Source organism: Bifidobacterium rousetti, from assembly GCF_008698235.1.
In the GTDB taxonomy this organism is placed as follows: Bacteria; Actinomycetota; Actinomycetes; order Actinomycetales; family Bifidobacteriaceae; genus Bifidobacterium; species Bifidobacterium rousetti.
The window spans coordinates 225,617-335,757 of sequence record NZ_PEBH01000001.1 but is presented as its reverse complement, the minus strand read 5'-3'; the positions used below and the strand labels follow the sequence as shown (position 1 = coordinate 335,757).

Here is a 110,141-nt window from a genome sequence, read left to right as displayed (position 1 = left end):
GCAGACCGCCAGTCGGCGGCGAGCCGGTCGAGTTCGCTCGTGTCCAGGGTCATGACGTTGCCCATCAGTCCACCTCCTTGACGTTCCACCGTTCGGCGGTCGCTAGCGTCTGCTCGCCCTGCGGGTTGACCAGCCGGTACGTGCGCACGCCCACGCCGGGATTCGTTGACGTGACGGTGGCGATGTCCCCTGATTTCAACCCCACGGTCCCGTAGGGGAAATGCAGGTAGAGCAGCCAAATCTGCGTGACGCCTCCCAGTTGGGTGCTTTCCGAGCCGATGCCGCCCGCGGTCTGCACCTTGCATGGGCCCGAGTAGATTTCGGTCTCCGGCACGGTCACGGCGCCGTCCGGGCCGGTGACGGGTCGTCCCTTGCGGACGACGCGGCACGTGTCCCGCATCAGGCTGACGGCGTTGCGCCGGGACCTGTCGAGGAATCCGCTGCTGATCCTCACCGGAACACCCCTATGCTCACGCCCATGACGCCGAAACGCCTGCGCAGGCTGCGTTTCGTCGTGTCGGGCAGTTCGGCGGCGTCGATGACCTCGGTACCGCCCTGCGAGTATCCGACCTGCGCGTCATCGATACGCTCATAGGAGATGCCCCTGTGCGCGCCGGGGCCGCCGTCCGCATGCTGGCTTATGGCCGCGGCCACGTACGAGCAGCAGAGACGGACGATGTCCTCGGGGACCGGGTCCCATCCCATGGTGAGCGTGACGGTGACGGTTACCGGAGGACGGTTGAACGGCCCCCACGGCTTGTCCCGGTAGAGCGCGGAGCCGAACCGCACCCAATCGTCGCATTCCTCGCCGTCCAACAGCACGCTTTCGACGCTGCGGACCGCCTTGCACGGCAGGTCGAGTTTGCGAGACTGCTCGCTGGGCAGGTCGATGGTGTACGTGCCGAGCGATATCGGGCAGCCGGCGGCGGCGCGGATGGCGCTTGACACCGAATCCAGCAGGCCTTGCGCCAACTGTTCGTCATCGTATTCGACCTTGTATTTGGCCAGATCGTTCAATGATGCCAATGGTTCCACCCGCGTTCCTCCACTCCTATATGTCAGAATCCGGGCTGGTCGGCCTGCGGCTGGTCCGCGCTGGCCGGGGCCACGGCGATGCCTGCGGTCTTGAGCGCCGCCACGATGGCGGCGGCGTCCGCGCCGTCGGCGATGCTCGCCTGTTTGACGAGGCCCGCCTTCGCCGTGGTCGCCGCCGCGGGTGCTGCGGGGAGGGTCGGCTTGTTCGTCAGATCCGTGTAGGAGCCGGAGAACGAGCTGCTGCCCGCGCCGATGGCGGTGCGCGCCGCGGCCGCGTCAGCGGCCTTCATCATGGCCCTGCCCGTGGCCGTCACACCGGAAAGGGTGTCCACGCTCACGGCGGGGGCATCCCCGCCGGTCGAGCCGATGAGCTGCTGCGCCTCCTCGAGCGTGGAACAGGCGAGCAGCCTACGCCCGAAGTCGCCCACGTAGGGAAGATCCTCGTAATTGCCCGCCATGTCAGGCCTCCAGCGTGTAGGAGACCTTGGCGAGCTGCTTCGGCTTGAACACCTTGCCGCCGTACAGGTGCAGGCCCTTGACCATGTCGGCGAACCGGTTCTGCATGCGCGCCGCCTCCACGCTGGCGATCTGCTGCGCGAACGTGGTCGCCGCGTTCGTGCCGGCGATCAGCGTGAACGCCTTGGTCTTATCGTCGTACGGAGTGTTGTTGCTCACATGGATCTGGAAGCCGGCCGCGGAGCCGACCAGACCGTTCTGCAGCGTGTTGTGCGCGCTTTCCGTGGCGCTGATGAACCGGTTGTCGAGCAGCAGCTGCGCGTACACGTCCGGACTGATGACCACCCAGCGTCCGGTCGTGGGCACGTTCTGCTTGTCGAGGGCGGTACGCAGCTTGACCATCGTGTTGTAGGCGTCGGTCGGCGTGGTGGCGTTGGACGTGACCGCCGGCACCGTGGAGCCCGCGGCGGCGGCCATGAGACCGGCCACATACTGGTCGGCGGCGTCCGCCAGCTGGTAGGCGGCGTTGGACGTGAACTGCGCCTGCAGCCCGCCGAGCGCCTGACGCTTCTCCACGTCGTCCAGTTCGAACGCGAAGTACTTCGCCTGGTCGATGACGAGGCTGCCCATGTCCTTGTCGGACGCGGCCTCGATGGCGATGTCCGTGTGCGCCGTGTAGTCGCCCACGGTGATGTCCTGGATGCCGGTGACGTGCACGGTATCGCCCGCATTGGAGATGTCGCCCTCGTAGTCGCGGTTTGCGAGCGCGCCGAACACGAGCGCCTTCTGGAGTTCCACGATGATGTTCGCGCTCCAGATCTCGGGAATGAAATTAGTGATGGCCATGATGGCCTTCCTCCTTGTCTGGTCAGTTGGTGACGCCGAGCAGGTCGTTGAGACGGCCCTTGTTCTGGGCTTCGACGATCTGTTGCGGGGTCATGTTCTTCAGGTCATCTCGGGTGAGCTGGCCTTGATGGTCGTCGCCGTCCCGCGTTCCGCTGGGCGGCTTGATGCTGACGCCCTTGGGCGTCGTCTCGGCTTTCCCGAGATACGGTTTGGATGCGAGCAGCTGGTCGATGGCGGCGCCGATGGCGGTGGAATCGACCTCACCGTCCTCATTGACCTCGAACGCGGTCAGGTCGAGGTAGCGCAGGGCGTCGCCGGGATCGTTGAGCTTGCCGCTGGCAGCGGCCCTCACTTCCGCTTTGAGCACGCGCTGGTTCGCTTGGGCGATGGCCTGCGCGTTGATCTGCTCGAGCTGCTTGGCCTTCTCGTATTCCGCTTCCTTGCCCTGCAGTGCGGCGAGCTGCTTCTCCACCTCGTCCATGCGGTCGAGGCGTTTGCGCGCATCGTCGAGTTTCGCCTCGAGGTCGCGGTTGACCTTGCGTTGCCCCTCGAATTTCGACTGCCAGTCGTCGCCGTTGTCCGGCGGGGTCTCCTGACCGTCGAGGGTTTCGCCTTCGGGGTTGTTCTGGTTCTCCACCATTGTTTCCTTTCGATTCAGTTGGTGTAGATCTCGCCGCCGGTGGACAGCCATCGACGGAAATTCCTCTCCGCCCGCGCCAGCACCTCGGGGGTGACCGGCTTGGACGTGTCATACGGGTTACGGCCGTCCAACGCGGCCATGTACCGGAGTCTGGCGTTTTCCAGCCGTCGTTGCGCGGCGGTCTGCGTCACCGTGCGCCCCTGACGGTATGTGTTGTTGTGCAGCCACATGCCTTTGCGGATTTCCGGCACCTTCTCGCGCCAGTCGGGGGCGATGATGTAGCCTTCGCGCTCCAACAGCCTGATGGTCTCTTCGCGGCTGCGGGACAGCGCGTAGATGCCCTCGGGCGTGAGCCTGCGTTTCTGCGTGCGCCCCTGCTGGTCCGCCAGCATGCGGGACCAGCCGTAGCGGGTCGTACCCTCCGTGGTGGTCATGAACACGGTGCCGCTCCTACGCCCCTTCCGGGCGCCGAGTCCTTGGATGCCGCGTCGGCTGTTGACGACCTGGAAGATGTCGGCGCCGTCCCGGATCGCCTGCGCGTTCGCCTTGCCGAACCGTCGGTCCTGTTCCTCCCGGCTCAACGCCTGGAAACCTCTCATCGGGTCCGTGACCCATCCCGCGCGTTCGGCCTGCTCCCTTCCCTTGACCGGCAGATGACGTCCATGGCAGTGCGGGTGGCGTAGGAACCCCTCGTTGTACCGGTAGTATTTGCCGGCGAGGATCATGCATCGGCTGCAGCAGTCCGCGGCCTCCACTCGCACGTAGCCGACATCGTCGCGTTGGGCGATGCTCACGCCTGCGGCGCTGCGATGGGTGTCGTCCACGAGCAGCACGGTGAGCGTGCCCAGTTGCTTCAGCCCGAACTGGAGCGCCTGAACCGGCGGCGAGCCTTGTTTGATGGCGTGCAGCACGCCCAGTATCGGCGAGCGGAAGTAGTCGGCCAGGCGGATGCCGCTGGGCGCGTACCCATCGCCGAACGCGAACGTGTCCACGAAACCGTGCGGTTCCACGTATTCGCCCTGTTCGGCGAGCGCCTGCACCGTGTAGTCCACGGCGATGTCCGCGGCCTTGGCCTGCAATACGCCCATGAGTTGGACGAAATCACGGCTTGTCAGCGTCCAACTGGCTTCGATGTTGTTCGGATCGACGCGCTTCCATGCCTTGCGGGCAGCTCGCAGCGCGGTCATTTCGACCGTGGCGAGACGTTTACCGTCCAGTGTCACCGCTTCCAGTGTCATCGGATGCCTCCGTGGTCAGGCTTCGGGCTATCTCCATCATTTCGGGATCGGATTCCTCGTCCTGCTTCATGCGCAGGATGCGTTGGATCTCGTCCTGTGACTGTCCCATCTGTTCGGCGACCCACTGCAACGGGTATCCGAGCTGCTTGTATTTGAGCATCGCGTCGGCCATGAGCGTTTCGCTCCGGTATTGCGGCGTGGCGAACGTCACCCTGCTGTCGGCGATGATGCGCGCCGACGTCTCATCGCCTTCGGTGAGCATCGCCATACGGCAGATGTCACGCAACGGGGATTTCAGGAAGCTGATGCGTTCGATGGTCTTCGACACAAGACCCGCCTCGGCGACCTCGTACCCTGTGGCGGGCACCTCGGCATTGGTCAGCAGATAATGGCCGGGGGTGCGCGTCTCCGCCGCCACATGCTCGACGGCCTTCTCGATGACGGGAATGAACGCCTGCAGGTTCGCACTCGTCCACTCGGCGATGTTCACGTTGTCGCCGGTGAAATGGTAGATGCGTTCCATCACCTGCTTGTCGAGCTCTATGGGCTTCTCACCGACCTGTTCGCCGGTCTGCTTGTCGAACACGGGCTCGACCAGCTCGTCTCCGCCAGTGATGACGCGTGCGGGCAGCGACGCGAAATCAAGCGCGTTGAGCAGATACGCCCAGACGATGTTCACGGCGTCCTGCATGGATTCGACCTGGGCGATGTCGCTGATGGGTGAATTGTCGAGCAGCATCTGGTTGCGGAACTCGCGCATCGGGATCTCCCCGAACGGGTTGACACGTTCCGTGTCCGGCAGGAACTCCCAGCCGTTCACATCCGGTTCCAACCGCTGTTCGGTCACGGTGACCGGTTTGCGCCGCCGCACATCGAACACGCGGTCGGGCAGCAGCAGGGTACCGTATTCGCGTTCGTCGTCCTGACGCACCAGCAGACCAGCCGTCGGGTCTCCTGTCAGAGGATCGTAGATGATGGCCGCGCTGTCGGGATGCTCGAAGCTGATGCGCGCCCCGCCATCCGGCCGCTGCGATACCAGGATGAACGACCGGCCGGCCGTGGTCATCATCAGCGCCGCCTCCTGCAATCCACGCTCGAAATCGTTGCGGTCAAGGCAGCGCATGACATGAGAATCCAGCTGCACGTCCTCATAGGGCGTGAACCCCTTGAACCTGATGCGTTCGACCGGCGCCTGCGCGACGGGAAGACACCAATTGTCGGAGAAGTCGCTGAACCGGTCCGACATGTAGCGTTTGAATTCCTCGCTGGCGAACTTGAGCTTGCCGCGCACGCCCAGCACGTAATCCGTGTGCTGGCGGATGGCGGGACGACGGTTCTGGATCTTCATGGCGAGGAGGTTCGTCACCGCGTTCACCTGTTCGGGCGTATCGTACATTCCTACCTCCTTGTCGAAGACCCCGTGAGCATGTAATTGTGTTTCCTCGCACCCCATCCCGCGGCGCGAGCGTCGCACGCGGCCTCATGGGCGAGGATGCTGGTCACCGCGGCGTCTATCTTCCTGTTCTGCTGCGGTTTGGCCAACCCGTAACGTTCCAACGATTTGGCGACCTTTCTGGCGTTCATCATGTGGGTGCGGGTGATCGGACATCCATCCTGCGTGATCCGCCGGGTCGTCAGATCGGCCTCGAACCGTCGCAGCGCCTCGTAGACGGCGCCGACGCGGCTGGACCCGCTCATCGTCCACGGGATGAACCTGCGCGGACCATAGGCGCGGTCCCACGCCTCGATCTCGCTCTCCCACGACATCTCGTCGCGGAAACCCGGATCGCAGTAGGCGCGTTCTATCCTGTACCGGTCGTTGAGCTCGGCCCACGCGGCCGACACCTCGGCGCGCGGGATGCGGCCTCCCCACTGCTTCGGATTCCATATCGTCGGACGCCGGTCAGGCCCGTACCGTGGCGTGAAGATCAGCCCGGACACGGTCTCCATCTTGATGCACGTCCAATCGTCGTTCTCACTGCCGTCGAACCCGGCGCACACGCGGGTGCCTTTCGGCGGGTTCTCCAACCACAGTTCATGCGCCGGCATAGCAGCTCTCCCACAATCCGTCTTCGAGCCATGCGCCGCCACCCTGCACCAGACGGTTGCCGAAGAACCGTTCCGCCTGCGTCGGGTCGGTCTTCATCAGCGACTTGGCCTCCGATTCAATCGAGTTCAAATCCACCCACGGGCTTCCCCGGTACACGTATTCGAGCATCTTGAGACGTTCGGCCTTGATGTTGAAATCCAACGGGCGCCCATCCCGATGCCGCAGGCTCTTCGCCAGATCCGGGTTCCGGTAGAACACGAACACGTCGTCCTCACCCGTCTCGAACACCTGCTGCGCATACGAGTTCTCACCGGGATCCCAAGCGTTCGTCCACGCATGCGTGCGTCCGCCCATGCCGGCAGCGCCTCGACGCTGCGTGGTCGCCACGGCGATCATCCCGTTCGATTTCGTGTACAGGCCCGCCTCATCCTGTTCAGCGTCCGTGATCGGATTACCCAACCGGGACTTCGCGGAAGCGGTGACCACATCGATGCGGTCGAGGTCCAACGCGTCGGCGTCCCCCTCACGGCCGGGCTGGATGATACGGATGAACGTGTCACGCACCTTCATCATCTCCTTGAGCGGGCCAAGCAGGATTGTGGCGACCAGCGGACGGTACATGTTGCGCACCTGCTCCTCACTGTTCGCGGTCAGCTGGATGAGCGGCGACGGATGCCGTCTGCCCCTCGGCTCGCCGGGATTGTACGGCCACTGCCAGCCGCACGGGCAGCCGTTGTCGGCGCAACGATACGCGTCGCCCTCCTGCGCCCAACCGTCGAACACGACCGGGCCGCACCCCTCGGCGGCGGTGAAAAACGCCGTGCAAGGGCCCTTGCCCCATTTCTGGGGGCCGACGGTCAAAGTCATACGGTACGTGAACGCCTGGTTGAGCACCATGGGGTTATCGACCGTGACCTCCTCCGGAGGCACATACGGCGCGTCCTCACGCACCCGCCACCTGTTCGCCGCCAGCCAGTACTGCCAGTCGGACAGTTGGACCGGCCTGCCGCGCAAGGGGCCGTCAGGCTGCCGGCAATGCCGTTCTATCCACGCGCACACCAGATGGCCCAACGTGGGGAAATCGATGATCCACTCGTCATCGGCCATTGCCGCTCATCCGCCGCTGATACACGTGCGGCCTGTCGTCACCGGCCTCACGCTCCTCCTGCGCCTCTCGGCGACGCTTCTCGGCGAGACGCCTCGTGAACTCGCTGTCCACAACAGGCGACTGCGAGTCATCCTCCGCGATCTTCCAACCCAACGACGCCAATCCGGCGGGACTCAGACCGATGCGATCGGACAGGCGAAGCATGAGCACACGATCCGACGTCTTCGCCCCCGGCTGTTCGCACAACACGAACATGCGGCAGTACATGGCGAGGTCATGCACCATGTACCGGTATTGGGCGAGCTTCCACGCACGCGCCTGCGGCTGCCTCCACAGCCACTTCCACACCTCGGCCTCACGCCGGTTCGTCTCATCGTCGGGCAGCGGCAGCAACGGGAACTTCAACGGTCTTCCCGAATACTCCGTGTTCGGCAGGGCGCGCAGCGTATAGCCGCGACGCTCGCTCGTCCTCGAATTCGGGTCCGGCGGCGGCCCCGAACGCACACGCCTTCCTCCACTGGTCATGATCACTCACCTCTCGTCAGGGCCTTGCGCCCAAGCGACAGACGGGCAAAAGCCCCTTGCGGGCCCGCCCGGATTGACATTTGAAACACGCGCACCCGCGAGACACCTCTCCGGCGGTTCCAGCCCAACACACGTTCACCCCCACCCCCCGTGTCGAAAAAACGTTGAGATTCCAACATTTTCAGCGTTTTCGACCGGTGTCGGCGAGGGATGTGCGGTGTTCCTGCTTTTTGTTTGGGTCTGTTAGACCAAAGTGTTGGTTTCTGACTTGCATAGTAGCTACGAAGTGCATACAATGGCGGTATGAGCAAGTGGAACAGGGCTGCGAGGCTGGTGAGCAGTGTCAGGGACGGGCTGTCCCTGCTAGACGACGACGAGCGTCGTCGTGCGATCGAGGCCCTGCGTTCCATCGTGTACGAGGACATGTTCGGCACCGGCTCTCAGGAGGTCCCGGCCGATGCGTGCGTGAAGTGCGGCTCCATCGCCATCAGGAAGAACGGCAGGACCAAGAACGGTAATCAGCGTTGGTATTGCAAGGACTGCAACCGCACGTTCACCGCCAAGGTCGGGCGCGTCATGGGCATGTCCAAGCTTTCCGTGGAGACGTGGATGACGTACATCGAGGCGTTCATCGACCAGTTGTCCCTGCGCGCATGTGCCGAGAAGTGCGGCGTGTGCCTGCGTACCGCGTGGTTCATGCGCCGTCGCGTCATCGAGTGCATCCAGCGCTACAACCCCTCGTTCAACGCCTGCGCCGGGGACCGTGTGGAGATCGATGAGACGTACTTCCGTGAGAGCTACAAGGGCTACCGGAAGGGCACCATGCCCCGCCCGGCCCGCAAGAGCAACGGCAAGGCATCCAAGAGGGGCCTGAGCAAGGAGCAGGTGTGCGTGGTCACCGGCATCGACGACGAGGGCGCGTCGTTCCTCGTAGTGTCCGGGCGTGGCTCCCTCGGCCGTGAGCGTGCGTTTAAAGTGCTTGATGGCCGTATCGGCAAGGGCGCGCTCGTGGTCACCGACAAGGCCGGGGCGTATCCGGCCGTGCTGGACCGTCTCGGCGCGAAGCTGGAGCAGCAGGACTCGCACGCGCACGCGATCAACCGCATCAACAGCCTGCACTCGCGCCTCAAGGACTTCATGCACGGCTTCAAGGGCGTGTCCACGAAGCACCTCCAGTCCTACCTGTCGTGGTTCAAATGGACCGAGGCGTTCAAGAGCGGCGTCATCGACCAGCGCAACACCGTGGGCCGTCAGCTCGTCAACGGCGTGTACCGCATCACCCGACGCATGTACGTGGGCATGCCCATGCCCGTGTGACACATGGTGTCACCTGTCATGTCGGATGGGTTACGATGTGGTTACCTATCCGATTGAAAGGACGGCTCCATGAGCATTCCCACGACGACCATGCGAATAGACCCGGAACTCAAAGACGAGGCGAACAAGGTGTTCGACGAACTCGGCCTGAGTCTGTCCGGCGCGGTGACGATCTTCCTCAAGGCGGTGGTGCGCGAACAGGGCATCCCGTTCAGCATGAGCGTCAGACCGGACGATAACGGCGACGGGAACAGGTGACATACCGTCTCGCATAATCGACGGTATTGACGGAAAGGCGAAGCAGTACGATGCCTAAGAAGGTCGCAGCCATAGATCACCCCATGCTGGACGTGTCCATGCCCGATCGCAGAAGCATGGACATGAGCAGCATGTTCATACCGGGCGATCCGCCGGTACAGGAATCGACAGGGTTCCCCGATGGCGTCCTGTTCCTCGGGGACAGCATCGAATGGATGAAGCACATCAGGGACGAATCCGTTGACATGGTGTTCGCGGACCCGCCGTATAACATCAGGAAGGCCGACTGGGACGATTTCGGCTCTCAGGAGCAGTACATCGAATGGTCGATGACGTGGATAGAACAGGCATCACGCATCCTCAAGCCGACCGGTAGCCTGTACATCTGCGGTTTCAGCGAGATACTTGCCGATCTCAAGCACCCGTCGATGAGGTACTTCGCATCCTGCCGGTGGCTGGTGTGGTTCTATCGCAACAAGGCGAACCTCGGCAAGGACTGGGGCCGGTCGCACGAGAGCATCCTTCACCTACGGAAGAAGGACTTCAAGCACATCAACTATGATTCCGTGCGCATACCGTATGGCAAGCACACGTTGAAATACCCGGACCATCCGCAGGCGGACTCGTCGCAGTACGGCCGCAAGGGCAGTCACTGGACACCCAACCCGTTGGGCGCGAAGCCGAAGGACGTCATCGAGATACCCACGACGTGCAACGGCATGAACGAGAAGACGCCGCATCCCACGCAGAAGCCGGAGGAGCTGCTGCGCAAGCTCGTCCTCGCGGCAAGCAACGAGGGGGACGTCATCCTTGACCCGTTCTCCGGCTCCGGCACGACGGCGGTGGTCGCGTCCCAGCTGCATCGCCTATGGCTCGCGTGCGACGAGAACGCGGAGTACAACCAGTGGGCCACGGAACGTCTCGACGCCATAGACCACTCACGGACGATAGAGCAGTGGATGGCGTTCGACAGGGACAACTACGAGAGAAGGCGATCGATACGATGATGACGCTACGACAGCTAGCGGAGTGGGCGCAGGACAAGGACAGGTTCACCACCGTGGGCGATTGGGCCGATTTCTGCCGTGAATACCTTCAGTACGTGCATTCGGGCGCGTTGCAGGCCGTCATCGTGTCCACGAACGAGCATGTATACAACTTCTACCAGTACGGCACTGACGGGAACTTCAAGATCACCCGGCCCCTCAACAGCGATCTGATGATAACCGATGACGAGTTCGACTCCGCGGAGCGCACCGTGATGTCGGCGTTGCATGACATACGCGGCATCGAGCACGACGCCGACGCGAGACGGACTCTGAACAACTTCGTATACACTTGCCAGCAGTCCATCGGTGCCGCCCTTGATTCCCTGCCGAGCGCGAACACCGCCCGCAAACTCAACGGCGATCTGTTCGAGAAGTACATCCGCCGCATCCTCAACGAGATCGGCGCGAGGACCGAGGAGGGCACCGTGCAGGTGCCCATACGTGTCGAGGGCGTGGAGCCGTTCAACATGGCGTACCAGCACGATCTGATCGTGAAGAGGGACGGCGAGACCAAGGCGATCGGTTCGGTCAAGACGTCGAGCAAGGACCGCATCGACAAAATCTTCATCGACAAGTTCATGTACAACGCATTGACGGACAGCGAGGACATGCCCCATTTCGCGGTGTTCCTCAACGACGTCCAGAGGGCGGGAGGGAACGACATGCGGCGGCAGAGGGTGGCACAGACGTTCCTCACCGGCCATTTCAAGGGGTATACCATCCGTCTCAATCCGTTGGATGGCGTCTATTACTGCGACCTCAGGCCGATCATGCGCACCGATGATCTGCTGAGACAGCAGATCAGCACTCTTGATAACCTGCTCGTCACGGACGTATGGAGATTCATGGAATAGCCCTTATGAACGCATAGGACGCTCGTAGCGGCCCTATCGTTCGGCATAGGTAAAGAGGATGCCCGTCAGGCCCGGAACACGGTCTGACGGGCATTTCTCGTGCCACAGAGATGTGAATCGGCGTTTAGCGAATACATACACCTCCGATATCAGCCTTCCGTATCTATTCACACACACGATAGGACGGAAGAAGAGATGTCTAACCGTGAAATTAGAGGGGTAAGCGATAACGGCCTGCTACCCCGGATCAACCAAACATCGTTCACCATGAGGGGAGGTGAACGACATGGCCGCTGAAATGACTGAAGACAAGGTCCGTCTGGAGGCAGACAAAGTGCTAGGTCTGTCCTCGCTGGACGGCAAGGATGGCGCTCGGTCCGGCACGGGGCAGATAACCACGTTCAACCAGCTCGGGTTCCCGGGTGTTGCCGACAAGCCCGACGGGTGGTATTTACCGAACAATAAAAACGATGTTGCAGTGGTCTTGGAGGTCAAGGCGACGCGCATTGCGCTCGGTAAGGCGCAGGTGGACGAGGTGCTGAAGAACGTCCGCATCATGCAGGCGCAATATGAGAAGGTCATCGGCATTTTGTACAACGGCGATGACGTTCGCGTGTTCAAGGGCGAGGAAGAGGCCAAGACGCCCAATAAACTGCAAAACGTCAGCTACTATCTGTCTCTTTACACAGTGGACAGCATCGACAAGAAGCACATCTACGAGCTAACCGCCCGCATCAACAACTGCCTTCACTTCGAGTTCGGCATCAAGAACCTGTACCATCGTATGATTTTCACTGCGTGCGCCTTGGTCGCTGAGCGTTACGGCGCGGGTTTGAAGCGCCTCAAGGATATGGACTATGCGACGTTCCATACGGCGATTCACTCGACTCTTTCTAAGTCGCTGGAAAACAGTCGTAAGCAAAACGCGAAGATTGACATCCTACTGGAAGAGTATTCCGACATCAAGATGAATACCACGGACAACCAGAACGCAATTAACAACTTCATTGATTGCGTCGTCGAGATTTCCGAGTGCATTAACTCGAACGAGTGGCGTGGAGAGGATGTAATGGGAATCTTCTTCAACGAGTTCAACCGGTACAAGAAGAAGTCCGAGGCGGGTCAAGTGTTCACTCCTGAGCACATCACGGATTTCATGTACAAGATACTCGATGTGAACAAGGGAGATTACATTCTGGACGCTACGTGTGGTTCCGGCGGCTTCCTCGTGAAAGCTATGGCGAACATGATTCGTGAGGCGGGTGGCATGCAGACAGATGAGGCGGCGGAGATTAAGTCGAGTCACCTGTACGGCATCGAGTTAGACCGTGAGATTTACGCCCTCGCGTGCGCGAACATGCTGATTCACAAGGACGGAAAGACGAACCTTGAGCAGATGGACGCCCGTACCGAGGCCGCGTCCAAATGGATGCAATCGAAGCCCATCACGAAGGTGCTGATGAACCCACCCTACGAAAGAAAGTATGGGTGCATGACCATCGTCGAGAACGTACTAGACAGCGTCGCTGCACATACTCTGTGTGCGTTCATCCTACCCGATAAGAAACTGGAAAAGACTAGTAAAACGCAGATGCAGCGAATTCTGAAGCGCCACCGTCTGTTGAAAGTCGTCAAGCTCCCAGAGGATCTGTTCTTTGGTGTCGGTGTAACCACGAGTATCTTCGTGTTCGAGGCAGGCGTCGGGCAGGACGGCAAGGAGTTCTTCGCCTGCTACATGGAGTCTGATGGTCTGGCGACGGTCAAGAACAAGGGCCGTCATGACGTCTACGGTAAGTGGGCGGCAATCGAGGCCCATTGGGTTGAGGTCGTGGAAAAGCAGTCTGGCGACGAGACGTGCCAGTGGGTCAACCCTACCGAGCACCTGTCATATCAGGTTCCGCAGAAGCCGTTCGAGATTTTTGAGGAGAACTTCCGCAAGACGGCGATGGACTACCTGATGTTTAAGAAGGGTATCGACGCGAAGACGTTCAGCGAGAAGCTGACATCCACGGCCATGTATTCGAGCCGCGTGAGCGTCGATGACAATACCGTAACCATTGCCATTCAGAAGGGTGGTGATACCGATGGCGAGGATTGATGCGAGCGGGTGGAAAGACGTTCTTGTCTCAAGCATTTTTCGCATGACCAACACCAAAAGCATCCCACAGAAGAACATCCAGCCGGATAGCGGAGAAGTATCTTATGTCACTGCGCAATCGGGAAACAACGGTGTGATGACGTGTATCGACTGTCCGACCACATGGATTGACGATGGCAATTGCATTATAATCGGAGGGAAAACGCTCACTTTCTCGTACCAGTCGAAGGCGTTCTGTTCAAACGACAGCCACAACATCGCACTTTATCCGCTGGATGGAGAGTGTGTCACAGAACCATGTTTTCTGTTTCTCATAACGGCGTTACGTGCGTCATTGTCCCGGAAATATACGTGGGGAGATTCCATTTCGATAACAAGCATCAAACAAGACAGGTTCAAAATCCCTATCGATGCTGAAGGCGATCCCGACTGGGCATACATGGATGCCTACATGTCCGAAGTCATGCAAGAATCTGAGGCGAGTCTCGAGAATCTGATGCAAACCGATGATGGCAAGCATACGGTCGATACGTCAACGTGGCGGCCATTCAAAATCGAAGACCTGTTCGACATCAAGAAGGGTGTACGCCTCACCAGTGCTGACATGCGCCCGGGAAACATTCCGTTCATCAGCGCGGCGAACGTGAACAACGGCATCACCGCCCGCATCTCGAATAACGGGCACTTACACCCCGCTGGCACGCTCACCGTCGCATACAACGGCAATGTGGGCAAGACGTTCTATCAAGATGAGCCGTTCTGGGCTTCGGATGACGTGCATGTGCTCTATCCGAAGACCAAGATGAGTCGCGGACAGATGCTCTTCGTCGGTACCTGCATCGAGCGTGTCGGACGCCAGAAGTACGGGTTCGTCGATAAATGGAAATTGGAGTACATGAGAAATGACGAGATCAAACTCCCGGTCTCCATTGACGGGGCTCCGGACTGGGCGTACATGGATGCCTACATGCATCGCATCATCGTCAATGCGTCATCTGACGTCAAGTCTCTAAGCACAATTCTCTGACTTTAATATTCCGTGCATTATATGCACACTCGTGTCTAACATGCGCAGTTATTAAGCAGGAAGACCTGATCGCTGATAGGTATTTGACGATCAGGCCTTCCTGTGTTTGTAACGATATGCACACTTTAGTCTAACGGACACTTTTTTACCATTACTGGTTCCTGTGTGGAAACCAACACTTTGGTCTAACAGACCCTTTTGTTTTGTTCGCGAGCGTTCGGAAGATGTTGTTTTGTTTGCTTCAAGGCTTCGCGTCGCGTCGTTCACGGCGTCGCCGATGTCGGGCGCCGGCGTGTTCAGGTTTCGCGGAAGCCGAATGGTCTTGTCTTCGCGGTTTTGCTGTTGTGGCATGCTTCGCACAGGCCGCGACCATATTGCGGGTCGTTCGGGTCCTTGTGCATGTCCACGAGTTCGCTGCGCTCGTACGGGAAATGGTCGGCGACTGTCGAGGGTTTGCCGCACAAGCCCTCGTGCCCACCGCACCCACCTGCCCGGGTATCTCCGGGGCATACGCAGTATGGGTCTCTTGCGAGGACCTTGCGTCTGAACCTGCGGTGTCTCGCGTTCGAATACGGGTTTCCTTTGGTTCTGCGTTCACGGTCCTTCCGACGCTGGCATTCCGTGCAGCGCGCCCCGTGGTCGATGAGCCGGGGGCATCCCGGCGTGGAACATACCTTGTAAGACATACCCGCCCCCGTTCGCGTGTCTGGATATGAGAAAGCCCCGGCATCTGCCGGGGCTCCCACATGTTCAGGAAGTTCCCTGTATTCGACGGATCACCGCGTCCTGGAGTCTTGCCCGGAAGCCCGGCGGATCGGATTCGTCGGCAAGCTCGCCGTTCGAGAAATCATTGATGTTCTCCATGATGCGGCGGATCATCGCATTGCGATCGTTCCGCGCCTTCCATCCGAACAGCTTGAAGACGACGGCAATGACCATGAACACTATTCCCGCATAGAAGCCGATATTGTTCGTGGCGTTGGGTTGGACCAGTTCCGAAATGATGAGAGGCACGCCCACGCCGCCGAACCCCCAGAAAGCGTTGTCGAACTTTCCCTGACCATCCGGAATGGCCTTGATGTCCCGTTTGAGATGTCGGAGGTCCGTGACCCGCACAGGCATGAAATCCTCCTTGACCGTAAGGATGTTGGACTCAACAGGCTGGTCTGGCTTAATGGAACCGACGATCTTGCCGCTCATGCGCTCGCCGGGCCTTCAGGTCGTTTGATGGTACCGGATTTCAACGCGTTGATGAAGAACGTGTATCCGCAGTCGGAGCATGAAATCGGTACGAGCGGTATGAGGGTTGAGCCCCCGCCGAGGACGATGTTGCCGTCCTCGAATTGGCGTACCTCCACGACGTTGCCGACGGTCCACTCGGTGCCGTCGCATATGGGGCATTGCTGCCGCTTCCATTTCTCGGAGATCCAGGCTATCGCACGGCCTTGTTCCTGTTGCAGGCGTTCGGCGCGCTGCTCCGGTGTTTCGTTTTCGGTTGGCATACGCCAATGATAGGGCGGCAGCCTGCGCGGCGTCGCCGCTGGCGCCAACCGAAAAGGCGTCCGCCGTGCGGCCGTCAACCCTTGGATATGACTGTGGGTCAGCAACCATTTTCCGGTTGTTGACCCACTAATCCCACTGCAATTATCGGTGACAGTCGTCCTGTTTGTCAAGTTCGACCTGCCGCCATACGTCCCCGTACCGGTACAGGCCGTCCCCGGCCGGGGCGATCCGGCCGCGTTTGGCCCACTGGCTGATGGTGTTCCGCCGGACGATGATGCCGCAGACGGTGAACACCTTGCTGATCTCCGCCGCGCTTCCCGTCTTCTCCGGGTCGGAGCAGAGGCGTCGCAGCCATTCGAGCCGTACCGTGAGCACGCGCTGTTCCGTGCCGCATATGGGGCAGGTGATCCACTGGTCCCGGCTTCCCGCGACGAGTTCCACGCCGCACAACGGGTTGGTGCAGCGGCCTATGGGCTGGCGTTCGGACGGCGGGTCGAGCAGCAGGTCTATCTGCCGGCCGATGCGCGTGAACGTGTCCAGGTAAAGGCCGGCGTCGTGGAACCTGTCGAGGCGCGGATGCCTCGCGCAGGCGAGGAGCGTCCCGTACAGTGAGCGTTCGTGGTCCTGTTCGACGCCGTCGAGGATGTGCCACAACTGGTGGGCCGTGGAGTCGAGCAGGTCCATCATGTCGAGCACGTCGAGCCGGATGGGGGTGGGCGGCGTGCTGGGTTGGATGCGGTTCGGCTGATGCCCTCCGGGGTGCAGCGTGGCGTCGAGGCTGTCGCGCATGGGCGTGATGTCCCTGCCGAGGCTGATCAGCAGGCGTGCGAACCTGATGCGACAGCGTGTGCACAATGTTCGTTCCGGCTTGGTTTCGGCGTGGCATGACTGGCATACGCCCATGGCCTGTTCCCTCCCTTTTTCGTGTATGTCGTGTATTGGCTCGTCTGTCACAGTCCGTCGAAGCTGGGCGGTTCGATGAATTCGACGCGGCAGTCGTGTTTCGGTTGTCCGTCGGGGTTCTCGATGATGGCCCTCACCTGTTCCGTGGGAAGTTTCAGCAGGCTGCCGATCTCCAATGGCGTGTAGCCTCGGCCCGCCCATTTGAGGATGAGTTCCCGTTGCACCGCTGTGGTCATTGCGTTCTCCTTAATGGCGTGTTCCAGATTCGTTCGAATTCGCGGATGTCGGCGTCGCTCACCGTGACGCCCGCATCCCATGGTTTGCTTGTCCGGCTTGTTTTCCGCGGCCTGTATGGCCGTCGGCTGACCGGCATGAGCCCGCACCGGTGTTCGGCCAGATACTGGGCGTCGGGGCGGATCCCGCGTTCGCCGCATACGTCGATGAGTCTCGGCGCCGTGCTGCCGTACACGGGTTCGAGCCGGGTGAGGCGCCTGCCCAGGATGATGGCCACGGTCAGGTCGTCGCCTGTGATGACGCCGGGATCCCATGACTCCCAGACGCCTTGCTTGCATCTGAGTATCCAGTGGGAGCATCCGCCGCAGATGTCCGCCTCGAGCCGGCTCATGTTGCCTGGGGGCGCCATGAGCCGGAGCCATGGCGGTTTCGGCTCGCATGCGCGTTTTCTGACGCCCGTCATCGGTTTCGGTCACTCCCAGCCCTTGTCCGCCCCGTCGGCGTGATCCCAGTCGCAGGACATGGCGGCGAAACGGGATCCTTGGCTGACTATGCAGGTGACGCGTCTGGTGTCGGTCATGGTGACGACGCATGTCTGGAACAGCGTGTCATCCGTGGAGCATTCGCTTGCCGTGACGGCGGTCGTGTCCGTGTCGGGCCCGTCCGGCCGGGACGTGTCCCCGCCGCAGCCGGCGAGAAGACCCGCGAGGATGATGAGCAGGCATCCCGCGAGCACGCGGAGTTTGCGGCGGACTATCGTATTGGCGTTCATTCGGTTTCCTCCATGGCCTTGTTGCGTGCGGCGTCGAGAATCTTCCTCACACGATTCCGGTAGTAGGCTTTGTTGCCGTTGGGCACCGCGTTCCAGTTGAGGTCGAGGAACAGGCCGGCGGCGTTGCAGTCCATGTAGTAGAGCTGTTCCGCGGCCGCCTCGACCTCCGCGTCCGTGGGCTCGCGGTCGGCGCCATCCATGTATCCGGAGCGGAGTGGCGTGGGATCCATGCCGGGTATGCCGGCAGGGTATTTGAGTTCGGCCTCGTGGCTGATGATGCTCATTTCGGTTTCCTCCTTGGCTAGTTTTTTCCGAGTTGTCGTGTGATTGATTTCCATATGGTCGCGAGTTCCGGATCCTTCAACCCGGACGCGCGGCCACGCTCATACAGGTCGCGTTCGATGGCCGGCCGGTTCTCGGGATGGTTCACGGCCCTCCCGTACGCCCAGTCATGCAGCACCTGATTGCGTTGCCCCTCGGGGACCGGCGACATGTCGGGCCGTCCGCCCGGTTCGCGGCGCAACGTCATGTCGTCGGCCATCACCTGTTCGAGGCTGAGTCTGACCGGCTCCGCAGCGGTCGGCGCCGGCGAACCGTTTTTCGGCCTGTCCGTGTACTCATGCGAGTCGAGGAACGCCATCAGCTCCGGGGTCGCGTCCGGGATGCCGGATTCCGGAGGCGTATCGACCAGCAGGTAGTCGCCGCCGTTCGCCCGACTGCCGGGACCGAGCACGTACCCCCGGTTGCTGACGCGCAGGTCGATCGGAATGCCCTCGGGATGCACGGCGTTCAGCAATTGGGACGGCTCCCACCCGGCGGGCACCCGATAGTAGAGATGCAGGCCATGCGGCGAACGCACGGCGAGCGTGGACGGCAACGCCGCGCCACCGTATGGCCCGACCAGAGCCTGCAGCAGCTGGAAGCCGTGCGGACGGTCGGGATGGTCCTTGTCCGTGTCGCAGTCGATGACGAACGTGCGCCCCAACGGCGGACAGCAGTAGCGTGTCCACTCCTGGCGCACGCTGTCGGCGGTCGCGTGCGTCGTGTCGTTGGGGTTGAGCCGTTTCCAGCTCAGTGACACCTTCTCGTCGAACTGGTCGCCCTTGCGTTTGCCCTCGCAGTAGGCGAAGCCGATCTCGCCACGGCATGCGCGTTCCACGATGAGGGCGCCGTCCCGGCAGGACACCGGCGGATCCAATGGCATGAGACTGTCAACGCCGGGCATGACGGAGGCTTGCGCCTTCGGCGCCTCGATTCGCGCGGGCTGTTCGGGCTCGTCGTCGGATTCGGATTCGACCGCCTGACGGTACACGTCGAACCGTGCCGCGTCCTTCACCTGGACGATTCGCATCCTGCTGCCGAGCATTCTCGTGGTGCCGTTGGCCAGTCCGAGCAGTGCCATGGTCTCCCGTGGGATGGAGGCGTGGAATTCGTCCCGGTAGGCGTCTCGGCTGGCGATCGGCCGCCCGTACTTCTCCTCGTTGGTCAGGATCTCGCTGATGAGCCAGTACATTTCGTCGCTGATGGCGCGTGACGGGCTGAGGTTGACGAGTTCGGGCTCGTCGCCCTGCTCCCATAGGCGGCAGCTGGCCGCGTAGAACGCGGCCGGATGTTCCCGGATGAACAGTTCGATGGCGTGGTATTCGTCGTATGAGCGGCCTTCGCGCGAATGCATCTCGACTTTGACGAACCTGCGTCGGTCGGATGGTTCGCTGGAGTCGGCGAACGGCATGTTGGTCAGCAGCACGATGGTCGCGGTCGGTGTCATCGCATAGTACTTGCCTCCGGTCACTCGGGCCTGCACGCGGGATCCTGTGGACAGTGCGCGCAGTGAGGGCAGCATGGTGTCCGTGATTTCGCCGGCTTCGTCGTCGTAGGCGAATGCTTTGCCTGCCATGGCGTCGTTCATCGACTCTCGGGCGAGTGAATAGGCTTTGCTGCAGTAGTCGGTCGCCTTGAACGCGGGGAACGATTTCCGTTCGCCCAGTACGCCCTGGATGGCGTTGAGCATGAGCAGCGTCTTGCCGTCGCCGCCGTGTCCGGACAGCACGTAGGTGAGCTGTTTGAACGGTTCGAGCCATGGGGTCGCGAACATGCGCAGCAGGTTCGCGCAGGATTTGTCGTCGGCGGTGAGCCACCGGCATATGCGTGTCGCCTGTTCGATGGCCGCGTTGCCCATGCCTTTGGGGTCGAACGTCTGGGTTACGGCCATGTCATCATCGCCCCGCAGGCAAACCACACGCCCGTTTTGTCGGAACCAGACGCATGGGTCGATGCGCACGCCGCGTTGGACCTGTTTGAACCATTGCGCGCGTTTGGCTTCGCGCATGATGGTCGCGCTCATCGAGTGGTTGCGGCTGCGGTCGTTCGTCCCGTTGCCGATGTGGTATTCGTCCTCGATGGTCTTGACGGGGTGCCAGCTGTTGAGCAGACGCCGGTCGCCGGGATGGTCCGCCACGTCGGGGTCACGCCGCCAGAGCCTGTCCTGCGACGGGCAGTAGCGGAGGTGTCCCTCGCGCAGCTCCCAGATGGCTTTCTGGTATCCGGCGTGCATGACGAGCTGTTTGCTGCGTCGTCCGCCGTCGCTTTCGTCGGTGATGAGCTGGAGCGTGTGCCCGGTGATGGTCATCACGCGGTCGAAGTCGTTCGGCGGCGTGAACGTGAGTTCGAGCAGTCCGAAGCAGCCGGCGTATTTCACGGGCAGGTCCTCGGCTGGGATCGGAGCGTAATCGTCATACATGCCGGCCATGCTTTTCCTTTCTGAAAATCGGTCGAGTGGGCAGAAACGGAGCAGAATGGAGGTAACAAATAATGGCTCCCTCCTATCTTGACTTTTTGTTGAGGAGATATACCCCTCTTTTTTTGTTACCAGTGCTCTTAGGTATTGGAATCATTGGCTTTCATGCGTTACCGCGCACACGATTTTTTGTTACCGCGTTACCAAAAAATGAACGGTTTTTGTTACCGGTAACGCGCGGTAACGTTACCGTCGGCTTTTGAACCGATATCAGCGTTACCGGTAACGTATGGTCACGTGGGCTGTTTTCGCGTGCCGTGACCGTTCCGCCAGCCATCGATGACGAGGTTCGCGGCGAGCTCGTCGAGGTCGCCGTCCTCGAGCATGACCCATTGGTTGGCACGCGCGTATTCGGCGAGATAGTCGGCGAGCATGAGCTGCTGTCGGCGTGCGTCGGTGGTCGGCGGAACGTGTGCGGCCATCAGAACTCCGTATCCTCACTGCCCGCGTGCATGCCGGGATTGGCGGCGTCGGCCACGGCGAGCACCTGGGCGACGGTGAGCCCGAGCATGCCGGCGATGTCGTTCGGCGTCCTGCCCGCCGCCTTCAGCTGGTAGATCTGGGTCGCCTGCTGCGGGGTCGGGCCGGCCGGCTGCGCGGGCTGCTGGAACTGCTGCGGCTGCGAATACTGCATCGGCTGCGCCGACGGGGCCGGCTGCGCGGGCTGGCCGGCGTACGGGTCGGCCATGGCCGCGTCCAACGCCGCCTTGTTCGCGTTGCCGGGGACGATCTGGTACGAGTACAGTTTCGCGTCGTTGTAGCCGCGCTGCTTGGCCGGCTGCGTGCCGGAGAACGTGGCCGTGAACCGGTCACCGACGCGCGGCCAGTTGCCGACGCCCGCCTGTTGGCTGGCAATGCGCAGGGTCTTGATGTTGTACCCCTTCACGTAGATGCTGCGCACGCCGTCGTCGTACTCCTGCGCCGGATCGTGGAGACTCGTCTTCAAATGGATGACGACCTGCGGCTTCGGGTTGCCGTTCGGGAAGAACAAGGGGGCGCCGGTGGTGAAGTCGGTCTGCTGCTGCGCTTCGATGCTGATGATCTCGCCGGTGACGGACGTGCCGATTGGGTCGTCCTTGCTGAACGCGCTGGGCACGCCTCCGGACATGACGCTGTCGAGGCTCATGGGCGCCGCCGGCTGCTGCGGCTGGCTGTTCTGCTGCTGGTATTGGGGTTGGCCGTACATGTTTTCAACTTTCTCTAATGGTCTGTTTCTGGTTGTCCTGTTTTGTTTTCGGCCTTCATGCCGGATATGGGGATCGTTGGTGTTCCAACGTTTCCGAGGGTCTTGTCTCACATGGTGCGCTCACTTTCCCTGTAGGTGGGTTCGATCAATGGGACGAGCCGCCGCCATTTGTCGGGGACGGGCGGATACTCGTCGGCGTTGAGTTCGGACGCCTCGCCGAGGTTGTCGTCGGGCCATGTGCCGCATTGGAAGCAGTGCGTCCGGGTTTTCGGCAGGCCGTGGATCCACGCGTCCCTGACGTCCGTCCCGTCCTCGAGTTCGATGAGGTCCATGAGGTTGATGAGCAGTTGCGCGCGGCTCATGGCCCATCGCCCCGGCTGCGGGTCGAACCGGGTCTCCCACGTGTAGGCGTCGTTGAGTGACGTCCGGTTGCGGGGCAGCATGTAGATGCAGTTGCGTTCGCAGGTCTCCCCCATGTTTTCCAAGCCGATGCCGTAGAGGCTGGCCTGTACCCGGTATTGTTGGGATGGGCCTTGGGTTTTCGCGGTGCGGATGGTCGCGTCCCCGGTGATCTTCCAGTCGATGGTGCTGCCCGTCTTCCGGTCGTACAGGTCGATGCTGCCGTGGAGGCCGGTGTTCCCGTAGATGCCGTTGAGCGTGCCCACGGTGACGCGCATTTCGGTTTCGAACCGTTCGATGTCGCCGAACATTCTCTCGAAGTGCTCGTGCACGCAGGTGCCGATGAACGGCATCCATGCGACGCTGCGGGTCTGGGGCCATCCTGCGAGTTTCGCGGCGAGGCAGTGCACGCAGTCCACTCCGAGTTCGCTGGGGCCGATCTCGCGTTGTTTTTCGCGTGGCTGGTCGCGGATGCCGGTTTCGATCATCATGCGGATTTCGGGCCACAGTCGCGGCTCCTCGCCGGTGTCGGTTCGTTTGGGCTGGTTGTCGGCGGGTGGCTGGCGTCGCCCCTGTGTGGCGGGTTCCGGTGGGATGCTGGTGTCGTCGGCGAGCAGTCGTGCCACCGCGAGCACCTGGCTGGCGTCGTTCATGGCTGTTGTTCCTTCCGTTCGAGTTTCGCGGTCTGTTCGCTGATGCGCAGGGCGGCGGTCAGGCTGAGTTCGTCGAGCTGGCTGCTGCGGATCATGTACAGGTCGTCGGTGGGTGATTGGCCGTCGTCGGCTTTCAGGTCGTATTCGCTGATGGTGCGGGCGATGATGTCGGCGATGTTGCCCGTGTGCAGGCGGTTCATGAGACCACCACCATGGGTTTCGTGCTGACCGCGTATTCGTTCATCGCGTCGGCGGTGAATTCGCGTTCGAGCTGGCTTAACGGTTTCGGTTTCAGCTGGTAGGCGTTCGGGTACTGGGTGGCGGGGTATGCGTGTTCGAATCGTTTCGCGTCGATGCGGCGGCTTCCCTGTTTGACCTGCACTCTGTGGTCGCCCGCCTGGTAGGTGCCGGGTTGGGGGTGTTGTTCGAGGATGAGGTTTTTCAGGGTGTCGAGTTCGTCCTGGCGTTCCTTGATTTCGGCTTGCAGGATGATGACGCGTTCGGCCTGGCGGGCGAGCAGCCGCTCGTATTGTTCGGCGAGCCCGGTGTCGGTCATGGTGGTCAGCTGGCCGCCGGTGTTGAAGGTCATCGTTGTCGGGATGCTGCGGGTGGTATCCGTGTTGGTGCGGGTCGTGGTGTCGGTCATTGCCTGTCTCCGTTCGTGGTGTCGGTGTTTGCGGGTTCGATTTCGGCGACGACTTCGGCGATGCTCTCGTCCGTGTCGGGCTGGCGCATGTCGTGGGCCTGTTCGTTGAGGGTTTGGATGCTGCCGTTCGGGTTGCGTAGAAGTCGGCTGATGGCGGCGCCTTCCTTGATGACGTGCTGGCAGATGTCGATGCATTTGGCGACGATCTGCGCTTTCTGGCCGGTGAGGTTCTTTTTGAGGATCGACTGGTCGGCCTTGTCGATGAACGCGCTGGCCGCGTCCGCGATCTTGCTGGCGGTCGGGTAGAGCGCGGCGAGGTCGGCGGGCATGTTCTCGTCGTCGATGAGCGTCTGCGTGATGTATTCGGTGTGGTTCATGTTTTGCCTTTCATCTGGTTGTCGGAATGTTTTCCGTGTCGGGCCCGTAGGCGGGCAGTTCGGTGATTTCCACGTACAGGTGGGGTTCGTATTCGCGTCCCTGCCACGTGTATGGGTCGCCGGTCTTCCTGTTGCGGTATTGGCCTCGGACGCCGCGTATCCGCTGGTCGGGCATGCGTTTGGCGGCTTGGAGTTCGATGACCTGCGCGTCGTCCATGTAGGCGACCGCGTTCAACGCGTCGAGGATGGTTTTCAGCAGGTTGTCGATGTCGGGTTTGCCGCGTCGGCGCATCCAGAACTCCGCCCTGATGCGTACCGGCCCGGTGAGGGGTTTGGCGTTCGGGTATTTGCGGCGGAATTCGGCGAACAGGCGTTCCTCCGCGTGAACGGTTTTGCGGGGTGTGATGGCGTGCCCGTGGTAGACGCGGGGCCGGCCTTTGGCTACGGGGTCGCCGGGCAGGCAGAGTGTGAAGCTATTGGCGACGGGGTCGCCGGGCGGGCAAGGGGTGAAGCTATCGGCCGTCGTCATCGCTGTTCCTTCCGGTCGTCGAATGGCGCCCATAGGAGCGTGCCGACGCCGCCGCCCAGGATGAATGCGGTCAGGTGGAGGACGCTGAGCGTGCCCGCGCGCAGGAGTCCCGCCATGAGCCACATGCCCGCCCATAGGGTCGTGGCCGCGGCGGTGGCGAGCGCGAGCAGCCATAGGGCGGCGAGGAGCGTGTCCTTGCGTGTCATCGCCATGTTCCTTCCCGTGCGAGCTGGTCGAGCGTGTACATGAACCGGCTGGCGTTCCCGTAGTCGAGGTCGTGGCCGAGCCGGGCGGTGAGCCCTTTGGTGCCGGTGATCTCGGTGAACGTGATGATGGTCTTCCGCGCGTAGTCGGGGAACAGTCGGCCGATCTCGTCCATGCTGTCGTCGATCTGCGTGAGGAGGAACAGGATGCGGTTCGCGGTGTCGGTGTCGAGGCGTTCCTGCGCGGTGAGGCGTAGTTCCTCGCGTCGGCTTGCCTGTTGTTTGGCGCTGCTGCTCATGGGTCATCTCGCTTCCGTGTGGGTCATGAATCCGCTGTCCCGGAAACGTCGTACGTCGGCGGCCTCGTATACGACTTTTCTCCGGTCCTGTTTGCCTTCCGCCGGTGGCGGGCCGATTTTGATGTATCGGGGCCACCCGTCGTTGAGGTACCTGTGGTTGGCGAGGGTTTTGGGCGCGCAGCCGAGGTATTTGGCGGCTTCCGCGACGGTCATGGTCTCCCCCTCCATGGGGGTTGTCGTGTCGTTTTTCATGCCTGGTCCTTGTGGTCGTGGTCGGGGATGCTGATGATGGGGATTTCGAGGGTGACGGGTTCGGGTTCGAGCCGGCGGGCCTGTTCGATGGCCTGCGCTTCGACTTCCTGCCGTATGGCTCGGATGGTGTTGGTGAGGCTGATGCGCGCGTCCACGAGCTCGTTGATGGTGTCGGCGAACGTGAGGATGTTCGGGTCGAGCCGCCGGTATTCGTCGAGCAGGCCGGTCACGTCGTCGATGAGGTCTCCGATCCGGCGGATGTTGCGCCGGTGCTGTTCGGGCATGTATGCGCTCATGTCACGCCTCCTTGATGTGGTCGGCGAGGGTGAGGAGCCGTCGGGCGAACCGTCGCGTGTCGTCGGGGGTGAGGGCGACGTGGCGTCGCATGTTTTCGGGGCCGATCTCGAGCATGATGCGCGTGGGTTCGGCGGCGCCAAGCCGGATGATGTTCGCTTCGACGCTTGCGGGGATCCGGGTGGCCAGTGGCGTGATGTATGGGGGTTGGCCGCTGACGGTCAGGCCGTGGAACACGCCTGTGGTCTGGCTGTCGCGTGTCGTGTCCTGTAGGGTTGGGAGTGTCATTTGACCTTCTTTCATTTGACGTGGCCGCCGCTGGATCCGGCGGCTTTTTCTTTGTTCCGGATAGAATCCGGGGTGTGGGTTGGGGTGATTTCTGGACGGCGGTCGGAGCCGTCGGCGGTGTCGTGGGTTGCGTCTCCGGGCTGGTCGCCCTGTTCCAGACGCGCAAGGCGAACAAGCTCGCGGAGGATGCGAACCGAATCGCGAAGGAAGCGAACCGCATCTCCACCGATTCCCGTGACGCCGCCTCGTCCGCCAATGAGCTGGCAGCCAAGGCGAACGAGATAGGAGAACACGCGAATCTGATCGCTCAACGGGCGTTGGCGTCCGGCCTCGATCAGACCGTCTATCGTTGGTCGGTCGAGTACGATGCCTCGGATTCCGTCCTCCTCGTCCGGAATGACTGCGGTCTCGAGGCACGTGACGTGTCCGTCCTTGTCCGTTGCGAGGGCGAGACCATAGCCGAGGGGTTCAGGGAGGCTTTGCCCGGTTTGGGCGAGTTCAAGCTCGACGCCCCTCTCATGCTCGAGAAGCTGCGTGAGGACGCCGGCCGGTACGGCAACGGTTTCTATGGGTCTCCTCGCGTCAGGGTCTCGATCGGTGTCGTCTGGACGAGCGAGCTCGGGAACCGTCGCAGCCTGGAATGCGAGCAGGGCTTCGGCTATGTGAAGCGCCGTAGGGTTCTTGGTTGATGTCATGCGGTTTCCTTTGGGGTGATGCCGTATTCCTCGCATACGTGGGCGAGGGTGGCGACGGGGTCTCCGCCGGTCATGTCCTGTGTGGCGATGAACACGGTGAGGGGCATGTCCACGCTGCGGTCGAGGTATTTGGCGACGCTGGCCCGGTTGAGGCAGGTGTTGTGCGCGATCTCGGTGCGCGGCGTCCTGTGGGTGAGTTGGCGGTCGCGTGTCAGTTTGGTGAGTTTGGCGGCGGCGTCGAGGTATTTGCGGTCCGTCATGATGGGGCTCCTTTCGGGTTGGGTCCGGCCGGATATTGCCGGCCGGGGTTTTCGTGTGGGTTTAGAGGGTGAGGAGGAGGTCGGCGGCGTTCTCGCTGAGCGTGAAGCTTGGGCCGTCGCCTCCGCGTCCGATGCGGATGGTGAGGGTGCCGTCCGCGTGGCCGGTGACGTTCAGTCGGGTTCCGTCCTCGCGTTCGGCGGTGAAGACCCTCACGGCTCCGACCGCGGTGACCGTGGCCTTGGTCTCGGTCCGGGGCTCCTCGGTTTCCTTGGCGTCCATCTCTCTGACTCCTTTCTGTGCTATCACTTGCTAGCTATGAAGATAGCACTTGCGAGCATGGCGTCAAGTGACGGCGTGTCATCAAGTGATGGCGTGTCATCAAGTGTTAGCCCGTAAGATATGAGCATGCCGACGAAAAGTTATGAATGGACCGCATACGATATATGCGCGACTGAAGCTATTGCAAGAATGCTGCGAGCCAATGGATTTTCAGACAGAGGATTAGCCGCTGAGCTTGGAAAATCAATTAGCTACAACAGAGTCAGAGATCTCCGCCTTGGTCTCAAGGCTCCCGTGCGTCTGTCCGAGTTTCTGTTGATCTGCGATGTGTGCAACGCGGATCCCGTCCAGGTATTGCGTCGCATCATCTCCGAGGCCCGGCGCATCGAGGCCCGAAACCGCATGGAACCATCACGGGCGTCCGCGAACGACGCCGGCTCCCTCGCCGACCGCATCGCGGCGCATCCGGAGGAATTCGGCCTCATGGCCAGCACCGACCCGGACAAGGAAAACGAGATGAACACCCCGCGCGAATAGGAAGGCTGTGGTCATGCGGTACGAAGACCTGCTCGAGGAAGCCGCGCACATGGGGGTCACGGTCGAGGAACGGCCACTGGCCACGGGGAAATGCGGATACTACTACGATCAGGCGCGACTCATCATCATCGACGAGAACATGCCCGAATACATGCAGCGCTGCACGCTGGCCCATGAACTCGCCCACGCCCGGCACCGCGACCGGGGATGCGACACCGCCCACGACGTCAAGGCCGAAAAACGAGCACGAAGGGATGCGGCGACCCGACTCATCAGACCCACCGAATACGCGGTCGCCGAGCGCATGTACGAGGGCGACAGCTATCTCATCGCGCAGGCGCTCGACGTGACCCTGCAGATGGTGGAGGATTACAAGCAGCTGCTGCACGACAGCGCGGCGGCATAAGGAGGGGGTACGCGTGCCGCGTCGCGCGCATACCCCCTCCGTTTGAGAGAAATCGAGGCCCGGAAACGGTCGCGGACACGTGTCGCGACGCTGTTTCCGGGCCTCGATTTTTGCCCACATTTTGCCCACATTTTTTCAGGAATCGGTAGGAAAACGCAGGTTTCGCCGGGAAATGAAAAAGCCGATCAGCCCTACTCCCGTAAGGCTTTGCGGCTTTATTCCAACGATGAGAATGGAGCGGATGACGGGAATCGCTCCCGTCATCCGGGGATCACTCGGGGCTCTTCAGCGCGCCGACCATGTCGATGCGGTCAAGGGAACGGTTCGTGGCGAGTTCCACCAGCACGGTGAACAGCAGCGCCAGCGCGGCGGCCGTGGCATAGCAGTACCATGCCACGTTCGGCACGATGTTCATGCCCGGCAGGTCGAGCTGGCTCAGCAGGAAGCCGAGCAGGCCACGTCCACACGGCAGACCGATCGCGATGCCGATGCAGGCGAGCAGCAGCAGCTCCTTGTTCACATACCCGTGCACCTCCTTCCTGCGGAAGCCCAGCACCTTGATGGTGGCGAGCTCGCGTTCGCGCTCGGAGATGTTCGTGGAGGCGAGCGTGTAGAGCACCACCACGGCGAGGATGGCCGCCATGACTACGATGAAGCCGATCATCACGAAGAAGATCATGAAGCTCTTGCCGAAGTCCCTCATCTGCTTGGCGGCGCTCGTCACGGACAGGTATTCGTCCTGCGAGGCCAGTCGGTCGGCGAACGAGATCTGCGCGTCGTCATCGCCCTTCACCTTGATGAGGTCGGCGTTGAGCGTCAGATCCGTGTCGTCGTCGATGTCGAAGGCGGAACGGTACGCGCTTTCGGACATGACCACGATGTTGCCGGTGTAGTACTGGGCCACGCCGGTCACCTTCACCTCGGTCGTGTCGTTCATCGCATCGGTCAGGGAGACCTTGCCGCCACCGGACAAAGACAGTGTCTTCGCAGCGTTGGCGGTGACGACCGCCGAACCGGAATCCGACATGTCGAGCGTGAGCGCCTCCCCGTCGCTCGTATGCAGGTCAAGGTAGCCGTCGAGGGATTCGCCGTCGGGCACGACCATGAGCTGCACGGTCAGCTTCTCGTCGGAGGCGTTGCCGCCGGACTCACCCGTCTCCCCCGCTGCCGCGGACAGCGTGCCGCTTTCGACATGCAACGGCAGCGAGGAGTCGACGTCACGGTCGCTGTCGAGGTCACGCTGCGCCGCGTCATGGTCGGCCGGCGAGGTCACGGCCATGACGTCGTATTTCGCGATCTCGTCGAACTGGCGAGGCATGAGCGTGAGCGCCGACGAGCCCATGCCGAATCCGGCGGTCATGAGCGCGGTGCAGCCGAGCACGCCGATGATCACCATCAGCGCGCGGGACTTGTATCTAAACAGGTTGCGCGCGGTCACCTTGCCGAGGAAGCTCAGGTGGTTCCACACGAAGCCGATCCGCTGCAGCAGGATGGTCCTGCCGGCCTTCGGCGCCTTCGGACGCAGCAGTTCCGCGGGGTCCAGCCGGAGCGACCCGGCGCATACCGCCATCGCGCTGCCGGTGATGAGCACGAGGAACAGGGTGATGCCGCCCAGTCCGATCGTCCAGTCGATGAGCAGCGGGTAGGTGGGGATCACGTACAGCAGGTGCAACATGCGCTTGGTGAACACGAGCGGCAGGCCGAGCAGACCGATCAGGTCGCCGATGACGCCTCCGACGAGCACGGCGGCGGCCGAGTAGATGAGGTACTTGAGCATCGTCTCGTGCCGCGTGTAGCCGAGCGCCTTGTAGGTGCCGATGAGCTGGCGGTCCTCCTCCACCATGCGCGCCACCGCGGTCAGGCTCACGAGGATCGCGATGACGAGGAACAGGATCGGGAACAGCTTGCCGAGGCGGCTGATCATCTCGGATTCGGTCTTCACGTCCGCCCAGCTTGCCAGGACGCTGCGGTCGCGGATGATCCATGTGGCCGGGGACTCCGGTTGGATCTTTTCGATGTTCGACTGCACGTCGGCCACTCGGTCGAGGTAGGCGTCATCGTAGGTGTTCATCGCGCTGGCGCCGTCCACCCTGATCGCGGCGGACGTGTACGGCGCGTCGTCGTCGGCCACCGCCTGCTGGTCGACGAACAGCGGGTATACGGTCTTCGATGCGGTCACGAGTGCGAGCGGTCCGGTGGGGTTGACGATGTCGTTCGGATCGATGACCGTGCCGACGATCGTGTAGTCGCCGTCCTCGAACGTGCCGGTCGACGCCGAAGACTCGTCGACGGTGAACGTGAGCGTGTCGCCGATCCTCTTGCCGCTGTCGGTCAGGTACTGGCCGGTCACGGCGATCTCGTGCGCGGCCTTGGGAAGTCGCCCTTCGGTCAGATACGGCTCGTCGATGCGGCGGTCGTTGAGCGCGGTCACCGTGGCCGACGCCTGCTTGTCGTCGATCTTCGTGTACGCGTTGGAGGATCGTACTCCGGCGGCCTCGGCCACGCCGTCCACACCCCGCAGCGCGGCGATGTCATCGTCGTCGAAGCCGAGTGTGGAGACGATGTTCAGATCATGCATCGACGTCGTGTCGAGGAATTCGTCCATGCCCGCGCGCAGGTCGTTGCTGATCGAGGAGAGGGCGCCCATCATCATCACGCCGACCGCGCAGATCACCGCGATCGCCGCGAAGCGTTTGCCGTTGCCTGCGATCGCGCGCCAGGCGTCCTTGTAGAGTGCGGTGCGTTTCGTGCGCGCCTTGCGCGCGCCATGTGCGTGTCCCATGTCGCTTCCTACCATTCGATGTCGGCGATGGGCGTCGGGTTCGGGTTGTGCTTGATCTCGGTGACCTTGCCGGAGCGGAAGCGGATCAGGCGGTCGCCCATCGGGGCCAGCGCGGAGTTGTGCGTGACGAGGGCGACGGTGATGCCGCGGTCGCGGCAGGCGTCCTGCAGCAGTTGGAGGATCTGCTTGCCGGTGTTGTAGTCGAGCGCGCCGGTCGGTTCGTCGCACAAGAGGAGCTTCGGGTTCTTGGCGAGGGCGCGCGCGATGGCGACGCGCTGCTGCTCGCCGCCGGAGAGCTGCGCCGGGAAGTTGTTGAGTCTCTCCCCCAGCCCGACCTTCTTCAGGGTCTCGCGGGCGTCGAGCGCGTCGGGGCAGATCTGGCTGGCGAGCTCCACGTTCTCAAGGGCCGTGAGGTTGGGCACGAGGTTGTAGAACTGGAACACGAATCCGACGTCGAAGCGACGGTAATCGGTCAGTTCCGCCTCGCTGGCCTTGGTCACGTCCTTGCCGTCGATGGTGACGGTGCCGGAGGTGGCGCGGTCCATGCCGCCGAGGATGTTCAACGTGGTGGATTTGCCGGCGCCCGATGCACCGAGGATGACGGCGAGCTCGCCTTTCTCGATGTCGAAGGTCGCGTGGTTCAGTGCCAGCACTTCGGATTCGCCGCTGCCGTAACGGCGCACGACGTCATGGAATTGAAGGAAGGACATGGTCGGTTTCCTCTCTTGTGATTACTCGACAGTATGTCGTCGCATCACACGATAATGGGGTCGACGGCAATCATCAATCGACAATTTCCCGTGATATATCGAGTGATTCCCCTGAGTGATTCAAGGAGCGTGAGCAGTGGCCAGGAAGAACCCGGAACTGACCGGACAGACCATCAGGAACATCAAGGAGGCGTTCTGGAAGCTGTACGAGGAGAAGCCCATCGAGAAGATCAGCGTGAAACAGATCACCGATCTCGCCGGCTACAACAGGGCCACGTTCTACCTGTACTTCTCGTCGGTGCGGGACGTGCGCGACCAGATCGAGGACGACCTGATCACGCAGCGCGACGCGATGCTCTCCGCATCGATGCGCGACGGCCAGCTTGCCATCACGCCCGAACTGATGGATGTGCCCATGACGCTGTTCCGCTATGGCAGGGTGCTGCTCGGTCCGCATGGAGACCCGAAGTTCGTGGAACGAGCCGAAAACAGCGTATGGCCGTACATCCAGCCGATCCTGTTCCCGGACACCCCGAACGTCGAGGATATCAAAGACCCGCAGGAACGCCGTCGGCTGGAGCTGCTCAAGCATTTCTATCTTTCGGGTATTCTCGGCATCTTCCGTGCGGCGCTCAACGATCGCGATCTCATCGACCCCACCGAGATCGGCCGGTTCATGTCCGAGGAGCTGCTCCCCCGCATCGCCCCACATACCGCGGACGCTGGCGAAAACCAAGCAGCCAAGCCCAACGATCATGCCGAAGGCACCCGCGCATAGCCCCGGAAGAGATCATCCAATCCCCATCTTCACTCTTCATGAGAGAAGATTTACCCCTATCTTCACTTCCAGCAAGTGAAGATAGGGTGTTATCCACCACCATGTTCGTTCCCCTCGTCTCCGTATTCGCGTTCGATTCAGCTACCAGCTGCCATGCCTTGCCTCCCCGCCAACATCGATGGCACGTCGCGCTGATAGGCATGGACGGCGCCGGACGCGACTCAGGTTCGCGCGGATACGCCGCGCCGGGTCAAATACAGCACGTACCAGGCGACGGGCAGGGTGAGCAGGCCTCCGGCGATGAACACCCACGCGATCGGAATCACGTCGGCGAGCGGGGCGAAGATCAGCATGCCCAACGGCATGCCGAACGTGGCGAACGTGTTGTCCAGGCCGAACACGCGCCCGGTCATCGACTCATCGGATTCGGACTGCATGATCGTGCGCATCGGGCCGACGCACAGGGCCGAGGCGACGCCGTTGAGCACGTCGATGATGAGATACGCGAGTAGGTTCGACGCGATGCCAAGCCCGATGACGGTGACGCCCACCATCGCGATGCCGAACGCCACCATGAGCATCTGCGCGCGGGCCTTCCGCAGCAGCTTCAAGCCGAACGCGGACATGAGCGCGCCGCCGAGCAGCATGCCGACGCTCAAACCCAACTCGTTGGCGGCGAGCTTGTCGGACGCGGTGGTGAGATGCACGAACCCGAGATTCAGATCAATGCCCTTGTATTCGCGGGTCATGAGCAACAGGGTGAGGTTCATCGGCGCAACGGACATGAAGCAGGTGAACGCGTCGCCGAGCACCACGCCCTTGAGGTACGGGTGACGCATCGTGTAGGCGAAGCCGTCCTTGACGTCCTCGAACGTGCGTTTGAGGACGGCGAGCGGCAGCGGTCCGTCCGGCAACGGCTCCCCTGCCGCGTCGGCCACGTCGGCATCTACCTTTGATCCGTCCGCCGGACGTTTCGCCGGCACGCGGATCATCGCGACGAAGCCGACGCCAATGACCGCGGTCGTCACATCGACCAGCAGGATCGACCACAACGGCACCATGTTGATGAGCACGGCGGCGATCGCCGGCGCGACGATCATGTTCGCCGAATTGATGACGCCGTAGATCGAATTGACGCGCAACAACTTGCCCGTAGGCGTCACATCGGGGATGAACGATTGGACCGCGGGCATCTGGATGCCGCCGCCCGCCGAGCGGATGAACAGGACCGCGAAGATCACCGCGAGGTTCGCCCATCCCAGCGCGAAGCTCACGGACAGGAACACAGTGACGGCCGCGATGATGAGATCGGGCAGCATGATGAGGATCTTGCGGTTGTACCGGTCGGCCATGGGGCCGCCGAACATGGAGACGATGGCCTGCGGCACCACGCCGAACAGGGTGGCGAACAGCATGGACGCGCCGGTGCGCGATTCGAGGACGATCCACCACCACAGGGCATATTGGACGATGCTGGAACCGAGCAGGGAGAACGCCTGACCGGCGAGCAGGAGCGCGACGCGGCGCATCCAGCCGTCCTCGCGCCAGTCATGTGCGATTGCCGTCGTTTCGACGGCATGGTTGTTCTGAGACATGATGTGTTCTGTATCTTTCTTCATTGGACGCATACGCGGAAAACGCGGCATGTCGCGCCGTTTGTTGTGATGACGATGCTTGCTGACGATTGCTGACGATGATCGGGCGGCCATTACGCGCATTTGGGTATGGCCCCGCCTTGGTCCGAAGTCTCGGCTCGGAGACCTCAGTACTCGTACCTGCCAGGCAGACCACCGGTCTGCGGGCACATGGCCATCAGTAGGGAACACATGGCTGTAAACCGTAATGAGTGTCGCCGACAACGTGCCGCACGGACGCATACGTCATCCTGTTCGCCTACGACGTAGCGCCGTGCGTGCCAGTCCCGCCATTTGCGACACTGATGGTTGACCATCAAATCGCCGAAGACAAGGAGCATGATATGAAGAAGACGCTGGTTCTGGTGTTCCACCCGAATCTGAACGGACAGTCCCACGTGAACAAGACGCTGGCCGATGCCGCCGGCGAACTGGAGAACGTGACCGTGCGCGACGAGTACGCGCTGTACCCGGACGGCAACATCGACGTGAAGGCCGAGCAGCAGGCCGTCGAGGCCGCCGACCGCGTCGTGTTCCAGTTCCCGCTCTACTGGTTCTCCTCCCCCGCGCTCCTCAAGGAGTGGGAGGATGTGGTGCTGGAGCACGGCTGGGCGTACGGCTCCGAAGGCCACGCGTTCGAGGGCAAGGAGTTCGTCGTCGCCGTGTCCACCGGATCACCGGAGTCGAAGTATCAGCCGGACGGCGACAACCGCTTCACCATCGACCAGGTGCTCGTGCCGTTCGAGGGCACCGCCAACCACATCAACGCCACGTGGGTCAAGCCGTTCGTCACGTTCGCGTCCTTCGGCATCAGCGACGAGGCGCTGGCCGCGCAGGTTGAGGCGTACAAGGCGTTCCTGACCAAGTGAGCTGATCGAAAGACGCCGGTTCCCGGGACTCGACACAATGTGATCCCGGGAACCGGCTCACCGCTTGCGGCAGAAGACGACGGCCATGACGATGCCATCAGATTGTTCACTCCAAGTGCAACTTGTAGTTCGTCGCCTGCGCCATCACCTTGTCGAATACTGTCCACTTGCCTCAAGAGAAAACACGCCGACAATCGCATGCACAGCAGGCGAAAATGGACTGAGGCCATACACGAACAGACGAAAAGTCAGCGGTCAAAATGATAGTCATCGCCGAAGAACATGCGCCCGGCGGCAAGCACATCCCCATAGTTCGAGGTGAGGAAGAACTGGAGTCTGCGAATGCTTTTCGCAGATAGTCCACCCTTGTTGTGTGCCAGCGAGACCGTTCCATCGGCATTCAACACGAACCGTGCGAGGTCGTGTCGGGAGCCTTGAGCACATGTACATGCACACCATGGTCCCGGTCGAGAGCCGTGAAATAGATGGAATAGCCGGCGAAGCTGAAGATCTCAGGCATTGGCGTATTCGCGATCAATGGCACGAAGCCCGTCCACAGTAGGCTTCACCCGATTGAACCAGTGATGGAGGAACGACTCCCCCTCGACACCGAACGTGGAGGAAAGGATCCGGCCATCATTGGTTAACACCGCTTTACGGGGATAACCATCTTCGCTGATGACGATGGTGTCGTCATCCCATTGCGTTGTGATGCCCATCATGGTGAATGTGTTTTCCGCGTTCATTGATGCTCCCGTCATCCGCTTACTTTCAGCATAGTCTCGTGGGCGGCGCGCCGGCGGGTCCGCGGATCCCAGAAACCGGCTCAGCGCTTGCGACAGAAGAGGACGGCCATGACAAAGCCGGCTGCCGTCAGCGCGATCATGGCCCAGAACGCCACATTCACGCCGGCGGGATTGTTGCCGCAGGCGACCATGATGGCCACGAACACGGCAGAGCCGAGCGCGCCGGCGATCGTCCTGAGCGATGTCAACAGGGCGCTCGCGTCGCTGGCATGCGCGCGATCCACGGAGGCGAGACCCCATGTGGCGGCCGGCATCATCACCATCGACACGGCGATCGAACGCACGGCGAACACGATGGCAAGCCACCAGATCGGCGTCGCGGAGGTGAGGAAACCGAACGGAACCATCGTCACAGCGAGCAACGCCATGCCGCCAACCGCGAGCGGGCGGATGCCGAAGCGGTCGAATACGCGACCGGTGATCGGCGAGGACGCGGCCATCACCAAGGATCCCGGCAGCATCGACAAGGCCGAGACGGTCACGGATGCACCGTCCATCTGCTGCATGTAGATCGGCAGGATCGTGGAGCCGGCGATGAGCACAGCGTACAGGAACATGCTCAGCAGCACCGCCACGGTGAAGTCGCACACGGCGAAGATGCGCAGCTCCAGCAGTGGATGATCGATGCGCAACTGCCGCACAGCGAACAGCGCAAGACAGGCCACTCCGAGCAGCAGTGCGCCGCCGACCTCGAGGCTCGCGAACGGTCGCACACCGAGGTTGCTGGAGCCGAGCTGGAGTCCCGCGAATCCGAATGCGGACAGGATGAACGAAAGCACGTCGAGGTGCGCGTCGCGCGTGGTCTTGAGCACGTTGCGCATCAGCGGCAGCGCGATGACCAACACCGCGGCCGAGATCACGCCGGAGACCCAGAAGATCGACTGCCATCCCCAGTTGTCGACCATGATGCCGGCCAAGGTCGGGGCGATCACCGGGGCGGCGGATACGGCGAGACCGTAGAAGCCCATGGCGGTGCCGACGCCGGATTCGGCGTACAGGGCGAGGATGATGACCTGCGTCATCGACAGGGAGACGCCCGAGCCGAACGCCTGGATGATCCGGGCCGCCATGAGCAGCGGGAAGCTCGTCGAGACGGCGGCGAGCAGCAGGCCGCCGGCGAACATGGCGAGGCCTACGAGGAACAGGGGCTTGGTCGGGAATCGTTTCATCATGAACGCGGTGGCGGGGATGATCACGCCCATGGCGAGTGAGAATCCGCTGGTGAGCCAGTTGCCGAGCACCGCGGAGATGTCGAGGCTGGTCATGATGGCGGGCAGCGCGGTGGTGAGCGCGGTTTGCGCGAACGCGCCGGCGATGCATGCGGCTAGGAGAACCACGAAGATCGCGGTGCACTGACGGTCGGTGATGGTTGGTGCAGGTGTCGACGAAACCGGTGTGGTTTCGTGGGTCGGGTTGATGGGCGTGGTGTCTGTGTGACGATTGTCGGTCATGATCGGGTGTGGGGTCTTCCGTATGGTTGTCATGGGTTGTCGGTTATTCGCCTGATACTTTCGATGACATGGTAGTGCCGGCCGGGTTGGCTATGGCCTGTTCGGGCCATCGTTTGCGCAGCAGCATCCATAGTCCGATGAGGATGGACAGCGCGCCGAGTCCGATGCCGAACAGTCCGGAGGATTGATCTGCATTCGCGGTGTGCTGGGATTCCAAATGAACAGCACGGACATCGTGGCGATGCCCATCGCCAGTTTGAGCGCGGCCATGGCGGCACCGAGCAACACGGAGAAAACGGTGGCAAGCGCGACTCGGTCGTCGTTCTCCCAGCTGGTCCAGTTGAGATACAGGCGTGCCGCCCGCGCCGCCGCTCCCCCGTTGGTGTGTCGTTTGGCGAGTCTGCCGGCCAGTTTCGCCAGAAAGGGGCGTTTGGCCGGCTTGACCATAACGCAGCTTTTCATGAATCGTCAACATTCCATCAACAATCGTCCGGAAAACGACGCGTATCGTCGTCGGCGTCAACGGCAGACGACGGCGGTTGTCATCACCAAGAAGGAGTCATCATCATGACCAGGAAGAACTTCGTATCCATGATTCTCGGCACCATCGGCGGCATTCTGTTCGCCCTCGGCATGTGCATGGGTCTGCTGCCCGAATGGAACGCCTTCAACCAGGGCGTCATCGTCGGGCTGGTCGGCATCGTCCTGCCGCTCATGCTGATCCCGCTCACCAAGGGCATCAGGGACTGAGCTCAGGCGACAACACGTCGATTGATCGTATGAGGGCTTCTCCCTATGTTCCGAATCGCAGTTCAAGCGTATTCGGGACACGGGGAGAAGCCCTCATACCCTTCTGTCAGCGGTCCTCGTCTTCGGCCATGTCCTCCTTCAGGGCCTGCAGCAGGGCCGCGTCGCGGCGCTCAATGATGCGTTTGCCGGTCTCGCCCTGCCAGGAGAAGAAGCCTCGGCCGGTCTTCGCGCCGAGATCACCGGCCTTGACCTTTTTGGTGAGCAGCGGGCTCGGACCTGTGCCGTTGTCCATGTCGTCGAACAAATAGGTGCTGATGTTGTAGAACACGTCGAGTCCACCCAGATCGATACTCGCGACCGGACCGACCAGATTCCAGCGGCGGCCCAAACTGTACTTCATCACATCGTCGACGGTGGCGGCGTCGGCGATGCCCTCCTGGATGATGTGGAACTCCTCGCGCAGCACCGCCATCTGCAGCCGGTTGCCTATGAACCCCAGCGCCTCCCTGTTGAGTTGCGCCGGCTTCTTGCCGATGCGCTTCATGAGTTCGACCGTGGTGCCGAGCGTTTGCGGGTCGGTACGCTCCCCCGGCACGACCTCGACCAGCGGCATCAGGTGGGCGGGGTTCCAGAAGTGCGCGACCACGAACCGCTCCGGCCGCTCAAGCGCTTCGGCGACGGCGGTCGGGCTCAATCCGGAAGTATTCGTGGCGAAGATCGCGTCCGCGGGCGCGAACTGTTCGATCTCACGCCAGACCTCGCGCTTGACGTCGAGGTTCTCGGCGATCGCCTCGATGACGAAATCGGCGCCGGCGACGCCCCGCTCGTAGCCGACGACCGGCATGATGCGCGCAAGCACGTCGTCCACGCCCTCGTCGCCCCGCAGCAGACCCGCATCCGCAAGCGTCGTGGCGTCCGTGCGGATGTTCGCCATCGCGCGGTTCAGGGACGATTCGCTGCGTCCGATCAACCGCGTCGGATAGCCGGTAAGGGCAAACTGCAATGCGATGGCGTGGCCCATCGTGCCCGTGCCTATGCTGGCGATGGTCGTGATGCCCTCAAGATTCACGACCGTGCCGCCGTTGGCCGACGCCGTGTCAGCCACCGTCGGTTCCGTGCTTTCCGTCGACCTCATATTCAGCTGCGAATCCATGGCCATGTCAAATCTCCTTTGTTTCGCGCATGTCGGTCACACGTATTTCAGCTTAGTCCGACCGGTCCGTACGTCGTATGCGGGGTGCCACGGGAGCGCGATTCATGCCTGCAGACCGTCAGTGACTGCTGTGCGACGCGGGATCGTGGGCGAAGAACGGCTGGCGTGTTGTTCGCAGCACCGGTTTTCCTCGGCGTAACCGGCCCGTGACATGGGGTGAGGTTTGCGCATCTACCGTACGGGCCATGAGCGAAAACAAGGATGCGGCCTCGGTGCCGCTGCCCGTCCTTTCCCCGACCGGCGTCGCCGGGGACAACACGGAAGGCGATCTCTACGACGCCGTCATCATCGGCGGCGGCCCCGCCGGATTGTCGGCGGCGATCTACATGACGCGCGCCGGCTACCGCACGCTGGTCGTCGAGGCCGGTTCGTACGGCGGCCAGATCACGCTCACCTCCGAGGTGCGCAACTATCCGGGCATCGAGCGGGCGACCGGCCAATGGCTCGCCGAGTCGATGCACCGCCAGGCGGCCGGGTTCGGCGCGGAGTTCCTCGAGGCGAAGGTGCAGATGATCGACCCCCGCGGGGACGTCAAGGTCGTCGCCACATCCAAGGGCGTGGTGCGCGCGTTCAGCGTATTGATCGCGACCGGGGCGGTACCGCGCCGCGCCGGGTTCACGGGCGAGCGGGAGTTCGCCGACCGCTCGGTGGCCTACTGCGCGACCTCGGCGGGCAACATCTACAACGGCTACGAGGTGTTCGTCATCGGCGGCGGCTATTCGGCCGCCGAGGATGCGGTGTACCTGACGCAGTTCGCCGACCATGTCACCGTGCTGGTGCGCGGACACGGGTTCACCTGCGCCGCGCAGGTGGCCGAGAAATGCATGCACCATCCGAAGATCGACGTCAGGTTCAATACCGTGTTGGAAGCGGTCGGGTCATCTCCCGACGGGGAATCCGCCGATGACAGCTCCGTGGGCGACGGATGCCTGCGCTGGGCCCGACTGCGGGATCGAACGACCGGTGAAACCACCGAATACCGGGCACGACGCGGCATGACGTTCGGCGTGTTCGTGTTCGCCGGGTTCATCCCCAACACCACGCTGGTCCGTGACTTCGTCGACCTCGACGAGCGCGGGTACATCAGGGTCGACGCGAAGCAGCGCACCAACGTCCCGGGCGTCTACGCGGCCGGCGACGTGTGCGCCAAGGACCTGCGCCAGGTCGTCACCGCTGTCGCGGACGGCGCCGTGGCCGCCCTCGACATGCAGTACCTCGCCTCCGACATGCAGGGCAAAACCGGCCAGATCCCACCCGCGCCCGTACCGCGGTATTAGATTCCAGCGGAAGTATCCACGCTTTCGGGCTCTCCTCTTCCACTGTAGCTGCGCCCATATCTTCGTTTGTGTTCGATGAAGATAGAATTCAATCTTCATCGAACACAGATGAAGATGTGATAGCATCTTCATTGCAGGCAGAAGAAGATGGAGAAATATATGGCTCCTCATCGAAGCTGCTGTCTTCGGACATTCCCACGAACCTGCGCGGCCGGTCCCTGTCAAGGGAGATGTGGCCTCTGAGTTTCAAGGAGTATTGCCTGTTCCACGATATTCCGACGACCCGGATCGCCGGGGAGTATTCCGCGAACACACGGCGCCCGCTGCAATCCGCGTTCGTTGAATATCTCAACGTGGGAGGATTCCCCGCCGTGCAGCGCATGGGCACGCTTGACCGCATGCGCATGCTTCAGGGCTATGCAGATGAGATCGTAATCAAGGATGTCCTGGAACGATTCGGCACCACCTCGATGCGAGTCGCCACGCGTTTTTCCCGCAACGCCATGCGGTCCACAGGACTCAAATTCTCCGTCAACGCCCAGATCAAAGCCCTGCGCGGCATGCAGGTTCCGGTCTCCGGCCCCAAGCTGTATGACCTGATGGACGATTTTGAAGATGCGCACCTGCTATTCAAAGTGAGCGACTTCACCCTCTCCATTCGCGACAACCCCAAATCCTCGTACAAGGTCTACTCCGTCGACCCCGGCCTCTCATTGGCCGTGGCGCCCGCCAATCATCTCGACCTCGGGCAACGGCTGGAAACGGCGGTGTTCATAGAGCTCAAACGACGATACGGCGACAACCGAAGCAACGCGATCGCCTCATATTCAGCCAAAAACTGCCCGGAAGTGGACTTCGTCGTCGGAGACGAGGCGACCGGCGAGCCATATCAACTGATCCAGGTCGCAGTACGGACCGGCATTGACAGCACAAACGTCGCCGACTTCGCGGACCCGTCGTTGAGCAATAAATTCCGCAGCGAGATAGGCAACCTCACGGCAGCTATGTCCAATACGGGCCTACGGCACGGAACGCTTATCTCATTGGATGAGGGGGGGAAGCGTCACCACTCCTGCGGGAACCATCGACGTGGTTCCCGCATGGCGTTGGTTCCTGCAATAGACGATGTCCCACGAGGCTACACGAGCCTGCGGTATTCCTCCTCGTCGACGGGCTCGAGCCATTCGTTGGAGGCACCATCGCGTTTCGGCATGATGGCGATGTGCGCGAACGCCTCGGTGGGAGCGGCGCCGTGCCAGTGTTTGGTCTCCGGCGGGATGTAGGCCACGTCGCCGGGCTTCATCTCGACCGGATCGAGCCCTTCGATCTGGTAGTAGCCGCGGCCGCCCACGGCGAGCAGGATCTGGCAAACGCCGTGATGCACATGCCAATGGTTCGTGCAGCCGGCCTCGAACGTCACGTTCGCCACGCTCACCTGGTCATCGCCGGCGAGCGCAGCCAGGTAGCTTTGTCCGTCGAAGTACTGCGCGTAGGCGTCGTTCGGTTCCCCGATCGGGAATGCGCTTGGATTGTCCATGATCGTCCTTTCCTTGTGTTCTTTGTGTCGGCCGGCGTCGTGGTCGGCCGTGCATCGTGTCGTGTATGTCACGTCCGGATGCACGGTCTTGTACGCTACTGGCCTCAAGCGCTTGAAGTCAATGCCGGAGTCGCCGGTGTCGCGGGGCTATGCGTGGGGCTATCGCAGGGCTATTGGAGATAGGGTTTGCAGACCTGTTCGCAGTATTCCCAGACGCGCCTCTCCCCTTCGGGTGAGATCCATTTGGGGTTGATGCGTTTGGGTTTGCGGTTGCCCCAGAATCCGCCGCTAATGCCTTCGACTTCTGGGGAGGTGGCCATGTGCACGCTGGTTCGTGCGCCGTGTGCCGCGGTGCGCATGAATGGCATCCAAAGGATGATGAGGGGCAGCATGAACGGGGATTTGCGCAGGGATTCGCGTTGCAGTCCGGTGATGGCCGATCCGGGTTCGACGGTGTTGACGGTGATGTTGGTGATGCCGGCCGTTTTGAGTCGTTCGTCGAGCTGTCGCATGAGCCACCATACGTAGAGTTTCGACGATCCGTAGGCACGTGTCATCGAGTAGTGGTGTTCGAGTTCGATGTCGTCGAGCATGGGCCGTCCGGCTTGCCGGTAGGATTCGCTGGATACGGTCACGATGCGTGCGGATGGGCTTTGTTCCAGTAGGGGCAGCAGCAGGTTGGTGAGCAGGAATGGCGCGAGCGTGTTGATGGCGAATGTCTTTTCGTGGCCTTCCGTCGTGGTTTCGCGTGTATCGCCGAATTGTCCTCCGGCGTTGTTGATGAGCACGTCGAGCCGGTCGTGTTTGGCGCGGATCTCGTCGGCGAAGCGTTTGACTTCGCTCATCAGCGACAGGTCGGCGATGTGGCAGGTCACGTTGGGGTTGCTGCTTTGTTCGATGATCCGGTCCCGCGCCTCGCGTGTCTTGTTCGGGTTGCGCCCGTGCATGATGATGGTATGCCCCTGGCGAGCCAGCGCGAGTGCGGTCTGTTTGCCGATGCCGCCCGATGCTCCGGTGACGAGGATGGTTTTCGTGCTTTTCCCGCTGTTCTTGCGTTGCCTTGCGTGTGTCATGGTGTTGTCGTTCATGGTGTTGTCATTTCGTCGATGTGATGTAACATGTGTGACATCATTGACGCTAATGGAAGCCGCCGCCGCGACGCAAGCGCGCCGCCATCGGACATGACAGAAGACGGGAGAATGTGACATGGGGGTCTGCGACGTGGACGCTGACAGCCGGCGCATCGCCACCCTGCACCGCAACAACGAGGAGTCGAACGCCTTCGTGCGCAAGTGCATCGAGGGGGCGCTCATCCAGCTCATGGAGGCCAAGCCGTTCGCCGCGATCACCGTGACGGACATCGCGAGGCGCGCGGGGGTCTCCCGCAACGCCTACTACCGCAACTACGCCTCGAAGGAGGCGATCCTCGCCGAATATCTGGATGGTCTCATCGAGACGGTGAACCGGACGCTGACCGCATACGACCCGATCACCCAGACGCATAAGGCGTGGCTGGCGCTGCTCGCCGGGGTGCGCGCCATCGCCCCGCAGTACCGTCTGTTGCTGAAAGCGGGATATGCGGACGGATCACGGACGCGATGCAACGGCACATGAACCACGGGCCTTCCGCCGCGGAGACCGGGCCACGCTACGCAGCGCGGTTCTGGTCGGGCGCGATCTGCGCGGTGCTCGAGCAGTGGGTCGCCTCCGGCATGGATGCACCCGAGGAGGAGCTGGCGGATGTGATGACCGCGCTCATGCACCGCGGCGTCGCCACCGCCGCCGAATACGCCACGGGCTGCGCCATTCGCGAGTGATCCGGGGACGCCCGCACCGTGCTATCGCACGCATGCCCACGATTGCCGCATAGTCGCCTGATGTAGCAACCCCCATGGTGACAGCATGTAAATATACATGTTTCTCAGCATGGAGGTTTGATATGGCGCAATTGATGGTTCCGGTGGACACACTCGTCCCCATCAGTCGGTTCGGGCGAGGAACCGCCAGCGCGGAATTCGCGAAAGTAGCGGACGGAGTCCCCGTCACGGTGCTGCGCAACAACGAGCCCGTGTACTTCATCATCACGAACACGACTACCGCCATTTCCGTGACCTTGAGGAGGAGGTCAAGCGACTGCGCAATGCCGAGGCACGCCGTCAGGCGAAGGACGGTGAATACACGCACACCTTCTCGACGGTCGAGGATATGGACGGTTATTTCGATGCGCTCTGAACCGTTGGCCATCAGCACAATCAGGGCCTTCGATCAAGACGCGAAGGCCCTGAAAAAGAAACATATCGACCTGAAACGCATGAAACCCGCCATCAAAGCGATTGCGGAATCACGATTGCTCGGCCGTCCGGTGGATGACGAAGGAAGGCTGCTTGTTCCTGCGATGCATGGGCGGACGCCTCACAGGAACAGACGGACGACCGCCACGACGGACAGTACGTAGACGAGCATGCTGAACATGGGCTGGCTCACGCGCCGGGCCACCCAACGCCCGCAGAGCACCGCGACGACCACCAGCGGGATCGTCCACGCCATCGCCGTGAAGTTCGTCCATGTGATCATGCCCAGGCCGATGGAGAACGGCAGTTTGACCAGATTGATGATGAGATAGAACCATGCGGTGGTGCCCAGGAACCGCATGACGCTCAGGTTCTCGGACAGGAAGTAGATGGACGTGATCGGCCCGCCAGCGTTGGCCACCATCGTGGTGAACCCGGCGAGCGCGCCGCATACCACGCGTTTGGCGAGGGAGAGCGTCGTCTTCCCGTTTCCGGCATGGTCGTCGGAGTCCGATGCCGCCGCCTGCCCCCGGCCGGCATGCGTCGTCCGGTCCGTTCCCGCCATCCGTTTGCGTGCGAGCGACAGGAAGTACATCGACACGAACACCGCGAGGATCACGCCGATCGTCAGGCGCGTGACGGTGTTGTCCGCCACGAACAGGAATCCGGCCCCCGCCGCGATGCCTACGGCGACGAACGGGAACAGGCGGATGAGCGAACGACGCGACACGTTGCCGCGGTACGCCCAGATGGCGCTCCAGTCGGCCACGATCGCCATGATGAGCGTGATGCCGGTGGCCTCCTTGGCTGGCATGACGGCGGTGAGCGTGGCCACGGCGAGGATGCCCGCGCCGGGGGCCAGCGACTTGTCCAATCCGTACAGCACCGCGGCGAAAGCCACCATGGCCATCACGCCCACCGTCATCATCGCCATCTCCCTCTTCGCGTTTACCTCGCATTCATGCCGCATGGGTTTCCGCACGTATAGCGCGCATAGGGAACGTGCGGGTGGGTTCCCATACGGGCGAGCACGGTGATTCATCCTACGCCCGAAGGCCGGCCCACGCCCCGCATGTTTGGGAATCAACCGAATATCGGGACCGGGACCGGTCTTTTCATGCCGTTCCGCGCGGAATCACACCTCGGTCATCTCGGGTGGGCGGCGCGTGGAGAAGCGGAACATGAGCGCGGCGAGGACGATGCCGGCCACGGCCAACCCGGCGATGACCCACATGCTCGACGCGAACCCTTCAAGATACGAATCGGACTGCGAGGCGCCGGAGCGCGCGGCGGAGGCGGCGAACTTGGTGATCAGGGCGCTGGCCACGGCGGTGCCGATCGCGCCGGCCAACTGCTGGACGGTGTTCATCACGGCCGAACCGTCCGCGTTGAGCCGCGCGGGCAGCTGGTTCAGGGCATGGGTCTGGTCGGGCACGAGCACGAAGCCGGAGGACGCCATGAACAGCGCGTACGCGACGGCCACCACCCACACGTTCGCGTGCCCCACGATGAGCGCGATGTCCGTCACGGTGACGCCGACGAATCCGCACAGGATGAACTTCGGCGGGAAGTGGCTCTTCAACGCGCCGCCGATCATCGGGGCCGCGATGGCGCCGACGACCGCGCCCGGCAGCAGGATCAGCGCCGCGACGAGCGAGCCATGGCCGAAGCCGCGCTGCAACAGGATCGGCAGCAGGAAGTTCAATCCCAGCACGCCGCCCGAGGCCATGAGCAGGATGAGCATGCCGAGCGAGAACCCCGCGTAGCCGAACACGCGCACCTCGATGAGCGGATGCTCCATGCGAAGCTGCACAGCCACGAATACGGCGAGCACCGCCACGGCCGCGACAAGCGTGGCCCAGAACCGCCAGTCGCCGTTCCATTCGGCGAAGAAGCTCACCGCCACGATGAGGCCGGCGAGGCCCAACGCCACCAGCATGAGCGACGGCACGCTGATCGAGGCGTGCTCCTTGTCCCCCGGATGACGGATCTCAGGCACCGAAGCCATGCCGAGCGCGAACGAGAGCACGAGGAACGGCAGCATCGTGTAGAAGATCCAATGCCAGTCGAGGTACTCCATGACCACGCCTCCGAACACCGGCCCCACGGCGGGGGCGGCGCAGGTGACGAGGCTGACGATGCCGAGCATCGCTCCTCGTTGTTCGAGCGGCGCCTTCTCCAGGATGATGTTGGTGATGAGCGGCAGCGAGATGCCGGTGCCGAGCGCCATGACCAGACGCGCGGCGAGCAGCATCGGGAAGCTTGCGGCGAGCGCGCCGATCAACGTGCCGAGCGTGAATATCGCGACGGCCGCGACGAACAGGGTGCGGGTGGCGAAACGGCGCACCATGAACGGCGAGCTCGGAATCGCGATGGACAACAGCAGCAGGTAGCCGGTGGTGAGCCATTGCACGACGGACGCGCCGATCGAGAACTCCTCCATGAGCGTGGAGTAGGCGATGTTGAGCGACGTCTCGGACAGGATGCCGAGGAAGGTGAGGATGGCGAGCGCGATGACGGCGACGGTGAGCTTCGCGCCGACGGGGCGTTTGGCGTCGGCCGTCGTCCGGGGCGTTCGTGGCGTCTGCGTGTGCGGCGTGGTTCGTTCGTTCATGATTCGTTGTCGTCCTTTCCGTCCGTCATTCGTCGGCCGTCCGTCTCCCGATCGTTCTCGGCCGCCTGCCATCCGTCGTCCCGCATGAGCCGCAGCGTACGGCTCATCACGCGCGCCACGGTCTCGCATTCCTCCTGGGTGACGCCGGCGAGCAGTTCGCCCAGATGCTCGTGATAGTCGGCCACATACGCCTTGCGGATGGCGAGTCCCCGTTCGGTGAGTGTGAGCGTGACCGCGCGACGGTCGGTGTCGTCCGCGTGTTTGACGAGCAGGCCTCGGTTGGACATTTCGCCGATGAGCTTGGTGACGCTGGGTGTGGTGACGCCGAGGAAGGCGCTCACGTCGCCCACGCGCGCCTTGGGTGTGCGCTGTCCGCAGGGCTCGTTGATGTGCCAGACCGCGTCGATGACGTGTACGTAGCGCGGTTTCATGCCTTTGGGTAGTTCGGGCATGAGCTCGGTGACGCTTTTCGCCTTCCAGCAGGCGTCCAGCAGCAGCCGCACGTATGCGGCCGACAGCCTTTCGGATGCCGGCCGCGTGTTCGGATCGTCCATCAGCAGCCTCCATATACTTACCAAAGATAATGACCATTGGTAACTATATGGAGGCACTGGACAACCCGACGTCACGCATTTCGAGAGAATCTGACGCGGGACGCGCCAAGCGAGGGTGTTTCTCGAGAACAGGGGCGTCTTCGAGAGAAGCCGTCGCTGAGTATCCGCCAGCGACGGCTTCTCTCGGAAGGCCTAGAGCCGGACGAGGGACGGCGACGCCGTATGGCTAACTGACGGCCGTGAAGAAGAAGCGCGGGAACGGGAAGATGATGCTGCCGTCGGACTGCGTGGGATACTCATTACGAACGCGGTCGAACACCTGCCGTTCGAAATCCGCCCGTTCGGCGTCGTCGGCGAGCGCCTGGAGGTAGGGGCGCAGTCCGGTGCCGCGGTACCAGTCCATGATGGCCTCGTGCGAGGGCAGGGTGTGCATGTAGGTGGTCTTCCACATGCGGAACCGTGATGCGTGCGCGTGCAGGAGCTCCCAGTAGTCGGGCGGCGTGAGGTTGAAGAACTCGCGCTGCTGGGGCAGCCGGTCGGCGTATTCCGGGGAGTGGACGAGTCCGGCGATGATGCGGTGGATGGGCTCCTCGTAGTTCATGGGTGTCTGCACGGCGAGCGTGCCGCCTTCGCGCAGCAGCCCGATGAGGTTCGGAATGAGGTGCGGGTGGTCGGGCACCCATTGGATGCACGCGTTGGAGAAGACGATGTCGAAGTCGTGCGGCAGGGCGTCGAGCAGTTCGGCCCGAGATACGTCGCACAGCGCGAATTCGATGTCGGGGTGGGCGGCGCGTGCGGCGGCGATCATGTCGAGCGAGCTGTCTACGCCGAGGATGCGCGCGTGCGGGTAGCGTTCGCGCAGCACGGCGGTGCTGTTGCCCGGCCCGCAGCCGATGTCGAGCACGCGCATGACGGCGCCGTCGTCATCGGGCAGCTGCATGGCGAGGTCGCGCGACGGCTGCGTGCGTTCCGTGTTGAAGCGCAGGTACTGTTCGGAATCCCATGTGACCATGCGGCTCATGGTAACGACGCGGCCCGGCAGCCGCAGTCCGTCGGTTGCATGGCGGAACGCGCTCGCCGCCGCCCGGCTTCGCGATCGGCTTCCGGCCCCTTCAGCCCCGGACGGGATCGGACGGCTTGCGTGCGGGTTTCGCGTTGAGGTACCAGTAGGCCAGCGCGACGAACAGGGAGCCGCCGAGGACGTTGCCCAGCGTGGCGGCGGACAGGTTGTACGCGATGGCCCCCACGTCCAATGCGCCCGCGCCGGCGGCCCCGGCGCCGAACCCCATGAGCTTGGCCGCCAATCCCATGGGCAGGAAGAACATGTTGGCCACGCAGTGTTCGAAACCCATGGCCACGAAGCCCGCGATGGGCAACAGGATGCCCAGCACCTTGTCCGCCACGGACCGTGCGGCGAACCCGATGCGCACCGCCAGGCACACGAGCACGTTGCACAGGATGCCGCGGACGAACAGCGTGCCCCATCCGGGCGTGACCTTCGCCGCGGCGGTCGCCACCGCGAGATCGCCCACCGCGCCGTCGGCGAGCCCCATCGTGCCGGCCAGGGCTACCAGCGACACCAGCAGCAGGGCGCCGGCCAGATTGCCGAACCAGACGATGATCCAGTTGCGCAGCATCTGCCTGAGCGTGACCTTGCGCGCGGCGAGGTCGGAGACCATCAGCGAGTTGCCGGTGAACAGCTCCGCCCCGCAGCACAATACGAGCACAAGCCCCATGCAGAAGGCGAGTCCGCCCACGAACCGCTTCGGCCCCCATGTCATCGACGGGTCGGCGGTGACGATCAGGAAGAACAACGCCCCGAAGCCGATGAACGCGCCCGCGAACATGGCCGAGACGAAGGCGCGCCGGCCGGTCAGCCGCGTCTTGGCGACGCCGGCGTCCTCCACCGCCTCCTCGGTCTCCACCGGGGTGAGCGCGTTGATGCTGAGTCGGGGCGCCGGCGACGCCGCACGCCCCGGCCGCCCCGTACCCATCGTGTCCGTCCCCATCCGCACGTCCTTCCTTCCGCTCATCGGCGATGACCTCTCTGTCGTGATCGTTCAGCGCGACCGCCCGGCCGCCAACGTCCGATTCTACGGCATGGAATCCCCGCGGCGGGCTCCATCCGTCATGGGAAGGCACGGGGCAGACACGTTTAAGCGCTCCAGGAAGTCGGCCCCCACGGCCCACTTTCAATTGAACACACACAGGCGCAGTCGATGTGGTCGCCGAGCAGAAGCTCGTCGAGGAGCATGACCGCATCGTATTGCAGTTCCCGCTCTACTACTGGCACTCCCCCCGCGCCGCTCAAGGAGTGGGAGGACAAGGTCCTCGCCTACAGGTCTTGTGAAGCGCCGACGGCGTCGCGTCCGTCCCAGTGGCGTCTTTTCCGTCCCGAACGTGGGACGACGTGAACGCCTGCGGAACGAAAACGACACCATCGGGATGGAGACGACGGACGGAAGCGACGAGCCTTGAACGAAACGAAACAGACGACGTGGTCACTTCCGACGAGAAACTCGTCGAACACTCCCCCGCATACCGCACCGGCACTCCGGTCCGAATCGGGCCGTATTACCGACGTTCGCCCGGGCGACGGCCGCGGTCGCGGACGAAGAACGCGGCGACGAGACAGGCGGCGCACACGACGGCGACGTCGCGGAACGAGGCATGCACGCCCAACGCCGATGCTTCGGCCGCGTCCATGCCGGCGGCTTCGGCCGCGGAGGCGTGCGTGTTCATGATGGTGACGAGCAATGCGATGGAGATGGCTCCCATGGTCTGGCGCATTGTGTTGTTCATGGCGGTGCCGTGCGGGATCTCCGCCCCGGACAGCTGGTTCAACGCGGCGGTGACCAGCGGCATCGAACAGAACGCCGAGCCGGCCAGCAGCAGGGCGAAATACACGGACGGCATCCACACGGGTGTGTGCGCGTCCATCGTGGCGAGCAGCACGGCGGCGGCGGTGAGGATCGCGAACCCGACGATCGCGATCGGACGGTCTCCGAAACGGTCGTAGAGTCTGCCGGTCACGGGGTTGAGCGCTCCCATGACGATGCCGCCCGGCATCATGAGCAGGCCGGATTCCAGCGCGTCGACGCCCAGATCGTTCTGCAGGTACAGCGGGATCACGTTCTCCACGCCGATGAACGCGGCGAATCCGATCACCGAGATCGTCAGGCACAAGGTGAACATGGGGATGCGGAAGATGCGGAAGTCCAGCATTGGCTGGTCGAGCCGCAGCTGGCGCATGATGAACGCCGCCAGCGCGACAGCGCCGACCACCAATGCGGCCAGCACGTCCACGTTGGCCCAGCCGTTCTTGCCAGCGGTGGAGAATCCGAACAGGATGCCACCGAAGCCGAGCGTGGACAGAACCACCGAGAGCACGTCGATATGCGGGTGCGTGGGTGTGCCGACATTACGGACCGTGAACCATGCCGCCACGATGACACCGCCGGCAATCACAGCGAGCAGCGCGAACATCCACCGCCAGCTGAACCATTCGACCAGCAGCCCGGAGACGGTCGGGCCGATGGCCGGAGCGAACGCGATGACCATGCCGAACATGCCCATCGCCCGGCCGCGGCGTTCGGGCGGGTAGACGCGGAACAGCACGGTCTGCAGCAGCGTCATCAGCACGCCCGCGCCGCACGCCTGGACGATGCGGCCCGCAAGCAGCAGGGCGAAGTTGGGGGCGAGCGCGCATACGAGCGAGCCGGCGAAGAACATGCCCATCGCGTACAGGAACAGTTGGCGTGTGGTGAACGTTTCGACGAGGAACGCGGTGACGGGGATCATGATGCCGTTGGCGAGCATGAACCCGGTGGTAAGCCATTGCACGGTGCTGCTGGGGACCGCGAACTCACGCATCAGCGTGGGCAGCGCGGAGATCATCAGCGTCTGGTTGAGAATCGCCACGAACGAGCCGATCATGAGGGTCGCGATCATGGCGGTCGGGTTGGCGGATGCGCCGGGCGCGTTCGCCCGTGTCTTCGCGCTCGCGGCTTCGGATGCGGTTTCGCCGGCTGTTGCGGTTTCCGGCTCGGTTGTGTTGCGTGAAATCAATTCGTCCGACTTTCGTATGGCGACGCTCGCAAGACGGCGTCGGAGGCGAATCGTTCCTGTTGCAGACCGGCGTCGGACCGCTCGTCCGGCGCGGGCATGATTGTACGGTCGATGGCCCTGAGTGGTTGTTCTGCCGGAAGACTTCCCGCCATGTGGCGGTCGCCTTCCGGCAGGCCATAATAGCCCACGTGCCGGCCAATCGTCCTACGGCGTTCCGTTCTGAAGCGCAGGTACTGTTCGAGGAATCCCATATGACCATGCGGATCATGGTAACGACACAATCCGGCCGGCCGCAGGCCGTCGGTTGCATGGTGTGCCGATCGGCTCCGCGGTCGGCTTCCGCCCCCTTCAGTCGATGACGGGATCGGACGGTTTGCGCGCGGGTTTCGCGTTGAGACACCTCGGGGCAGACTCTCGTCACATGCGCCGGTCGTAGGACTGGTCCTCGGCGGGCATCGCACGACGGATGAATTCGTCCATGCCCGGCACGGTGAACGAGATCCGCCCACGTTCCGGCGAATAGATCAGCCCCAGTTCGATCAGCGACAAACGAATCGAAGACAGATCGGAGACGCTGCGATTCATCAGCTGCGCGACTTGGGCCGACGTGCATGTCTCGCCGAGCGAAGCCATCGCGGCAAGGTAGTCGCGCCCCAACGGAGTGGCACGCTGCCATCGCGACATGTACAGCCCATGGTCCAGTTCTTTACGGGCGACCGGCTCGCCCCGCTTCACCGCGGCGACAGTGATCGGGTTGGAATCCGAAGCATCCCATGCGGCCTTGCCGTACGCCTGAATGAAATAGGGATACCCATTCGACACCTCAACCAAAGAAGACAATGCCTCATCGTCGAATGCATATCCCAATTCGCGTGCGGGTTTCTGGAAACCATCGGCTGCCGCAGCGTCATCTAAACGGTCAATGGCACGGTATTCAAACAGCCGCTCGGCGTAAGAACGCGCCTTGGTCAATACGCCAGGCAGATTCGGCAATCCGGCACCGATGATATAGAACGGCAGATTACGTTGTCCCATCTTGTGCTGAACGGTGATCAACGTCATCATCACTTCGGCGGACATGTCCTGAAACTCATCCACGAACAGGAACAGCCCAGAACCATCGTGCTTGAGCTCTTCGGCAAGCCCCTCGATCAGCAGTTCCAGCTTGTACGACGACACCCGAACCGCCCTTTTCTCCGCGTTCGTACCGCTTAGTTCCACTTTCGCGGATCCGAATACGAAATCCAACGATATTGATGTAATCCGCGAGAACGCCTCCGCCAGCCGCTGCCGCACATCGGGTTTTCTGATACGCATGACCGACAACGACAATTCGTGGATCAGCTCGTCATATTCAGCTGCGGCATCGCCGTTCGCTTCGATTTGCACTGTCGCCATGCCTTGGGCTGAGGCCATATCGTTGAATTTGAGCAACAATACGGTCTTGCCCATGCCTCGCAAACCGCTGTAGATGACACCGCGATCCAGCAACCCGAGTTTGGTGCGTGCGATCATCCGGTCCATAACTTCCAGATCGCGGGCACGTCCCACCAGTTCGGGAGGCTGCTTGCCGGCGCCCGGCATGAACGGGTTCAGTGCATGTAATGGCAATCTCACCTCAATACCCAATCCAGCGCCCATGGCATCCTCCTCACCCCGAGCGTGTTCGACTATCCACATTCATTGTATCGAGGTTTATCCGAATTTATCTCATTGTATAGATGGAAACGCTGCCATATCAAGCTGTATATGCCCGTATCGAATGCCATGGATTGCGATTCGTCCCGGACGTTCGCCCCCGGTGTCCCCCACCCCTCAGCGTTCGCGCCAGCACAGCAGCTCGAAGGCGAGGATGAGGGCGAGCAGCGCGGCCGAGGCGAGGAACACGGCCCTCAGGGCGAGGGTCAGCGTGGGCAGGAACGTGGCGACGACGCCGAACACGGCCACGCCGACCGCGCCGCCGACCTGACGGAACGTGTTGAACATGGCGGAGGCGATGCCGGCCTGCGACGTCTCCACGCTGGCGAGGACGACGCCCGCGGCGGCCGGTGTGGTGATCGCGGCGCCGAACCCGACGACGCTCAATCCCGTGGCGATCACCCATACGGGGATCGGCGCGGGATATAGGAACTCGAACAGGAATCCGGCGATCATGATCGCCAATCCGAGCGTGATCGAGAACCTCGATCCGCGCGCGGTGATGATGCGCCCGCCGAGGATGTTGCCGAAGACCGTGACGAACGCGCTCGGCACGAACACGAGCCCCGCGGCGAGGGCGCCCATCCCCCGCTCGTTCTGCAGGAACATCGTCGAGATGAACACCATGCCGTACCAGTTGAAGATCATGACGAACCCGATCATCAGCGCCACCTGCATGCCGCGTACGCGGAACAGGCCCAGCGGCATCATCGGGGCGTCCACCCGCGCCTGCGAGCGCACGAACGCCGCGAGCGTGAACGCGCCGCCGGCTGTCAACCCCCATGCGAGGGGCGAGTTGACACCGAGCGAGCCGATCTCGATGACGCCCGCGATGAACAGGACGAACCCCGTCAGCGCCAGCGTCTGCCCCGTCCAGTCGAACGGCTTGGGCCGTCGCGGCGATGGCGCGACGCGCAGCGTGAGCAGGAGCACCAGCAGGCAGAACGGCACGTTGATCGCGAACACGAGGCTCCAGTGGATCGGTGTGAGCAGTCCGCCGAGCAGCGGGCCCACGGCCGAGGCGCTCGCGCCTCCCGCGCCCCACAGGGCCAGCGCCCATGCACGACGGCGAGGGTCCGGGTTCGCCTCGTTGATCAGGGACATCGATGCGGGCAGGATGAGCGCGGAGGCGACGCCGAGCAGGCAGCGCCCGGCGACGAGCGCCGTCATCGACCATGCGAACGAGCTGAACAGCGACGCCGCGGCGAACAGCGCCGCGCCGGCGATGAACACGCGTTTGGCGCCCCAACGGTCGGCGAGGTTGCCGCACAGCAGCAGCAACGCGGCGAACAGGAGGCTGTAGCCGTCGACCACCCACTGCTGGACTGCCATGTCGCCGCCGAGGTCGCGGGCGATGGTCGGCAGCGCCACGTTGACGATGAGCACGTCCATGCCGACGAGGAATGAGGCGATCGACGCGGCCGCCGTGGCGAACGCCGCCGGTTGGTGTGCGTGATGGTCGTGGCGGCCGACGGCGGGCCGGCCTTGGGTCATGGGGTCCGTGTCCGTCACCCTGCCGTCCTCGGTGTCCCTGATGTCGCGCGTTGCGGTCGATGAGCGCATGCCGTTCCTCCCCAGTCTCTCGTCTCCTGTGCGATCATCCCCTCGGTGGATGCCTGACATTGTTCCGCCATAATCCGTTCGAACAATCGCATGAGACAGTGTAGGCTTGATAACAGGCGAAAATCAGCGGATATCGAACGATTCTGGTTCATGGTGCATAAACCATCGGTTAATACGCTACGATCGGCGCTCGTTCGTGGCCAATCGGGAGAGCCACGGACGGGCGGAATGGTGCGAGGAAGGGCGGGATCATGTACGACCGGAGACTGGACGCGCTCATCGCCGCGGCCGAGACCGGCAGTTTCACGGCGGCGGCCCGGCGCCTGCACATCTCGACGCCGGCGTTGGCCAAACAGGTCAACACGTTCGAAAGGGAGTACGGGATCACGGTGTTCGACCGCTCCCGCAGCGGCGTGACGCCGACCGCGGCGGGAGCGGAGTTCATCGAGGACGCCCGTTCGATCGTCCGTCAGTCGAATGAGATCATCGCGAGGATGCGGCGTCGCGCGCATACGGGCACGCCGCCGGTCAGGCTCGGCATCTCCGCGCTGCGCCCCGCCCGGCGCGTCCTCGACCTGTGGCAGCGCGAAGCCGACCCGCGCATCCGAGTGGAGCTCGTGTCGATGCCGGATGATGAGGTGCCGATCGACGACATCATCGCCCATCTGGGCGAGGACATCGACGCGGTGGCCACCGCGTTCGCGCCCGAGCATTGGAACGGGACGTGCGGCACGCTGCCGATCTCCTACGAACCGCTGTGCATGGCCGTGCCGCGCGGCCATCCGCTGTCACGCCGGCCGCGACTCAAGCTCGACGATCTCGACGCCCGTGACGGCGTTCGCACCCGCATCCGCATCCTGCGCCGATGCGGCGGCACCGACGACATCGCCCGTGACCTGCTGGAGCGACTGGACGGCGTCGAACTGGTCGACATCGACCATTACGACCTGAACCTGTTCAACGAATGCGCCGAAACGGGCGACCTGCTCATTTCCAAACCCATGTGGGACGGGGTCCACCCGCAGCTCGTCAACGTGCCCGTCGACTGGCCGCGGCCTGTCGGCATGCGCTACGGTCTCCTCTACCCCGCCGACCCGGAACCGCAGGTCAGAGCGTTCGTCGAACGCATCGGCGCGCTCGCCGGGGTCGCAAGCGAGCCGTGACCCGACCCGTCGGGCACCGGGTCTTATGCCTCCCTCGCCGCCATGTGCGCGCGAACCTTGACGACGACGTACCAGACGACCAGCGCGACGACGACCACGGCGACCGCGTACTGGAAGCGGTCGAGGAACCCGAGGATGGAGCACCACCCTGCGCCGAGCAGGTAGCCGGCCATGACGAGGATCGTGTTCCAGACGGCCGAGCCGACCGCGGTCAGCAGGGTGAACCGCACAAGGTCGGTGCGCGCGATGCCCGCGGGAATGGAGATGAGGCTGCGCACGATCGGGATGACGCGGCCGATGAACACCGAGAGCAGGCCGTAGCGGGCGAACCAGTCGTTCGCCTTGTCGATGTCGGAGGCGTCGGTCAGGGGCATCTTCTCGAACAGGCGGCGCATGCGTTCGGCGCCGATCGCGTAGGCGATGCCGTAGAGCATGAGCGCGCCGACGACGGAGCCGATGGTCGCGCCGACGATCGCCTCGGCCAGGGTCATATGGCCCTGCGCGGCGGTGAAGCCGGCCAGCGGGAGGATGACCTCGCTGGGGATCGGCGGGAACAGGTTCTCCAGCAGCACGGCCACGCCGGTGCCGAGTCCGCCCATGACGGACATGAGGCCGACGAGCCAGTCGGTGATGGCTCCGATGAATCCGCCCGTGGAGATCGGGCATGCGGTGATGTTGTCGATCATGGCGCCAACGCTATGGGGAACCGTCTTAGGTTCCGCTAATGGGCGACACGCCCGGCCGCGACGTCGGGATCACGACGCCGGGCTCACGACGCCAGCGGCAGCGTGATGCGCATCGTCGTGCCCCGCGCCGACGTGGATTCGACGTCGAGCGTCCCGCCGTAGCGGTTCGCCACGTCGCGCGCCAGCGCGAGCCCCAGACCGTAGCCCTGATGGGCGGTGCCGTCGTCGTCGCGCGCGAAGCGCCGGAACAGTCGTTCGGGGTTCTCGCCGATGCCGGGCCCGTGGTCGGCCACGCGGATGACGGCGTCCCCGCGATGATGGTAGCCGACCGACACGGTCACATGCGTGCCGTCGGGCGCGTGCGCGACCGCGTTGTCCAATACGGCGACAAGGCAGCGCGACAATCCCACCGCGTTGCCCCGCACGACAAGATGCGCGGGATCGCCGTCGACTCGCCTGTCGATGACGACGCCGCGTTTGTCGGCGAGCGGCCGCACCGCGTCGACGGACTGGTCGACGACCCCGGCGAGCGGCACCAGCTCGGCGTCGACCGCGCCGCGCGCCGCGACGAGCAGGTCGGTGATGATCGCGTTCATGCGGTCGACGTCGCCGCGCAGGTCGTCGAGCGGGCCGTCGATGGGCTGGCCGTGCGCGCGGCGGAAGTCGATCAGGTCGATGCGTGTGGCGATGACGGCGAGCGGGGTCTTCAGCTCGTGGCTCGCGTCGGCGACGAAATCCTTCTGCAGTTCGAACGCGTGTTCGAGCGGCGCGACCTCCCTGCGCGAATAGTACCGGCCGATGACGGCGACCGAGACGATGACGCCGAGGACGAACAGGACGGTGAACCCCACGGCCTTCCTGGTGTCGATGACCATCATGCCGGAGCCGAACTGTTCGGTGACGCTCATGGCGTTCGGATCGATGCCGCGTTCAACGAACTCGTGGCGGGAGCCGAGCAGCACGCCGAGGACGAACAGGATGCCGCCGAGGATGGTGACGGCCGCCATCGCGACGGTCATGCGCAGGCTGACGAGTCCGGCGATGCGCCCGTGCGAGCCTTCTCGATTGTCCATCATGCCACGCATGTCACGCCTCCGGGTTGCCGATGCGGTAGCCGCGCCCGCGCACCGTGTCGATGATGCGGCGCGTGGTCTTGCCGCGCACGTACGAGACGTACACGTCGACGGCGCCGATGTCGGAGCCGTCCGAGAAGGCGGCGCGCAGGATCTCCTCCCGACCGAATACATGGTCGGGGGCGGCGGCGAGCGCGGCGAGCAGTCTCGTCTCGGTCTCGGTCAGCGGGACCGTGCGCCCGTCGGGATCCTCGATGACGTTCGCGTCGGGTTTGAGCAGCCAGTCGCCGATCATGGCGGATGCGGCCTGCGCGTGGAATCCGCGCAGCAGGGCGCGCAGCCGGGCTTCGAGTTCGGCGAAGTGGAAGGGTTTGGTCAGGTAGTCGTTGGCGCCGGCGTCGAGGCCGTCGACGATGTCGTCGACGTCGGCGAGCGCGGTGAGGACCAGCGCGGGTGTGGTGACGCCGCCGGCCCTGAGGGAGCGGATGAGGTCGAGTCCGTCGCCGTCGGGCAGGCGCCGGTCGACGACGAGCGCGTCGTAGCGGTTCGTGTTGAGGAGGTTCCGGGCCTCGCGTTCGGTGCGCGCCCAGTCGACGCGGTGGTCGGCGCCGAGCATTTCGGCGGTCATGGCCCCGAGGTCGGGGTCGTCCTCGAGGAACAGGATGGCGGGCATGAGGAGCCTGCCGGGGTCGGTCATGTCGTTCGTCGTCATGCGCGTCCGTCCTTTCGCTGTTCGTGCCGGCTCGGGCGTCGGCATGATCCGTCATCGCCCATCGCGGTGGCGTTATGGTTGTCCTTGATATATCAGACATTCCAGAGTCTAAGACCGCGCTAAGAAACGCTTGCGGGTTGGGGTGGCCATCATGGCAAGGTATCGTGCGCTGGTATGAGTGGGATGCATGTATTCACGGCCGAGGGGGTGTCGTGCACGGTGCCGTCGCCCGACGGCGAGCGCACGGTGTTCTCTGGGTTGGATTTCGCGATCGACGCCGGAGTGATCGTCGATCTGGTGGGGCCGTCGGGTTCGGGCAAGAGCAGCCTGCTGACGGCGTTCGCGTTGCTGAACCCGCATGCGCGTGGCACGTTCGCGTTGGGCGGGCGGGATTCGTCCGGGTTCACGCCGCAGCGGTGGCGTCGTGAGGTCGCCTATCTGCCGCAGAAGCCGGTGCTGCCGGGGGCCACGGTGGCGGATGCGATCCGCCTGCCGTTCGTGCTGTCGGTGAGGGCCGGCGGTGAGGCCGGACGGGATGGGCGCGACGGGAACGGCGCCCGTCGTCCGGGAGGACTGTTCGGCCGGTTCGCGGCGTTGTTCCGTGACGGCGAGGCGAACGCGCGGAGGCTGCTGCCCGAGGATCGCATACGGCAGACGCTGGATGCGATGGGCTGCGGGGACATCGATCTGACGCGCGCCCCGCATGACCTGTCCGGCGGGCAGGCGGCGCGCGTCTCGCTGGCAAGGACGCTGCTGACGTCGCCGAGGGTGCTGCTCGCCGACGAGGTGGACGCCGGTCTGGACGACGAGAACGCCGAGAAGGTCGCCTCGATCATGGCCGACGCGGCCGCGCATGGCATGGCGATCGTGCGCATACGGCACCGTCCGCCGGACGGGCGCGCCTCGCGGATCGTGACGCTGGCCCACGGCGTGCTGTCATGGGACGGGAACCGCGCGAAGGATCCGGATGATAAGGATGCGAACAAGGAGGCGGTCGCATGAGCGACAACGCGTATGACATCGACGTGTGGGGTCTCGTCGTCGCCTTGGCGATGGTGGCGGCCGCGGCCGGCGTGAGCGGCCTGATGCGCATGGGCATCGGGCGCTCGCTGATGTGGTCGGCGTGCCGCGCCCTGCTGCAGCTGTGCGCGATGGGCTTCGTCGTCGGCTATGTGATCCGCGCGGACAACGTGTTCCTCGTCTTCGCGACGATCGGCGTGATGCTCGTCGCCGCCGTGCAGATCACGCTGTCACGCGCCAAGGGCGTGCCGAAGGGGCTCGCGGGACCCGTGCTGCTGAGCCTGACGGTCACGATGCTGCTCATGATCGCGCTGGTCACGGAGCTCGTGGTGCGCCCCCACCCGTGGTATGCGCCGCAGCTGGTCGTGCCGTTGACCGGCATGCTGTTGGGCAACACGGTCTCCGCGCTGGCGGTCGGGTTGAGCCGGTTCTACGAGAGCATGGGCGAGCGTCGCGACGAGATCGACACGATGCTCGCCCTGGGCGCGACCGCGTGGGAGGCGGCACGCCCCTCGATCGTCTCGTCGATCCGGCTCGGCCTGCTGCCCACGATGGCGACGCTCGCCTCCTGCGGGATCGTGACGATCCCGGGCATGATGGCCGGCCAGGTCATCGCCGGCGGCGACCCGTTGGAGGCCGCCAAATACCAGTTCGTCGTGTTCGCCGCGATCTCCGCGCTGACGCTCATCGCCGACGGGCTGATCATGGCGATGGTCTACCGCACCTGTTTCACCGCGCTCGACCAGTTCCGGCCCGTCGACATGCGCGGCGTGCGCTGAGCCGGGGCCCGCAGACCGAATTCGCCCACTGTTCTCCGGCGATTCGCGCGACCACGCCGCCACGAGCGCTACCATAGGCTGTGCGGGGGCATGGGTCCCCGCGTGTTTGGTGAATGAATGAGTAGCGAAGACAACAGCAAAGACAACGGAACAATGGAAAACAGTGGTTTTACGATCGACCGCTCATGGCTGACCGAGGCGAAGGAAAGCATCAGCCAGTGGTCGTACATCATGTTGAAGGACGCGGACAACAACGACATCGACTGGGATTGGGTGAAGAGACTCGATCTGGAGCACGGCATCGGCGTGGCCTCCCCCGCCGATCTGGAGGCCGGGGCCGGCTCGAACGTGCACGACCTGCTCAAGGAGGATCTCGCGATCCGCGACCGGCTGGATGCGATCATCGCGAAGATGAGCATGACGTTCATGCGCGACTTCGACCGCCGCATCACGACCTATGAGCTGCCGCGCGCGCTCGCCTACGCGGACCGCAGGCTCAACGACCAGATCCAGCTGCTGCGCGACCGCGGCATCGCCGAAGGGCTGTGGACGGTCGAGGACGAGGACCGCCAGCGCGTCACCGTGCCGGTGCTCACCGCCGCGAAGGACGGCGTGGTCGTCGACGACATCCAGGACCGCACGGCCGAGATCGTCAACGCGCGCGCCGAACAGCGCAAGGCCGACCGAGCCAAGCGCGAGGAGGCGCGCCGCCACCGCGAGCAGACGCTGTTCGAAGCCGACGAGGTGAGGTACGGCTCCGTCGAGGCGGGACCGGACGAGTCCGCGCCAGCGGACTCCAGCTCCGATCAGGGCAGCCCCGACTACCTGATCGAGGGGCAGCCCGTCATCAACGACGACAACCCGGCCGTGCCGTCCGTCGAACAGGTCAACCGCGACGAGACCGCCGTGCCGGAGGCCCGCTTCGAGAAGTCGCGCCATGCGGCCGCCGAGCATGTGGCCGAACGTCAGGCCACCCGTCCGAAGGACTACTGGCGCGAGGTGTTCCTGCCGGGACGCGACGTGGACAAGGTGATGGGCATCGACCTGGAGACCAACGGCACCGAACCGGCCCGCACGTACATCATCGATGTCGGCTTCGAATACATGAACATGAAGTCGCCGCGTCCGGCCGACCAGCCGACCGGATACCGCTACGACAAGGACTACTACGAGGGCGGCGACGCCTACGACCAGCACCGTTGGTCGTTCGGCGTGACCCCGGAGGCGGCCCGCCACGGCAACCCGTTCATCATCCAGCTGACCGGCATCGACATCAAGGAGCGTGTCGGCGCGGACTACCCGCTGTTCGACGAGGACCCCGAGGCGCAGGCCGAACTCCTCAGGCGCCTCACCTCGCAGCCGTTCGTCGCGCACATGGCCACGTTCGAGCACAGCTTCTTCATGCTCAACGTCAAGGGCTACGCCGAGGCGTACCGCAACGGCCATGTGACCATCATCGACACGCTGCCGATGAGCCGCCTGTGGGACGAGGGGTCCATCCCCAGCGAGGACCATCCCGACGGCGACAACCGCCTCGACGCGTACGCGAAGCGTCAGGGCGCGCTGCACGAGGACGACGCCGAACGGCATCTGGGGCTCGAGGACACGCACATCATGCTGCTGGCGATGAAGCACCACCTCACCCAGCTCAAGGCCGAGGCGCGAGGCCCGTGGGGTCCGAACGGCAAGGCCGGCGTCGGCGGCAAGCGCATCGTCAACTACCGTCGCCGTCACTGGAGGCGCTGATCGGCGCCTATGCGGCGTCGATGCCGAGCATCGCGCGCAGCCAGTCGAGTTCGGCGGCGACCTGCGCGTCATGCACGCCGATCAGCCCCTTACGGTAGGGGTCGTCGATGTGGTCGACGGTCAGCGGGTTGCCGGCCTCGCAGTAGAAGAAATGCACGTCGCCGCGCGACAGCAGGTCGTAGCGGCGGCGCAGCACGGCGTCGCGGTCCTTCTTGTCCGGCACGACGGACAGGAAGGTGAGCACGACACGCCACCGGTTGAAATCGCTGACATTGAACCCGTCGGCGCCTGTGAGCTCCTCGACGAGCCGGTCGCGCCCGGCCGGCTCCAGCGTGAACAGGTGGCGCCGGCGGCCGTCGCGCACGTCGGTTCTCTCGGAGATGAGACCGGCCTTCACCAGTCGACCGGTCGCCGGGTAGATCGCCCCGTCGCTGAACCTGCGCATGTCGCCCTGCAGCTGTTCCATCTTCTTGCGCAGCTCGTACCCGCACATCGTCCTCTCGGACAGGAATCCGAGGATCATCATCTCGATCAGGCTCATACGCCCAGCTTACCTGTTCTTCCGTCCCGGGGATTCGCCCTCTGGCGATGGGGCGCATCCAGCAATATCATGGCGCGGCGAAACCCGCGGCCGCCGTGCCCGTCGCCTTGACCTCAAGCGCTCGAGGTCCGTAGATTGCTTGGTGAACGGCTAGGCATACCGAACATACCGATAAGGAGCTAAGGAGCGAAGTCATGAGCGTCACCGCATGGCACACCATCCGCGAGGCGTCGCTGGCGTCCGGTCTTCCGGAGTCGACGCTGCGCTACTACGAGCAGATCGGCATCATTCCGCCGATCGCGCGCGACCAGTCCGGGCGTCGCGCGTATTCGGACGATGACCTCGAACGTCTGACGACGGTGGCGTGCCTGTCGGCCACGGGCATGCCGCTGGAATCGATGCGCGAGTACCTGCGCAACACGAGGGACGGCGCGGACGGGGCGTCCCGGCAGATCGAGCTGCTTGACGCGCAGGCGCTGCGTCTCGCCGCCCGGGCCGAGGCGATCCGCATGCAGCAGGCGTACGTCTCGCTCAAGACCCTGTACTGGCGCGCCGTCGCCGAAGGCCGTGAACGGGACGCCGAGGCGCTCATCGAGGAGCATCGGGACGTCATCGAGCAGGTGAAGCGGCTGCAGGACGGCGGCGTGCCCGGCAGGTGACCATGTTCCTTGCGACGCGACCGGCGCAAAGAGTACAGTAACGCCCCGTGGTACGGATGCAGCAGGGAATCAGGCAGGGAATCAGAAGGGCGTCGGCCGACGCGAAATACCGGCAGATGACGCAAAGCCCGATCAGACCGCTGATCCTTCGTCTGTGCGTTCCGGCGGTGATCTCGAATCTGGTGACCACCGCGTACAACCTCACGGACACGTACTTCATCGGCCAGCTCGGCACCTCGCAGTCCGGCGCGATCGGCATCGCGTTCTCGATCATGACGATCCTGCAGGCGATCGGCTTCTTCTTCGGCAACGGCGCGGGCAATTCGATGAGCCGCGAGCTCGGCAAGCGCAACAACGAGAGGGCGTCCCGGCTGCTGTCCATCGGCTTCGCCGGCTCGTTCCTCTGCGGTCTCGTCGTCACGGTCGTTTGCCTGTCCACGCTGCGGCCGTTGGTCATGGCGCTCGGCTCCACCGACACGATCGCGCCATACGCGGTGACCTATCTGACGCCGATCCTCGTCGCCGCCCCGTGCGTGTGCGGCTCGTTCGCGCTCAACGGCCTGCTGCGCTATCAGGGGCAGTCCGCGTTCGGCATGATCGGACTCGTCTCCGGCGCGCTGCTCAACTTCCTGCTCGCGCCGCTGTTCATCTTCGTGCTCGGCCTCGGCATCTTCGGCGCAGGGCTGGCCACCGGCATCTGCCAGACCGTGAGCTTCCTGATCCTGACCATCATGAGCGCGAGGTTCGGCGTGCTGAGACTCTCCCTGCGCAACTGCCGACCCGATCCCCTGCTGTTGCGCGAGATCGCTGGCGGAGGCTTGCCGTCGCTCGTCCGTCAGGGCGCCGGATCGATCGCCACCACCTGCGTGAACATCGCCGCGAACCCGTTCGGCGACGCGGCGATCGCCGGCATGGCCATCGTCATGCGCATCATGCTCGGCGCCAACTCGGTCATCATCGGCCTCGGCCAGGGGTTCCAACCGGTGTGCGGCTACAACTACGGGGCGGGGAAGTTCGCGCGCGTGCGCGAGGCGTTCTGGTTCTGTGTGAAGCTGTCCACCGGGGTGCTGCTGGCGTTGGCGGTCGTCATCTGGGCCGTCGCCCCGCAGCTGGTCGAGATCTTCCGCTCCGACCCGGCCGTGGTGGCCGTCGGCGTCGCGGCGTTGCACTTCCAGTGCGTGACCGTCGTGCTCAACGGCGTGAACATGATGGGCAACATGATCTCGCAGACGCTGGGTCAGACGGGCATCGCCTCGTTCCTCGCGGTGTGCCGCACCGGCCTGTACCTCGCGCCGATCGTGCTCGTCCTGCCGCACCTGATCGGCGTGACCGGCGTCGAGGCGGCGCAGTCCGTGGCGGACGTGCTCACGTTCGCCACCACGATCCCGTTCATGCGCCATATCCTCGGCAACGTGCTGAAGGACAGGGCGTGACGGCCGGCCATTGCCCCAGCCGGTTTTAGCGCAGGTACCGCCCGGTGACGCTCGCCGGGTTCGCGGCGACCTCGTCCGGCGTGCCCTCGGCGACGATCCTGCCGCCGGCCTCGCCGCCGCCCGGTCCCATGTCGATGATCCAGTCGGCGTTGGCGATCACGTCGAGGTCATGCTCGATGACGACGACGGTCGCGCCGGACGCGACAAGACGGTCGAACACGCCGAGCAGGACGCGCACGTCGAGCGGGTGCAGGCCGATCGTCGGCTCGTCGAACACGAACACGGCGTCCGACTGCGCGCGCCCCATCTCGCTCGAGAGCTTGAGCCGCTGCGCCTCCCCGCCGGACAGGGCCGGGGTCGGCTCACCCAAGGTGAGATAGCCGAGACCGAGATCGTGCAGCGTCGTCAGGCGCGCATGCACCTTGCGCAGGTCGGCGGTCGCCGCCAGGGCCTCGTCAACGCTCATCGCCATGAGACGCGGCAACGACAGCCCGCGCCCGTCCTTCGCGCGGCGCAGGATGCCGTCGGCCTCATGCGAGTAGCGTGAGCCGCGGCAGTCGGGGCATACGATGTCCACGTCGGGCAGGAACTGCACGTCCAGCGAGATCGAACCGGTGCCGTCGCAGGTCGGGCAGCGCAGCCGACCGGTGTTGTAGGAGAAGTCGCCGGCCTTCCATCCGCCCGCCTTGGCCGTCTCGGAACGCGCGAAGGCGCGTCGCAGGTCGTCGTGGACGCCGGCGTACGTGGCGACGGTGGATCGCACGTTCGCGCCGATCGGCGTCGCGTCGATGAGGTTCGCGCGTGTGATGCCGGCCGCGTCGATCGATCTGACGTGCGCGGGCAGGGCCACGCCGTCCACGCCGTCCGTGTCCTCCGCGTTCTCCGCGCCATGCTCCGCGTTCGCCCGCAGCGCCGGGATCAGCGACTCCAGCACCATCGTCGTCTTGCCCGACCCGGACACGCCGGTCACGACGACGAGCCTGCCGCGCGGCACGTCCACCGCAAGCGGTTTGACCGTGTGGATCGGACCGGTCTGCATGTGGATGCGGCCGAGGTCGAACATATGGTCGTCCCCGATCCGCGGACGCACGCGTGCCGGACCGTCCTCGAGGAGGAACGGCGCGATGCGGCTGCCCTCCCCCGCGGACCCCGCGGCACCCGCGACGTCGGCGACCGACCCTTGGGCGACCACGCGCCCGCCGCCCGCGCCCGCGGCCGGCCCCATCTCGATGAGATGGTCGCAGGCCTTGAGCACCCGCACGTCATGGTCGACGACGACCACGGTGTTGCCGTCCGCCACGAGATCGCGCATGACGCCGATGAGACCGTCCACGTTCGCCGGATGCAGTCCGATCGACGGCTCGTCGAGCACGTACAGCACCCCGGTGGTGCGGTTGCGCACGGCGCGGGCCAGCTGCACGCGCTGGCGCTCGCCGGTGGACAGCGTGGAGCCCGCGCGGTCGAGCGTCAGGTATCCGAGTCCCAGCTCCAGCAGGCGTCCGGCCACGTCGAGGAACGATTCGCCGATGTTCGTCGCCATCGCCCGCAGCTCCGGATCGAGCGAATCCGGGACGCCCTTCACCCAGGAGACGGCCTCGTCAAGCGTCATCGCGCTCGCCTCGGCCAGGTTGGAGCCGCGCACCCGCGGGGCGCGCGCGGCCTCGCTCAGCCGTGTGCCGCCGCACGCCGCGCACGGTCTCTCCTCGAGGAACCGGGCGACGCGTTTCAGCCCCTTCTCGTCCTTCGCCTTGGCGAGCGCGTTCTCGACGGTGTAGACGGCGTTGTAGTAGGTGAAGTCGAGTTCGGCGAAATCGTCGCTTTTCTTCGACCGGTAGAGGATGTGCTTCTTGACGGCGGGGCCGTTGAACACGATGTCGCGCTCCCTGTCGGTGAGCTCGCGGAACGGCACGTCGGTGCGCACGCCCATCGCACGGCACACGTCCTTCATGAGATCCCACATGAGCGAACCCCATGGCAGCACGGCGCCGTCGTCGATGCTCTTCGACTCGTCCGGCACGAGGGCGGCGCGGTTCACCTCGCGCACGACGCCGGTGCCGGAGCAGGCGGGGCAGGCGCCGGCCGAGTTGAAGGCGAGGCTTTCGGCGCCGGGTCCGTGGAACTCGCGGCCGCATCCCGCGCAGGTGATCGGCAGTTCGGCGGCGACGGCGAGCGTGGGCCCGTTGCGCGCGCCGCAGTGCGGGCACACGTGCGAGCCGACGCGGGAGAAGAGCAGGCGCAGGCTGTTGAGCAGTTCGGTCATCGTGCCGAACGTGGAGCGTACGGACGGCACCGCGGGGCGCTGGTGCAACGCCAGCGCGGCGGGGACGTGCAGCACCTCGTCGACCTGCGCGCGGGACGCCTGGGTGAGGCGGCGGCGGGTGTAGGTGGACAGCGCCTCCAGATACCGCCGCGATCCCTCGGCGTAGAGCACGCCCAGGGCGAGCGAGCTCTTGCCCGATCCGGACACGCCGGCCACGCCCGTCAGCGCGTGCAGCGGCACGTCGACGTCCACGTCCCTGAGGTTGTGCACGCGCGCCCCGCGCACCTCGATGGCCGTGGGGCCCTGCGATTCGTCGTTCATGCGGCCAGTATATGTCCGTCGAATCATCCGGTGTGCGCGTACAGCTCGTACGACGCGTAGTCCGGCGGCCCGTAGACCTCGATCGAGAAGGCGCGTCCGGCACCCTTCGCCGGCTTGCCGACGTTGGTGTCGCGTCCGAAGACGATGGCTCCGGAGGCGTCGCGCAGCACCAGCGAGACGACGACGTCGCTGGCGTACACGCCCTTGCCGTTGTCGTCGTCCCGTTCGGTGACGACCTCGCCGCTGAAGGTGACGCCGCCGGGTTCGAGACGGCGTTCCCTCGCCCCGGTGACGGCGTACGTCTCGGCGCCTTCGGTGTCGATGAGGTCGCCGTCTTCGGGAGCCTCGACGGCGAACTCCACGTCGGCCGGAGGCGTGCCGTCCCCGCACTGGCCGCCGTCATACATGGTCTGTCCGGGGTAGACGATCGACATGACGTGCGTCTCGGAGAACAGCACCGAGCCGTCCTTGTCCCGCCCCGTGACCGTGACCTTCGGGAACCGCACGCTGCGGTCGGCGTCGGTATTGCGCACCGCGACGGCGTATTGGACGTATCCGGCCTCGGCGGACCAGCCGTGTTCGACGAGTTCCAGCGGGTTGCCCGCGGTGACGTCCGTTCCGGAGGCGCCCCCTTGGGCGTCGTCGTTCCCCGACCCGCCGTCCGTCCCCCCGCCCATGTCCGTCCGCGCCTGCGAGGAGACGGCGACATCAGGGGACTCGTTCCGGTGTCCCAGCGCCACGTATCCCGCGTATCCCGCGCCGGATGCGATGAGCAGCGCCGCCGTCCCCGCGGCGATCCACGCGACGGCCCGGCCCCGTCCCCCATGCGCCGCCGGACGATGACGCGGCCGGGGATGCGTCGTGGCGTCGACGCCGCCCCGTTCGAGGTCACGGCGCAGTTCGTCGACGTCGCGCATGCGGGCGCTCGGCTCGAACGCGCACGCCTTGGCGATCACGGCCTTGACTGCGGACGGGGCGTCCGCCGAGGCGAGCGCCGCGTCATACGACCCGTCCGCGGGATGGACGCCGGTGAGCATGTATCCGAGCAGCCGTCCGAGCGCGTACACGTCCGTGCGCGCGTCGGTGGGCGCGAACCCGTACTGCTCCGGCGCGGCGAACCCCCAGGTGCCGAGCGTGGTGGTGTCGCGGGACCGTCTCGCCCCTTTCCCGCCGGCGTCGCCCGCGGCCGGCCGTTCGCGCGCGATGCCGAAGTCGATGAGGTGCGCGCCGTCGGCGGCAATGACGACGTTGCCGGGCGAGATGTCCCTGTGGATGACGCCGTGCGCGTGCAGCTCCCCCACCGCCTCGCACAGCTGCACTGCGATGCGCACGGCCTCGGCGGCGTCCAGACCACGCCTCAGCCCGTCACGCGTGACGCGCCCGCCGTGTTCCCCGACGTACCGTTCGAGCGTGATCCCGTCCACATAGTCGTAGACGACCACGAAACGGTCGGGCAGCTCATAGGTAGCCTCGACGCGTGGCAGCCGGGTCGAACGGCATTCGGCGAGCGCGGACCACAGCCGTCTGCGCGCCAGACGCAGCGGTATCCTCTTGCGCACGAACGGGCCGGCGCCGTCCAGGCTCACCAGTTCGGTGGTGCCGTCCACGCCGTCGGCCAGCACGGCCTCGACGCGGTAGGCGTCGTCGAGGCCCATGGCGTGCAGTGTCTGCCTGTCGTCCATATCCGTCCGTTTCCCGTTCCTTGTCGATCGGTCCGATCGGTCTCGTCAATCGGTCTTGTCAATCTCGGTCGGCACCGACCCGCGCCGCCGTTCAGTCCGCGTCGAGCAGGGTCGGTTCGCGCAGCCGGTACAGTTCGTCGTCCGTTTCGGCCCGGTCGAATCCGTTGCGTATGCACCAGATGATGATCGCGTCCCTGCGCTGTCGGCACCACAGCTCGGAGACCCCGGCGAACCGCAGCAGCCGTTGCGTCTCGCGCAGGTCGCATCCCAGCCCGAAGGCGAGCATGATCGCGTGGTCCCGCCCGGGGCGGCTTTTGCCGGCGAAGATGTCGTAGACGACGGTGGCGTTGAGCCCGGATGCGCGGGCGACGCCGGCGCGTTTGAGCCCGTGCCGTTCGAGCAGGAATCGCAGGTAGTCGACCAGGTTCCGGTCGATGACGCGTTCCTCGTCAAGATACGTCTCGATGCTGTCGCTGGCGAGGAGACGGTCCAGGAGCTCTTCGGTCAACGGCGCGCGACGCGGCGTGGGATTCGTGGTCATGGTCCCTTTATACCCATTTCACGGAATTTCAGTTGGCGACTGAGGATTCGGGGCGCCGCGCGCCCGACAATACATGCTGCCGTCAATGTCGCTTCCCGAAAAGCGCGCTGCAGGAAACCCGTGGAAAGGACCGATGAACGAGGACATAATTTTTACAAAAAGCCAATTTACATACATTTTCACATTGGATTACATTGATTTTGATAGGCAGCACCGCGACATGATCGACCGGAGAGATCGACCGGAGAGATCGACCGGAAGGAGCGAGGAGCATGAACGAACGCCTGCTTACCGCCATCGCGGTAGGAGCGACCGTGGCCGTCGCCGGACTCGTCGCCTCCGCGCTCACCCTGCTGATGTTGGAGAAAAGGAACAGAACATGACAACACCATCCGGCCAGCCCTTCCAGCCCATCGACCCCGCCCAGCCGTCGCAGCCGACGGCGTCCGAAACGCCCGCGACTCCCGTGACGCCCATGGCCCCCGAGGCCCGTGACGCCGACCGCACATACGCGGTCGGCGCGCAGCAGCTGGGCCGGGTCGTCCACGAGCTGCTGACCACGGGCGCCACGTTCACGCTGGACGGCGAGGACCCGAACACCGGGACCGTCACCTTCCATGACTACAACGGGGCGCGCTTCACCCTGACCATGTCCCCTTCGGCCGACGGCACGCAGACGCGCCTGTCCGCCGAAGGCGATCAGGGCGGCAGACGCGCCGCCGAGTTCTACGCCGCGCTCGACCCGCGCGTGCCGGCACCGGTCCCGTCGGCGCCGTCGTCCCCGGACGGCCGGCCCGCGTCCGGCTCCCACGCGGCGCGTTCGCGTCAGGGCCGTCACGGGGCGCCGGCCGCCGCGACCCCTGACACCACGGACGCCCCGAACAGGCGGAAGCTGTCCTGGCTGACGGTGATCGCGGTCGTCTTCGCCGCGTTCTTCCTGATCGGCTCGTTCAACGGCATCACCACATGGTCCACCCTGCTCACCCTCACGGCGATCAGCGCCGCCCTCTCGGCCATCGCCGTCTACATCACCCGCAAAGACGCCAAGGGCAAGGGCCGCATGCTCGCATGGGCCGCCGCAGGGCTGACCGCCGTGGCCCTGGTCGTCGGCTGCGTGAACGTCGTCCGCGCCGGCGTCCAGAAGAAGGCCGACGAACAGGCCTTCCAGGAGTCGATGAAGGTGACCTGCGGGGACTACACGTGGCCCACCTCCGACCTCGTCGCCCAGCTCCCCAAGCCCCAATCCGCCACGGGCGAGATCCGTGTCGAAAGCTCGAGCTCGTTCAGCATCGCGGTGTGCGACACCGACGCGAGCGGATACGACGCCTACGTCAAGGCGCTGCAGGAGAAGGGGTTCACCGTCGACTACAGCAAGACGGACACCGCGTTCAACGGCAAGAACGAAGCCGGGTACAGCGTCCACGTCGACATCAACGAATACAACGACGACGTGATGGACATCGCCATCTACCCGCCGTCCACGGCCACCGCGGACAGTACGGACGGCACAGGCTCGACCGGTTCGAGCGACTCCGGCAGCGCTTCGGGAACCGATTCCGGCGACAATGCGTCGGACTCCGGCGCCCAGTCCGACCAGACGCAGTCGACGCCGTCCGACGGCCCGTCCTCCGGCACCTCCGAAAGCGATTTCAAAGCCGCGATGGACAGCTACGAGAAGACCATGAACAGCTACGTCGACTTCATGAACAAGTACGATTCGCAGGGCCGTCCGGTCAGCATGCTCGCCGACTACACCAAGCTCATGGTCCAGTACAACGACGCGATCAAGAAGTTCGAGGCCGTGGACGAAGGCACGCTGACGCCCGAGGAGCAGCAGTACTACATCGAAGTGCAGACCCGAGTGAACCAGAAGCTCGTCACGCTGCAGTGAGGGGGAGGAGCGACATGGCATTCCCCAATAGGAACAACAGCGACGGGAACGACGCGCCCGCGTTCTCCCGCGCCATCCCCGGCACGGAACAGCTGGCCGGCACCCTGAAGGACACCTTCGGCGCGTTCCGCAGCGGGCTCGGCATGCCGGAGTCACGATCCACCGCCACCTGCGAGGGATGCGGCGCGCCGCTGTCCGGCGCACGCCACGAGACGGTGCGCTGCGAATACTGCGACAGGCAGACCCGACTGCCGTAACGGGGAGCCCCGCACGACGACGGGAATCGGCGGAAATCACAGACAACCGACGGAAAGGGATCGGACATGGCGATCATCAAGGCATTCTCCGGCGCGCTCGGCGGCACGTTCGCCGACCTGTGGAAGGACATCATCACCGCGGGGCCGTTCGACGAGCACACCGTCGTCTCCCCCGGCGTCCCGCAGGGCACGAACAACGGCCGCGGCTCCAACGAATACGGCTCCGAGGGCGTGATCACCAACGGATCGCGCATCTACGTGCCGGAGAACACCGCCGCGTTCATCTTCAGCCAGTCCGGCATCGAGAACGTGATCGTCGAACCCGGCGGATACGAATACACCAACGGCGAGAAGAGCGTGCTCGCCGGCGACGGCATCGGCTCGTTCTTCGACCAGATGGCGGAACGCTTCACGTTCGGAGGCCAGCCGGCGGTCACGAAGTACGTGGCGTTCGTCAACCTGCGCGAGATACGCGGCGTGAAGTTCGGCACCCCGTCGCCGCTGGTGTACCACGACCGGTTCTACGACATCGATCTGGAGATCCGTGCCCGCGGCTCGATGTCGCTCAGGGTCACCGACGCCGTCCGCTTCGTGCGCAACTTCGTCCCGGCGAACACCTCGTCGTACTCGTTCGACGACCCCGGCGCACGACGCCAGCTCCTCTCCGAATTCGTCCAGTCGTTCATAGTGGCGGTCAACTCGCTGTCCGACAGGTACCGCATCTCCCAGCTGCCTGCCCAGGCGAACGCCATCGCGGACACGGTCCGATCCGACCCGTCGAACGCCGGCGCATGGGGCGCCCGCTTCGGCTTCGAGGTCGCCGGCGTGGGCATCGAGAGCATCGAGTTCACGGATGCGTCGCGCGAGCTGGTCAACCGCTTCTCGTCGAACAGGATGGACGTCGCCGCCTACGAGGGCGTCTCCCATCAGGCCGGCGACATGGCCGCGCAGCAGCGGATCGCGCAGGGCATCGGCGACCATGGATTCGGCGACGGCGGCATGCTGCTGGGCATGAACATGGCGCAGTCCATCAATCCGCTGACGGGCGCGCCGCTTCAGCCCCCGGCCGCGACGCCCGCGCCGGTGCCCACGCCCACGCCTGCGCCCGCACAGCCCGTTGCCGCATCGACCGAGGGCGCCGGTTCAGGCGCCTCCGGCGCCGCATCGTCCGGGATGTCCGTGGCGGAGCAGATCGACGCGTTGAAGAAGCTCAAGGAGCTGCTGGATGTGGGCATCCTCTCGTCCGAGGAGTTCGAGGCGAAGAAGAAGGAGATCCTCGGCCTGTGACGGCGGCCTGTGACGGCATGGCCCCGTCACGGTATGCGCCCCGACAATGAGGGTGACGGACAATGAGGGTGACGGGTCGGATTCCCGTTTCAGCGACGTCCCGACCCCGCATCGGGGAACATGAGGAACGCCAGGGCCCCGGCGGCGGCTCCACTGGCCAGCGCCCCGGTGATGATGGTGAGGACCTGCATGGCGGTGCTCAGCGATGCGCGGTCGTGATCCGCCGGAGGGCGCGTATCGGCGCTCGCCAGCGGATCGTCGACGAGCGTCTTGATGACCCGGGCGAGATCGCGGTTCTCCTCCTTGGCGATCTCGGCGTTGAACACGGTGCGCAGCGCCAGATACTGCAGCTTGCTCATCGGCGTCTTGCCGGTCTCGAGATTGGACACGGTCTGCCGGGCCACGCCCAGCTCATCGGCGAGCTCCTGCGTGGTCCAGCCGGCGACCTTGCGTATGATCGACAGGTTCTCCTGGAATTTGCCGATCCACCGTCGTTCGATCTCGGGCACCGTCATGGACTCTCCTTCCGCGTCGTCCCCCATCATAACCGCAGACGGGCTCGGACGGGAGCCGGAGGGGAAAGCCGATGCGGCCGGCCCCGGGATCCGGGAACCGGCCGCATCCGACCATACGCATCAGAACCGGATGAGCGACTTGATGACCTCACGGCGGTCCATCGCCTCGTACGCGTCCTGGATGCGGTCGAGGTCGTAGACGCCGGTGAACACGCGGCCGGGGTCGATCTCGTGCTTCAGGACCGCGTCGAGGAGCCCCGCGTCGAGATCGTAGTGACGCACCGGCGCCGGACCGCCCTTGATGCCGATGTTGCCGTAGAACGTGCCCTCGGCGCTGATCTCGACGTCATGCGGCAGACCGACGCGGCCGATGACTCCGCCGCGACGGACCAGACCGATCGCCGTATCGAACGACTGCTTGGAGCCGACGCATTCCAGAACCGCGTCGGCGCCGTAGCCGCCGGTCATCTCCAGCACCCTGTCGACGGCAGCCCGGTCGCGTTCGGCGACGATGTCGGTCGCGCCGAACTCGCGGGCGAGGGCGGCGCGGTCCTCGTGACGGCTCATCGCGATGATCCGCTTCGCGCCGAGCATGCGCGCCGACAGCACGCCGCACAGTCCCACCGCGCCGTCGCCCATCACCACGGCGGTGTCGCCGGTCCCGACCTCGGCGGACACGGCCGCGTGGTAGCCGGTGGACATCACGTCGGCGATCGTCAGCAGCGAGGCCAGCGTCCCGTCGTCGTAATCCTCGGGAGAGCCGGGCACCTTGACCACGGTGCCGTCGGCCTCGGGCACGCGCACGTATTCGGCCTGGCTGGCGCCGAAGTACCCGCCGTGGGGGCACACCGACTCGAAACCGGCCTTGCACACGGGACACTCGCCGCAGCTGTACGGGAACGGCAGCACGACGAAATCGCCGGGCTTCACGGACGTGACGGCGTCGCCGACCTCGTCGACCACGCCGATCGCCTCATGGCCGATCTGGCTGTTGCCCGGATGCGCGCTGAGCCCGCGGAAATACCACAGGTCGGAACCGCACACGCAGGCGCGCACCACGCGCACCACCACGTCGTCGTCCTTCTCGAGCCTGGCCTTCGGCACCTCGCGCACGGCCATCTCGCCCGGCTTCACGAAGATCGCGGCCTTCATCGTCTCGCTCATGACTCCTCCTTCGTTGTCGTTTCAACATCGCGGCATCCACGCTACGCCGTTGAAGCGCTTGAAGGGCAAATACGCGACACGCCGCCGTCTACTTCACCTGCGTGACGACGTCGCCCTTGACCATGAACCCCTTGCGCGCCATGTCGATCATCGGCTGATCAAACCGGCTGTCGGTGTAGAACTCGTCGATCACCGCGTCCTGCCCCAGCACCTGACGCAGCCGCTTCGGCTTGTTGGTGTTGAAGTTGAGGTAGGTGACCTCGAAGGTGTCCGGATCGATGGTCGACGCGATCAGCCGTTTGACACCGAGCCTACGGCACGCCTCCCCCACGGTCACGTCGAACGAGGCGGTGAGGATCACGTCGTCGGGCCGGGGGCGTACCACGGCTTGATCTTGCGCATGTTCCTGTCCCAGAACGCGTTGACCAGCGATTTCAGGCCGCCGGTGAGGTCGTCCGCGCCGATGACCGACGCGTCGGAGACGAGCACGTCCCTGCCGAGCCCGGCCTTGGCGACCGCGTCCAGTCGGCTGACACGCAGTTCGTCGATCCTCTTCGACGTCGAGAGGTCCTGAAGGTAGCGGCGCGCGACCTTGCCCACCCCATGCTCCATCTGCTCGAGCGTGGCGCGCCCGAGCTTGTATTTGATCGCGTACCGCAGGACCGGCGCGAGATGGCGGAACACCTTCATGTCGTACTGCGCGCTGAACAGGTACAGGTCGAACAGGCTCTCCCCGTCGTAGATGGTCCCGTCGAAGTCGAACACCCGCATGCCGTTCCCCTTTGCACTTCCGCTTTCCCTCTCCGCCCACTATAGGCGCGTGAACGGTTCGAACAAAGGGCGACGCGGCTTTCCTGACGCTCCGACTCCGCTCAGCCCCACGCCGTCAGCCCTTGTGAGGCATGTCCGTGTCGGTGTCGACTGCGATGGTGACGGGGCCGTCGTTGACGAGACCGACCCTCATGTGCGCGCCGAAACGGCCCTCCCTGACGGGGACGCCGCCCGAACGCAGCGCCTCGTTGAACCGTATCCAGACGAGGTCCGCGTGTTCGGGTTTGCCGGCCCTGATGAAGCTGGGACGGTTGCCCTTGCGCACGTCGGCGAACAGCGTGAACTGCGAGATCGACAGGATCTCGCCGCCGACGTCCTGGATGGACCGGTTCATCCTGCCCTGCTCGTCCTCGAACACGCGCAGGTTCAGCACCTTGTGGGCGAGCCATGCGATCTCGGCGTCGCCGTCCGCGTCGGACACCCCGACCAGGATCATGTATCCGGGGCCGATCTGCTGCGGGTCGAATGTGGGGTCGACCGTGCCCAATTCGTTGACGACGTCGACGCTTGCCTGTGACACTCTCTGGATGACGATGCGCATGAGTCAAGATTATGCCACGCGCATGCGCCGTGGATCACGGGGGGTATTGGCCGGGACACGGAAAAACGGGGCGCGGCGGTCCCACGATACAGAGGTATCGGTGGAACCGTCGCGCCCCGTCCCGGGTGTCCTGAGTCGGATGCCCGCATCATGCGTCAGATGCCGGGCATCGGCGACGTCGCGGAATCGGACGTCACTTGATGATGACGTCCTCCGGCTTGATGTCGGAGGTGAAGCTCGGAGCGAGCTCGCTCTCGTACGCCTTCTCGAAGAAGCCGTCGTCGGTCAGGGTCTTGATCTCCTTGTTGGTCCAGTCGAGCAGGCTCTTGTTGCCCTTCTTGACCGCCGGGGCGATGGTCGACTCCTCGCCGAGGGTCTTGACGCCCACGGTGAAGCCCGGGTTGTCCTTGGCCCACGCGTACAGGTACGTGTTGTCGTCGGCGAGCGCGGCCACACGGCCGTCCTTGAACGCCTGGAACTGCTGGGTCTTGGAGTCGAACTTCTGGAGGTTGACGTCCGGGTAGTTCTCGGTGAAGTACGTTTCGGCGGTGGTGCCCTTGGTCACGGCCAGGTCCTTGCCCTTGAGCTGGTCGGCGCTGGTGATCTTCGCGCTGTCCGGGGAGACGACGCCGATCGACACCTTCATGTACGGCTCGGCGAAGTCGACGACCTGCTTGCGCTCGTCCGTCACGGTGAAGTTGGCGAGGACGAGGTCGACCTTGTCGCTCTTGAGGGAGTCGACGCGGCCGTCGGCGTTGACCTGCACCCATTCGACCTTGACGCCGAGGTCCTTGCCGATCTGGTTGCCGAGCGCCACGTCGTATCCGGCGCGGGTGCCGTCGTTCTTGACGTAGCCGTACGGCGGCAGATCGCCGAACGTGGCGATGCGGATGGTGCCGGCCTTCTTGATCTCGTCGACCGTCTGGCCCTGCTGCGACGACGAGCCAGAGCCGGAGGCGCCCGCGGCCGCCGGGTCAGGGCCGTTGCCGCAGGCCGCGACGGAGATCAACGTGACCGCGGCGAGTGCGCCGGCGGCGATGCGCTTGAGATTGAACATGATGGTTTCCCCTCTCTTGTTGGCGTTTCGGTTGTTTGCCGTATTCCTGTGTTGTGGATGCGACGGATGTGAAGCGGATGGCGGGCGAACCCTCGGCAAGTGTGATCGCCGTGGGAGCCGATCACTCGTCGCCGACGGGCGACATGCTTTCGAGGAAGCTCCTGGCGCGGTCCGTCGACGGATGCGTGAAGAAGTCGTCACCCGACTGCCGTTCGAGGATCACGCCGTTCTCGAGGAACATGACGGTGTCGGCGACGCGTCGGGCGAACTCCATCTCGTGGGTGACGACGATCATCGTCATATGCCGTTTGGCGAGACGCAGCATGAGCTCCAGGACCTCCCGGACCATCTCCGGATCGAGCGAGGCGGTGACCTCGTCGAAGAGCATGAGCTCCGGGTTCATCGCGAGCGCCCGCACGATGGCGATTCGCTGCTTCTGGCCGCCGGACAGCTCGCGCGGGTAGGCGTTCTTGTATTCGGTGAGCTGCACGTCCTTGAGCAGACGGTCCATCTGCTCGTCGACCTCGGCCTTGGGGCGCTTCTGCACCTTGGTGGGGCCGAGTTCGATGTTCTTGGCGACGGTGAGGTTCGGGAAGAGGTCGTAGCTTTGGAACACCATGCCGATCTCGGTGCGCAGCGCGCGCCACGCCCGCTCGTTGTTGTTCGGCACGAGCTCGCCCTTGAACCGGATCTCGCCGCCCTGGATGGTCTCCAAGCCGTTGAGGCAGCGGATCAGCGTGGACTTGCCGGAACCGGAGGGGCCGAGCAGCACCAGCACCTGACCGCGGCGCACGTCGAAGCTCACGTCCTTCAGGACCTCGTGGTCGCCGTAGGATTTGCGCAGGTGGCGCACGGAGAGCAGAGGCTCCTCCCCCGTCGCTCCCGCGTCCCCCGCCCCGGCGGGCGTGACGTCGCCGGGAACCGTGGTCGTTCGCGTGTTGTCAGCCATTGTTGCGCTCCTTGGCTCGCTTCTCGAGGGCCTTGGCGATCATCGCCAACGGCCAGCAGATGATGAAATACAGGAAGAAGATGAACCCGTACACCCAGAATGCGGCGTCGGGATGGGTCATGCGGTTGGCCTCCATGATCTGCTGTCCGACGGTGACCACGTCGATGACGCTGATGAGCAGCAGCAGCGACGTGGTCATGATCACTCGGGCGGCGAGGTTGATGACGGCGGGGATCATGAGGTTGACCGACTGCGGGATGCGCACGTACCACATCAATTGCAGCCCGCTCATGCCGAGCGCGCGCCCCGCGTCGACCTGATGCTCGGACACCGAGATCAGGGCGCCTCGCACGATGTCGCTGATCTCGGCCGACACCCACAGTCCGAACGCGACGACCGCGACGGTCACGCCGTCGACCTGCACGCCGAGCTCCCGGGGCAGAATGTAGTAGGACAGGAACAGCAGCACCAGCGTCGGCACGATGCGGAAGAACTCCAGATACAGGCGCAGCACGGCGCGCAGCACCGGGTTTTTCAGGGTGCGCAGGGCGCCGAGGACCACGCCGAGCGGGATGCCGGCCAGCAATGCCAGTCCGGCCACCGTCACGGAGGTGCCGAGGCCCGACAGCAGACGGGCGAGGTTGTCGCCGACGAACAGCACGCTCGCCCCGGAGGCCAATGTCGCGTGCAGCGGATCAGTCATCGCCGAAAGTACCACGACGGACCCTCCTTTCGAGCAGCGTGAGCAGCACCGACAGCGGGATCAGGATGATCGCGTAGGCGACCACCAGCATGAGCAGGTATTCGTCGCTGCGGTAGTACATGCCGATCAGGTCACGGGCCGTGTTGGTCAGTTCCGGCACGGCGATCACGGTGAACACGGACGTCTCCTTGACCATGAAGATCACGTTCGCGGCGACCGCGGGCACGCTGCGGGTCAGTCCCTGCGGCAGGGTCACGTGGCGGATCATCTGCAGCGGCGACAGGCCCAGGGCGCGCGCCGACTCCTTCTGCACCCGGGGGATGCCGCTGAACCCGCCGGTGAACGCCCCGGACATGTACGCCGAGCCGAACACCGACATGCCGATCACGGCGCACGCCTCCGCGCTCCACCTCACGCCCACGGACGGCAGGCCGTAGTACAGGAAGAACAGCTGGATGAGCAGCGGGGTGTTGCGGAACAGCTCCTCGAACGCGGAGCTCGCCTGCGCGAGGACCGGCACCCGGTATTCGCGCACCAGCGCGAGCGCGAGTCCCAGAACCGCGGCCAGCGTCACGCTGATCGCGGACAGCCGCAGCGTGACGACGAACGCCTTCTCGAAGATCGGCAGCGCCGACAAGATGGCAGCCCAGCTCACAGGTCGTCCCTCCTTCCCGTTCCCGTTTCGATGTCTTCGATGTCGTTGACGCACACGGTTCGCGCGTCCCTCTCTCCTCGCCCGCACGCTGTGGCGCGGGGTCCTTGCGATTGCTCCGATGGCGTCCAGCGTAGCGGCTTCCCGCACCGCCGTTCCGCCGCCTATGCGGTCGCCGGCGTCCGGGGCGGTGGGATGCGCGGACGGCGGATTCACGCACGGGGCGTTCCGCGCGACATGCGCGGCACCGCATGATCCCAATGGCCGCAACGGTTTCACGCCTCTTCTGCTCGGCGTCGCCCGGGGTGTGACGCGGTCTCTCCCCGCCGCGGCTATGAGCGGCGTTTATATCCCGTCATCGATTGTTCCGAATCGGCGCCGTCCGATACGTGGCCCACGACGCCGCCACGACCTGCCATGAACGCTGCCACGAACCGGTGGCGCTTGTCGCTTTCGGCCTTAGACTGGGAGGCATGTCTTTAACTATCGGAATCGTCGGACTGCCGAACGTCGGCAAGTCCACCATGTTCAACGCGCTCACCCGCAACAACGTTCTGGCGGAGAACTACCCGTTCGCCACCATCGAGCCGAACACCGGCATCGTGCCGCTGCCGGACGACCGTCTGCCGGTGCTCGCCAAGCTGGTGCACACGGAGAAGGTCGTGCCCGCCACCGTCACGTTCGTCGACATCGCAGGCATCGTCAAGGGCGCCTCCGAGGGCGAGGGCCTGGGCAACAAGTTCCTCGCGAACATCCGCGAGGCCGACGCGATCTGCGAGGTCGTGCGCGCGTTCAAGGACGATGACATCGTGCACGTCAACGGCAAGGTCGACCCGGCCGACGACATCGACACGATCAACACCGAGCTGATCCTCGCCGACCTGCAGACCATCGAGAACGCGCTGCCGAAGCTGGAGAAGGACCTCAGGGGCAAGAAGATCGAGAAGGAGTACTTCGACGCCGTCAAGGAGGCGAAGACGATCCTCGAGAACGGCGAGACGCTCGACAAGGCCGCTCGCGAGGGACGCTTCGACAAGGACTCCGTCTACGACCTGCACCTGATGACCGCCAAGCCGTTCATCTACGTGTTCAACGTGGATGACGACGAGCTGCAGAACGACGAGCTCAAGACCAAGCTCTCCGCCTCCGTGGCCCCGGCGCCGGCCGTGTTCCTCAACGCCCAGTTCGAGGCCGATCTGACCGATCTGGACGAGGCGGACGCCCGCGAGATGCTCGAGGACGCGGGCCTCAAGGAGTCCGGCCTCGACCAGCTGGCCCGTGTCGGCTTCGACATCCTCGGCCTCCAGACGTTCCTGACCGCCGGTGAGAAGGAAGTGCGCGCCTGGCAGATCCACAAGGGCTGGACCGCACCGCAGGCCGCCGGCGTGATCCACACCGACTTCGAGAAGGGCTTCATCAAGGCCGACATCGTCTCCTACGACGACTTCGTGGCCGCGAACGGCTCGATGGTGCAGATCAAGGAGGAGGGCAAGCTCCGCCAGGAGGGCCGCGACTACGTGATGCAGGACGGCGACATCGTCGAGTTCAAGTTCAACGTCAGCAAGTAGGGGTGTCCCCTGCAAAACGGCGTGTTTCCAACGTTCCGGGGTTCCGGAGCTCGGGAACGCGCCGTTTTTCGATTCACGAAAACCGCGGTCATGCGTCCCTCGAGAGCGCGACAACGGCTTTCCATCCCTTCGCGCAACATCTGCGAGTAGTTGGTTGAAAGGAGGGATCCCGTCATATTCGGATGCCGTGTGTTAGCATGTCGAGTCATTGATTCCGCCGGCCCGGGAGATCCATATGAGCGAGACGATTGAAACCGCGCGTTTGCTGCTGCGTCCGTGGAAGACCGATGACAGGGCCGAGGCTGCGTCGCTGTTCAGATACGCCTCCGATCCGGATATCGGTCTGCTATGTGGATGGCCTCCGCATGCCAGTGTCGAGGGCAGTCTGAACGATATCAGGAACATCCTCGCCGCGGAGAACAACTGGGCCATCACCGTCAAGGAGCATGGCGGCGAGCCGGTCGGCAGCATCGCACTCAAGCCGGTCAGCCACCACATCATCGACCCGGTCAAGGCCGATGATGCACTCAGGGAACGCTACGGCAAGTATCTCGGCGACGATGCACTGGAATTGGGGTATTGGATCGGTCGCCCATTCTGGGGAAACGGATACATGCCCGAGGCGTTGAACTCCGTGCTCGCTTATGCGTTCGATACGTTGCATAAAGCTGCCGTGTGGGGCGGTCACTACACGGAAAACGCCCAGTCCGGCCGTGTGATGGCCAAATGCGGTATGAAACCGGTCTTTGAATCGGCACGCGATTACTTCAACCTCATCGATGAATACCATGACACCGTCTTCCGCATCATCACCGCCGGGGAATATACGCGAGATAGTCTCTGAGGAATACCTGAGATCAGTGGCGATATACCGTATCGACGATCTCGAGCTGAACCCCAAGGCCGCGCCGACATCGACGAATACCATCCGGCCCGAACACCCGCAAACTAAGCGAATGGCTCCGCGAGAACTACAGGTACCAGGTCAACCGCAAGATGGTCTCGGATTGGCTGCGTCGGGGCAAGCCGCCCTCTTCGAAACGCGCGAAGGGTTCGGACGGGTATTGTGAGTTCAACGTCGGCGAAGTGCTCGCGATGGCCATGGGCGCCGCCCGTTGACAAGAATACGCACGATGCGTATAATATGGGTGTGAGGTTCAAGGAAATAGAGAAGATACTCCGCCGCGACGGCTGGCGACTCTACTCGCAAAGCGGAAGCCACTGCCAATACACGCATCCGGACAAACCCGGAAGGGTGACCGTCCCGAAACACAACGGGGACCTCGCGCCGTTCACCGTCAAATCGATATGGAAGCAGGCCGGCATCAACGAAAGAAGGATCAAATGAAGCTCGTCTACCCGATCATCCTCTACCCGTCCGGAGTGCCCGGCGGATACACCGTGCTCTGCCCGGACATGCCCGGACTCGTCACCGAAGGACGCGACCTGCCCGAAGCGCTCGACATGGCCGTGGACGCGGCCAGCGGCTGGGTGCTCGGCGAACTCGAGGAAGGCAGACCCGCACCCCACGCCACCAACATCGCCGACATCAAACCCGACGGACCCGACGGCATCGTCACCCTCATCAGCCTCGACATGGACGCCTACGCCGCCAAATACGGCAGGAAATCGGTACGCAAGAACGTCACCATCCCCGCATGGCTCGACACGTTCGGAGAACAGCACGGCATCAACTACAGCGAGATCCTGCGCGAAGGACTCGAGAACCGATACCGGGAAACCCAATCCGCCTAAAAAACAAAACCCAGACGGCAGCAGGCTGCCGCTACCCCGTAGCATACTCCGTATCAGAACCTGACATGGTGAGCCGCCCGTCGACGAGCAGTCGGCGGGCGGCTCACCATATTCATGACTGTTCACGACTCCGCATCCGGCGAGCGTGACGATTGCCCCACCTGATCCCCGCAATCACTCCATGATCGCGTCGACGCCGTCGATGACGACGCCGCGGAAGCCGTCCTTCTCGAGCTGGCCGACACCGCGGATGGTGGTGCCGCCGGGCGAGCAGACCGCGTCCTTCATGGCGCCGGGATGCGTGCCGGTGGCCATGTACAGGGCGCCGACGCCTTCGACCATCTTCGCGGCAAGACGGTAGGCCGCCTCGCGCTGCAGACCGTATTTGACGCCGGCGTCGCCCAGCGCCTCGATGTACATGTCGGTGAAGGCGGGCGCGCATCCGGCCACGACCATCGCGATGTTCATGTGCGCGGTGTCGACGCGTTCGATGAGGCTGATCGGCGCGAACAGGGATTCGAACACCTCCGTCTCACCATCGGTGAGCGTGTTGGCGGCTTCGGTGACGAGCACGCCCTTGCCGACGGCCATCGGGGTGTTGGGGATCGTGCACTGGATGTGCACGCCGCGGTCCGCCGCGCCGTCGCTCGTCTCCCCGGTCTCCCCGGCATCGCCGGCCCCCGCGGCGAACAGCCCGCGGTACTTCTCCAGATCCCATCCGGCCGCGATCGACACGACGAACCTGCCCGGACGCGCGAGCTCCCTCGCGAGCGGCCCCACGACCGCTTCGATCTGGTAGGGCTTGATCGCGATGACGACCACGTCGGCCGCCGCCGCGACCTCGAGCGGGCTCTTGAGCGGCCGCACTCCCAGTTTCGCGGCGTTGCGTTCCAGCTTGTCCCAGTGGGCGGCGCAGGCGACGATCTGCCGCCCGCGTACGACGCCGGCGTCGACGAGCCCCTGCGCGATGGCCTGCGCCATGTTGCCGTATCCGATGAATCCGATGGTGAGATCGTCCAGATCCGCCATGATTGCTTCCTTTCCGAATGATTCCGAATGGTGATTCCGAATGACTTCGAGTGACTTCGAATGATTCCTAGAAGATCGACTCCAGATCGCCCCTGTCGAGCGCCTCACGCCACAGGTGGCCGAACACCACGGAGCCGTGCAGGCCGTCGTGCTCGAACTCGTTGGTCACCCAGTAGTGGCTGTTGCCGACGCGGCTCAGCGTGTCGAGCTGCATCCCCGAGTCGACGTACATGTCGTCGAAGTAGACGGCCGCCTGCAGCGGCACCTCGTTGCTCGCGAGCCGCTCCTCGTCGTAGATGACGCCGAAGCGGGTGTCCTCCATGAGCACGTCCATGGCGGCCCTGAACGGGCGCAGCGCCGCCTCCTGCTCGAACATCCACGGGAACATCGCCTCGCCGATGAAGTTGAGGGGGCGCTCCCCCGTGTCGAACTCGGGGTGGCGGTCGCGCACGCGCTGCGCGGCCCAGCGGATCGGCTCGTCCAGCTCGCCGTTGGCGTAGATGAACTCCTGCAGCGGCCAGTAGAGCGGACGCGACGACGTGGCGTTCATGACCTTGGCGAGGAACTCGTCGCTCAGGTCGGTCAGCGGACCGGCGCCGGACGGACCGGCATCGAGGGAGGGCACCGACCCGTCCGCACCGGCGAACGCGTCGTCGAGGATCCAATGGACGCGCTCGAAACTGGGTTTCATGCCGAAGTCCGAACCGAGGCACTGCAGGCGTTCGACGGTGAGCGGGTCCCCGTTGGCCATGAGCGGGAACCCGTGCGCGGCCATGCCGGCGATCACGCCGAGACGGTGTTCGATGGCGCCAGCGCCCAGATCCATCGGCTCCAGTACGGTGTCGGTCAGCGTGCCGACGAACCCATTCACTTCGGCGGCGGTCGGCAGCATGTCGGCCAGCGCGGCGACTCGCTCGACGTCCTGCGGGTAGCGTTCGTAGAACTGCCGGGTCTTCCTCGCCATGCGCGGGAACGTGTGCTCGTACACCTCGGTGGCGTCCGCGGGCACATGCGGGATGCCGCCGGTGGTGAAGCTGGCGTTGACCCCTTCGGGGAACAGCGACAGGTAGGTGAGCGTGAGGAAGCCGCCGTAGCTCTGCCCCATCGTCACCCACTTGCGGCCACCGAACTCGGTGCGGCGCAGGTGCTCGAAGTCGCGCACGATCGAATCCGCGAGGAACAGTTTGAGATAGTCGGCCTGCGCCCGGGCGGCGGCGGACGCGCCGGACACCCCGCCGATCGTGTCGTCGGCGTGCACCGCGGCGATGCGCGCCATCGTATGCGTGTCGATGCGGTTGGAGCGGCCCGTTCCGCGCTGGTCGGGCAGGATCACACGGAAGTGCTTCGTCGCCTCCTCGATCCATCCGTCGGATTGCGGGCTGAGCAGTCGCGGTCCGGCCCCGCCGGGACCTCCCTGGAGGAAGACGAGCAGCGGCAGGTCGTCGTGCACGTGCTCGGGCGTGGTGACCACCCGGTAGAACAGTTTGATCGACTCGCCGTCGAAGCCGTGCCCCGGCTCGTGTCCGGTCCAGTCGAGCGGCACGTCGATGGAGCGGTCCTCGATGTGCAGTCCCGGGACGTAGTATTCGTTGAGCAGCGTCATGCGCCTTCCCTCCGTTCGGCCGACCGCGCCCGAGTCAGGCGCGTGCGTTCGCGTACAGGTCAACTCTACCCGCCCCTTGACGGTTCGCGGGCATCTCATCCCATGGCATGATGGGCGACGGCCGGCGCACGCACTAGCCTTGGATGTCATGAACGGATGGATGGAGCGGCTCGCCGAATGGAACCGCGGGCATGTGCTGGCGGTGGACATCCTGCTGGCGGCGCTGTTGACCGGGTTGTGCTTCCCCTTGTCCGGCAGCACGGACACGTCGACCACGCCCGGCCTGCTGTTCGCCACCAGCACCGACGTCCTGTACCTGTGGGCGTCCCTCACCGTGATCCCCCTGGCGATGCGACGCTGGCGTCCGGAGGCGGCCGCGTGGCTGTTCGTCGCGTTGTGCGCGGCCCATCTCGTGTTGGGTCCGGCGACCTCCTACAGCGATTTCTACGCGCTGCTGATGCTGTATTCGGTGCTGGTGCACGGCTCGCCCGGTCATGCGCCGCGTTTCATCGTCGCCGCGTTCATCATGGGCGCGGTGGCGTCCGTCGTCTGGTCGTTGGCGTTCAATCTCGGTCCGTTGTTCGGTGGCGCGACGCTCGCGGACGCACTGGGGCTGGATCTGACGCCCGTATGGCCGCCGTCGTGCCGGTCGTCGACCAGCGGCGTGTTCGGCGGCGATTCCGACGGTTGCGTCGAAGACATCGGAACCGACGCGGGTCTGCTGATGATCGCCATGTCGGTGTGCCTCGTCAGCGCGATCATCATGGCCTTCTGGCGCCGGTCGCGTCTGGCGACCCTGCGCGCCATGCGCGAACGCAACGAATCGATCGCCGCGCGCGAGGACGAGGAGCGTCGCATCGCGGCGTTGGCCGAGCGTGCGCGCATCGCCCGGGACATGCACGACGTGGTCGCCCACACCCTGTCGACGATCATCATCCAGTCGGATGGGGGCCGGTATGCGGGAACGCACGACATCGGCGTCGCGAAACGCACGATGACGACGATCCGCGGCGAGGCGTCACACGCGCAACGTGACATGCACCGCCTGTTCGAGGTGTTCGGCGGCCCCGTGGACGAGGGGTATGCGCATATCCCGAACCTGTTCGGCGGCCATCCGCCGGTCGACCGCCGCGTGGAGGGTGACGTCCGTCCCGAACGGTTCTCCCCCGACGCCGACATCGCCGTGTTCCGTCTCGTGCAGGAGTCATTGTCCAACGTGCGCAAGCACGCCGGGCCCGGCGCACGGGTGACGATCGACGAAACGTGGGGGTCGGACTCGTTCCGGATCGTCATCCACGACGACGGCGTCGGCGCGCGGTCCTCCTCGGACGGCCATCGCGCGGGCTACGGGCTGTTGGGCATGCGTGAACGCGTCACCGCGGTGGGAGGCGATGTGGAATCCGGCCCGGCGGAATCGGGCGGGTTCACGGTTTCGGCGACGATTCCGCTGCGCCCGGCCCTCCCGGCCGCATCAGCCGCCGTCGACGCCGTCGACGCTTCCGATGCGGGAGAGACGCATGATCCCGCCCCGCGGCGGGCCGGAGGGTTCGATCCCGCGGTGCTCATGTCCATGGCGTTCAACCGATGGATGTCATGGCGACCGCGCCCGTCGGTGCCGCGGACCGACGACGATGACATGCCTGTGGGCGACGCGGTCCGTTCGAACTGGATCGGGTACCTGTCGTGGTGGACCGGCAGGCATTACCTGTTCATGGACGTGCTGACGGCTGCGGTGCTGACGTGGATGCTGCATACGGCGACCTTCAACGAGTCTGGTCTCGCCGACGCCGCGTTCGCGCCGGAACCCGTCAGGCGGATGATGGCGGTGGCGTTGACCGCGGTCCTGCTCACGCCGTTCGCGTTGCGCCGGCGGTTCCCCGAATCGGCCGCGTTGGCCATGGCCGTCCTGTCCGCGATGGTGCTGCTGTGCCTGTCCTCGATTCCCCTGGTCTGCGTGTTCGCGTTGGCGTCGGTCCATGCGGCGGTGCTGTACGGCCGTGATGCCGCATGGCGCTGGGTGCTGGTGGCGGCCGCCGTGGACTCGTGGCTGCTCGGCCTGCGACTCATGGCCGGCAGTCGTGGCGAGGGGCCGCTGGTGGGAATGATGTACACAGGATTCACCGGCGTGGATTCGCTATGGGGGCTGTGGGGGCTGTTGCGCGACGCGCTGCCGGCCGGCGCGTTGATGATGCTGTTGTGCCTTGCCTCGATGGCGATGGCGGCATGGCGCCGTTCGAGCGGGTCGGACATGCTCGTGCTGCGTCAGCGTGAGAAGGCGTTGCGCGCCGAGGAGGAACGCCAGCGTGTGCTCGCCGCGAACATGGAGCGAGAGCGCATCGGCGCGGCGATGCGCTCGGAGGTCGCGTCCACGTTGGATGCGGTGATCGCCAAGGCCGACGAGGGACTGGCCATGCTGGACGGGTCGCCGAAGCCGTCCGCCGAACGGATCGCCGCATCGTTCGCCGGCATCGGGGCGCAGGGCCGCGAGGCGCTGTCGCATATGCGCCGCCTGCTGACGGTGTTGCGCGAGACCGGCTTCAGCGAGGATCGCGCGGCACCGGGGCAACAGGAGCGGCATGCCGCGCCGTTGTCTCCCGCGGCGCCGTTGGACGAGCAGCTGGGAATGAGGGGCCGGACTGCCGATTGACCCGTACCCGATCGTATGTATCCACGCACCGGGTAGGGTGGTCGGTATGAGTGAGAACAGCAGGATTCGAGTGGTTGTCGCCGACGATCAGGAGCTGGTGCGCGCCGGGTTCGCCATGGTCATCGGCTCGCAGCCGGACATGGATGTGGTCGGGCAGGCCGGGGACGGCGATCAGGCCGTGGAACTGGCCGGACGGCTTCGTCCGGATGTCATGTTGATGGACGTGCGCATGCCAGGAATGGACGGCATCGAGGCGACGCGACGGATCACCTCGCTCGACGCGGCCACGGCCACGGGGCCGGACGCCGCCGGCGCGGAGCCCGCGAACGGCTCGCGAACGCCGCATCCCACACGCGTGATCATCCTCACCACGTTCGATCTGGACGAGTACGTGATGGCGGCGATCGAGGCCGGCGCCTCCGGATTCCTGCTCAAGGACACGGAGCCGGAGACGCTGCTCGCCTCGATCCGCACCGTGTTCCAAGGCAACGCGATCATCGCCCCCTCCGCCACGAGACGGCTCATCGAGAACATGGTGAGGGACGGATACGCGTCGGCCGGGTCCCCCACGTGGAACCCGGCTGTCGGCGTCGCAAGCCATGACGCGTCGGGGGCCGTCACGAACCGTGCCGATCACATCATCGGTCACACCGGTCGTATCGGTCACGCCGGTCACGTCGGCGAACGACCGGCCCCGGCCAACGCCCCTCTCGACACGGATCGGGCGTCCGCCCTGTCCGAGGCGCAGGGATTCTACACCGACCCCGAACTGGACCTGCTCACCGACCGCGAGCGCGAGGTGCTCGTCGAGATCGCGCATGGGCTGAGCAATCAGGAGATCGCCGACAAGCTGTTCGTCAGCCTGCCGACCGTGAAGACGCATGTGGCGCATATCCTGTCCAAGATCCACGCGCGCGACCGGGTGCAGGCGGTGGTCTTCGCCTATGACAACCGTCTGGTGTGATTTGGCGTGGTATCGGATGCCGTTGCCGGTCTAGGCTTCGGCCAGCGCCTCGACCGGCGGGGTCCTGACCGCGCGGCGCGCGGGGGCGACGCTGGCGAGCAGCGCGGCCACGGCCGCCACGGCGAGCACGACGCCGTTCATGCTCCATTCGAGCGGGAAGGACACCTTCCCGTACAGGCTGAACACCATGTACGAACCCAGCCACCCGAATCCTGTGCCGAGCACGACGCCGCAGACGCCGGAGACGAGCGAGAGCAGCAGTGATTCGACGGCGAGCGAGCGCTTGAGCTGGCCGCGGGTCATGCCGATGGCGCGCAGGGTCGCGGATTCGCGGGTGCGTTCGATGACGGACAGCGACAGCGTGTTCGCGACGCCGACAAGCGCGATGAGCACGGCCACGGCGATGAGCCCCACGAGCATCGACATGAGCATGTCGATGATGGTCTCCCACATCACGCGTTCGACGACGGGGCCGGTCACGCTGACGCCGGGGTTGGAGGAGAACGCGGACTGCACAGCCTGGAACGTTTCGGTCAGCGACGTGTCCTTGCCCTGATCCCCCACGGCCAGCATGAGGATGCGGCCGGTGGCGTCGAGCCCTCCGGCGCCGAAGCGGTTCGCGTCGATGAACGCGACGGCACCATAGTCGGCGCTGACCCTGCGGTAGTCGGCCTGCCTCGGCGTGAGCGTGACCGACGTCGTGGCGCCGGTGGCGGAGGCGACGGTGAGCGCGGCTCCCCCGTTCGCCGCGAACGTGAGTTTCCTGCCGTCCGAGGCCGAGTATGCGGGCATCAGCACGTCGTCCGCGCCGAGGTCCACGCCGTTCAGGTCGGCGTGCATCACCTTGCGCAGCAAGTCGATGTCCTTGACTCCGACAAGCAGCACGGTGAGGTCCTTGCCGTCGGACGTCTTCGCGTTCGCCACGGCGGTGGGCGCCGCGAGGGACGCGGTCACGCCCTTGGCGGACGACGCCTTCTCGATCTGCGCGTCGGTCATATCCGCTCCGGTGGCGGTCATGTCGACGCTGTAGCGTGTGGCGATCGCCTCGGCCATGGTCTGCTTGCCGCTGGCGGCGCCGGTCGCGATAGTGGAGACGAGGGTGACGCCGATGAGGAGCGCCACGCCGGTGGCGGCGACTCGACGCGGGTTCTTCTGGATGTTGGCGTGGGCGACCTTCGCGCTCGGGCCGGTCATCGAGACGAGCGCGCCGAATCCGCGCATCAGCACGGGCAGCCAGAACGTGGCGGACAGGACGAGTGCGAGGAACACGAACGCGCATCCGCCGATCGCTGCCAGCAGCACCGGTCCGTAGCTGTCCTTCGCCAGCGAATCGTGTCCGACGTTGAGCTCGTGCACCTGCCATGCGCCGAATCCGCAGCCGGTCAGGCCGATCGCCAGCATGAGGGCGGACAGCACGGCGCGTACGACGCCGGCACGGCGGGTGGCGGTCAGTTCGATCGGGCGCAGCGCCTCCAACGGGGTGACCGCGGTGGCCGAACGCGCGGAACCGAGCGATGCGATGACGGTCATCACGACGCCGAAAAGAATCGGCACGACGAACACCTGCCAGCTGAGGATCACCCCGTCGATTCCGGCGTTCCTCATGAGGCCAGACGCGCTGACCCCGGCCATGAGGCCGATGCCGAGCAGCACGCCCAGAGTGGATGCGATGACACCCAATATGGCGGCCTCAAACAGCACGGAGGCGTAGAGCTGTCCCTTGCGCGCGCCGATGGTGCGCAGCAGGGCGAGGGTGCGTCGGCGCTGGGCGACGAGCACCTGGAACGTGTTGGCGATGACGAGCGCCGCGACGAGCATCGCGAGCACGCCGAAGCTCAGCAGGAACGTGGTGGTGATGTCCGTGCCGCCGCTGCTCATGCTCTTGACCGAGGCGTTGGCCGCGTCGGCGCGTGACTGGATCGTGTAATGCCTGGGCAGCAGCTTCTCCACGCGGGCGATCGTGTCCTTCGCGGTGTCGGGCGACGTGCCGGCGACGTCGAGATAGATGCCGGTCACGTTCATCGAGCCGAAGTCGGTGGAGCCGGCCATCGTGGCGAGATCGGCGCCGGGAAGGACCGCGGCGCCGCCGTAGAACGGGTAGGCGCCGTCCGGATCCGTGGTGAGTCCCACCACGCGCACGGTGTCGCCGTCGGCCGGGGCGGCCGCCGTCGTGGAAGCGTCCGTCTGGGTTCCGGCCGACAGCGCCGCGGCCTGCCGCATGGCGTGCGCCGCCTGCGAGTCGATCGTCACGGTGTCGCCGACCTTCACGCCGAGCTGCTTGGCCGCCGATTCCGGCAGGGCGATCTCGTGGTTGTCGGCCGGTTGGTCGCCGTGCGTGATCCTGACCGGCAGCAGCCCCTTGCCGTCCGGTGCGGCGATGGCCTGCACGTTCACGTTCCGGTCGCCGTCGGTGACGGTCACGGTGGCGGAGGCGTCGACGCGCACGCCGTCCACGCCCTCGGTGGCGCGCATCCGGTCGACGTGGAAGTCGTTCACGGTGCGCGTGTATGCGTAGTCGAGCGCCTTGCCGTCGAGCTCGTCGAGCGACTTGGGGGTGATCATGTAGTCGGCGCCGCCGAACTGGGCGGTGGTCTGCTTGGTCAGGGACACGGTCATCGCGTTGGAGAACAGGAACGTGGAGGCGATGAACGCGGTGCCGATGAGGATGGCGATGCCCGCGGGGATGAGCATCCGCGCGCTTTTCCTCATGAGGTTGATGGTCAGTGAAAGCATGGTTGGGCCTTTCGATCGGATGGACGTCTTTGCCGTGACTCAGCGTGCGTGGCGCGCGCCGGACGAGGCGCGACGGCGGCTTCTCGTTCCCCGTCCGGTGCGGCCGGCACGGCCGGTGGCGTCCTCGTTCCCACTCGTCCATCCGGCATCCGCCATGCCGCCGGGCATCGCGGATGCGGCCGGGGACAGGGACGGCGGCATCGGCGGCAGCACGTCGTCGGTGACCGGCAGTTCGGCCGCGTTGCGGACGCCCGCGAGACGCGCGAGCCTGTCGGCGGACGTGCCGGTGACGGCGGCGCGCGTGGCCCTCTCGCGTTCGGCCATGAGCAGCTGGTTCATGCGTTCGGCGGTGGGATGCGCCTCGTCGGCCACGATCCGTCCGTCGGCGAACACGATGGCGCGGTCCGCGTAGGAGGCGGCGACCGCGTCGTGCGTGACCATGATGATGGTCTGTCCGAGCTCGTCGACCGAACGGCGCAGGAAGCCGAGCACCTCCGCGCTGGAGACGGAGTCGAGGTTGCCCGTCGGCTCGTCGGCGAACACGAGCTTCGGCTTGGTGATCAGGGCGCGGGCGATGGCGACGCGCTGCTGCTGACCTCCGGACAGCTCGGCCGGCCTGTGGCCGAGGCGGCGTTCGAGGCCGAGCGTGGTGACGAGGGTCGTGAACCAGCGTCGGTCCGGTTTGGCCCCGGCGAGCGTCAACGGCATGAGGATGTTCTGCTCGGCGGTGAACATCGGCAGCAGGTTGAAGCTCTGGAAGATGAAGCCGATCCGATCGCGCCGCAGCAGCGTGAGCTGCCTGTCGTTCATCCGGGTCAGGTCGCGCCCCTCGAAGACGATGTGCCCGTCGGTGGCCGAATCGAGGCCGGCGAGCGTGTGCATCAGCGTGGACTTGCCCGAGCCGGAAGGCCCCATGATCGCGGTGAACCTGCCGCGTTCGAAACTCACGTTCACGTCGCGCAACGCGTGCACGACGCTCTCCCCCTCGCCGTAGTCCTTGACGAGGTCGATCGCCTGGATGGCGGGATCGGTGTTGTTCATGATGCTCATTGGCGTTGCTCCATACGTGTCTTTGCGGACGTGTTCGCCCGACGTCTGGTTCAACGCTATGCGTCTCGCCCCGCGCGCCCCATCGTGCGCAGGGTTGAATTGTCCGATCCCACGAAACCAAGTCTCATCCTTGCGGATGACGACGTCCGCGCCGATCGTGTGCATCGCCGTGTGCATCGTCGTACGCATCGTCGTACGCATCGTTCGGGCGCATGACCATGCGCATGCGCCGCATACGGCAAAAAACAACGGCGGCCGGCACCGCATGACGTTCGGTGCCGGCCGCCGTATCAGACAGGCCGTTCGGAGCCCTCCCCTGCCGTCCGTCCGGTGTCGTCGCGACGCCCTCGAAAACGTCGCGACGCCCCTTCCACCGGATGAACGGGGTTCTTCGCCTATCGGGCCGATCGTCCGGCCCACCCAGCCTTACTCGGCCAAGTTACTCGGCCAGGTCACTTCGCCAGACCGGAGGCGCGCACGGCCTCGAAGCCGCCCTTGAGGTCGTCGAGGATGTCCTCGATGTTCTCGGTGCCGATGGACAGGCGGATGGTGCCCTGATGGATGCCCTGGTCCTCGAGCTCCTCCAGCGTCTCCTGGGAGTGCGTGGTGGAGGCCGGGTGGATGACGAGGGACTTCACGTCGGCGACGTTGGCCAGCAGGCTGAACAGGTGCAGGTTGTCGATGAAGACGCGAGCCGCGTCCTTGCCGCCCTTGATGTCGAAGGTGAAGATGGAGCCGGCGCCGTTCGGGAAGTACTTCTCGTACAGCGCGTGGTCGCGGCGGCCCTCGATGGACGGGTGGGAGACGGACTCGACCTCGGGCACGGTCTGCAGGTACTCGACGACCTTGAGCGCGTTCTGGACGTGGCGCTCGACGCGCAGGGACAGGGTCTCGGTGCCCTGCAGCAGCAGGAACGCGGCGAACGGGGACAGGGTGGCGCCGGTGTCGCGCAGCAGGATCGCGCGGATGCGGGTCACGAACGCGGCGCCGCCGAGCGCCTCGTAGAAGTTGAGGCCGTGGTAGGACGGGTCCGGCTCGGTGAGGGTCGGGAACTTGCCCGGCACCTCGGCCCAGTTGAAGTTGCCGCCCTCGACGACGACGCCGCCCAGCGTGGTGCCGTGGCCGCCGATGAACTTGGTCGCGGACTCGACCACGACGTCGGCGCCGTGCTCGAGCGGACGGAACAGGTACGGGGTGGCGAACGTGTTGTCGACGATCACCGGCAGATGGTGCTTGTGGGCGATCGCGGAGATGGCCTCGAAGTCCGGCAGGTCGGCGTTCGGGTTGCCGAAGGTCTCGAAGTAGACGAGCTTGGTGTTCTCCTGGATGGCGTCCTCGAAGTTCTGCGGGACCTCCGGGTCGACGAAGGTGGTGGTGATGCCGTCGCGCGGCAGGGTGTGCTTGAGCAGGTTGAAGGTGCCGCCGTAGATGTTCTTGGAGGAGACGATGTGGTCGCCGGACTGGGTGATGTTGCGCACCGCGTACTCGACGGCCGCGGCGCCGGAGGCCACCGCGATGCCGGCGGTGCCGCCCTCGAGGGCCGCGATGCGGTCCTCGAACACGCCCTGGGTGGAGTTGGTCAGACGGCCGTAGATGTTGCCCGGGTCGGCCAGTCCGAAGCGGGCCTCGGCATGGTCGAAGTTGTGGAAGACGTAGGAGGTGGTCGCGTAGATCGGCACGGCGCGGGAGTCGGTGGCCGGGTCGGCCTGCTCCTGTCCGACGTGCAGCTGCAGGGTTTCGAAACGGTAGTTCTTGTTCTTCTCGGCCATGATGTGCTCCATTCGGTTGTTGGTCGAAGTGCTGGTTTCCTTGCCACCCGCCTGCCGTGTTCGGCGGTTGGCGAGGTGTTGGTTATGAAGGTACGCGCGCCGTGCGCCGCGGCGCAAGCCGAACGCTATCGGGGTTGCCTATAGCCCTTTCAAACACGTTGGGATCATTGGGCTCCGGGCATGCGCGAACCCGTCGGAAACCACCCTCCACAACCGCGACACGCCGACGCGGAACCCGTCGGATGTTTGCGCTCACGCCGACTACAGTCGTGCGCGATACGAGGATGCACGGCGCGCGGCGAAACCGCCGACGGCCGGCATCCGACCAGCGATTGGAGGCTCCCGATGAACGATGTGACCGACGTGACCCTGTACGACCGTGACCCCGACTACATCCCGCGCGTGGCCGCGGTGCACGACATGTGCGGCTACGGCAAATGCTCGCTGACCGCGGCGATTCCGATCCTGTCGGCCGCCGGCTGCGACGTGTGCCCGGTGCCGACCGCCCTGTTCTCCGCGCACACGAGGTACGCGGTGTTCACGTTCCATGACACGACCGACATGCTCTCCGGCTACCTTGACGCATGGCGCAAGGAGGACGTCGAACTCGACGCCGTGTACTCCGGGTTCCTCGGCTCCCCCGACCAGGTGGCGATCATCCGACGCCTGTACGACGAGTATCCGGGCGCGCTGCGTCTGGTCGACCCGGTGATGGGCGACGGCGGCGAGATGTACCCCACGTACACTGCCCAGCTGTGCGAGGCGATGGGCGCGCTCGCCGACGGCGCGGACGTGCTGATGCCGAACCTGACCGAGGCGTCGATCCTCACGGGCCGCGATTACCCGGGACAGGATCTGGACGACGCGGCGGTCGACGACGTGCTGGAGGCGCTGCTCGCCCTCGGCGCGAGGAACGTGGTGCTGAAGGGCATCGACCGCGGCGACGGGATGATCCGCAACTACGTGGCGTCCGCCTCGGCCGGCGTCGGCGCGAAGGCGGAGATCGCGCACGCCAAGCTGCCGTACATGATCCACGGCACGGGCGACGCGTTCGCCTCGGCCCTGTGCGGCGCGCTGATGGCCGGCCGCGGGCTCGCCGAATCGGCGCGCATCGCCGGCGAGTTCGTCCGTCACGCGATGGAGCACACCCGCAACCAGCCGCATTACGAGGAGCGCGGCGTCAGCTTCGAGCTCGATCTGGCCGATTTGACCTCTCTGGTCGGCTGAACGCCGGACGCCTCGGCCGTCACTGGTGCAGCGGGTCGGTGAGGCAGCCGTAGTACTGCTGGTAGTCGGGGTGGTCGCGTCCTGAATCGTCCTTCTGGTCGTACTTGCCGAACGCCTCCTCCCAGCGCCGCTGCCCCTGTTCGGCGGTGTCCGGGCTGTTCTGTTCGTGGACGATGTCCATGTACTCGTGCTCGTCCATGCCCTCGGGGGTGAGTTTGTGGTCGCGCAGGCAGGCGAAGACCTTCCGTTCCCAATCGTCGGGGCTGATGTTGTCGGGGTTGCCGGCGAGCGCATCGTACATCGATTCGACGTTCCATAGGTCCGTCTGGCCGGCGCATTCCGCGTACTTCTGCTGTACCTCGTCTTCGGTCAGGGTGCCGTTGATCTGGGTCGAGGACCCTTTCTGCGAGACGATTCCGTATGGGGCGGTGCAGGCGTTCTGCGCGTCGAAGACCTCGTTCAGTTCGGCGTCGGTCACCTTGCAGTCGGCCAGGATGCGCTTGCCCAGTTCGGTTTTCGCGGAGTCGTACGACCGTTTGAATTCATCGGCGTAGGGACCTCGGAAGTCGGGTGCCTTGCAGACCGCGGACGCGTCCGCCGCTCCCCCGTTTCCGTCCGCCCCTTGCCCGGTGCCGGTGCCGTTGCCGACTCCTACGCCGCATGAGGCAGTGACGGCCAGCATCGCGATGGTCGCGAACGTGGCGAGCGCGGTGATCGCGCGCGTCAGCCGGTGCGGTGTGCGGGTGTGTTCGTTCATGTCCATGATGCCGTGGGCCTCCCTGTCGTCGTCACTGGTTCAGTGGATCGTTCCCGCACTCGTAGAACAGGCGTCCCTTGTCGGTGTTCTGGCCGTATTTGAATCCGGGGTTGGGGTTGCCGTCGAAGTCGGTCTGGTAGTAGGCGCTGAAGAACTCCATCTCGCGTTTGAGGTTGGCTTCGATGCCGGCGTTGTCGCCCTTGGCCCCGATCGCGGTCATCGTGCTGATGTAGTCGTCCTCGCTGATCGGCGCGGGCAGGAGATCGTGTTTGACGAGGCACCGGTAGGTGGCCCGGTACATGGCCTCGGTGTCGAGCCGTTCGGGGTTGCGCCGCATGCTGACGTACAGGCTGGAGATGTTGCCGGCGTCGGTCTTCGCATGGCATTGCTTCATGATGTCCAACTGTTCGTCGTCGGTGAGGGAACCGCGGTACTGCGCGACGGTCTCGCCCGCGTCCGCGGAGTATGTGGCCTGCAACCCGTACGGTTCGAGGCAGGTGTTGTAGGCGTCGTAGATCTCCTGGATCTCGGCGTCGGTGATCTTGCCGTCCCTGAGGATGCCCCGCGCCAGGTCGGTGGGCGCCTTGTCGTATTCCCGTTTGAAGTCGTCGGCGTACGGACCGCTGAACGTGGGTGTGCCGCCGGAGACGGTCGTGCCTCCCGATGTGTCGCCGTCGGCGGAGCCGTTGCCGCCTGTGCCGATGCCGCAGGCCGCGGAGGTCAGGCACGCCGCCGTGAGCAGGACGCCGGCGATGAGGCGTCCGATCCGGCCGAGTCCGTGTTCGCGTCCGGGTCCGTGTCCGCGGGCGTGCGGTGTCCCGTCCCCGTCCATGTCCCGCCGGTTCCGTTGTGTTCCGCGCATGATGGGCTCCTTCGCCGTTCGGCGGCATCCCTGCGATGCCTCCTGTTCTGCCTTCCACGGTACGTGGCTTACGGACCGGCCGAAAGCACGTCTGTCGCCTCGCGGATGACATGCGTTCACGAGACCATGGCATCCCGCTGCGACGGTCATTTGCTGTCCATATGCAGGGGGATGCGCGCGTAGATGACCCAGTCGCCGTCCTCGTCGCTGGTGTTGAGCTCGCCGCCGAGCCGCGTGATGATGCGCCGGTGCAGTTCCAGCCCGCTGCCGTGCGGGGCGAGCCGGAAGGGAACCGGCGCCGCCGGCAGCGGGTTCGTCTCCATGATCTCGACGGCGTCCTCGCCCAGCGTGACGACGGCGTGGTAGGACCCCGCGGCCGGGTCGAGGTGACGGGTGATGTTCGACGCGATCTCGCCGATGAGCCGCGCGGCTTCCATGACCGGTTCGCCCCCGTCAGCCGGCCCCTCCGGCGCATCCGGCTCTTTTGGCTCCTTTGGCTCCTTTGATGAACGGCCTGCGATCACGGTGTCCGGACCGCCGCGCAGTTCCATGCCGCCGGAGAATCCGAGACGGTCCAGCCGGGATCGTGCCTCGTGCACCGCGTCTGCGATCACGTTCCCGTACGACGGCTCGAACGGATGTTCCGAAGCCGCGTCCGACACCGCACCCGACCGGACCTGCGCCGCCTCCTGTAGCTCCTCCGGCCGTTCGAGCAGGTCGATGACGTGGTGGATCTCGTCGAGGACGTGTAACGCCTGCTCGTCGACGAACCGCCAGTCGGCGCGTTCGCCGGCGTGCGCGTCGTCGTCGGGGATGCGCCGCAGCTGGCGTTGCGCGGTCAGGGCGATATACGACAACCCGCCGGACGCCGAGTCGTGGATGCGCGAGGCGAGGCGCGTGTTGCGCTGCAGCGTGTCGAGCCGCCATTGCCGGCGTTCCAGCCCCATGGCCCGTTCCCGGCTTTCGTCGCGTTGCCTGCGCCAGCGCAGGGCCATGCCGATCATCGTGGCGAAGACGAACATGCCCACGTAGTTGACCATGCCGATCCATGTGGCCGACAGGGCGTTGAACCGGTCGAGCGCGACCGGCACGCATTCGGCCAGCGAGATGGCCGTCAGCGCGCCGATCGCGACGGGAATGGAGCTGTCGTATCCGATGAGGGCGAGCGCGAGATAGGAGGCCCACAGCAGGTTCGGTCCGGACAGGTCGAGCACGAACAGGCGGGCGATGACGACCGTGATGATGAGCCATCCCGAGATGCGCGGCAGGACGGGCGACAGGATGATGCCGGCGACCGCGATGACGCAGAACAGCCGGTTCAACGGGTAGATGGGCGGGATCGCCGCCCATTCGATCAGGGTGGCCGCGAGCACGAAGAGGGCGATGAGGATGCGGAACGCCCGTGCGCGCAGCCATCGCAGGGCCGGACCGGCGGCGCCCCTGCGCATGGATGCCGCAGTGGACGCCACAGGGTCGGCCGATCCCCCTCGGCCGATGCGCGCGCTCACCGCTCGCCCTCCGACGCCCCGGTCCACAACGCCACGGCGGCGCCGCGCGAGGTGACGCCGAGCTTGTGGATGGCGCGGGTCAGGTAGGTCTTGGCGGTGGAGACGCCCACCTGCATGTCGGCGGCGATCTGCTCGGTCGTCAGCCCCTTCGAGCACAGGTTCATCGCCTCGGCCTCGCGGTCGGAGAGCAGGAACTGGCGTGGCATGCGTCCGCCGGACAGGCGCGCGTGCGCATCCGCCGCGGTGTCGAACGTGACGTCGCCGTTCGTCGGGTTCCATGTGCCGCCGGCGGCGAGCGCCCGCACGGCGTCGATGATCGGCGTCTCGACCGATTTGGGGACGATGCCCTGCGCCCCGGCCTCGGCGGCCTTGGCCGCGTACACGGACAGGGAGAACGAGGTGACGGCGAGGATCGCGACGCGCGCGCTCCTGATGCGGATGGCGCGGCATACGGCCGGTCCGGACAGTTCGTCCATCGACATGTCGGTCAGGAGCACGTTCGGCCGGGTGTCGGTGTCGAGGCATCGGGCGACGGCGTCCCTGCCGGATGAGGTCCGCCACAGGATCCGCGCCTCGGGCATGAGCTCGGTCAGGGACCGCGCGAGGAAGGCGAGCGCGAACTGGTCGTTGTCGACGAGTCCGATGGTGACGATGGGCCGGACGGCCCCGTTCACCCGGTTGGGCGTTGCCGTCGGCGGCGTATCCGCCGCCCCGCCCGCGACCGTCGTATCCGTGTCCTGCCCTTCCATGGAGCCCTCCCCCGCATGCGCGACGTCACGCATGACCTGCTTTCACGGTATCACCGTACGCGGCGTTGCTGCTCCCCGTGTTGTCATCCGACGGATGACAAACCACTGGCGATACGTCGAGCCGCGGGAGGGGCCACGGACGCTAGACTCGTATCCCATGGATCATGAGGGAGACAATCCGCGACGGCGACACCGGCAGGGACGGCGGGACCGGCGGGACGACGGCAGGGACTCGTTCAACGAACGGGTGTATGAGGTGGTGAGGCGCATCCCGCGCGGCCGGGTCGCCACCTACGGTCAGGTGGCGGCGCTCGCCGGTTCGCCCCGCGCCGCGCGGTTCGTCGGGTTCGCGTTGCACGCCAACCCCGAGCCGGGCGTGATCCCCTGCCACCGCGTCGTGTTCCGTGACGGGTCGCTCGCGCCCGGCTTCGCGTTCGGAGGCCCCGAGGAGCAGCGGATGCTGCTGGAGGACGAGGGCGTCGCGTTCATCCCTCCGGCGGGGAATCCGGCAGGGGCGGACGGCTGGCGCGTGGATCTCGACCGCTGCCGGTGGGACGCGTAGCGGCGGGCCCCGGCCTCGGATCGGCGTGGAGCGCGGCTTGGAGCGTGACCGTGCCGTCGTCGACGCGGATCATCCCGGCCGACTCCATATCGCCCAGCCGTGCCAGCAGCAGGGGCATCGTCACCGGGGCTGACGGATCGAGCGCTTTGAGCCGTGTCAGCAGCGCGTCCGGCGTGGTCGGCATGCGCCGGTGCGCGCAGGAGCGGATCGCGGCGATGACCGACTTCCTCGTGGGATGCGCGCCGTCGCCGTCGCCCGAGGCCGAGGCCGGGATCGACGGAGCCACTGGAGCCGCCGTTCCTTCGCCGGGCCCCGTGGCCGCGCCTTCCACACCCGTTTCCCCGGCATCCCCTTCACGGCCCGTATGACACGCAGGGTCCGTGTCCGCGCACCGCGGCCGGTGAGGCGCGTGAACGAGTCCCGTGATCTCCTCGACGGAGGTCAGGAGGATCGCCTTCGCGTCGGCGATGAGCTGGTTGCATCCGGCGTTGTGAGGCGTGGTGATGAGTCCCGGCACCGCGGCTACCAGACGGTTCAGATCGCACCCCCATCCGGCCGTGTTAAGTGCACCGGACCGCATACGGGCCTGCACGACCACCACCTGCGCGCTCAGGGCAGCGATGATCCGGTTGCGCAGCAGGAACCGGCGTCCCTCGGGGATCGTCCCCGGACACAGCTCGCTGATCAGCGCGCCTCCCCTCGCGACGATCGTGTCGAACAGGCGGGCGTTCGACAGCGGTCCGACATGGTTGAGCCCGCCCGCGAACACCGCCACGGTGCGTCCCGTCGTCCGCATATCCCGCACGTCCGACACGCTCAGCGCTCCCCAATGCGCGGCCGCGTCGGCGCCCATCGCGCCCCCGGAGACGATCAGATGCCCGTCCGCGGCGGCGCGTGCGGCGATGTCCCTCGCCACGCCCCGGCCATAGTCGGTGGCGTCGCGCGAGCCGACCACGGCCAGCGGCTGGTCGCAGCTGGTCAGACTGGTCGCGTCCCCGATGCCCCACAGGCACAACGGCGCGGCCCAGTCGCTGCGGGTCGACAGGTCCTGCAGCTGCATCGGCCAGTACGGGGTGTGCGGGGCGATGATCCACTGCCGCCCGTCCATCGTGAACCACCCGGCGAGGGCGCGCCAGTCGTCCGTGGGTAGCGCGTCGAGGCGCGCCCGCCAACCATCGAGCGAACGGTGGAACACGCCCATGCCGCGCGCGCCCACCTTGCGCCCCCAACGGGCCAGTCCCAGCGCGAACAGCTGGTCCAGACGGTTGCCGGCCGCGTTCGCGCCGGGAGCGCCGGAGCGGGATTCGAGGATGAGATCCAGCGCGACGCCGGCCGATCCCGCCCCTTTGATGAGCGCGTACATCAGCGCGTCCGCCCCGTCCAGACAGAACGTGAGCGTCGCGCGCGCCAACGTCTCCGCATCGGGCGCGGGAGGCATCGCGGTCATCGGGGGACGCGCCCCGGCCGGATCGCGCGCGATGGCCGTTCTCACACCGCCCAACCCGTTGCCGGCGTTGCCGGCGTTTCCGGCGTTTCCCATATTCCCACTGTTCACACTGTTCCCGCCGTTCATAGCCGTGTCCTCAACGCGATGCCCTGACTGGTCTCCTCGCGCCCCGGCGAGGGGATCCCCCGCAGATCGGCCAACGTCCACGACAGGCGCATCGCCCGGTCCGCGCCGCGCAGGCTCAGCCGCTGCGATTCCAGAGCCCGGTTGATCGGCTCGAGCGAATACCGGGACATGTGGTCTCGCATCCACTTGCCCGACGCCTGTGCGTTGCATGTCCAGCCGTACTGCGCATAACGTTCCGCCGCGATCCGGCGGGCCTCGACCACGCGCTCGCGGATCTCCGCGGTGGTCTCGCGCGGTTCCGACGCCTCCCCTTCGACCACGATGCGCGAGACCGGCGGCACCTCCACTTGGATGTCCACGCGGTCCAGGATCGGCCCCGACAGGCGCGCGAAGTACCGTCGGCGCTCCTGCGGCGTGCAGGTGCACCGCGCCCCGGTGCCGTAGCTCATCCCGCATGGGCAGGCGTTCGCCGCCATCACCAGCTGGAACGCCGCGGGATAGTACGTCGTGCCCTTCGACCGGGACAAGGCCACATACCCGGATTCCAGCGGTTCGCGCAGCGTCTGCAGCGAGCGCGCCGAAAATTCCGGTGCTTCGTCCATAAAAAGAACACCCCGATGGGCTTTCGTGATCGCGCCGGGAGCGGCCAGTCCCGCGCCGCCGCCCACCAGCGCCGCAGTCGACGACGTGTGGTGCGGCGCCTCGAACGGCGGCACGTCGCAGATCCCGTAGGCCGGCAGCGTGCCGCACAGGGAGCGGATCGACGCCACTTCCAGCTGCTCCGGAACACCCAACGGGGCCATGATCGAGGGCAGTCTCGAGGCGAGCATCGTCTTGCCCGATCCGGGCGGGCCCACCATGATGATATGGTGCCCTCCGGCCGCCGCCACCTCCAACGCCCATTTCGCGTACTGCTGGCCGACCACGTCGCACATGTCCCCCGACGCGGGAGGGGCGAACGTGTCGGCTCCGGGGTCGGCGCACCCACCGGCGGCTTCCGACGTCTGCGGTGGATCGTCCGGGATCCGGTACCGGGCCTTGCCTCCCATCAGTTCGACAAGTTCGCCGACATGGCGTACGCCCGTCACGTCGACGCCGTCGATCAGTCTGGCCTCGTCCATGTTGCCCGCGGGCAGGATCGCGCGCCGGATGCCACGTTCCCGCGCGTGCAGGAGCACCGGCAGCACGCCGTTGATGGGCAGGACCGTACCGTCGAGGTTCACCTCGCCCATCGTGATCGTGTCGATCAGGCAGTCATGGGGTATGGCGCCCGCAGCGCTCAGCACCGCCGCCGCGATCGCCAGATCATGCGAGGAGCCCCGTTTCGGCAGGGACGCCGGGGACAGGTTCACGGTGACGCGGGTTTCAGGCCAGTGGAAGCCGGTGGCCTGACAGGCGGACTTCACCCGCTCGCGCGCCTCGGACAGCGAGGCGTCGGGCAGGCCGATGATCGAGAAATAGGGCAGGCCGGACGAGATGAACGCCTGCATCGTCACGCTGAAGGTCTTCAGCCCGATCAGACCCACGGAAAGCGCGTTGCCGATCGCCATCAGAACGCCCCCTCGATGTGGCGGACGGTGGGTCCGCCGCCGCGGACGAGCACGGCGATCACGTCGAACCGGACGCCCGTATGCGCGATCCGGTGCTCCGGCTCGATCAGCCACTGCACGCCGGCACGTCGCAGATTCGTCTGCTTCGCATAGGTGACAGCCTCCTGAGGCGTGCCCTGGCTCACGGTGCGACGGGTCTTCACCTCCACGAACACGAGGCGCCGTTCGGGCGAGACCGCGACGATGTCGAGCTCGCCGTACCGCGAGCGCCAGTTGCGGTCCAGCACCCGCCATCCGCGGGATGCGAGCCATGCGGCGGCGTAGTCCTCGCCGAGGGATCCGAGCGTGCGCGCGGAGATAGCCGGGTCCGCAAGACGACGGCCGACCGCGCCGAGCCCACCGTGCGCGTCGGCCCCGCCGAGCCCGTCGGCGGAGATGCCAGATTCGTGCGGTTCGGGGATATACGGTTCGCAATCGGGGATGCGGGGAACGGCCCCGGGAGCGTCGATGTTGATGCCGGACGTTGCGGACTCCGGCGGATCCATGAAGGTGAACGTATCCATGCGCCACACTGTGCCCGGCGTCCGGCGCGGGGCGCAAGCGCCACGGCGGTTGTGTACCGGAACCCGTGTAAGGTGCACGCCCGCGGCCGGCGTGTGGACCGTCGGCGGTTTATCCACCGGTGGTCCGGCCTTATGTGAGAATGAGGGGTATGAGTCCGAAGCAGTTGGAAGAAATGTATGATGCGGTGATCGTCGGCGCGGGCGCTGCCGGCCTGTCGGCGGCGTTGGGATTGCTCCGCTCCCCGGGAATCAGGCGGATGGTCGACGAAGGTGCGAAGCCCCGGATCCTGGTGATATCGAAGCTCCAGCCGTTGCGCTCGCACACCGGTTCGGCCGAGGGAGGCATCGCGGCGTCGCTCGGCAACATCGAATCCGACGACTGGCATTGGCATTACTACGACACGGTCAAGGGCGGCGACTGGCTCGTCGATCAGGACGCGGCGAAGCTGCTCGCCGAATACGCGCCGCAGACCGTCATCAATCTGGAACGTCAGGGCGTGGCGTTCTCCCGCACCGACGATGGGCGCATCGCGCAACGGCGGTTCGGTGGCCATACGCGCGAGTTCGGCGGCGAGCCGGTCAGACGCGCGGCATACGCGGCCGACCGCATCGGGCATCAGATCCTGCATACGCTGTGGCAGCAGTGCGTCGCGGCCGGCGTCGAATTCGCCGAGGAATGGTATGTCACCGATCTCGTGCTCGACGGGGACGGCGACGACGCACGCGTGGCGGGCGTGGTCGCGTTCGACACGCACAAGGGCGTCGTCAACGCCGTGCGCGCACGCAACGTGCTCATCGCCACGGGTGGCGCGGGCCGACTGTTCCACACGACGTCGAATTCGTGGGACCTGACCGGCGACGGCATGGCCCTGGCCTTGGACGCGGGACTGCAGCTCGAGGACACGGAGTTCGTGCAGTTCCATCCCACGGGACTCGCGCATACGGGCATCCTCCTGTCCGAGGCGGCGCGCGCCGAGGGCGGCGTGCTGCGGAACGCGGACGGCGAGGCGTTCATGGAGCGCTACGCGCCCGGCCACGCCGATCTGGCGGCGAGGGACGTGGTCTCGCGCTCGATCATGGCGGAGGTAGACGCCGGCCGCGGCGTCGCCGATCCGAAGGACCCCGACGGCCCGAAGGACTGCGTGTGGCTGGACATGACCGGCATTGACCCGGATCACATGCGCGCCGTACTGCCCCAGGTGGTCGAAACGATCGAGAAATACGCGGACATCGATCCGGCCAAGGACTTCGTCCCGGTCAAGCCGACCGCCCATTACACGATGGGCGGCATCCCCGTGACGACCGACGGCGAGGTGTACCGCTGGGAGGACGGCGAACGGCATGTGGTGGCCGGTCTGTTCGCCGCCGGCGAGTGCTCGTGCGTCTCCGTGCACGGGGCGAACCGTCTGGGCGGCAATTCGCTGCTCGACGCCTGCCTGTTCGGCACGCGCGCCGGCGAGTCGATGGCCGGGCGCATCGCCTCGGCACCGGTGGACGATCCCATGGCGGTCGGCGGTCCGGATGCGACATGGGATGGCTCCGACGTCGATCCCGTCGATCGGATCGATCCGGTCGATCAGGCGGCCAAGGTCCGTCGGGACGAACTGGCCTCGATGCTGTCCGGCGTCGCCGATGCGGACGGAGCCGCCGATGCGTCCGGCGACAACCCCTATGGCCTCATGGCGGATCTGGGCGCCGTGATGGAACGGGCCGCGGCGGTCAGGTGCGACAGGACCGGACTCGAGTCGGCGCTGCGGACGATCGACGACGAACTGGGCCCTCGTGCCGAGGCGCTCACCTCCCACGACCGGACGCCTGTGTTCAATCAGGAGGTCACGGCCATCTGGGAGGTGCGTCACCTGCTGTTGCTCGCCCGCACGTTGCTTCGGGCTTCCGCCGCACGCGAGGAATCGCGTGGATCGCTCAAGCGCCTCGATTTCCCGCAGCGCGACGACGAGCGTTTCCTCGCGCATTCGATGACGGACACTGCGGGAGCGGTCCTCTGGCAGCCGGTGCACATCGTCGACATCCCGCCGAAGCGACGCGAATACTGACGTCGACGCGGAGAAGTGAATAATCCGGGCAGACCGCGTGCGACGCGCGGCCTGCCCGGTCCTGCGGTATGTCACAATGGAGAGTTGTTTTGGGTGTTGTGAGGTGTTGTGAGGTTGAGGAGGCGCGCGCATGACGAGCGGCACGAATGTGACCACGGTGACTTTGAAGGTGAACCGTTTCACGCCCCGTCCCGAGCGCGAGCACGAGCGCGCGCGGGCGGGCTCCCCGTTCGCGCGTAAGAAGAGCTCGCCGTTCGCGAGCGGGGCCGGCGCTGGTGCGCGCCGCCGCCCGCGCGGCAAGCAGTGGGTGCAGGAATACACGGTCCCGGCCCGTCCCGAGGACACCGTGCTCGACTGCCTGATGACCATCAAGCGCACGGTCGACCCGACGCTCGCTTTCCGCTACTCGTGCGGACACGGCATGTGCGGATCGGACGCGGTGGCGATCAACGGCACGCCGAACCTGCTGTGCACCGCCACCCTGCGTGACTGGGCGAAACGACCGGGGCGGATTCCCGCGGCCGACGACGAGGGCTTCCGCCACACCGGCGACGCCGACGCGGCCGTCGAGGCGCATGATACCGCGGCCGACGCGGACGATCCCAGCCTCGGCGTCATCGAGCTTGGGCCCCTGCCCGGCTTCCCTGTGCAACGCGACCTCATCGCCGACATCGACCCGATGCTCGACCAGATCCGCAAGCTCAAGCCGTATTTGCAGGCCGAAGGCACCCTCGCCACCACCGAGGACGGCAAGGTGGACGTCTTCGAATACCTGCAGCGCCCCGAGGAGCTGGCACGGTTCGAGCAGCTAAGCAACTGCATCGCCTGCGGCGTGTGCGAAGGCTCCTGCCCGGTGTTCGCCGGCGGCGACGCGTTCATCGGCCCCGCCGCGCTCATCTGGGCGAGCCGCTTCGTCAACGATTCCCGGGACGTCGATGCCCCGGCCCGTCTCGACGCGATCGACACCGAGGACGGCGTCGCCGCATGCCAGTCGGTGCGCGCATGCACGCGCCAGTGCCCGAGGGGCATCGACGTCGGCGAGGAGATGTGGCAGATCGTCGCCAAGGTCAGGGAACGGTAATCTTTTTGGCTCACCGGGGTCGCACGGCGCGGCCCCCGCAACAAGGACATGGACAGATGGACAGGAAGCAGTACACGAATCTGGCTCAGGCATGGCGGTATGTGGAGGATCACGCCCTCGCCGCGCAGCCACAGGAGCTGCGTGACGTGCGATCCGCCGCCGAGGAGTCGGGCCTGCCGCAGCCGTCCGCTGCCCAGTCGGCTTTTCTGGCCATGCTCGTGCGCATGACCGCGGCCCGTTCGGTGATCGCCGTGGGCACCGGTTCGGTGGTCGAGACGTTGCAGCTCGCCGAAGGCCTGAACGGCGAAGGCCAGCTGACCGCCGTCGACTCGTCCACGCAGGGCATCGCCTTGGTGCGCAAGGCGTTCGACCGCGCCCAGGACTCCACCTCCACGAAGCTGCGCGCGGTGAACGCCCCGGCCGGGGTGTTCCTTCCCCGGCTCAACGGGGCGAACTACGACCTGATCGTGGTGTCCGGTGACGCCGAGAACTACGCGGTCACCTTCGCGCAAGCGCCCCGTCTGCTGCGCGGGCACGGCGCCATCGTGTTCACCGACGTGCTCGCGTTCGAGGACCCCATGGCGGTCGGCGGCGTGCCCAACCCCGCCGACCGCGGCGAGAAGGCCACCGCGATGCGCCGGCTGTTGGAGACGGTCGAATCGGACGAGCGCTTCACCTCCACGTTGACGGCCGTCGGCACGGGGCTGCTCATCGCCGTCATGAACTGACGGTTGCCCCGGCCGTGCCGGCTGCTCCGATCGCGCCGGTGGCGATCTCCACGGCCTCGTCCACGTCGTCGGTGATCGTGACCAGATTCGGGTCCACGCCCGAGATCATGCCGTGGCTCTTCACCGGTCCGTTCAGCCAGTCGAACAGGCCCTGCCAGTAGTCCCTGCCGAACATCACGACCGGCATGCGCGCCACCTTGTGCGTCTGCACGAGGGTCAGCACCTCGAATGTCTCGTCGAGTGTGCCGAAGCCGCCCGGGCATACGATGATGCCCGACGAGTACTTGACGAACATGAGCTTGCGCACGAAGAAGTACCTGAAGCTCATGCCGAGGTTCACGTAGTCGTTGATGCCCTGCTCGTGCGGCAGCTCGATGCCGAGCCCGACCGATTTGCCGCCGGCCAAGGCGGCGCCCCTGTTCGCCGCCTCCATGATGCCGGGCCCTCCCCCGGTGATGACCGCGACGCCCTTCGCCGCGATCCCCTCGCCCATGCGGCGCGCGGCCTCGTAGTCCGGCGAATCGACGGGCGTGCGCGCGGACCCGAAGACCGACACGGCCGGTCCGAGCTCCGCGAGGGCGCCGAAGCCGTCGACGAACTCGGATTGTATGCGCAGCACGCGCCACGGGTCCATGTGCAGCCAGTCGGTGCTCTCGTCCGGTCTGAGCAGGTTCGCGGTGGAGCTGTCCTGCGGGATCATGTCGCCCCTGAGGATGACCGGCCCGCGATGGTAGGTCCGTTCATATGGCGTGTTCGTCTGATGGTCGCGTTCGTTCATGTGCGCTCATGCACCTCGTTCATGGATCTGTGGGCCGTCTGCGGATCGCGCGCGGGAATGCGCGCAGATCCGGACTGGAATCGTTAATCGTTATGCTTGTGGCCTTGCCGCGCTCGGCCTTACCGCGCTCGTTTTGCCGTGCTCGGGACTGTTCGGGGCTTACTGGTGTCGCCTGCGCCAGCGCAGCCGCCTGACCAGCTTCCTGTAGGACGACTTGGGAGCGGCCCCGTCCCCGCCTTTCGCCGCTGGCTTGCCCGCTTCCTCGAGGCGGCGCTTCCGGGCCTCGCGCCGGGCCTTGAGCTCGGCGAGCTGCTCGGGGCTGAAGGCGTCGATGTCGACGCTGACCGTGCCGTCCGGCAGGATCGTGACGTGCTCGGTCTCCAGCCGTTCGAGTTCCTCGTCGATGCGACGACGCGCGTTCTCACGCTCGTAGCGCTTGGACTGGCGGTTGAGGAGCACACCGGACACGGCCGCGGCGATCAGGGAGCCGACGAGCACGCCGAAACGCGCCTCGGCCGACAGCTCCGGGTTGTCGTAGGCGAGCGAGGCGATGAGGAAGGACACGGTGAAGCCGATGCCGCAGGCGCACGCCGCGGGGAACATGTCGCGCACGCGCAGCCCCTTGGCCATCCTGAGACCGCCGACGTGCGTGGCGAGCCACGCGGTGGACATGATGCCCAGGGGCTTGCCCACCACGAGGGCCACGACCAGCGCGATGACCAGCGGCGAAAGCATGAGTTCGGGCGTCAGGGATTCGAAGTGCACACCGGTGGCGAACAGCGCGAAGATGGGCAGCGCCAGCAGCGCGGAGAACGGCTGGAGCTTCTCGGCATACCTCGAGGCGCGCGGCGAGCTCTCGCCGTGCATCTCACGCGACGGGGTGAGCAGGCCGACCAGCACGCCGGCCAAGGTGGGGTGCACACCGGCCTCGAACATCATCGTCCATGCGAGCAGTCCGACCACGGCGACCAGCGGCCACGGCACGCGCTTCAGACGCACGAGGAACGCCCATGCGGCGGCGCACAGCGCGATGCCGATGAACCAGTACCACGCGTTGAGCGAGGAGAAGAACACGGCGATCAGGATGATCGCGAGCAGGTCGTCGACCGTGGCGAGCGTCATCAGGAACGCCCTGATCGAACCCGGCAGGGCCTTGGCGAACAGGGCGAGCACGGCGAGGGAGAAGGCGATGTCCGTGGCGGTGGGCACCGCCCAGCCACGGGCCATCTCGCCGAAGGGGATGTTGCTGCCGGTGGTGGTGAGCAGCAGGTCGCCCACCGGGCCGGGCCCGTATTGGGAGAACAGCGCGGTGACCACGATGAACAGGATCGGAGGGGTGAGCATGCCGCCCACGGCGCATAGCATCGGCACCGCCGCGGCCTTCGGATTGGCGAGCGATCCGGTGGTGAGCTCCTGCTTGAGCTCCAGGCCGACAGTCAGGAAGAAGATGGTCAGCAGGCCGTCCTGCGCCCAGTGGCCGACCGGCAGGTCGAGGTTCGTGTACGGCACCGCGATGTGCGTCTCGGCGATCGTCTCGAACAGATGGGCCGTGGCAGGCAGGTTGGCGAGCACCAGGCCGACGAGGGCGAATCCGAGCATGACCAGACCGGAGATGCGATCGGAGGCCGCGATGCGATGGATCGCCGCCCAGACTCCCCCGCCGTGTGCATTGCCCCGATTCGTCATGACATCCCTCTCCTTGCTGGCCGGTACCATCAGCGAATCACGGCATCCATGGTGATTCACAACACATACAAGGGTACAGGAACGATATGAACGGCGTTTCGCCGCGGGCTTGGAAACCCCATGGAGCACTGGGCCGGAAGAGTCGGAGGGAGTGCGAATACGAAAAATCCCGTGCACTATGCACGGGAATCCAAGTGCGCCGGACAGGATTCGAACCTGCGACCTGCTGATCCGTAGTCAGCTGCTCTAATCCGCTGGGCTACCGGCGCATAC

Annotated in this window: 114 protein-coding genes, 1 tRNA gene and 3 pseudogenes (1 of these 118 cut by a window edge); 38 read left to right on the top strand and 80 right to left on the bottom strand. The window is 65.1% G+C overall.

Going from position 1 to position 110,141, the window contains the following annotated elements:
- The 11 genes in view from CSQ85_RS01620 to CSQ85_RS01570 are tightly spaced (at most 23 nt apart) and all read right to left on the bottom strand, a layout consistent with a single transcriptional unit that may run on beyond the window.
- Positions 1–65: the 5' end (the start) of a hypothetical protein gene (locus CSQ85_RS01620; protein ID WP_150382558.1), read on the bottom strand. It extends 328 nt beyond the left edge of the window; 65 of the gene's 393 nt are visible here — the first part of the coding sequence; its start codon is at positions 63–65; its stop codon lies off the left edge, out of view.
- On the bottom strand, positions 65–454 hold the full coding sequence (locus CSQ85_RS01615; protein ID WP_223846762.1) for a DUF6093 family protein: 390 nt from the start codon (positions 452–454) through the stop codon (positions 65–67). The genes CSQ85_RS01620 and CSQ85_RS01615 overlap by 1 nt, the downstream gene beginning before the upstream one ends.
- A complete protein-coding gene (locus CSQ85_RS01610; protein WP_150382557.1) occupies positions 451–1,035 on the bottom strand; it encodes a hypothetical protein in 585 nt (194 codons plus the stop codon). Before CSQ85_RS01610 ends, CSQ85_RS01615 begins: the two co-directional genes overlap by 4 nt.
- Positions 1,036–1,058: 23 nt before the next feature.
- Positions 1,059–1,493: a hypothetical protein gene (locus CSQ85_RS01605; RefSeq protein ID WP_223846761.1), complete on the bottom strand. Its 435-nt coding sequence runs from the start codon at positions 1,491–1,493 to the stop codon at positions 1,059–1,061.
- A 1-nt stretch (position 1,494) separates the two neighbouring features.
- On the bottom strand, positions 1,495–2,337 hold the full coding sequence (locus CSQ85_RS01600) for a P22 phage major capsid protein family protein (protein WP_150382556.1): 843 nt from the start codon (positions 2,335–2,337) through the stop codon (positions 1,495–1,497).
- A gap of 22 nt (positions 2,338–2,359) precedes the next feature.
- Entirely contained in the window at positions 2,360–2,977 is a 618-nt protein-coding gene (locus CSQ85_RS01595) for a phage scaffolding protein (RefSeq protein ID WP_150382555.1), read from the bottom strand.
- A gap of 14 nt (positions 2,978–2,991) precedes the next feature.
- A complete protein-coding gene (locus CSQ85_RS01590) occupies positions 2,992–4,215 on the bottom strand; it encodes a hypothetical protein (protein ID WP_150382554.1) in 1,224 nt (407 codons plus the stop codon).
- Positions 4,184–5,611: a phage portal protein gene (locus tag CSQ85_RS01585; protein WP_150382553.1), complete on the bottom strand. Its 1,428-nt coding sequence runs from the start codon at positions 5,609–5,611 to the stop codon at positions 4,184–4,186. The genes CSQ85_RS01590 and CSQ85_RS01585 overlap by 32 nt, the downstream gene beginning before the upstream one ends.
- Before the next feature lie 2 nt (positions 5,612–5,613).
- Positions 5,614–6,264, bottom strand: coding sequence for a terminase (locus CSQ85_RS01580; RefSeq protein WP_150382552.1), 651 nt, complete (start codon positions 6,262–6,264; stop codon positions 5,614–5,616).
- Positions 6,251–7,372 carry a terminase gene (locus CSQ85_RS01575; RefSeq protein WP_150382551.1) on the bottom strand — a complete coding sequence of 374 codons (1,122 nt, stop codon included), beginning with the start codon at positions 7,370–7,372 and terminating at the stop codon, positions 6,251–6,253. Before CSQ85_RS01575 ends, CSQ85_RS01580 begins: the two co-directional genes overlap by 14 nt.
- Positions 7,362–7,898, bottom strand: coding sequence for a hypothetical protein (locus CSQ85_RS01570; protein ID WP_150382550.1), 537 nt, complete (start codon positions 7,896–7,898; stop codon positions 7,362–7,364). Before CSQ85_RS01570 ends, CSQ85_RS01575 begins: the two co-directional genes overlap by 11 nt.
- Positions 7,899–8,201: 303 nt before the next feature.
- Here CSQ85_RS01570 and CSQ85_RS01565 point away from each other — a divergent pair, with 303 nt between their 5' ends.
- The 6 genes from CSQ85_RS01565 to CSQ85_RS01540 all read left to right on the top strand — a co-directional run bounded on the left by CSQ85_RS01565 (position 8,202) and on the right by CSQ85_RS01540 (position 14,501).
- A complete protein-coding gene (locus CSQ85_RS01565) occupies positions 8,202–9,215 on the top strand; it encodes an IS1595 family transposase (RefSeq protein ID WP_223846760.1) in 1,014 nt (337 codons plus the stop codon).
- 69 nt (positions 9,216–9,284) lie between these two features.
- On the top strand, positions 9,285–9,473 hold the full coding sequence (locus CSQ85_RS01560) for a type II toxin-antitoxin system RelB/DinJ family antitoxin (RefSeq protein ID WP_150382549.1): 189 nt from the start codon (positions 9,285–9,287) through the stop codon (positions 9,471–9,473).
- Between the two features lie 50 nt (positions 9,474–9,523).
- On the top strand, positions 9,524–10,480 hold the full coding sequence (locus CSQ85_RS01555) for a DNA-methyltransferase (protein ID WP_150382548.1): 957 nt from the start codon (positions 9,524–9,526) through the stop codon (positions 10,478–10,480).
- Positions 10,477–11,376, top strand: a complete 900-nt coding sequence (locus CSQ85_RS01550) for a hypothetical protein (protein WP_223846759.1) — start codon at positions 10,477–10,479, stop codon at positions 11,374–11,376. The genes CSQ85_RS01555 and CSQ85_RS01550 overlap by 4 nt, the downstream gene beginning before the upstream one ends.
- 286 nt (positions 11,377–11,662) lie before the next feature.
- Positions 11,663–13,474 (top strand): HsdM family class I SAM-dependent methyltransferase, encoded by a 1,812-nt coding sequence (locus CSQ85_RS01545; protein WP_150382547.1) that lies wholly within the window; start codon positions 11,663–11,665, stop codon positions 13,472–13,474.
- The gene (locus tag CSQ85_RS01540) at positions 13,461–14,501 is read left to right on the top strand and encodes a restriction endonuclease subunit S (protein WP_150382546.1); all 1,041 of its coding nucleotides are present in this window, start codon (positions 13,461–13,463) and stop codon (positions 14,499–14,501) included. The genes CSQ85_RS01545 and CSQ85_RS01540 overlap by 14 nt, the downstream gene beginning before the upstream one ends.
- A 750-nt stretch (positions 14,502–15,251) precedes the next feature.
- Here CSQ85_RS01540 and CSQ85_RS01535 read toward each other — a convergent pair.
- From CSQ85_RS01535 to CSQ85_RS01440, 20 genes are all read right to left on the bottom strand, one after another.
- Positions 15,252–15,701 carry a hypothetical protein gene (locus tag CSQ85_RS01535; RefSeq protein WP_150382545.1) on the bottom strand — a complete coding sequence of 150 codons (450 nt, stop codon included), beginning with the start codon at positions 15,699–15,701 and terminating at the stop codon, positions 15,252–15,254.
- Positions 15,698–16,003, bottom strand: coding sequence for a hypothetical protein (locus CSQ85_RS01530; protein ID WP_150382544.1), 306 nt, complete (start codon positions 16,001–16,003; stop codon positions 15,698–15,700). The genes CSQ85_RS01535 and CSQ85_RS01530 overlap by 4 nt, the downstream gene beginning before the upstream one ends.
- 142 nt (positions 16,004–16,145) lie before the next feature.
- Positions 16,146–16,907: a hypothetical protein gene (locus tag CSQ85_RS01525; protein ID WP_150382543.1), complete on the bottom strand. Its 762-nt coding sequence runs from the start codon at positions 16,905–16,907 to the stop codon at positions 16,146–16,148.
- Positions 16,908–16,954: 47 nt separating this feature from the next.
- A complete protein-coding gene (locus tag CSQ85_RS01520; RefSeq protein WP_150382542.1) occupies positions 16,955–17,143 on the bottom strand; it encodes a hypothetical protein in 189 nt (62 codons plus the stop codon).
- On the bottom strand, positions 17,140–17,604 hold the full coding sequence (locus tag CSQ85_RS01515; protein WP_150382541.1) for a hypothetical protein: 465 nt from the start codon (positions 17,602–17,604) through the stop codon (positions 17,140–17,142). Before CSQ85_RS01515 ends, CSQ85_RS01520 begins: the two co-directional genes overlap by 4 nt.
- Before the next feature lie 9 nt (positions 17,605–17,613).
- Positions 17,614–17,913 carry a hypothetical protein gene (locus tag CSQ85_RS01510; protein ID WP_150382540.1) on the bottom strand — a complete coding sequence of 100 codons (300 nt, stop codon included), beginning with the start codon at positions 17,911–17,913 and terminating at the stop codon, positions 17,614–17,616.
- Positions 17,910–18,197: a hypothetical protein gene (locus tag CSQ85_RS01505; RefSeq protein ID WP_150382539.1), complete on the bottom strand. Its 288-nt coding sequence runs from the start codon at positions 18,195–18,197 to the stop codon at positions 17,910–17,912. Before CSQ85_RS01505 ends, CSQ85_RS01510 begins: the two co-directional genes overlap by 4 nt.
- Positions 18,198–18,214: 17 nt before the next feature.
- Positions 18,215–20,662: a bifunctional DNA primase/polymerase gene (locus CSQ85_RS12975; RefSeq protein ID WP_190972829.1), complete on the bottom strand. Its 2,448-nt coding sequence runs from the start codon at positions 20,660–20,662 to the stop codon at positions 18,215–18,217.
- A 281-nt stretch (positions 20,663–20,943) separates the two neighbouring features.
- Positions 20,944–21,132: a hypothetical protein gene (locus CSQ85_RS01495; RefSeq protein WP_150382538.1), complete on the bottom strand. Its 189-nt coding sequence runs from the start codon at positions 21,130–21,132 to the stop codon at positions 20,944–20,946.
- Positions 21,132–21,896 carry a hypothetical protein gene (locus CSQ85_RS01490; protein WP_150382537.1) on the bottom strand — a complete coding sequence of 255 codons (765 nt, stop codon included), beginning with the start codon at positions 21,894–21,896 and terminating at the stop codon, positions 21,132–21,134. The genes CSQ85_RS01495 and CSQ85_RS01490 overlap by 1 nt, the downstream gene beginning before the upstream one ends.
- A gap of 107 nt (positions 21,897–22,003) precedes the next feature.
- The gene (locus CSQ85_RS01485) at positions 22,004–22,948 is read right to left on the bottom strand and encodes a hypothetical protein (protein ID WP_150382536.1); all 945 of its coding nucleotides are present in this window, start codon (positions 22,946–22,948) and stop codon (positions 22,004–22,006) included.
- On the bottom strand, positions 22,945–23,148 hold the full coding sequence (locus tag CSQ85_RS01480; protein WP_150382535.1) for a hypothetical protein: 204 nt from the start codon (positions 23,146–23,148) through the stop codon (positions 22,945–22,947). The genes CSQ85_RS01485 and CSQ85_RS01480 overlap by 4 nt, the downstream gene beginning before the upstream one ends.
- Positions 23,145–23,594 carry a hypothetical protein gene (locus CSQ85_RS01475; RefSeq protein WP_223846758.1) on the bottom strand — a complete coding sequence of 150 codons (450 nt, stop codon included), beginning with the start codon at positions 23,592–23,594 and terminating at the stop codon, positions 23,145–23,147. Before CSQ85_RS01475 ends, CSQ85_RS01480 begins: the two co-directional genes overlap by 4 nt.
- Complete coding sequence (locus tag CSQ85_RS01470; protein WP_150382534.1) at positions 23,591–23,971, bottom strand: hypothetical protein; 381 nt, start codon at positions 23,969–23,971, stop codon at positions 23,591–23,593. Before CSQ85_RS01470 ends, CSQ85_RS01475 begins: the two co-directional genes overlap by 4 nt.
- A 10-nt stretch (positions 23,972–23,981) precedes the next feature.
- Positions 23,982–24,500 carry a RusA family crossover junction endodeoxyribonuclease gene (locus CSQ85_RS01465; protein WP_150382533.1) on the bottom strand — a complete coding sequence of 173 codons (519 nt, stop codon included), beginning with the start codon at positions 24,498–24,500 and terminating at the stop codon, positions 23,982–23,984.
- Positions 24,497–24,706 (bottom strand): hypothetical protein, encoded by a 210-nt coding sequence (locus CSQ85_RS01460; protein WP_150382532.1) that lies wholly within the window; start codon positions 24,704–24,706, stop codon positions 24,497–24,499. Before CSQ85_RS01460 ends, CSQ85_RS01465 begins: the two co-directional genes overlap by 4 nt.
- Positions 24,703–25,002: a hypothetical protein gene (locus CSQ85_RS01455; protein WP_150382531.1), complete on the bottom strand. Its 300-nt coding sequence runs from the start codon at positions 25,000–25,002 to the stop codon at positions 24,703–24,705. Before CSQ85_RS01455 ends, CSQ85_RS01460 begins: the two co-directional genes overlap by 4 nt.
- Positions 25,003–25,005: 3 nt before the next feature.
- Entirely contained in the window at positions 25,006–25,254 is a 249-nt protein-coding gene (locus CSQ85_RS01450) for a helix-turn-helix domain-containing protein (protein WP_223846757.1), read from the bottom strand.
- A complete protein-coding gene (locus CSQ85_RS01445; RefSeq protein WP_150382530.1) occupies positions 25,251–25,550 on the bottom strand; it encodes a hypothetical protein in 300 nt (99 codons plus the stop codon). The genes CSQ85_RS01450 and CSQ85_RS01445 overlap by 4 nt, the downstream gene beginning before the upstream one ends.
- Position 25,551: 1 nt before the next feature.
- Complete coding sequence (locus tag CSQ85_RS01440) at positions 25,552–25,836, bottom strand: hypothetical protein (protein ID WP_150382529.1); 285 nt, start codon at positions 25,834–25,836, stop codon at positions 25,552–25,554.
- Positions 25,837–25,910: 74 nt separating this feature from the next.
- Here CSQ85_RS01440 and CSQ85_RS01435 point away from each other — a divergent pair, with 74 nt between their 5' ends.
- Positions 25,911–26,525 carry a hypothetical protein gene (locus CSQ85_RS01435; protein WP_150382528.1) on the top strand — a complete coding sequence of 205 codons (615 nt, stop codon included), beginning with the start codon at positions 25,911–25,913 and terminating at the stop codon, positions 26,523–26,525.
- A 2-nt stretch (positions 26,526–26,527) separates the two neighbouring features.
- Here CSQ85_RS01435 and CSQ85_RS01430 read toward each other — a convergent pair whose 3' ends face one another.
- Both CSQ85_RS01430 and CSQ85_RS01425 read right to left on the bottom strand, forming a co-directional pair.
- Positions 26,528–26,791, bottom strand: a complete 264-nt coding sequence (locus tag CSQ85_RS01430; RefSeq protein WP_150382527.1) for a hypothetical protein — start codon at positions 26,789–26,791, stop codon at positions 26,528–26,530.
- A 61-nt stretch (positions 26,792–26,852) separates the two neighbouring features.
- Positions 26,853–27,071: a hypothetical protein gene (locus CSQ85_RS01425; RefSeq protein ID WP_150382526.1), complete on the bottom strand. Its 219-nt coding sequence runs from the start codon at positions 27,069–27,071 to the stop codon at positions 26,853–26,855.
- A 120-nt stretch (positions 27,072–27,191) separates the two neighbouring features.
- Between CSQ85_RS01425 and CSQ85_RS01420 the strand changes: the two genes are divergently transcribed.
- Both CSQ85_RS01420 and CSQ85_RS01415 read left to right on the top strand, forming a co-directional pair.
- Positions 27,192–27,608, top strand: coding sequence for a hypothetical protein (locus CSQ85_RS01420; RefSeq protein WP_150382525.1), 417 nt, complete (start codon positions 27,192–27,194; stop codon positions 27,606–27,608).
- Positions 27,609–27,621: 13 nt separating this feature from the next.
- Positions 27,622–28,014: an ImmA/IrrE family metallo-endopeptidase gene (locus tag CSQ85_RS01415; RefSeq protein ID WP_150382524.1), complete on the top strand. Its 393-nt coding sequence runs from the start codon at positions 27,622–27,624 to the stop codon at positions 28,012–28,014.
- A gap of 271 nt (positions 28,015–28,285) precedes the next feature.
- Here the strand turns inward: CSQ85_RS01415 and CSQ85_RS01410 are convergent, their stop codons facing one another.
- Together CSQ85_RS01410 and CSQ85_RS01405 are read right to left on the bottom strand one after the other, a co-directional pair.
- On the bottom strand, positions 28,286–30,796 hold the full coding sequence (locus CSQ85_RS01410; RefSeq protein ID WP_190972828.1) for an ABC transporter permease: 2,511 nt from the start codon (positions 30,794–30,796) through the stop codon (positions 28,286–28,288).
- A gap of 8 nt (positions 30,797–30,804) precedes the next feature.
- Positions 30,805–31,506: an ABC transporter ATP-binding protein gene (locus CSQ85_RS01405; RefSeq protein ID WP_150382522.1), complete on the bottom strand. Its 702-nt coding sequence runs from the start codon at positions 31,504–31,506 to the stop codon at positions 30,805–30,807.
- 136 nt (positions 31,507–31,642) lie between these two features.
- Between CSQ85_RS01405 and CSQ85_RS13310 the strand changes: the two genes are divergently transcribed.
- Complete coding sequence (locus tag CSQ85_RS13310) at positions 31,643–32,284, top strand: TetR/AcrR family transcriptional regulator (RefSeq protein WP_223846756.1); 642 nt, start codon at positions 31,643–31,645, stop codon at positions 32,282–32,284.
- 221 nt (positions 32,285–32,505) lie between these two features.
- On the opposite strand, the gene CSQ85_RS01395 is transcribed toward CSQ85_RS13310, so the two are convergent.
- Entirely contained in the window at positions 32,506–33,813 is a 1,308-nt protein-coding gene (locus CSQ85_RS01395) for an MFS transporter (protein WP_223846778.1), read from the bottom strand.
- Between the two features lie 449 nt (positions 33,814–34,262).
- Here CSQ85_RS01395 and CSQ85_RS01390 point away from each other — a divergent pair, with 449 nt between their 5' ends.
- The gene (locus CSQ85_RS01390; protein WP_150382520.1) at positions 34,263–34,787 is read left to right on the top strand and encodes an NAD(P)H-dependent oxidoreductase; all 525 of its coding nucleotides are present in this window, start codon (positions 34,263–34,265) and stop codon (positions 34,785–34,787) included.
- A 512-nt stretch (positions 34,788–35,299) separates the two neighbouring features.
- On the opposite strand, the gene CSQ85_RS01385 is transcribed toward CSQ85_RS01390, so the two are convergent.
- From CSQ85_RS01385 to CSQ85_RS13305, 3 genes are all read right to left on the bottom strand, one after another.
- A complete protein-coding gene (locus CSQ85_RS01385; protein ID WP_146143616.1) occupies positions 35,300–35,533 on the bottom strand; it encodes a hypothetical protein in 234 nt (77 codons plus the stop codon).
- An 80-nt stretch (positions 35,534–35,613) separates the two neighbouring features.
- The gene (locus CSQ85_RS01380) at positions 35,614–37,044 is read right to left on the bottom strand and encodes a DHA2 family efflux MFS transporter permease subunit (protein ID WP_190972826.1); all 1,431 of its coding nucleotides are present in this window, start codon (positions 37,042–37,044) and stop codon (positions 35,614–35,616) included.
- A 43-nt stretch (positions 37,045–37,087) separates the two neighbouring features.
- A complete protein-coding gene (locus CSQ85_RS13305) occupies positions 37,088–37,261 on the bottom strand; it encodes a hypothetical protein (protein WP_223846755.1) in 174 nt (57 codons plus the stop codon).
- Here CSQ85_RS13305 and CSQ85_RS01370 point away from each other — a divergent pair, their 5' ends adjacent.
- On the top strand, positions 37,262–37,615 hold the full coding sequence (locus CSQ85_RS01370; RefSeq protein WP_150382518.1) for a hypothetical protein: 354 nt from the start codon (positions 37,262–37,264) through the stop codon (positions 37,613–37,615). It begins immediately after the preceding gene.
- On the top strand, positions 37,612–37,794 hold the full coding sequence (locus tag CSQ85_RS01365) for a hypothetical protein (RefSeq protein WP_150382517.1): 183 nt from the start codon (positions 37,612–37,614) through the stop codon (positions 37,792–37,794). The genes CSQ85_RS01370 and CSQ85_RS01365 overlap by 4 nt, the downstream gene beginning before the upstream one ends.
- A 106-nt stretch (positions 37,795–37,900) precedes the next feature.
- Here CSQ85_RS01365 and CSQ85_RS01360 read toward each other — a convergent pair whose 3' ends face one another.
- The gene (locus CSQ85_RS01360; RefSeq protein WP_449495012.1) at positions 37,901–38,815 is read right to left on the bottom strand and encodes a 3-hydroxyacyl-CoA dehydrogenase family protein; all 915 of its coding nucleotides are present in this window, start codon (positions 38,813–38,815) and stop codon (positions 37,901–37,903) included.
- Between the two features lie 377 nt (positions 38,816–39,192).
- Between CSQ85_RS01360 and CSQ85_RS01355 the strand changes: the two genes are divergently transcribed.
- Entirely contained in the window at positions 39,193–40,284 is a 1,092-nt protein-coding gene (locus CSQ85_RS01355; protein ID WP_150382516.1) for an FAD-dependent oxidoreductase, read from the top strand.
- Positions 40,285–40,352: 68 nt separating this feature from the next.
- Positions 40,353–41,153 (top strand): annotated as a pseudogene (locus CSQ85_RS13300) (ATP-binding protein); the annotation flags it as partial.
- A 269-nt stretch (positions 41,154–41,422) separates the two neighbouring features.
- Here CSQ85_RS13300 and CSQ85_RS01345 read toward each other — a convergent pair.
- The gene (locus tag CSQ85_RS01345; RefSeq protein ID WP_150382514.1) at positions 41,423–41,821 is read right to left on the bottom strand and encodes a cupin domain-containing protein; all 399 of its coding nucleotides are present in this window, start codon (positions 41,819–41,821) and stop codon (positions 41,423–41,425) included.
- 170 nt (positions 41,822–41,991) lie between these two features.
- Positions 41,992–42,909: an SDR family NAD(P)-dependent oxidoreductase gene (locus CSQ85_RS01340; protein WP_223846753.1), complete on the bottom strand. Its 918-nt coding sequence runs from the start codon at positions 42,907–42,909 to the stop codon at positions 41,992–41,994.
- Positions 42,910–43,042: 133 nt separating this feature from the next.
- On the opposite strand from CSQ85_RS01340, the gene CSQ85_RS01335 reads away from it, so the two are divergent.
- Positions 43,043–43,435: a TetR/AcrR family transcriptional regulator gene (locus CSQ85_RS01335; RefSeq protein WP_190972825.1), complete on the top strand. Its 393-nt coding sequence runs from the start codon at positions 43,043–43,045 to the stop codon at positions 43,433–43,435.
- Positions 43,432–43,638, top strand: a complete 207-nt coding sequence (locus CSQ85_RS01330) for a TetR-like C-terminal domain-containing protein (protein WP_190972824.1) — start codon at positions 43,432–43,434, stop codon at positions 43,636–43,638. Before CSQ85_RS01335 ends, CSQ85_RS01330 begins: the two co-directional genes overlap by 4 nt.
- 595 nt (positions 43,639–44,233) lie before the next feature.
- Here CSQ85_RS01330 and CSQ85_RS01320 read toward each other — a convergent pair.
- The 5 genes from CSQ85_RS01320 to CSQ85_RS01300 all read right to left on the bottom strand — a co-directional run bounded on the left by CSQ85_RS01320 (position 44,234) and on the right by CSQ85_RS01300 (position 49,313).
- Positions 44,234–45,046, bottom strand: a complete 813-nt coding sequence (locus tag CSQ85_RS01320) for a sulfite exporter TauE/SafE family protein (protein WP_190972823.1) — start codon at positions 45,044–45,046, stop codon at positions 44,234–44,236.
- Positions 45,047–45,247: 201 nt separating this feature from the next.
- A complete protein-coding gene (locus tag CSQ85_RS01315) occupies positions 45,248–46,726 on the bottom strand; it encodes a DHA2 family efflux MFS transporter permease subunit (protein ID WP_150382510.1) in 1,479 nt (492 codons plus the stop codon).
- A complete protein-coding gene (locus CSQ85_RS01310) occupies positions 46,723–47,280 on the bottom strand; it encodes a MarR family winged helix-turn-helix transcriptional regulator (RefSeq protein WP_223846752.1) in 558 nt (185 codons plus the stop codon). The genes CSQ85_RS01315 and CSQ85_RS01310 overlap by 4 nt, the downstream gene beginning before the upstream one ends.
- A 226-nt stretch (positions 47,281–47,506) precedes the next feature.
- The gene (locus CSQ85_RS01305; protein ID WP_150382509.1) at positions 47,507–48,292 is read right to left on the bottom strand and encodes a methyltransferase domain-containing protein; all 786 of its coding nucleotides are present in this window, start codon (positions 48,290–48,292) and stop codon (positions 47,507–47,509) included.
- 100 nt (positions 48,293–48,392) lie between these two features.
- The gene (locus tag CSQ85_RS01300; RefSeq protein WP_223846751.1) at positions 48,393–49,313 is read right to left on the bottom strand and encodes a formate/nitrite transporter family protein; all 921 of its coding nucleotides are present in this window, start codon (positions 49,311–49,313) and stop codon (positions 48,393–48,395) included.
- Between the two features lie 188 nt (positions 49,314–49,501).
- Here CSQ85_RS01300 and CSQ85_RS13295 point away from each other — a divergent pair, with 188 nt between their 5' ends.
- Positions 49,502–49,630: a hypothetical protein gene (locus CSQ85_RS13295; RefSeq protein ID WP_317909163.1), complete on the top strand. Its 129-nt coding sequence runs from the start codon at positions 49,502–49,504 to the stop codon at positions 49,628–49,630.
- 224 nt (positions 49,631–49,854) lie between these two features.
- On the opposite strand, the gene CSQ85_RS01290 is transcribed toward CSQ85_RS13295, so the two are convergent.
- The 3 genes from CSQ85_RS01290 to CSQ85_RS01280 all read right to left on the bottom strand — a co-directional run bounded on the left by CSQ85_RS01290 (position 49,855) and on the right by CSQ85_RS01280 (position 54,609).
- On the bottom strand, positions 49,855–51,348 hold the full coding sequence (locus tag CSQ85_RS01290) for an MDR family MFS transporter (RefSeq protein WP_223846750.1): 1,494 nt from the start codon (positions 51,346–51,348) through the stop codon (positions 49,855–49,857).
- 417 nt (positions 51,349–51,765) lie between these two features.
- Positions 51,766–52,989, bottom strand: a complete 1,224-nt coding sequence (locus CSQ85_RS01285) for an ATP-binding protein (protein WP_107040658.1) — start codon at positions 52,987–52,989, stop codon at positions 51,766–51,768.
- Positions 52,990–53,163: 174 nt separating this feature from the next.
- Positions 53,164–54,609 carry an MFS transporter gene (locus CSQ85_RS01280; RefSeq protein WP_223846749.1) on the bottom strand — a complete coding sequence of 482 codons (1,446 nt, stop codon included), beginning with the start codon at positions 54,607–54,609 and terminating at the stop codon, positions 53,164–53,166.
- A 251-nt stretch (positions 54,610–54,860) separates the two neighbouring features.
- Here CSQ85_RS01280 and CSQ85_RS01275 point away from each other — a divergent pair, with 251 nt between their 5' ends.
- Positions 54,861–55,772: a LysR family transcriptional regulator gene (locus CSQ85_RS01275; protein ID WP_107040505.1), complete on the top strand. Its 912-nt coding sequence runs from the start codon at positions 54,861–54,863 to the stop codon at positions 55,770–55,772.
- Between the two features lie 23 nt (positions 55,773–55,795).
- Here the strand turns inward: CSQ85_RS01275 and CSQ85_RS01270 are convergent, their stop codons facing one another.
- From CSQ85_RS01270 to CSQ85_RS01260, 3 genes are all read right to left on the bottom strand, one after another.
- The gene (locus tag CSQ85_RS01270) at positions 55,796–56,458 is read right to left on the bottom strand and encodes a DedA family protein (RefSeq protein ID WP_107040504.1); all 663 of its coding nucleotides are present in this window, start codon (positions 56,456–56,458) and stop codon (positions 55,796–55,798) included.
- An 83-nt stretch (positions 56,459–56,541) separates the two neighbouring features.
- A complete protein-coding gene (locus tag CSQ85_RS01265) occupies positions 56,542–57,534 on the bottom strand; it encodes a sensor histidine kinase (protein WP_190972822.1) in 993 nt (330 codons plus the stop codon).
- A gap of 10 nt (positions 57,535–57,544) precedes the next feature.
- Positions 57,545–58,243, bottom strand: coding sequence for a response regulator transcription factor (locus tag CSQ85_RS01260; RefSeq protein WP_219894741.1), 699 nt, complete (start codon positions 58,241–58,243; stop codon positions 57,545–57,547).
- A 174-nt stretch (positions 58,244–58,417) separates the two neighbouring features.
- Between CSQ85_RS01260 and CSQ85_RS01255 the strand changes: the two genes are divergently transcribed.
- From CSQ85_RS01255 to CSQ85_RS12970, 3 genes are all read left to right on the top strand, one after another.
- Complete coding sequence (locus tag CSQ85_RS01255; RefSeq protein ID WP_317909162.1) at positions 58,418–59,245, top strand: ABC transporter ATP-binding protein; 828 nt, start codon at positions 58,418–58,420, stop codon at positions 59,243–59,245.
- A complete protein-coding gene (locus CSQ85_RS01250) occupies positions 59,242–60,042 on the top strand; it encodes an ABC transporter permease (protein ID WP_150382507.1) in 801 nt (266 codons plus the stop codon). Before CSQ85_RS01255 ends, CSQ85_RS01250 begins: the two co-directional genes overlap by 4 nt.
- Positions 60,043–60,159: 117 nt before the next feature.
- Entirely contained in the window at positions 60,160–61,788 is a 1,629-nt protein-coding gene (locus tag CSQ85_RS12970; RefSeq protein ID WP_190972821.1) for a PolC-type DNA polymerase III domain-containing protein, read from the top strand.
- Positions 61,789–61,795: 7 nt separating this feature from the next.
- On the opposite strand, the gene CSQ85_RS01240 is transcribed toward CSQ85_RS12970, so the two are convergent.
- Positions 61,796–62,329, bottom strand: coding sequence for a PadR family transcriptional regulator (locus tag CSQ85_RS01240; protein ID WP_150382506.1), 534 nt, complete (start codon positions 62,327–62,329; stop codon positions 61,796–61,798).
- Between the two features lie 194 nt (positions 62,330–62,523).
- On the opposite strand from CSQ85_RS01240, the gene CSQ85_RS01235 reads away from it, so the two are divergent.
- Together CSQ85_RS01235 and CSQ85_RS01230 are read left to right on the top strand one after the other, a co-directional pair.
- Positions 62,524–62,988, top strand: coding sequence for a MerR family transcriptional regulator (locus CSQ85_RS01235; RefSeq protein WP_150382505.1), 465 nt, complete (start codon positions 62,524–62,526; stop codon positions 62,986–62,988).
- Positions 62,989–63,044: 56 nt separating this feature from the next.
- A complete protein-coding gene (locus CSQ85_RS01230; RefSeq protein ID WP_150382724.1) occupies positions 63,045–64,421 on the top strand; it encodes an MATE family efflux transporter in 1,377 nt (458 codons plus the stop codon).
- A gap of 25 nt (positions 64,422–64,446) precedes the next feature.
- On the opposite strand, the gene CSQ85_RS01225 is transcribed toward CSQ85_RS01230, so the two are convergent.
- The 3 genes from CSQ85_RS01225 to CSQ85_RS01215 all read right to left on the bottom strand — a co-directional run bounded on the left by CSQ85_RS01225 (position 64,447) and on the right by CSQ85_RS01215 (position 69,225).
- Complete coding sequence (locus tag CSQ85_RS01225; protein WP_190972820.1) at positions 64,447–67,002, bottom strand: excinuclease ABC subunit UvrA; 2,556 nt, start codon at positions 67,000–67,002, stop codon at positions 64,447–64,449.
- Between the two features lie 23 nt (positions 67,003–67,025).
- The gene (locus tag CSQ85_RS01220; protein ID WP_150382503.1) at positions 67,026–68,684 is read right to left on the bottom strand and encodes a protein kinase domain-containing protein; all 1,659 of its coding nucleotides are present in this window, start codon (positions 68,682–68,684) and stop codon (positions 67,026–67,028) included.
- Positions 68,685–68,775: 91 nt separating this feature from the next.
- Positions 68,776–69,225, bottom strand: a complete 450-nt coding sequence (locus tag CSQ85_RS01215; RefSeq protein WP_107040495.1) for a helix-turn-helix domain-containing protein — start codon at positions 69,223–69,225, stop codon at positions 68,776–68,778.
- Between the two features lie 379 nt (positions 69,226–69,604).
- On the opposite strand from CSQ85_RS01215, the gene CSQ85_RS01210 reads away from it, so the two are divergent.
- The 3 genes from CSQ85_RS01210 to CSQ85_RS01200 all read left to right on the top strand — a co-directional run bounded on the left by CSQ85_RS01210 (position 69,605) and on the right by CSQ85_RS01200 (position 72,660).
- Positions 69,605–71,116 carry a DUF6591 domain-containing protein gene (locus tag CSQ85_RS01210; protein WP_150382502.1) on the top strand — a complete coding sequence of 504 codons (1,512 nt, stop codon included), beginning with the start codon at positions 69,605–69,607 and terminating at the stop codon, positions 71,114–71,116.
- Between the two features lie 14 nt (positions 71,117–71,130).
- On the top strand, positions 71,131–71,373 hold the full coding sequence (locus CSQ85_RS01205) for a hypothetical protein (RefSeq protein ID WP_107040492.1): 243 nt from the start codon (positions 71,131–71,133) through the stop codon (positions 71,371–71,373).
- A 66-nt stretch (positions 71,374–71,439) separates the two neighbouring features.
- Positions 71,440–72,660 (top strand): SPFH domain-containing protein, encoded by a 1,221-nt coding sequence (locus CSQ85_RS01200; protein ID WP_107040491.1) that lies wholly within the window; start codon positions 71,440–71,442, stop codon positions 72,658–72,660.
- A gap of 89 nt (positions 72,661–72,749) precedes the next feature.
- Here CSQ85_RS01200 and CSQ85_RS01195 read toward each other — a convergent pair whose 3' ends face one another.
- The 8 genes and pseudogenes from CSQ85_RS01195 to CSQ85_RS01160 all read right to left on the bottom strand — a co-directional run bounded on the left by CSQ85_RS01195 (position 72,750) and on the right by CSQ85_RS01160 (position 79,075).
- Complete coding sequence (locus CSQ85_RS01195; protein WP_150382501.1) at positions 72,750–73,175, bottom strand: helix-turn-helix transcriptional regulator; 426 nt, start codon at positions 73,173–73,175, stop codon at positions 72,750–72,752.
- Between the two features lie 120 nt (positions 73,176–73,295).
- Complete coding sequence (locus tag CSQ85_RS01190; protein WP_150382500.1) at positions 73,296–74,339, bottom strand: zinc-dependent alcohol dehydrogenase family protein; 1,044 nt, start codon at positions 74,337–74,339, stop codon at positions 73,296–73,298.
- Positions 74,340–74,427: 88 nt separating this feature from the next.
- A pseudogene (locus CSQ85_RS01185) lies at positions 74,428–75,110 on the bottom strand (haloacid dehalogenase-like hydrolase).
- Between the two features lie 115 nt (positions 75,111–75,225).
- Positions 75,226–75,711 (bottom strand): D-aminoacyl-tRNA deacylase, encoded by a 486-nt coding sequence (gene dtd, locus CSQ85_RS01180; protein WP_150382499.1) that lies wholly within the window; start codon positions 75,709–75,711, stop codon positions 75,226–75,228.
- A gap of 193 nt (positions 75,712–75,904) precedes the next feature.
- Positions 75,905–76,768, bottom strand: a complete 864-nt coding sequence (locus tag CSQ85_RS01175; protein WP_150382498.1) for a transporter substrate-binding domain-containing protein — start codon at positions 76,766–76,768, stop codon at positions 75,905–75,907.
- Between the two features lie 121 nt (positions 76,769–76,889).
- A complete protein-coding gene (locus CSQ85_RS01170) occupies positions 76,890–77,717 on the bottom strand; it encodes an amino acid ABC transporter ATP-binding protein (RefSeq protein WP_317909161.1) in 828 nt (275 codons plus the stop codon).
- On the bottom strand, positions 77,710–78,420 hold the full coding sequence (locus tag CSQ85_RS01165) for an amino acid ABC transporter permease (protein WP_181281765.1): 711 nt from the start codon (positions 78,418–78,420) through the stop codon (positions 77,710–77,712). The genes CSQ85_RS01170 and CSQ85_RS01165 overlap by 8 nt, the downstream gene beginning before the upstream one ends.
- Positions 78,413–79,075 carry an amino acid ABC transporter permease gene (locus CSQ85_RS01160; protein ID WP_107040483.1) on the bottom strand — a complete coding sequence of 221 codons (663 nt, stop codon included), beginning with the start codon at positions 79,073–79,075 and terminating at the stop codon, positions 78,413–78,415. Before CSQ85_RS01160 ends, CSQ85_RS01165 begins: the two co-directional genes overlap by 8 nt.
- Positions 79,076–79,545: 470 nt before the next feature.
- Between CSQ85_RS01160 and ychF the strand changes: the two genes are divergently transcribed.
- From ychF to CSQ85_RS01140, 4 genes are all read left to right on the top strand, one after another.
- Entirely contained in the window at positions 79,546–80,640 is a 1,095-nt protein-coding gene (gene ychF / locus CSQ85_RS01155; protein ID WP_150382497.1) for a redox-regulated ATPase YchF, read from the top strand.
- A gap of 235 nt (positions 80,641–80,875) precedes the next feature.
- A complete protein-coding gene (locus tag CSQ85_RS01150) occupies positions 80,876–81,484 on the top strand; it encodes a GNAT family N-acetyltransferase (protein ID WP_150382496.1) in 609 nt (202 codons plus the stop codon).
- A gap of 300 nt (positions 81,485–81,784) precedes the next feature.
- The gene (locus CSQ85_RS01145; protein WP_150382495.1) at positions 81,785–81,988 is read left to right on the top strand and encodes a type II toxin-antitoxin system HicA family toxin; all 204 of its coding nucleotides are present in this window, start codon (positions 81,785–81,787) and stop codon (positions 81,986–81,988) included.
- On the top strand, positions 81,985–82,395 hold the full coding sequence (locus tag CSQ85_RS01140) for a type II toxin-antitoxin system HicB family antitoxin (protein WP_107040479.1): 411 nt from the start codon (positions 81,985–81,987) through the stop codon (positions 82,393–82,395). Before CSQ85_RS01145 ends, CSQ85_RS01140 begins: the two co-directional genes overlap by 4 nt.
- A gap of 174 nt (positions 82,396–82,569) precedes the next feature.
- On the opposite strand, the gene proC is transcribed toward CSQ85_RS01140, so the two are convergent.
- Both proC and CSQ85_RS01130 read right to left on the bottom strand, forming a co-directional pair.
- A complete protein-coding gene (gene proC, locus CSQ85_RS01135; RefSeq protein ID WP_150382494.1) occupies positions 82,570–83,424 on the bottom strand; it encodes a pyrroline-5-carboxylate reductase in 855 nt (284 codons plus the stop codon).
- A 67-nt stretch (positions 83,425–83,491) separates the two neighbouring features.
- A complete protein-coding gene (locus tag CSQ85_RS01130; RefSeq protein ID WP_150382493.1) occupies positions 83,492–85,027 on the bottom strand; it encodes an alpha/beta fold hydrolase in 1,536 nt (511 codons plus the stop codon).
- A gap of 148 nt (positions 85,028–85,175) precedes the next feature.
- Here CSQ85_RS01130 and CSQ85_RS01125 point away from each other — a divergent pair, with 148 nt between their 5' ends.
- On the top strand, positions 85,176–87,674 hold the full coding sequence (locus tag CSQ85_RS01125; RefSeq protein WP_190972819.1) for a DUF7134 domain-containing protein: 2,499 nt from the start codon (positions 85,176–85,178) through the stop codon (positions 87,672–87,674).
- Positions 87,675–87,720: 46 nt separating this feature from the next.
- Entirely contained in the window at positions 87,721–88,638 is a 918-nt protein-coding gene (locus tag CSQ85_RS01120) for a response regulator transcription factor (RefSeq protein WP_150382491.1), read from the top strand.
- A 30-nt stretch (positions 88,639–88,668) separates the two neighbouring features.
- Here CSQ85_RS01120 and CSQ85_RS01115 read toward each other — a convergent pair whose 3' ends face one another.
- The 3 genes from CSQ85_RS01115 to CSQ85_RS01105 form a co-directional block, all read right to left on the bottom strand.
- Positions 88,669–91,371, bottom strand: a complete 2,703-nt coding sequence (locus CSQ85_RS01115; protein WP_150382490.1) for an ABC transporter permease — start codon at positions 91,369–91,371, stop codon at positions 88,669–88,671.
- Between the two features lie 39 nt (positions 91,372–91,410).
- The gene (locus CSQ85_RS01110) at positions 91,411–92,421 is read right to left on the bottom strand and encodes an ABC transporter ATP-binding protein (protein WP_150382489.1); all 1,011 of its coding nucleotides are present in this window, start codon (positions 92,419–92,421) and stop codon (positions 91,411–91,413) included.
- 452 nt (positions 92,422–92,873) lie between these two features.
- Positions 92,874–94,190 (bottom strand): O-acetylhomoserine aminocarboxypropyltransferase/cysteine synthase family protein, encoded by a 1,317-nt coding sequence (locus CSQ85_RS01105; protein WP_107040653.1) that lies wholly within the window; start codon positions 94,188–94,190, stop codon positions 92,874–92,876.
- A 354-nt stretch (positions 94,191–94,544) separates the two neighbouring features.
- Between CSQ85_RS01105 and CSQ85_RS01100 the strand changes: the two genes are divergently transcribed.
- Positions 94,545–95,417 carry a PfkB family carbohydrate kinase gene (locus CSQ85_RS01100; RefSeq protein ID WP_190972859.1) on the top strand — a complete coding sequence of 291 codons (873 nt, stop codon included), beginning with the start codon at positions 94,545–94,547 and terminating at the stop codon, positions 95,415–95,417.
- A 19-nt stretch (positions 95,418–95,436) separates the two neighbouring features.
- Here CSQ85_RS01100 and CSQ85_RS01095 read toward each other — a convergent pair whose 3' ends face one another.
- The 4 genes from CSQ85_RS01095 to CSQ85_RS01080 form a co-directional block, all read right to left on the bottom strand.
- Complete coding sequence (locus CSQ85_RS01095) at positions 95,437–96,180, bottom strand: hypothetical protein (RefSeq protein WP_150382487.1); 744 nt, start codon at positions 96,178–96,180, stop codon at positions 95,437–95,439.
- Positions 96,181–96,205: 25 nt separating this feature from the next.
- Entirely contained in the window at positions 96,206–97,036 is an 831-nt protein-coding gene (locus tag CSQ85_RS01090; protein ID WP_150382486.1) for a hypothetical protein, read from the bottom strand.
- A 146-nt stretch (positions 97,037–97,182) separates the two neighbouring features.
- The gene (locus CSQ85_RS01085; protein ID WP_150382485.1) at positions 97,183–98,544 is read right to left on the bottom strand and encodes a sensor histidine kinase; all 1,362 of its coding nucleotides are present in this window, start codon (positions 98,542–98,544) and stop codon (positions 97,183–97,185) included.
- Positions 98,541–99,293, bottom strand: a complete 753-nt coding sequence (locus CSQ85_RS01080; protein WP_190972818.1) for a response regulator transcription factor — start codon at positions 99,291–99,293, stop codon at positions 98,541–98,543. Before CSQ85_RS01080 ends, CSQ85_RS01085 begins: the two co-directional genes overlap by 4 nt.
- A 157-nt stretch (positions 99,294–99,450) precedes the next feature.
- Between CSQ85_RS01080 and CSQ85_RS01075 the strand changes: the two genes are divergently transcribed.
- A complete protein-coding gene (locus CSQ85_RS01075) occupies positions 99,451–99,855 on the top strand; it encodes an MGMT family protein (protein ID WP_190972817.1) in 405 nt (134 codons plus the stop codon).
- Here CSQ85_RS01075 and CSQ85_RS01070 read toward each other — a convergent pair.
- From CSQ85_RS01070 to CSQ85_RS01060, 3 genes are read right to left on the bottom strand one after another with little or no spacing between them, the layout of a single operon-like run.
- A complete protein-coding gene (locus tag CSQ85_RS01070) occupies positions 99,779–101,395 on the bottom strand; it encodes a DNA-processing protein DprA (RefSeq protein ID WP_223846748.1) in 1,617 nt (538 codons plus the stop codon). The two genes, CSQ85_RS01075 and CSQ85_RS01070, sit on opposite strands and share 77 nt — an antisense overlap.
- Before the next feature lie 29 nt (positions 101,396–101,424).
- Positions 101,425–102,978 (bottom strand): YifB family Mg chelatase-like AAA ATPase, encoded by a 1,554-nt coding sequence (locus tag CSQ85_RS01065; protein ID WP_150382483.1) that lies wholly within the window; start codon positions 102,976–102,978, stop codon positions 101,425–101,427.
- Entirely contained in the window at positions 102,978–103,415 is a 438-nt protein-coding gene (locus CSQ85_RS01060) for a YraN family protein (protein ID WP_223846777.1), read from the bottom strand. The genes CSQ85_RS01065 and CSQ85_RS01060 overlap by 1 nt, the downstream gene beginning before the upstream one ends.
- Positions 103,416–103,690: 275 nt before the next feature.
- Between CSQ85_RS01060 and CSQ85_RS01055 the strand changes: the two genes are divergently transcribed.
- The 3 genes from CSQ85_RS01055 to CSQ85_RS01045 all read left to right on the top strand — a co-directional run bounded on the left by CSQ85_RS01055 (position 103,691) and on the right by CSQ85_RS01045 (position 107,404).
- Complete coding sequence (locus CSQ85_RS01055; protein WP_150382482.1) at positions 103,691–105,595, top strand: FAD-dependent oxidoreductase; 1,905 nt, start codon at positions 103,691–103,693, stop codon at positions 105,593–105,595.
- Between the two features lie 130 nt (positions 105,596–105,725).
- Positions 105,726–106,676: a succinate dehydrogenase/fumarate reductase iron-sulfur subunit gene (locus tag CSQ85_RS01050; RefSeq protein WP_150382481.1), complete on the top strand. Its 951-nt coding sequence runs from the start codon at positions 105,726–105,728 to the stop codon at positions 106,674–106,676.
- A 56-nt stretch (positions 106,677–106,732) separates the two neighbouring features.
- Entirely contained in the window at positions 106,733–107,404 is a 672-nt protein-coding gene (locus CSQ85_RS01045) for an O-methyltransferase (RefSeq protein ID WP_150382480.1), read from the top strand.
- Here CSQ85_RS01045 and CSQ85_RS01040 read toward each other — a convergent pair.
- The 3 genes and pseudogenes from CSQ85_RS01040 to CSQ85_RS01030 all read right to left on the bottom strand — a co-directional run bounded on the left by CSQ85_RS01040 (position 107,394) and on the right by CSQ85_RS01030 (position 110,137).
- Positions 107,394–108,182, bottom strand: coding sequence for an LOG family protein (locus tag CSQ85_RS01040; protein ID WP_150382479.1), 789 nt, complete (start codon positions 108,180–108,182; stop codon positions 107,394–107,396). The genes CSQ85_RS01045 and CSQ85_RS01040 overlap by 11 nt on opposite strands.
- 425 nt (positions 108,183–108,607) lie before the next feature.
- Positions 108,608–109,868 (bottom strand): annotated as a pseudogene (locus tag CSQ85_RS01035) (Na+/H+ antiporter NhaA); the annotation flags it as partial.
- 195 nt (positions 109,869–110,063) lie between these two features.
- Positions 110,064–110,137, bottom strand: a tRNA-Arg gene (locus CSQ85_RS01030).
- Between the last annotated feature and the right edge of the window lie 4 nt (positions 110,138–110,141).

Excerpts from the sequence above, each read along its gene's own strand:
- CSQ85_RS01495 (WP_150382538.1), bottom strand. The coding sequence starts at position 21,132 with ATGGCCGCACACGTTCCGCCGACCACCGACGCACGCCGACAGCAGCTC.
- CSQ85_RS01280 (WP_223846749.1), bottom strand. The coding sequence starts at position 54,609 with ATGCGCTCATCGACCGCAACGCGCGACATCAGGGACACCGAGGACGGC.
- CSQ85_RS01095 (WP_150382487.1), bottom strand. The coding sequence starts at position 96,180 with ATGGACATGAACGAACACACCCGCACACCGCACCGGCTGACGCGCGCG.
- CSQ85_RS01545 (WP_150382547.1), top strand. The coding sequence starts at position 11,663 with ATGGCCGCTGAAATGACTGAAGACAAGGTCCGTCTGGAGGCAGACAAA.
- CSQ85_RS12975 (WP_190972829.1), bottom strand. The coding sequence starts at position 20,662 with ATGGCCGGCATGTATGACGATTACGCTCCGATCCCAGCCGAGGACCTG.
- CSQ85_RS01315 (WP_150382510.1), bottom strand. The coding sequence starts at position 46,726 with ATGAACGAACGAACCACGCCGCACACGCAGACGCCACGAACGCCCCGG.
- CSQ85_RS01390 (WP_150382520.1), top strand. The coding sequence starts at position 34,263 with ATGAAGAAGACGCTGGTTCTGGTGTTCCACCCGAATCTGAACGGACAG.
- CSQ85_RS01590 (WP_150382554.1), bottom strand. The coding sequence starts at position 4,215 with ATGACACTGGAAGCGGTGACACTGGACGGTAAACGTCTCGCCACGGTC.
- CSQ85_RS01055 (WP_150382482.1), top strand. The coding sequence starts at position 103,691 with ATGAGTCCGAAGCAGTTGGAAGAAATGTATGATGCGGTGATCGTCGGC.
- CSQ85_RS01170 (WP_317909161.1), bottom strand. The coding sequence starts at position 77,717 with ATGGCTGACAACACGCGAACGACCACGGTTCCCGGCGACGTCACGCCC.
- CSQ85_RS01305 (WP_150382509.1), bottom strand. The coding sequence starts at position 48,292 with ATGGTCACATGGGATTCCGAACAGTACCTGCGCTTCAACACGGAACGC.
- CSQ85_RS01260 (WP_219894741.1), bottom strand. The coding sequence starts at position 58,243 with ATGACGACGAACGACATGACCGACCCCGGCAGGCTCCTCATGCCCGCC.
- CSQ85_RS01145 (WP_150382495.1), top strand. The coding sequence starts at position 81,785 with ATGGGTGTGAGGTTCAAGGAAATAGAGAAGATACTCCGCCGCGACGGC.
- CSQ85_RS01115 (WP_150382490.1), bottom strand. The coding sequence starts at position 91,371 with ATGCTTTCACTGACCATCAACCTCATGAGGAAAAGCGCGCGGATGCTC.
- CSQ85_RS01210 (WP_150382502.1), top strand. The coding sequence starts at position 69,605 with ATGACAACACCATCCGGCCAGCCCTTCCAGCCCATCGACCCCGCCCAG.
- CSQ85_RS01230 (WP_150382724.1), top strand. The coding sequence starts at position 63,045 with ATGCAGCAGGGAATCAGGCAGGGAATCAGAAGGGCGTCGGCCGACGCG.
- CSQ85_RS01275 (WP_107040505.1), top strand. The coding sequence starts at position 54,861 with ATGTACGACCGGAGACTGGACGCGCTCATCGCCGCGGCCGAGACCGGC.
- CSQ85_RS01235 (WP_150382505.1), top strand. The coding sequence starts at position 62,524 with ATGAGCGTCACCGCATGGCACACCATCCGCGAGGCGTCGCTGGCGTCC.
- CSQ85_RS01140 (WP_107040479.1), top strand. The coding sequence starts at position 81,985 with ATGAAGCTCGTCTACCCGATCATCCTCTACCCGTCCGGAGTGCCCGGC.
- ychF (WP_150382497.1), top strand. The coding sequence starts at position 79,546 with ATGTCTTTAACTATCGGAATCGTCGGACTGCCGAACGTCGGCAAGTCC.
- CSQ85_RS01510 (WP_150382540.1), bottom strand. The coding sequence starts at position 17,913 with ATGAACGCCAATACGATAGTCCGCCGCAAACTCCGCGTGCTCGCGGGA.
- CSQ85_RS01600 (WP_150382556.1), bottom strand. The coding sequence starts at position 2,337 with ATGGCCATCACTAATTTCATTCCCGAGATCTGGAGCGCGAACATCATC.
- CSQ85_RS01175 (WP_150382498.1), bottom strand. The coding sequence starts at position 76,768 with ATGTTCAATCTCAAGCGCATCGCCGCCGGCGCACTCGCCGCGGTCACG.
- CSQ85_RS01120 (WP_150382491.1), top strand. The coding sequence starts at position 87,721 with ATGAGTGAGAACAGCAGGATTCGAGTGGTTGTCGCCGACGATCAGGAG.
- CSQ85_RS01585 (WP_150382553.1), bottom strand. The coding sequence starts at position 5,611 with ATGTACGATACGCCCGAACAGGTGAACGCGGTGACGAACCTCCTCGCC.
- CSQ85_RS01165 (WP_181281765.1), bottom strand. The coding sequence starts at position 78,420 with ATGACTGATCCGCTGCACGCGACATTGGCCTCCGGGGCGAGCGTGCTG.
- CSQ85_RS01485 (WP_150382536.1), bottom strand. The coding sequence starts at position 22,948 with ATGAACGACGCCAGCCAGGTGCTCGCGGTGGCACGACTGCTCGCCGAC.
- CSQ85_RS01050 (WP_150382481.1), top strand. The coding sequence starts at position 105,726 with ATGACGAGCGGCACGAATGTGACCACGGTGACTTTGAAGGTGAACCGT.
- CSQ85_RS01190 (WP_150382500.1), bottom strand. The coding sequence starts at position 74,339 with ATGAGCGAGACGATGAAGGCCGCGATCTTCGTGAAGCCGGGCGAGATG.
- CSQ85_RS01480 (WP_150382535.1), bottom strand. The coding sequence starts at position 23,148 with ATGAACCGCCTGCACACGGGCAACATCGCCGACATCATCGCCCGCACC.
- CSQ85_RS01355 (WP_150382516.1), top strand. The coding sequence starts at position 39,193 with ATGAGCGAAAACAAGGATGCGGCCTCGGTGCCGCTGCCCGTCCTTTCC.
- CSQ85_RS01515 (WP_150382541.1), bottom strand. The coding sequence starts at position 17,604 with ATGACGGGCGTCAGAAAACGCGCATGCGAGCCGAAACCGCCATGGCTC.
- CSQ85_RS01195 (WP_150382501.1), bottom strand. The coding sequence starts at position 73,175 with ATGACGGTGCCCGAGATCGAACGACGGTGGATCGGCAAATTCCAGGAG.
- CSQ85_RS01045 (WP_150382480.1), top strand. The coding sequence starts at position 106,733 with ATGGACAGGAAGCAGTACACGAATCTGGCTCAGGCATGGCGGTATGTG.
- CSQ85_RS01220 (WP_150382503.1), bottom strand. The coding sequence starts at position 68,684 with ATGGACGACAGGCAGACACTGCACGCCATGGGCCTCGACGACGCCTAC.
- CSQ85_RS01535 (WP_150382545.1), bottom strand. The coding sequence starts at position 15,701 with ATGAGCGGCAAGATCGTCGGTTCCATTAAGCCAGACCAGCCTGTTGAG.
- CSQ85_RS01490 (WP_150382537.1), bottom strand. The coding sequence starts at position 21,896 with ATGTACGGCCAACCCCAATACCAGCAGCAGAACAGCCAGCCGCAGCAG.
- CSQ85_RS12970 (WP_190972821.1), top strand. The coding sequence starts at position 60,160 with ATGAGTAGCGAAGACAACAGCAAAGACAACGGAACAATGGAAAACAGT.
- CSQ85_RS01125 (WP_190972819.1), top strand. The coding sequence starts at position 85,176 with ATGAACGGATGGATGGAGCGGCTCGCCGAATGGAACCGCGGGCATGTG.
- CSQ85_RS01285 (WP_107040658.1), bottom strand. The coding sequence starts at position 52,989 with ATGGGCGCTGGATTGGGTATTGAGGTGAGATTGCCATTACATGCACTG.
- CSQ85_RS01525 (WP_150382543.1), bottom strand. The coding sequence starts at position 16,907 with ATGGGCGTATGCCAGTCATGCCACGCCGAAACCAAGCCGGAACGAACA.
- CSQ85_RS01420 (WP_150382525.1), top strand. The coding sequence starts at position 27,192 with ATGAGCATGCCGACGAAAAGTTATGAATGGACCGCATACGATATATGC.
- CSQ85_RS01415 (WP_150382524.1), top strand. The coding sequence starts at position 27,622 with ATGCGGTACGAAGACCTGCTCGAGGAAGCCGCGCACATGGGGGTCACG.
- CSQ85_RS01205 (WP_107040492.1), top strand. The coding sequence starts at position 71,131 with ATGGCATTCCCCAATAGGAACAACAGCGACGGGAACGACGCGCCCGCG.
- CSQ85_RS01090 (WP_150382486.1), bottom strand. The coding sequence starts at position 97,036 with ATGCGCGGAACACAACGGAACCGGCGGGACATGGACGGGGACGGGACA.
- CSQ85_RS01560 (WP_150382549.1), top strand. The coding sequence starts at position 9,285 with ATGAGCATTCCCACGACGACCATGCGAATAGACCCGGAACTCAAAGAC.
- CSQ85_RS01065 (WP_150382483.1), bottom strand. The coding sequence starts at position 102,978 with ATGGCGATCGGCAACGCGCTTTCCGTGGGTCTGATCGGGCTGAAGACC.
- CSQ85_RS01380 (WP_190972826.1), bottom strand. The coding sequence starts at position 37,044 with ATGACCGACAATCGTCACACAGACACCACGCCCATCAACCCGACCCAC.
- CSQ85_RS01475 (WP_223846758.1), bottom strand. The coding sequence starts at position 23,594 with ATGACCGACACCACGACCCGCACCAACACGGATACCACCCGCAGCATC.
- CSQ85_RS01250 (WP_150382507.1), top strand. The coding sequence starts at position 59,242 with ATGAGCGACAACGCGTATGACATCGACGTGTGGGGTCTCGTCGTCGCC.
- CSQ85_RS01105 (WP_107040653.1), bottom strand. The coding sequence starts at position 94,190 with ATGGCCGAGAAGAACAAGAACTACCGTTTCGAAACCCTGCAGCTGCAC.
- CSQ85_RS01225 (WP_190972820.1), bottom strand. The coding sequence starts at position 67,002 with ATGAACGACGAATCGCAGGGCCCCACGGCCATCGAGGTGCGCGGGGCG.
- CSQ85_RS01430 (WP_150382527.1), bottom strand. The coding sequence starts at position 26,791 with ATGACGGACCGCAAATACCTCGACGCCGCCGCCAAACTCACCAAACTG.
- CSQ85_RS01340 (WP_223846753.1), bottom strand. The coding sequence starts at position 42,909 with ATGAACGACAACACCATGACACACGCAAGGCAACGCAAGAACAGCGGG.
- CSQ85_RS01580 (WP_150382552.1), bottom strand. The coding sequence starts at position 6,264 with ATGCCGGCGCATGAACTGTGGTTGGAGAACCCGCCGAAAGGCACCCGC.
- CSQ85_RS01550 (WP_223846759.1), top strand. The coding sequence starts at position 10,477 with ATGATGACGCTACGACAGCTAGCGGAGTGGGCGCAGGACAAGGACAGG.
- CSQ85_RS01075 (WP_190972817.1), top strand. The coding sequence starts at position 99,451 with ATGGATCATGAGGGAGACAATCCGCGACGGCGACACCGGCAGGGACGG.
- CSQ85_RS01310 (WP_223846752.1), bottom strand. The coding sequence starts at position 47,280 with ATGGACGATCCGAACACGCGGCCGGCATCCGAAAGGCTGTCGGCCGCA.
- CSQ85_RS01540 (WP_150382546.1), top strand. The coding sequence starts at position 13,461 with ATGGCGAGGATTGATGCGAGCGGGTGGAAAGACGTTCTTGTCTCAAGC.
- proC (WP_150382494.1), bottom strand. The coding sequence starts at position 83,424 with ATGGCGGATCTGGACGATCTCACCATCGGATTCATCGGATACGGCAAC.
- CSQ85_RS01320 (WP_190972823.1), bottom strand. The coding sequence starts at position 45,046 with ATGGCGATGATGACGGTGGGCGTGATGGCCATGGTGGCTTTCGCCGCG.
- CSQ85_RS01440 (WP_150382529.1), bottom strand. The coding sequence starts at position 25,836 with ATGACACTCCCAACCCTACAGGACACGACACGCGACAGCCAGACCACA.
- CSQ85_RS01505 (WP_150382539.1), bottom strand. The coding sequence starts at position 18,197 with ATGAGCATCATCAGCCACGAGGCCGAACTCAAATACCCTGCCGGCATA.
- CSQ85_RS01605 (WP_223846761.1), bottom strand. The coding sequence starts at position 1,493 with ATGGCGGGCAATTACGAGGATCTTCCCTACGTGGGCGACTTCGGGCGT.
- CSQ85_RS01595 (WP_150382555.1), bottom strand. The coding sequence starts at position 2,977 with ATGGTGGAGAACCAGAACAACCCCGAAGGCGAAACCCTCGACGGTCAG.
- CSQ85_RS01255 (WP_317909162.1), top strand. The coding sequence starts at position 58,418 with ATGAGTGGGATGCATGTATTCACGGCCGAGGGGGTGTCGTGCACGGTG.
- CSQ85_RS01570 (WP_150382550.1), bottom strand. The coding sequence starts at position 7,898 with ATGACCAGTGGAGGAAGGCGTGTGCGTTCGGGGCCGCCGCCGGACCCG.
- CSQ85_RS01080 (WP_190972818.1), bottom strand. The coding sequence starts at position 99,293 with ATGGAAGGGCAGGACACGGATACGACGGTCGCGGGCGGGGCGGCGGAT.
- CSQ85_RS01345 (WP_150382514.1), bottom strand. The coding sequence starts at position 41,821 with ATGGACAATCCAAGCGCATTCCCGATCGGGGAACCGAACGACGCCTAC.
- CSQ85_RS01455 (WP_150382531.1), bottom strand. The coding sequence starts at position 25,002 with ATGAGCAGCAGCGCCAAACAACAGGCAAGCCGACGCGAGGAACTACGC.
- CSQ85_RS01520 (WP_150382542.1), bottom strand. The coding sequence starts at position 17,143 with ATGACCACAGCGGTGCAACGGGAACTCATCCTCAAATGGGCGGGCCGA.
- CSQ85_RS01150 (WP_150382496.1), top strand. The coding sequence starts at position 80,876 with ATGAGCGAGACGATTGAAACCGCGCGTTTGCTGCTGCGTCCGTGGAAG.
- CSQ85_RS01040 (WP_150382479.1), bottom strand. The coding sequence starts at position 108,182 with ATGAACGAACGCGACCATCAGACGAACACGCCATATGAACGGACCTAC.
- CSQ85_RS01270 (WP_107040504.1), bottom strand. The coding sequence starts at position 56,458 with ATGATCGACAACATCACCGCATGCCCGATCTCCACGGGCGGATTCATC.
- CSQ85_RS01300 (WP_223846751.1), bottom strand. The coding sequence starts at position 49,313 with ATGAGCGGAAGGAAGGACGTGCGGATGGGGACGGACACGATGGGTACG.
- CSQ85_RS01470 (WP_150382534.1), bottom strand. The coding sequence starts at position 23,971 with ATGAACCACACCGAATACATCACGCAGACGCTCATCGACGACGAGAAC.
- CSQ85_RS01405 (WP_150382522.1), bottom strand. The coding sequence starts at position 31,506 with ATGTCCTTCCTTCAATTCCATGACGTCGTGCGCCGTTACGGCAGCGGC.
- CSQ85_RS01365 (WP_150382517.1), top strand. The coding sequence starts at position 37,612 with ATGACCAGGAAGAACTTCGTATCCATGATTCTCGGCACCATCGGCGGC.
- CSQ85_RS01575 (WP_150382551.1), bottom strand. The coding sequence starts at position 7,372 with ATGGCCGATGACGAGTGGATCATCGATTTCCCCACGTTGGGCCATCTG.
- CSQ85_RS01110 (WP_150382489.1), bottom strand. The coding sequence starts at position 92,421 with ATGAGCATCATGAACAACACCGATCCCGCCATCCAGGCGATCGACCTC.
- CSQ85_RS01465 (WP_150382533.1), bottom strand. The coding sequence starts at position 24,500 with ATGACGACGGCCGATAGCTTCACCCCTTGCCCGCCCGGCGACCCCGTC.
- CSQ85_RS01555 (WP_150382548.1), top strand. The coding sequence starts at position 9,524 with ATGCCTAAGAAGGTCGCAGCCATAGATCACCCCATGCTGGACGTGTCC.
- CSQ85_RS01130 (WP_150382493.1), bottom strand. The coding sequence starts at position 85,027 with ATGACGCTGCTCAACGAATACTACGTCCCGGGACTGCACATCGAGGAC.
- CSQ85_RS01425 (WP_150382526.1), bottom strand. The coding sequence starts at position 27,071 with ATGGACGCCAAGGAAACCGAGGAGCCCCGGACCGAGACCAAGGCCACG.
- CSQ85_RS01360 (WP_449495012.1), bottom strand. The coding sequence starts at position 38,815 with ATGGGCCACGCCATCGCATTGCAGTTTGCCCTTACCGGCTATCCGACG.
- CSQ85_RS01530 (WP_150382544.1), bottom strand. The coding sequence starts at position 16,003 with ATGCCAACCGAAAACGAAACACCGGAGCAGCGCGCCGAACGCCTGCAA.
- CSQ85_RS01395 (WP_223846778.1), bottom strand. The coding sequence starts at position 33,813 with ATGCGCCGCGTCGCGCTCCTGCTCGCCGGTCAGGCGTTCTCCCTGCTC.
- CSQ85_RS01215 (WP_107040495.1), bottom strand. The coding sequence starts at position 69,225 with ATGACCACGAATCCCACGCCGCGTCGCGCGCCGTTGACCGAAGAGCTC.
- CSQ85_RS01385 (WP_146143616.1), bottom strand. The coding sequence starts at position 35,533 with ATGAACGCGGAAAACACATTCACCATGATGGGCATCACAACGCAATGG.
- CSQ85_RS01445 (WP_150382530.1), bottom strand. The coding sequence starts at position 25,550 with ATGAGCGCATACATGCCCGAACAGCACCGGCGCAACATCCGCCGGATC.
- CSQ85_RS01200 (WP_107040491.1), top strand. The coding sequence starts at position 71,440 with ATGGCGATCATCAAGGCATTCTCCGGCGCGCTCGGCGGCACGTTCGCC.
- CSQ85_RS01410 (WP_190972828.1), bottom strand. The coding sequence starts at position 30,796 with ATGGGACACGCACATGGCGCGCGCAAGGCGCGCACGAAACGCACCGCA.
- CSQ85_RS01460 (WP_150382532.1), bottom strand. The coding sequence starts at position 24,706 with ATGACACGCAAGGACACGCTCCTCGCCGCCCTATGGCTGCTCGCGCTC.
- CSQ85_RS01330 (WP_190972824.1), top strand. The coding sequence starts at position 43,432 with ATGAACCACGGGCCTTCCGCCGCGGAGACCGGGCCACGCTACGCAGCG.
- CSQ85_RS01370 (WP_150382518.1), top strand. The coding sequence starts at position 37,262 with ATGAACAGCACGGACATCGTGGCGATGCCCATCGCCAGTTTGAGCGCG.
- CSQ85_RS01450 (WP_223846757.1), bottom strand. The coding sequence starts at position 25,254 with ATGAAAAACGACACGACAACCCCCATGGAGGGGGAGACCATGACCGTC.
- CSQ85_RS01070 (WP_223846748.1), bottom strand. The coding sequence starts at position 101,395 with ATGGGAAACGCCGGAAACGCCGGCAACGCCGGCAACGGGTTGGGCGGT.
- CSQ85_RS01565 (WP_223846760.1), top strand. The coding sequence starts at position 8,202 with ATGAGCAAGTGGAACAGGGCTGCGAGGCTGGTGAGCAGTGTCAGGGAC.
- CSQ85_RS01240 (WP_150382506.1), bottom strand. The coding sequence starts at position 62,329 with ATGAGCCTGATCGAGATGATGATCCTCGGATTCCTGTCCGAGAGGACG.
- CSQ85_RS01265 (WP_190972822.1), bottom strand. The coding sequence starts at position 57,534 with ATGATGGACAATCGAGAAGGCTCGCACGGGCGCATCGCCGGACTCGTC.
- dtd (WP_150382499.1), bottom strand. The coding sequence starts at position 75,711 with ATGCGCATCGTCATCCAGAGAGTGTCACAGGCAAGCGTCGACGTCGTC.